Origin of the sequence: Amycolatopsis heterodermiae (genome assembly GCF_034929455.1) — a bacterium.
Taxonomy (GTDB): domain Bacteria; phylum Actinomycetota; class Actinomycetes; order Mycobacteriales; family Pseudonocardiaceae; genus Amycolatopsis; species Amycolatopsis heterodermiae.
The window spans coordinates 1-114,926 of record NZ_JAYFSI010000018.1 but is presented as its reverse complement, the minus strand read 5'-3'; the positions used below and the strand labels follow the sequence as shown (position 1 = coordinate 114,926).

The 114,926-nt window shown below is 71.7% G+C and carries 99 protein-coding genes, 3 tRNA genes and 1 pseudogene (1 of these 103 running past the window's edge); 62 read left to right on the top strand and 41 right to left on the bottom strand.

The window, feature by feature from the left end:
- The 4 genes in view from VA596_RS46035 to VA596_RS46020 are tightly spaced (at most 53 nt apart) and all read left to right on the top strand, a layout consistent with a single transcriptional unit that may run on beyond the window.
- Window positions 1-254 carry the 3' portion of a flavin reductase family protein gene (locus VA596_RS46035; RefSeq protein ID WP_410171987.1) on the top strand. 322 nt of this gene lie to the left of the window's left edge, so the window shows 254 of its 576 coding nt (coding positions 323-576); the start codon falls outside the window, past its left edge; its stop codon occupies window positions 252-254.
- Between the two features lie 53 nt (window positions 255-307).
- Window positions 308-487 carry a DUF6222 family protein gene (locus tag VA596_RS46030; RefSeq protein WP_323336584.1) on the top strand — a complete coding sequence of 60 codons (180 nt, stop codon included), beginning with the start codon at window positions 308-310 and terminating at the stop codon, window positions 485-487.
- Window positions 484-2,187, top strand: coding sequence for an acyl-CoA carboxylase subunit beta (locus tag VA596_RS46025; RefSeq protein WP_323336582.1), 1,704 nt, complete (start codon window positions 484-486; stop codon window positions 2,185-2,187). Before VA596_RS46030 ends, VA596_RS46025 begins: the two co-directional genes overlap by 4 nt.
- A 10-nt stretch (window positions 2,188-2,197) precedes the next feature.
- On the top strand, window positions 2,198-2,389 hold the full coding sequence (locus tag VA596_RS46020) for an acyl-CoA carboxylase subunit epsilon (protein WP_323336580.1): 192 nt from the start codon (window positions 2,198-2,200) through the stop codon (window positions 2,387-2,389).
- Between the two features lie 535 nt (window positions 2,390-2,924).
- Here the strand turns inward: VA596_RS46020 and VA596_RS46015 are convergent.
- From VA596_RS46015 to VA596_RS45995, 5 genes are all read right to left on the bottom strand, one after another.
- Window positions 2,925-3,935 (bottom strand): carboxymuconolactone decarboxylase family protein, encoded by a 1,011-nt coding sequence (locus VA596_RS46015; protein WP_323336578.1) that lies wholly within the window; start codon window positions 3,933-3,935, stop codon window positions 2,925-2,927.
- Window positions 3,936-3,945: 10 nt separating this feature from the next.
- Entirely contained in the window at window positions 3,946-5,154 is a 1,209-nt protein-coding gene (locus VA596_RS46010) for a class I SAM-dependent methyltransferase (RefSeq protein WP_323336576.1), read from the bottom strand.
- A 30-nt stretch (window positions 5,155-5,184) separates the two neighbouring features.
- The gene (locus tag VA596_RS46005; protein WP_323336574.1) at window positions 5,185-6,564 is read right to left on the bottom strand and encodes a cytochrome P450; all 1,380 of its coding nucleotides are present in this window, start codon (window positions 6,562-6,564) and stop codon (window positions 5,185-5,187) included.
- On the bottom strand, window positions 6,561-6,995 hold the full coding sequence (locus VA596_RS46000; protein ID WP_323336572.1) for an SgcJ/EcaC family oxidoreductase: 435 nt from the start codon (window positions 6,993-6,995) through the stop codon (window positions 6,561-6,563). Before VA596_RS46000 ends, VA596_RS46005 begins: the two co-directional genes overlap by 4 nt.
- 147 nt (window positions 6,996-7,142) lie before the next feature.
- Window positions 7,143-7,442 (bottom strand): hypothetical protein, encoded by a 300-nt coding sequence (locus tag VA596_RS45995; protein WP_323336570.1) that lies wholly within the window; start codon window positions 7,440-7,442, stop codon window positions 7,143-7,145.
- Window positions 7,443-7,730: 288 nt separating this feature from the next.
- On the opposite strand from VA596_RS45995, the gene VA596_RS45990 reads away from it, so the two are divergent.
- From VA596_RS45990 to VA596_RS45950, 9 genes are all read left to right on the top strand, one after another.
- Complete coding sequence (locus VA596_RS45990; RefSeq protein WP_323336568.1) at window positions 7,731-8,063, top strand: DUF6235 family protein; 333 nt, start codon at window positions 7,731-7,733, stop codon at window positions 8,061-8,063.
- 220 nt (window positions 8,064-8,283) lie between these two features.
- Window positions 8,284-8,769 (top strand): DUF6423 family protein, encoded by a 486-nt coding sequence (locus VA596_RS45985; protein ID WP_323336650.1) that lies wholly within the window; start codon window positions 8,284-8,286, stop codon window positions 8,767-8,769.
- Window positions 8,770-8,803: 34 nt separating this feature from the next.
- Entirely contained in the window at window positions 8,804-10,120 is a 1,317-nt protein-coding gene (locus VA596_RS45980) for an NAD(P)-binding protein (RefSeq protein WP_323336566.1), read from the top strand.
- Complete coding sequence (locus VA596_RS45975; RefSeq protein ID WP_323336564.1) at window positions 10,113-10,553, top strand: DUF6187 family protein; 441 nt, start codon at window positions 10,113-10,115, stop codon at window positions 10,551-10,553. Before VA596_RS45980 ends, VA596_RS45975 begins: the two co-directional genes overlap by 8 nt.
- Complete coding sequence (locus VA596_RS45970) at window positions 10,525-11,076, top strand: carboxymuconolactone decarboxylase family protein (protein WP_323336562.1); 552 nt, start codon at window positions 10,525-10,527, stop codon at window positions 11,074-11,076. Before VA596_RS45975 ends, VA596_RS45970 begins: the two co-directional genes overlap by 29 nt.
- A 123-nt stretch (window positions 11,077-11,199) precedes the next feature.
- Entirely contained in the window at window positions 11,200-12,234 is a 1,035-nt protein-coding gene (gene aroF, locus VA596_RS45965) for a 3-deoxy-7-phosphoheptulonate synthase (RefSeq protein WP_323336560.1), read from the top strand.
- Window positions 12,235-12,342: 108 nt separating this feature from the next.
- A complete protein-coding gene (locus VA596_RS45960; protein ID WP_323336557.1) occupies window positions 12,343-12,813 on the top strand; it encodes an SRPBCC family protein in 471 nt (156 codons plus the stop codon).
- A gap of 5 nt (window positions 12,814-12,818) precedes the next feature.
- The gene (locus tag VA596_RS45955) at window positions 12,819-14,018 is read left to right on the top strand and encodes a cytochrome P450 (protein ID WP_323336555.1); all 1,200 of its coding nucleotides are present in this window, start codon (window positions 12,819-12,821) and stop codon (window positions 14,016-14,018) included.
- A 320-nt stretch (window positions 14,019-14,338) separates the two neighbouring features.
- A complete protein-coding gene (locus VA596_RS45950) occupies window positions 14,339-15,553 on the top strand; it encodes an FAD-dependent monooxygenase (protein ID WP_323336553.1) in 1,215 nt (404 codons plus the stop codon).
- Here the strand turns inward: VA596_RS45950 and VA596_RS45945 are convergent.
- Window positions 15,550-17,724 carry a molybdopterin oxidoreductase family protein gene (locus tag VA596_RS45945; protein WP_323336551.1) on the bottom strand — a complete coding sequence of 725 codons (2,175 nt, stop codon included), beginning with the start codon at window positions 17,722-17,724 and terminating at the stop codon, window positions 15,550-15,552. The two genes, VA596_RS45950 and VA596_RS45945, sit on opposite strands and share 4 nt — an antisense overlap.
- 88 nt (window positions 17,725-17,812) lie before the next feature.
- Entirely contained in the window at window positions 17,813-19,246 is a 1,434-nt protein-coding gene (locus VA596_RS45940; RefSeq protein ID WP_323336549.1) for an FAD-dependent oxidoreductase, read from the bottom strand.
- A 155-nt stretch (window positions 19,247-19,401) separates the two neighbouring features.
- Between VA596_RS45940 and VA596_RS45935 the strand changes: the two genes are divergently transcribed.
- Window positions 19,402-20,238, top strand: coding sequence for an SDR family NAD(P)-dependent oxidoreductase (locus tag VA596_RS45935; RefSeq protein ID WP_323336547.1), 837 nt, complete (start codon window positions 19,402-19,404; stop codon window positions 20,236-20,238).
- A gap of 401 nt (window positions 20,239-20,639) precedes the next feature.
- Complete coding sequence (locus tag VA596_RS45930) at window positions 20,640-22,022, top strand: multicopper oxidase family protein (protein WP_323336545.1); 1,383 nt, start codon at window positions 20,640-20,642, stop codon at window positions 22,020-22,022.
- Between the two features lie 89 nt (window positions 22,023-22,111).
- On the opposite strand, the gene VA596_RS45925 is transcribed toward VA596_RS45930, so the two are convergent.
- Both VA596_RS45925 and VA596_RS45920 read right to left on the bottom strand, forming a co-directional pair.
- A complete protein-coding gene (locus tag VA596_RS45925; RefSeq protein WP_323336543.1) occupies window positions 22,112-22,672 on the bottom strand; it encodes an NUDIX hydrolase in 561 nt (186 codons plus the stop codon).
- Window positions 22,673-23,833: a DegT/DnrJ/EryC1/StrS family aminotransferase gene (locus tag VA596_RS45920; protein WP_323336541.1), complete on the bottom strand. Its 1,161-nt coding sequence runs from the start codon at window positions 23,831-23,833 to the stop codon at window positions 22,673-22,675. It abuts the gene before it with no gap.
- A gap of 209 nt (window positions 23,834-24,042) precedes the next feature.
- On the opposite strand from VA596_RS45920, the gene VA596_RS45915 reads away from it, so the two are divergent.
- The 8 genes from VA596_RS45915 (at window position 24,043) to VA596_RS45880 (ending at window position 32,343) form a co-directional block, all read left to right on the top strand.
- Window positions 24,043-25,440, top strand: coding sequence for a nucleotide sugar dehydrogenase (locus tag VA596_RS45915; RefSeq protein WP_323336539.1), 1,398 nt, complete (start codon window positions 24,043-24,045; stop codon window positions 25,438-25,440).
- A gap of 11 nt (window positions 25,441-25,451) precedes the next feature.
- Window positions 25,452-26,426 carry an NAD-dependent epimerase/dehydratase family protein gene (locus VA596_RS45910; protein WP_323336537.1) on the top strand — a complete coding sequence of 325 codons (975 nt, stop codon included), beginning with the start codon at window positions 25,452-25,454 and terminating at the stop codon, window positions 26,424-26,426.
- A gap of 38 nt (window positions 26,427-26,464) precedes the next feature.
- Window positions 26,465-27,688 carry a class I SAM-dependent methyltransferase gene (locus VA596_RS45905; RefSeq protein WP_323336535.1) on the top strand — a complete coding sequence of 408 codons (1,224 nt, stop codon included), beginning with the start codon at window positions 26,465-26,467 and terminating at the stop codon, window positions 27,686-27,688.
- A gap of 208 nt (window positions 27,689-27,896) precedes the next feature.
- The gene (locus tag VA596_RS45900) at window positions 27,897-28,325 is read left to right on the top strand and encodes a DoxX family protein (protein WP_323336533.1); all 429 of its coding nucleotides are present in this window, start codon (window positions 27,897-27,899) and stop codon (window positions 28,323-28,325) included.
- 194 nt (window positions 28,326-28,519) lie between these two features.
- Window positions 28,520-29,578 carry a sigma-70 family RNA polymerase sigma factor gene (locus VA596_RS45895; protein ID WP_323336531.1) on the top strand — a complete coding sequence of 353 codons (1,059 nt, stop codon included), beginning with the start codon at window positions 28,520-28,522 and terminating at the stop codon, window positions 29,576-29,578.
- Window positions 29,565-29,885 carry a hypothetical protein gene (locus tag VA596_RS45890; RefSeq protein WP_323336529.1) on the top strand — a complete coding sequence of 107 codons (321 nt, stop codon included), beginning with the start codon at window positions 29,565-29,567 and terminating at the stop codon, window positions 29,883-29,885. The genes VA596_RS45895 and VA596_RS45890 overlap by 14 nt, the downstream gene beginning before the upstream one ends.
- A 115-nt stretch (window positions 29,886-30,000) precedes the next feature.
- Window positions 30,001-30,840: an alpha/beta fold hydrolase gene (locus VA596_RS45885; protein ID WP_323336527.1), complete on the top strand. Its 840-nt coding sequence runs from the start codon at window positions 30,001-30,003 to the stop codon at window positions 30,838-30,840.
- 102 nt (window positions 30,841-30,942) lie between these two features.
- A complete protein-coding gene (locus VA596_RS45880) occupies window positions 30,943-32,343 on the top strand; it encodes a nucleotide disphospho-sugar-binding domain-containing protein (protein ID WP_323336525.1) in 1,401 nt (466 codons plus the stop codon).
- Window positions 32,344-32,891: 548 nt separating this feature from the next.
- Here the strand turns inward: VA596_RS45880 and VA596_RS45875 are convergent.
- The 5 genes and pseudogenes from VA596_RS45875 to VA596_RS45860 all read right to left on the bottom strand — a co-directional run bounded on the left by VA596_RS45875 (window position 32,892) and on the right by VA596_RS45860 (window position 42,827).
- Window positions 32,892-34,529 carry a (2,3-dihydroxybenzoyl)adenylate synthase gene (locus VA596_RS45875; protein ID WP_323336523.1) on the bottom strand — a complete coding sequence of 546 codons (1,638 nt, stop codon included), beginning with the start codon at window positions 34,527-34,529 and terminating at the stop codon, window positions 32,892-32,894.
- Entirely contained in the window at window positions 34,526-39,754 is a 5,229-nt protein-coding gene (locus VA596_RS45870; protein WP_323336521.1) for a type I polyketide synthase, read from the bottom strand. The genes VA596_RS45875 and VA596_RS45870 overlap by 4 nt, the downstream gene beginning before the upstream one ends.
- Window positions 39,751-40,821 carry a methyltransferase gene (locus VA596_RS45865; RefSeq protein ID WP_323336519.1) on the bottom strand — a complete coding sequence of 357 codons (1,071 nt, stop codon included), beginning with the start codon at window positions 40,819-40,821 and terminating at the stop codon, window positions 39,751-39,753. Before VA596_RS45865 ends, VA596_RS45870 begins: the two co-directional genes overlap by 4 nt.
- Window positions 40,822-40,958: 137 nt before the next feature.
- A pseudogene (locus VA596_RS50770) lies at window positions 40,959-41,170 on the bottom strand (hypothetical protein); the annotation flags it as partial.
- 145 nt (window positions 41,171-41,315) lie between these two features.
- Complete coding sequence (locus tag VA596_RS45860; protein WP_323336517.1) at window positions 41,316-42,827, bottom strand: MFS transporter; 1,512 nt, start codon at window positions 42,825-42,827, stop codon at window positions 41,316-41,318.
- Window positions 42,828-43,305: 478 nt separating this feature from the next.
- On the opposite strand from VA596_RS45860, the gene VA596_RS45855 reads away from it, so the two are divergent.
- Window positions 43,306-44,454, top strand: a complete 1,149-nt coding sequence (locus VA596_RS45855; RefSeq protein ID WP_323336515.1) for a nucleotide disphospho-sugar-binding domain-containing protein — start codon at window positions 43,306-43,308, stop codon at window positions 44,452-44,454.
- On the top strand, window positions 44,451-45,131 hold the full coding sequence (locus VA596_RS45850; protein WP_323336513.1) for a dihydrofolate reductase family protein: 681 nt from the start codon (window positions 44,451-44,453) through the stop codon (window positions 45,129-45,131). Before VA596_RS45855 ends, VA596_RS45850 begins: the two co-directional genes overlap by 4 nt.
- Before the next feature lie 21 nt (window positions 45,132-45,152).
- Here the strand turns inward: VA596_RS45850 and VA596_RS45845 are convergent, their stop codons facing one another.
- From VA596_RS45845 to VA596_RS45830, 4 genes are all read right to left on the bottom strand, one after another.
- Entirely contained in the window at window positions 45,153-46,442 is a 1,290-nt protein-coding gene (locus VA596_RS45845) for an aminotransferase-like domain-containing protein (protein ID WP_323336511.1), read from the bottom strand.
- Window positions 46,435-47,109 carry an aspartate/glutamate racemase family protein gene (locus VA596_RS45840; RefSeq protein WP_323336509.1) on the bottom strand — a complete coding sequence of 225 codons (675 nt, stop codon included), beginning with the start codon at window positions 47,107-47,109 and terminating at the stop codon, window positions 46,435-46,437. The genes VA596_RS45845 and VA596_RS45840 overlap by 8 nt, the downstream gene beginning before the upstream one ends.
- A 78-nt stretch (window positions 47,110-47,187) precedes the next feature.
- The gene (locus tag VA596_RS45835) at window positions 47,188-48,591 is read right to left on the bottom strand and encodes an FAD-binding oxidoreductase (protein WP_323336507.1); all 1,404 of its coding nucleotides are present in this window, start codon (window positions 48,589-48,591) and stop codon (window positions 47,188-47,190) included.
- A 155-nt stretch (window positions 48,592-48,746) separates the two neighbouring features.
- Window positions 48,747-49,562: an SAM-dependent methyltransferase gene (locus VA596_RS45830; protein WP_323336505.1), complete on the bottom strand. Its 816-nt coding sequence runs from the start codon at window positions 49,560-49,562 to the stop codon at window positions 48,747-48,749.
- A 231-nt stretch (window positions 49,563-49,793) separates the two neighbouring features.
- On the opposite strand from VA596_RS45830, the gene hppD reads away from it, so the two are divergent.
- The 4 genes from hppD to VA596_RS45810 are packed head-to-tail and all read left to right on the top strand — an operon-like array spanning window position 49,794 to window position 54,276.
- On the top strand, window positions 49,794-50,837 hold the full coding sequence (gene hppD, locus VA596_RS45825; RefSeq protein ID WP_323336503.1) for a 4-hydroxyphenylpyruvate dioxygenase: 1,044 nt from the start codon (window positions 49,794-49,796) through the stop codon (window positions 50,835-50,837).
- A gap of 39 nt (window positions 50,838-50,876) precedes the next feature.
- A complete protein-coding gene (locus VA596_RS45820; protein WP_323336501.1) occupies window positions 50,877-52,634 on the top strand; it encodes a non-ribosomal peptide synthetase in 1,758 nt (585 codons plus the stop codon).
- Window positions 52,635-52,652: 18 nt separating this feature from the next.
- On the top strand, window positions 52,653-52,877 hold the full coding sequence (locus VA596_RS45815; RefSeq protein ID WP_323336500.1) for an MbtH family protein: 225 nt from the start codon (window positions 52,653-52,655) through the stop codon (window positions 52,875-52,877).
- A 55-nt stretch (window positions 52,878-52,932) separates the two neighbouring features.
- Window positions 52,933-54,276 (top strand): ABC transporter substrate-binding protein, encoded by a 1,344-nt coding sequence (locus VA596_RS45810; protein WP_323336499.1) that lies wholly within the window; start codon window positions 52,933-52,935, stop codon window positions 54,274-54,276.
- 65 nt (window positions 54,277-54,341) lie between these two features.
- On the opposite strand, the gene VA596_RS45805 is transcribed toward VA596_RS45810, so the two are convergent.
- The 3 genes from VA596_RS45805 to VA596_RS45795 are packed head-to-tail and all read right to left on the bottom strand — an operon-like array spanning window position 54,342 to window position 58,573.
- The gene (locus VA596_RS45805; RefSeq protein WP_323336498.1) at window positions 54,342-55,715 is read right to left on the bottom strand and encodes a condensation domain-containing protein; all 1,374 of its coding nucleotides are present in this window, start codon (window positions 55,713-55,715) and stop codon (window positions 54,342-54,344) included.
- 57 nt (window positions 55,716-55,772) lie between these two features.
- Window positions 55,773-57,329 (bottom strand): 4-hydroxyphenylacetate 3-hydroxylase family protein, encoded by a 1,557-nt coding sequence (locus VA596_RS45800; protein ID WP_323336496.1) that lies wholly within the window; start codon window positions 57,327-57,329, stop codon window positions 55,773-55,775.
- Window positions 57,326-58,573, bottom strand: coding sequence for an acyl-CoA dehydrogenase family protein (locus tag VA596_RS45795; RefSeq protein WP_323336494.1), 1,248 nt, complete (start codon window positions 58,571-58,573; stop codon window positions 57,326-57,328). The genes VA596_RS45800 and VA596_RS45795 overlap by 4 nt, the downstream gene beginning before the upstream one ends.
- Window positions 58,574-58,786: 213 nt before the next feature.
- Between VA596_RS45795 and VA596_RS45790 the strand changes: the two genes are divergently transcribed.
- Window positions 58,787-59,965 (top strand): acyl-CoA dehydrogenase family protein, encoded by a 1,179-nt coding sequence (locus tag VA596_RS45790; protein ID WP_410171986.1) that lies wholly within the window; start codon window positions 58,787-58,789, stop codon window positions 59,963-59,965.
- 66 nt (window positions 59,966-60,031) lie between these two features.
- A complete protein-coding gene (locus tag VA596_RS45785; RefSeq protein ID WP_323336492.1) occupies window positions 60,032-61,063 on the top strand; it encodes an NAD-dependent epimerase/dehydratase family protein in 1,032 nt (343 codons plus the stop codon).
- 61 nt (window positions 61,064-61,124) lie between these two features.
- Here the strand turns inward: VA596_RS45785 and VA596_RS45780 are convergent, their stop codons facing one another.
- From VA596_RS45780 to VA596_RS45765, 4 genes are all read right to left on the bottom strand, one after another.
- Entirely contained in the window at window positions 61,125-61,313 is a 189-nt protein-coding gene (locus tag VA596_RS45780; protein ID WP_323336491.1) for a hypothetical protein, read from the bottom strand.
- A gap of 306 nt (window positions 61,314-61,619) precedes the next feature.
- A tRNA-Arg gene (locus VA596_RS45775) sits at window positions 61,620-61,696 on the bottom strand.
- A 951-nt stretch (window positions 61,697-62,647) separates the two neighbouring features.
- Window positions 62,648-63,031, bottom strand: coding sequence for a peptidase inhibitor family I36 protein (locus VA596_RS45770; protein WP_323336489.1), 384 nt, complete (start codon window positions 63,029-63,031; stop codon window positions 62,648-62,650).
- Window positions 63,032-63,207: 176 nt separating this feature from the next.
- Window positions 63,208-64,617, bottom strand: coding sequence for a LacI family DNA-binding transcriptional regulator (locus VA596_RS45765; protein ID WP_323336487.1), 1,410 nt, complete (start codon window positions 64,615-64,617; stop codon window positions 63,208-63,210).
- Between the two features lie 74 nt (window positions 64,618-64,691).
- Here VA596_RS45765 and VA596_RS45760 point away from each other — a divergent pair, with 74 nt between their 5' ends.
- Together VA596_RS45760 and VA596_RS45755 are read left to right on the top strand one after the other, a co-directional pair.
- Window positions 64,692-65,867, top strand: coding sequence for an MFS transporter (locus VA596_RS45760; protein WP_323336486.1), 1,176 nt, complete (start codon window positions 64,692-64,694; stop codon window positions 65,865-65,867).
- A 175-nt stretch (window positions 65,868-66,042) separates the two neighbouring features.
- Window positions 66,043-67,233 (top strand): sensor histidine kinase, encoded by a 1,191-nt coding sequence (locus tag VA596_RS45755; RefSeq protein ID WP_323336484.1) that lies wholly within the window; start codon window positions 66,043-66,045, stop codon window positions 67,231-67,233.
- On the opposite strand, the gene VA596_RS45750 is transcribed toward VA596_RS45755, so the two are convergent.
- The gene (locus tag VA596_RS45750) at window positions 67,207-67,845 is read right to left on the bottom strand and encodes a histidine phosphatase family protein (protein WP_323336483.1); all 639 of its coding nucleotides are present in this window, start codon (window positions 67,843-67,845) and stop codon (window positions 67,207-67,209) included. The two genes, VA596_RS45755 and VA596_RS45750, sit on opposite strands and share 27 nt — an antisense overlap.
- Before the next feature lie 56 nt (window positions 67,846-67,901).
- On the opposite strand from VA596_RS45750, the gene VA596_RS45745 reads away from it, so the two are divergent.
- From VA596_RS45745 to VA596_RS45705, 9 genes are all read left to right on the top strand, one after another.
- Window positions 67,902-69,920 (top strand): cytochrome c oxidase assembly protein, encoded by a 2,019-nt coding sequence (locus tag VA596_RS45745; RefSeq protein WP_323336481.1) that lies wholly within the window; start codon window positions 67,902-67,904, stop codon window positions 69,918-69,920.
- A 137-nt stretch (window positions 69,921-70,057) separates the two neighbouring features.
- Window positions 70,058-71,734 (top strand): energy-dependent translational throttle protein EttA, encoded by a 1,677-nt coding sequence (gene ettA, locus VA596_RS45740; protein WP_323336480.1) that lies wholly within the window; start codon window positions 70,058-70,060, stop codon window positions 71,732-71,734.
- Between the two features lie 16 nt (window positions 71,735-71,750).
- Window positions 71,751-74,510, top strand: coding sequence for a hypothetical protein (locus tag VA596_RS45735; RefSeq protein ID WP_323336479.1), 2,760 nt, complete (start codon window positions 71,751-71,753; stop codon window positions 74,508-74,510).
- An 820-nt stretch (window positions 74,511-75,330) separates the two neighbouring features.
- Window positions 75,331-80,322, top strand: a complete 4,992-nt coding sequence (locus VA596_RS45730) for an NAD-glutamate dehydrogenase (RefSeq protein WP_323336478.1) — start codon at window positions 75,331-75,333, stop codon at window positions 80,320-80,322.
- Entirely contained in the window at window positions 80,319-80,738 is a 420-nt protein-coding gene (locus VA596_RS45725) for an acyl-CoA thioesterase (RefSeq protein WP_323336476.1), read from the top strand. The genes VA596_RS45730 and VA596_RS45725 overlap by 4 nt, the downstream gene beginning before the upstream one ends.
- Window positions 80,731-81,366 carry a hypothetical protein gene (locus VA596_RS45720; protein WP_323336474.1) on the top strand — a complete coding sequence of 212 codons (636 nt, stop codon included), beginning with the start codon at window positions 80,731-80,733 and terminating at the stop codon, window positions 81,364-81,366. The genes VA596_RS45725 and VA596_RS45720 overlap by 8 nt, the downstream gene beginning before the upstream one ends.
- Window positions 81,367-81,418: 52 nt before the next feature.
- A complete protein-coding gene (locus VA596_RS45715; RefSeq protein WP_323336472.1) occupies window positions 81,419-81,676 on the top strand; it encodes a hypothetical protein in 258 nt (85 codons plus the stop codon).
- 118 nt (window positions 81,677-81,794) lie between these two features.
- Window positions 81,795-82,055: a type II toxin-antitoxin system HicA family toxin gene (locus tag VA596_RS45710; RefSeq protein WP_323336470.1), complete on the top strand. Its 261-nt coding sequence runs from the start codon at window positions 81,795-81,797 to the stop codon at window positions 82,053-82,055.
- Complete coding sequence (locus VA596_RS45705) at window positions 82,052-82,621, top strand: hypothetical protein (protein ID WP_323336468.1); 570 nt, start codon at window positions 82,052-82,054, stop codon at window positions 82,619-82,621. Before VA596_RS45710 ends, VA596_RS45705 begins: the two co-directional genes overlap by 4 nt.
- 19 nt (window positions 82,622-82,640) lie before the next feature.
- Here VA596_RS45705 and VA596_RS45700 read toward each other — a convergent pair whose 3' ends face one another.
- From VA596_RS45700 to VA596_RS45690, 3 genes are all read right to left on the bottom strand, one after another.
- On the bottom strand, window positions 82,641-84,191 hold the full coding sequence (locus VA596_RS45700; protein ID WP_323336466.1) for a glycoside hydrolase family 13 protein: 1,551 nt from the start codon (window positions 84,189-84,191) through the stop codon (window positions 82,641-82,643).
- A complete protein-coding gene (locus tag VA596_RS45695) occupies window positions 84,191-84,574 on the bottom strand; it encodes a globin (protein WP_326960134.1) in 384 nt (127 codons plus the stop codon). Before VA596_RS45695 ends, VA596_RS45700 begins: the two co-directional genes overlap by 1 nt.
- A 133-nt stretch (window positions 84,575-84,707) precedes the next feature.
- Window positions 84,708-85,694: a mechanosensitive ion channel family protein gene (locus VA596_RS45690; RefSeq protein ID WP_323336464.1), complete on the bottom strand. Its 987-nt coding sequence runs from the start codon at window positions 85,692-85,694 to the stop codon at window positions 84,708-84,710.
- Window positions 85,695-86,052: 358 nt separating this feature from the next.
- On the opposite strand from VA596_RS45690, the gene VA596_RS45685 reads away from it, so the two are divergent.
- On the top strand, window positions 86,053-86,550 hold the full coding sequence (locus VA596_RS45685; RefSeq protein WP_323336462.1) for an HNH endonuclease: 498 nt from the start codon (window positions 86,053-86,055) through the stop codon (window positions 86,548-86,550).
- 112 nt (window positions 86,551-86,662) lie between these two features.
- Here the strand turns inward: VA596_RS45685 and VA596_RS45680 are convergent, their stop codons facing one another.
- Window positions 86,663-87,016: a hypothetical protein gene (locus VA596_RS45680; protein ID WP_323336460.1), complete on the bottom strand. Its 354-nt coding sequence runs from the start codon at window positions 87,014-87,016 to the stop codon at window positions 86,663-86,665.
- A 278-nt stretch (window positions 87,017-87,294) separates the two neighbouring features.
- Between VA596_RS45680 and ctaJ the strand changes: the two genes are divergently transcribed.
- A complete protein-coding gene (ctaJ, locus tag VA596_RS45675; RefSeq protein ID WP_323336458.1) occupies window positions 87,295-87,552 on the top strand; it encodes an aa3-type cytochrome oxidase subunit CtaJ in 258 nt (85 codons plus the stop codon).
- A complete protein-coding gene (locus VA596_RS45670; RefSeq protein ID WP_323336456.1) occupies window positions 87,539-88,030 on the top strand; it encodes a DUF5130 family protein in 492 nt (163 codons plus the stop codon). The genes ctaJ and VA596_RS45670 overlap by 14 nt, the downstream gene beginning before the upstream one ends.
- Window positions 88,031-88,089: 59 nt before the next feature.
- Here VA596_RS45670 and pepN read toward each other — a convergent pair whose 3' ends face one another.
- The gene (gene pepN, locus VA596_RS45665) at window positions 88,090-90,657 is read right to left on the bottom strand and encodes an aminopeptidase N (RefSeq protein WP_323336454.1); all 2,568 of its coding nucleotides are present in this window, start codon (window positions 90,655-90,657) and stop codon (window positions 88,090-88,092) included.
- 160 nt (window positions 90,658-90,817) lie between these two features.
- Between pepN and VA596_RS45660 the strand changes: the two genes are divergently transcribed.
- Window positions 90,818-91,438 carry a mycothiol-dependent nitroreductase Rv2466c family protein gene (locus tag VA596_RS45660; RefSeq protein ID WP_323336452.1) on the top strand — a complete coding sequence of 207 codons (621 nt, stop codon included), beginning with the start codon at window positions 90,818-90,820 and terminating at the stop codon, window positions 91,436-91,438.
- An 89-nt stretch (window positions 91,439-91,527) separates the two neighbouring features.
- Here the strand turns inward: VA596_RS45660 and VA596_RS45655 are convergent, their stop codons facing one another.
- On the bottom strand, window positions 91,528-92,337 hold the full coding sequence (locus tag VA596_RS45655; protein WP_323336450.1) for an MBL fold metallo-hydrolase: 810 nt from the start codon (window positions 92,335-92,337) through the stop codon (window positions 91,528-91,530).
- Window positions 92,334-93,056, bottom strand: coding sequence for a 2-phosphosulfolactate phosphatase (locus VA596_RS45650; RefSeq protein WP_323336448.1), 723 nt, complete (start codon window positions 93,054-93,056; stop codon window positions 92,334-92,336). The genes VA596_RS45655 and VA596_RS45650 overlap by 4 nt, the downstream gene beginning before the upstream one ends.
- Before the next feature lie 45 nt (window positions 93,057-93,101).
- Here VA596_RS45650 and VA596_RS45645 point away from each other — a divergent pair, with 45 nt between their 5' ends.
- Both VA596_RS45645 and VA596_RS45640 read left to right on the top strand, forming a co-directional pair.
- Window positions 93,102-93,575 (top strand): ribose-5-phosphate isomerase, encoded by a 474-nt coding sequence (locus tag VA596_RS45645; protein ID WP_323336446.1) that lies wholly within the window; start codon window positions 93,102-93,104, stop codon window positions 93,573-93,575.
- A complete protein-coding gene (locus VA596_RS45640; protein WP_323336444.1) occupies window positions 93,575-94,384 on the top strand; it encodes an Fpg/Nei family DNA glycosylase in 810 nt (269 codons plus the stop codon). Before VA596_RS45645 ends, VA596_RS45640 begins: the two co-directional genes overlap by 1 nt.
- Window position 94,385: 1 nt before the next feature.
- Here VA596_RS45640 and VA596_RS45635 read toward each other — a convergent pair whose 3' ends face one another.
- Window positions 94,386-95,219 (bottom strand): DJ-1/PfpI family protein, encoded by an 834-nt coding sequence (locus VA596_RS45635; protein WP_323336442.1) that lies wholly within the window; start codon window positions 95,217-95,219, stop codon window positions 94,386-94,388.
- Between the two features lie 42 nt (window positions 95,220-95,261).
- Window positions 95,262-96,071 (bottom strand): hypothetical protein, encoded by an 810-nt coding sequence (locus VA596_RS45630; protein WP_323336441.1) that lies wholly within the window; start codon window positions 96,069-96,071, stop codon window positions 95,262-95,264.
- Window positions 96,072-96,218: 147 nt separating this feature from the next.
- Here VA596_RS45630 and VA596_RS45625 point away from each other — a divergent pair, with 147 nt between their 5' ends.
- On the top strand, window positions 96,219-97,094 hold the full coding sequence (locus tag VA596_RS45625) for an LLM class F420-dependent oxidoreductase (protein WP_323336439.1): 876 nt from the start codon (window positions 96,219-96,221) through the stop codon (window positions 97,092-97,094).
- Window positions 97,095-97,099: 5 nt separating this feature from the next.
- Entirely contained in the window at window positions 97,100-97,546 is a 447-nt protein-coding gene (locus VA596_RS45620) for a nuclear transport factor 2 family protein (RefSeq protein ID WP_323336437.1), read from the top strand.
- 32 nt (window positions 97,547-97,578) lie between these two features.
- Here the strand turns inward: VA596_RS45620 and VA596_RS45615 are convergent, their stop codons facing one another.
- Window positions 97,579-97,941, bottom strand: coding sequence for a winged helix-turn-helix transcriptional regulator (locus VA596_RS45615; RefSeq protein ID WP_323336435.1), 363 nt, complete (start codon window positions 97,939-97,941; stop codon window positions 97,579-97,581).
- A 67-nt stretch (window positions 97,942-98,008) separates the two neighbouring features.
- Here VA596_RS45615 and VA596_RS45610 point away from each other — a divergent pair, with 67 nt between their 5' ends.
- From VA596_RS45610 to VA596_RS45600, 3 genes are all read left to right on the top strand, one after another.
- Window positions 98,009-98,797, top strand: a complete 789-nt coding sequence (locus VA596_RS45610) for an NAD(P)H-binding protein (protein ID WP_323336433.1) — start codon at window positions 98,009-98,011, stop codon at window positions 98,795-98,797.
- Between the two features lie 41 nt (window positions 98,798-98,838).
- Entirely contained in the window at window positions 98,839-99,609 is a 771-nt protein-coding gene (locus VA596_RS45605) for an alpha/beta fold hydrolase (protein WP_323336647.1), read from the top strand.
- A 154-nt stretch (window positions 99,610-99,763) separates the two neighbouring features.
- A complete protein-coding gene (locus VA596_RS45600; RefSeq protein ID WP_323336431.1) occupies window positions 99,764-100,948 on the top strand; it encodes an outer membrane protein assembly factor BamB family protein in 1,185 nt (394 codons plus the stop codon).
- A gap of 251 nt (window positions 100,949-101,199) precedes the next feature.
- Here VA596_RS45600 and VA596_RS45595 read toward each other — a convergent pair.
- Window positions 101,200-101,273, bottom strand: a tRNA-Pro gene (locus VA596_RS45595).
- Window positions 101,274-101,352: 79 nt separating this feature from the next.
- Between VA596_RS45595 and VA596_RS45590 the strand changes: the two genes are divergently transcribed.
- Window positions 101,353-101,426: transfer RNA gene (locus tag VA596_RS45590), tRNA-Gly, on the top strand.
- Here the strand turns inward: VA596_RS45590 and VA596_RS45585 are convergent.
- Window positions 101,378-106,075 (bottom strand): HAMP domain-containing protein, encoded by a 4,698-nt coding sequence (locus VA596_RS45585; protein WP_323336645.1) that lies wholly within the window; start codon window positions 106,073-106,075, stop codon window positions 101,378-101,380. The two genes, VA596_RS45590 and VA596_RS45585, sit on opposite strands and share 49 nt — an antisense overlap.
- Before the next feature lie 139 nt (window positions 106,076-106,214).
- Here VA596_RS45585 and VA596_RS45580 point away from each other — a divergent pair, with 139 nt between their 5' ends.
- The 3 genes from VA596_RS45580 (at window position 106,215) to VA596_RS45570 (ending at window position 108,653) form a co-directional block, all read left to right on the top strand.
- Entirely contained in the window at window positions 106,215-107,777 is a 1,563-nt protein-coding gene (locus VA596_RS45580; RefSeq protein ID WP_323336428.1) for a SpoIIE family protein phosphatase, read from the top strand.
- Window positions 107,778-107,822: 45 nt separating this feature from the next.
- Window positions 107,823-108,365, top strand: coding sequence for a type 1 glutamine amidotransferase domain-containing protein (locus tag VA596_RS45575; protein WP_323336426.1), 543 nt, complete (start codon window positions 107,823-107,825; stop codon window positions 108,363-108,365).
- A 123-nt stretch (window positions 108,366-108,488) separates the two neighbouring features.
- Window positions 108,489-108,653, top strand: coding sequence for a hypothetical protein (locus tag VA596_RS45570; protein ID WP_323336424.1), 165 nt, complete (start codon window positions 108,489-108,491; stop codon window positions 108,651-108,653).
- Between the two features lie 57 nt (window positions 108,654-108,710).
- Here the strand turns inward: VA596_RS45570 and VA596_RS45565 are convergent, their stop codons facing one another.
- Window positions 108,711-109,127, bottom strand: coding sequence for a hypothetical protein (locus tag VA596_RS45565; RefSeq protein WP_323336422.1), 417 nt, complete (start codon window positions 109,125-109,127; stop codon window positions 108,711-108,713).
- A 154-nt stretch (window positions 109,128-109,281) separates the two neighbouring features.
- Between VA596_RS45565 and VA596_RS45560 the strand changes: the two genes are divergently transcribed.
- The 4 genes from VA596_RS45560 to VA596_RS45545 all read left to right on the top strand — a co-directional run bounded on the left by VA596_RS45560 (window position 109,282) and on the right by VA596_RS45545 (window position 112,216).
- On the top strand, window positions 109,282-109,701 hold the full coding sequence (locus tag VA596_RS45560; RefSeq protein WP_323336421.1) for a helix-turn-helix domain-containing protein: 420 nt from the start codon (window positions 109,282-109,284) through the stop codon (window positions 109,699-109,701).
- 14 nt (window positions 109,702-109,715) lie between these two features.
- On the top strand, window positions 109,716-110,078 hold the full coding sequence (locus VA596_RS45555; RefSeq protein WP_323336419.1) for a DUF4180 domain-containing protein: 363 nt from the start codon (window positions 109,716-109,718) through the stop codon (window positions 110,076-110,078).
- A 57-nt stretch (window positions 110,079-110,135) separates the two neighbouring features.
- A complete protein-coding gene (locus VA596_RS45550) occupies window positions 110,136-111,239 on the top strand; it encodes a sialidase family protein (protein WP_410171985.1) in 1,104 nt (367 codons plus the stop codon).
- Between the two features lie 137 nt (window positions 111,240-111,376).
- Window positions 111,377-112,216, top strand: coding sequence for an SAM-dependent methyltransferase (locus VA596_RS45545; protein ID WP_323336415.1), 840 nt, complete (start codon window positions 111,377-111,379; stop codon window positions 112,214-112,216).
- Window positions 112,217-112,265: 49 nt separating this feature from the next.
- On the opposite strand, the gene VA596_RS45540 is transcribed toward VA596_RS45545, so the two are convergent.
- Together VA596_RS45540 and VA596_RS45535 are read right to left on the bottom strand one after the other, a co-directional pair.
- Window positions 112,266-113,099, bottom strand: a complete 834-nt coding sequence (locus VA596_RS45540; RefSeq protein WP_323336413.1) for an aldo/keto reductase — start codon at window positions 113,097-113,099, stop codon at window positions 112,266-112,268.
- Window positions 113,100-113,122: 23 nt separating this feature from the next.
- Window positions 113,123-114,307 (bottom strand): MFS transporter, encoded by a 1,185-nt coding sequence (locus tag VA596_RS45535; protein WP_323336411.1) that lies wholly within the window; start codon window positions 114,305-114,307, stop codon window positions 113,123-113,125.
- Between the two features lie 136 nt (window positions 114,308-114,443).
- On the opposite strand from VA596_RS45535, the gene VA596_RS45530 reads away from it, so the two are divergent.
- The gene (locus VA596_RS45530) at window positions 114,444-114,905 is read left to right on the top strand and encodes a MarR family winged helix-turn-helix transcriptional regulator (RefSeq protein WP_323336409.1); all 462 of its coding nucleotides are present in this window, start codon (window positions 114,444-114,446) and stop codon (window positions 114,903-114,905) included.
- Window positions 114,906-114,926 lie beyond the last annotated feature (21 nt).

The following is a 114,926-nucleotide window of genomic DNA, read 5'->3' as shown; positions in this document are numbered from 1 at the left end:
CCGACTGGCGGCGCCCGGACGGCATGGCCCAGTTCGAGTCCGTGGGCTACACCCCGGGCGCGAAGACCGGCGCGCCGCTGCTCACCGGCGTGCTGGCGTGGGTCGAATGCGAGCTCACCCAGGTGCTCGAAGGCGGTGACCACTCGATCTTCCTCGGCCGGGTGGTCACCACCGGGCGCGGCACGGCCGAGCACGCCCTCGTGTTCTACGGCGGCGGCTACCACCACGTGGACGGCCAGGCCCGCGCGGCGTGACCGGACGAGGTCCCGGTGCGACCGGGACCGCATCGACAAGAGGAGGCTGAGCCATGACCGCCAGCGACGCAGGTCGTCAGGACGCCCGTTCACCCATGGAGACCCCGGTGCCGCCCGCGCCGGTCGAGGCGACCGTGCGCCCGCTGCCCCGGCTCGGCCGGGGCGTGGTCTGGTCGGACATCGTCGCCGAGATCGAGCACGACCTGCAGGAGCGGATGAGGGATGCCGCGTGAGCGGTTCCCTCGACGGCGGCGCACGCCGCGCCGACGAGGCGGACGTCGTGCCCGTGCCGTCCGAGAGCCGCACCGGGCGTCGCCGTCTTCCCCGCACCGGGGAGGGCGGCGACGCCCAGGTCATCGCGCTGACCCCGGCGGCCGAGCGGGTGCCCGGCATGCAGTCGCTGCGGCAACGGCGTCGCGAGCTGCAGGAGCACATCGCCGAGGGCAAGCTCGACGCGGTGCGGCGCCAGCACTCGCTGGGCAAGCTCACCGCCCGTGAACGGCTCGCGCTCCTGCTCGACGAAGACTCCTTCGTCGAGCTCGAGCCGTACCGGCGGCACCGGTCCTCGGGGCCGGGGCTGGCCGGCAACCGGCCGTACACCGACGGCGTCGTCACCGGCTCCGGCACGGTCGACGGCCGCCGGGTCTTCGTCTACGCCCAGGACTTCACGCTCTTCGGCGGCTCGCTGGGGGAGGCGCACGCGGCGAAGATCCACAAGATCCTCGACCTCGCGATCGCGAACGGCGCCCCGGTGATCGGCCTGAACGACAGCGGCGGCGCGCGCATCCAGGAGGGCGTGCTCGCGCTGAACGGCTACGGCGGGATCTTCCGCCGCCAGGTCGAGGCCTCCGGCGTCATCCCGCAGATCAGCGTGATCCTCGGGCCGTGCGCCGGCGGTGCCGCCTACTCGCCGGCGCTGGCCGACTTCACGTTCATGGTGCGCGACACCGCCCGGATGTACCTGACCGGTCCCGACGTCGTCGAGGCCGTCACCGGACGGCGCGTCAGCCACGAAGAGCTCGGCGGCGCCGACGTCCACGGCACGCATTCGGGCGTCGCCACCGTGGTGCACGACGACGAGGAGGACTGCCTCGCCGACGTCCGCTACCTGATCTCCCTGCTGCCGTCGAACTACCTCGAGCCGGCGCCCGCGACGGCCCGGACCGGCGCGGCGGACGACTACCGGCCCCGGCTGGCGGAGATCGTCCCGCCGTCGCCGAACCAGCCCTACGACATGCGCGAGGTGTTCGCCGAGGTCGCCGACGACGGCGAGTTCTTCGAGGTGCACGCCGGCTGGGCCCGCAACGTCCTGTGCGCGCTCGCGCGCATCGACGGCCGCGTCGTCGGGCTCGTCGGCAACCAGCCGGTGGTGCTCGCCGGGGTGCTCGACGGGCCGGCCGCGCAGAAGGCCGCGCGGTTCGTGCGGTTCTGCGACGCCTTCGGCATCCCGCTGGTCAGCCTGGTCGACGTCCCGGGTTTCCTGCCCGGCGTCGAGCAGGAGCGGAGCGGGATCATCCGCCAGGGCGCGCAGCTGCTGCACGCCTACTGCGAGGCGACCGTGCCGCGGATCCAGGTGATCCTGCGCAAGGCGTACGGCGGCGCGTACATCGTGATGGACTCGCGGTCCATCGGGTGCGACCTCTCCCTGGCGTGGCCGACGAACGAGATCGCGGTGATGGGTGCCGAGGGCGCGGTGAACGTGCTCTACCGCCGGGACCTCGCGGCCGCGGCGGACCCGGCGGCGCTGCGCGCCCGGCTCGTCGCGGAGTACACCGAGGAGTACCTCAACCCGCAGTACTCGGCCGAGCGCGGCCTGGTCGACGACATCATCGACCCGGCCGACACCCGCGCCGCGATCGCCCGCGGGCTGGCGATGCTCCAGGACAAGCGCAAGCCCGGACCCTCCCGCAAGCACGGCAACCTGCCGATCTGACGGAGTTGTGATGTCCACTGTGGACGAACTGGTGCTGGTCGTACGCGGCGCACCGGACGACGCGAGCCTGGCGGCCCTGGTGGCCGTCCTCGTCCGGTGCGCCGCGGCGGCCGAGGAGGTGCCGCCCCCGCGTTCGCCGTGGGCCGGCGAGACCTGGAGCCCCGGCCCCGGCGCCTGGCGCCGCTCCGCCCTCCCGCACTAACCCCGCCCCACACACGTACCCAGCCGGACGACACGCGTACCCAGCCGGACGACATGCCAGTCCGGGAGGTGTGTCGACCCTCCAATCACGCGTGTCGGCGCCCCAATCACACGTGTCGACTCCCCAATCACGAGTCGGCTCTCCCCGCACGTGGTCGAATCGCGTGTTCGGAGGGTCGGCACGCGTGATTCCCAAGTCGGCTCGCGTGATTGGGGCGCCGACACGTGATTCCGGGGTCGACACGCGTGATCGGGAGGTCGACACGCGTGCTTCTTGAGCCGGCTCGCGTGATTCGACTCGGTACCCGCGTGACTCGGGGCGGGACTCGCGTGATGGGGAACGGGACTCGCGTGACTGGGAGCGGGATTTGCGATTTGAGAAGCCGACTCGCCAGGTGCGTGTGTCGTCCATCCAGGTACGCGTGTCGTCCACTGGGATACGGGAGTCGTCCGGCCAAGTACGCGTTTGGGTGGGTGGGTATGGGGAAGCCGGCCCGGCGCGGTGGCGCCGGGCCGGCTTTTTTTTGGGGGGCGGGTCAGGTGGGGCCGGCCACCCAGGTGCTGATCCGGCGGGCCGCGGCCATGCTCGCCCAGGCCGCCAGCTCGATCAGCGTGTCGTCGCCGGGGGCGGTGGTGCGGAAGGCTTCCACCAGGGCGTCGTCGACCTGGTAGGACGCCAGCGCGATGGCCAGCGCCAGCCGGCCCGCCGGGCGGTCCGCCTCGTCGAGACCGGTGACGGCCTCCTCGAGCCAGGACCGGCTGAGCCCCGGGGCCTGACCGTCCCAAGTGGACAGCCGCTCGTGCAGCAGCGTGCGCACCGCGGGCGGCACCGAGCGTTCGCCCGCCGCCTCCGCGGCCGCGTAGGCGCGGGCGAACGCGTCGGCCACGAGGGCGTTCGGGCGCGCCCAGTGCAGGTCCTCCGGCACCGGCGCGGCCGGCAGCAGCTCCACCGACACCCCCGGCTGCGGGGTCTTGCCCGACGGCCGCAGCACGCCGCCCAGGACCTTCCGCGCCTGCGGCTTCGCCGACTCCGGCACGTGGGACGGGAACGGCGAATCGCGCAGGAACACGTTGACCACGCGGTTGTAGTACTGGAACGCCACCGCGACGCCGATCAGCTCGGGCGCCTGCTCCGGCGGGAACGGCGGGACGCCCGCCGGCCCGGTCGCCGAGACCCGGGCCCACTTCTCGAGCGCCTCCCGGTCGGACTCGCCGGCCGGGATGGCGGCGAGCGTCATGCCGTGGACGTCGACGCAGTACGGGCAGCTGTTGGCCTCGGACACCCCGGTGGCCACGGCCTCCTTGCCCGCCCGGTCGGCCTTGCCCGGCGCCAGCAGGGTCTCCCGCAGGATCGCCCACGCCGCGGCCATCGCCTCCGGGGCCGCCGAGTGCAGCGCCACCGGCGGCGCGAGCATGCTGAAGTCCCGTTCCACCTGCCGGTAGACGGCGGCGACCAGGCCGCGGGCCCGGTGCCGCGGCACCACCTGGACGTGCCTCGTGTCGCGAAGCGACCTGCGCACCGCGAACCGGACCAAACCTGCGACCATCACGGGCTCCCTATTCGGCGGTGTTCGCGCGGGCGATGACGGCTCCCACCACGAAGTCCGGGTACTCCTCGGCGATCGCGTCGACGTCGGGCAGGATCGTGACGTCGCCCAGGCCGGCCGCCTCGAACGTGGCGCGCCAGGCCGCCGGGGTGAGGAAGCCGTGCGTCGGCCGCTTCACCGGGTCGGTGATGACGTCGGTGAAGCTGTCCAGGAAGTCGAAGATGATCTCGGCGTGGATCGGCCGCGCGAGCTTCGTCGGGCGCACGCACTCGGACACGACGACCGCCCCGCCCGGCTTCAGCGCCTTCGCCGCCTCGGCGACGACGAAGTCGAGGTCGGGCGCCACGTGGAAGCAGTTCACCGCGTACACCGCGTCGAACGTGCCCGGCTCGACGCCCTGAGACTCCCAGGGCAGCGTCATGTCGATGCGGGCCGACTCGACCGTCGTCGACGGCGACGCGGCCGCGGCGGCCGCCTTCTCGCCGTGGCGGGCGAAGGTCTCCGCGACCTCGGTGAACCGGTAGCGCGTGACGTCGGAGCCGAGCGTGCGCAGCACCTGCTCGGCGCCGCTGCCGCAGCCGCCGCCGATCTCGAGGATCTCGAACGGGCCGCCGCCCGCCTCGGCCGCGAGCCGGGAAAGCGCTTCCGCGCCGACCTTGTTGTTGATGGAGTACAGCAGGTTGTCGTTGGAGAAGTACTTCAGCCACAGCGGGAGCTGGGCGGGCGCGAAGAGGATCTCGTCGCCGGTCGCCTCACCGGCGAAGAACGTCTTCGCCTCGTCGACGAGCGTCCGCAGGATCTCGACGGCGACGGCGGCACCCGGTTCCCGCGCGGCGAGCTCGGCGGCGACGTCGTCGAACGACGGGACGGCCACCGTGCCGGGCACGTACCGGCCGCCTTCCCGGGCGAAGATCCCCGAGTCCGACAGCTTTTCGTACAGGAAGTGCAGGGGGATCGTCCGGCGCCACGGGATCGACAGCTCCTGCTTGGCCTGCGGGACCGAGGTGCCGGCGGTGGTCGGCAGGGCGCCGATCGCGGAGAGGATCCGGTGGGCGGTCGCGTCGACGAGGCGGCCGAACGTCTCGTTGGCCGCCAGGAAGCGGAACGGGAAGTGCTCCCGGACGCCCTCGTCGGCGATGGCGGCGCGCAGCTTCGCGAAATCCGCCGCCTTCGGGTGGTCTTCGGGCCGGCCGTAGCCGTGCTCCGCCTGCTCAGTCATGTTCACTCACTTTCGCGATGTCCGAGGAGGTCAGGCCGCGGCACGGCCGGCGTCGGGGAACGAGCGGACGGTCAGGGAGAGCCCGCCGCCGAGGCGCAGCGACATCATCGGTTCCGGCTTGACCGTGAACCCGGGCACCGGGTCGAACCGCAGGTCGCGCATCAGGGAGGAGATGATGAAGGTGGCCTCCATCATGCCCAGGTGGTTCCCGACGCAGAACCGCGGACCGGCGCCGAACGGGATGTGCGCGTAGCGCGGCCGGTCGGCCGGCACGTCCGGGTCGAAGCGCTCCGGGTCGAACCGCTCCGGCTCCGGCCAGTACCGCGGGTGCCGGTGCAGGATGTACGGGCAGATGAGGACTTCCGAGCCGGCCGGCACGTGGTAGCCGCCGACCTCGTCGTCGGCGAGCGCGCGGCGCGGCAGGATCCACACCGGCGGGTTCAGCCGCATGGCCTCCTGCAGCACCATGTGCGTGTACCGCAGCTTGGTCAGGTCCTCGTAGGCCGGACGGCGGTCGCCGTAGACGGCCACCGCCTCCTCGTGCAGCCGGTCCCGGACCTCCGGGTGCCTGCTCACGTGGTCCAGCGTCCAGCCGACCGTGCTGGCCGTCGTCTCGTGCCCGGCCAGCAGCAGCGTCACCAGCTCGTCACGCATGCGGCGGTCGGCGACCCGCTTGTCGGTCTCCTTGGCGGTGGAGGCGATGAGCCGGGTCAGCACGTCGTCACCGGTCGCGGACGGCTCGGCCTTCCGCTTCGCCACGAGGAGCCCCACGACGTGCTGGAGGTGCTCCCGGGCCGACCGGAACGCGCGCTGCCCCTTCAGCGGCAGCCACCGCGGCACCATGCCGAGCGTCTCCATCTCGAACATGGCCTGGTCCTGCACGGCCTCGAAGGAGTGCTCGACCGCGTCGAACGCGCTGAGGTCGGTGTCCAGCAGGGTGCTGCCGAGCACGCCGAGGGTGAGCGCGGTGACCTCGGACAGCACGTCCGCCGGGCGGCCGCTGTCGCGGTGGACGGCGAGCCGCTCGACCAGGCCGAGGGCCTCGTCGATGATCACGTCGGCCTGTGCGGCGATCCGCTTGTGCTGGAACACCGGCTGGATGGTGCGCCGCTGTTCCTTCCACAGCGCGCCTTCCGACGTCAGCAGCCCGTCGCCCAGCGCCCGCTTGGCCTCGGTGTAGCCGATGCCCTTGTGGTAGTTCGCCGCGTTGTCGGCGAGCACGTGCTTGGCGTGGTCGGGGTGGTTGAAGATGTAGAGCGTCTTCGGGCCGATCGCCACCCGCACCGCGTCGCCGTACTCGCGGACTGCCTCGCTCATCAGGCCCAGCCGGTCCGCGCGGAGCTTGCGGAGGATCCCCGGGGCCGCCCGGCGCGGCGGTCCCGGCGGAACGCGGCGGGTGGCGCCGGTCATGCGCCGGTGCCCGGGTTCGGCAGGCCGGTCTTCGCGGTGCTGTTCTGGTAGGCGGCGAGCCGCCACTGGCCGTCGGTGCGCACGGCGAACCAGCCGGCCCGGATGGCCTGCTCGTCGGAGACCTCGGTCTCGCCCTCGGACAGGACGCCGCCGGAAGAGAGCAGCAGCGCGGTGTCGGGACCGAAGAAGCGCAGGCTGATCGGCTTGCCGACGACCTGGGTACCGGCGTAGGTGGTGGCGAACGCGTCGGTGAAGTAGGCCTTGATGTCCTGGCGGCCCTGCCGGAAGATGCCCGGCAGGATCAGGGTGCCGTCGTCGGTGAACAGATCGGCGATCGCCGACGCGTCACCGTGGGCCCAGGCGGCGAGCATCTTCTGGGTCATCACTGCGACGGCTGCCTGGTCGGCGGCCGATGCCTCGTGCGTGGTCATGGTGCTTCCTTTCGGCGCGAGCGACGAGAACCGCGGGCGGGCACGGGGAAACGGGCCGGAAGCGGGGACACCCGCGACCGGCCGGTACGTCCAGGTTCGCACCGGCGGGCCGCCGAACACGTCTCCCGCTGTGCGGGAACCGGCGCCTCACGCCGCCGCGTCGTGCTCCTGCGGCCGGATCGCGCGCAGCCGGGACGTGGCCTGCCGCTCGCGCGCGGCGGCGTGGGTGCTGTGGCCGCGATGTACGGCCACGTAACGGACTTCGCCGTCGACCAGCACCTCGAGCCCGGTCCGCTGCCCCGGCTCGAACCGCGCCCCGCACGCGGCGCAGGTGCGCTGGCGCTCGGCCGCGCCCCCCGGCGCGCGCGGGGCCGGGAGGCGCGGCGGCGGGGCGGTCGCGGTGTCTTCCCGGGCGAAGTCCTCGCGCGGACTGAGCTGTTCGGTCATGGGGCACCTCGGATGCGGACGCCGGTGTCGTCACCGGGGGAGGGGACGTGCAGAACTCCTGTCCGCCCAGTGCACACCCCACGGCTTCGGCGCGACCACTTGCGCACTGCGCACCTTGTCCGCTACCGCACGGGCTTCCGGTGCGGGAGGGCACGATCGGAGATGATCGCGGGCCCCTTCCCGGGTGACACTTGAGGCTGTTTGGGCCGGAGTGTCACCGGGCCCGGCGCGGGCCCGGCCCGCGTCCCCGTCCCGGGTACCTCGCGACGTTGGTTGGGAGGCCGGCGGATGGCAATGCGCCTCCAGCTCGTCGAAGGACTCGAGTTGCTCGAGGAGTGGGCTGAATCGGCGTCACAAGCCGAGCGAAATGTTGTTTACGAGGCATTGTTCGCTATTGGCGACGGTTCCGCTTTCCTGATTTACGACATTTTCGGCGACCCCCGCGACCGGAGCAATTTGATTGTTTCGGTGCGGCCGCAGCTGGTGCTCAAGGTGCTGGTCCGGCGCGCCGACTCGTCGTTCGAGATCCGCCACGTCGGCGCGCCCGACGACGGCCAGGACCACACGGACGGTGACGTCGCCCCAGCTCGCGAGGAGCCGAGCAGTCCCGAAGGTGCCTAGTCCGAACGGGTTACGGCAGGCGTCCCCCGGCGCGTGCGATCACACGCGGTCGATCATGTATCCCTCACCTTGACAGCGTCTCTCGGCGTGTGAAAGCCTTTTCGTGTTCGCTGGTCAGCCCTTTTTTCTGGGGTCCTTGTCACAAGGAGGCTGCACCATGTCGTCACCGGAATTGCCCGGGCTGGACGTCCACGGCCGGGTCCGAGCGCGTGACATCCAGATGACCGGGGTGGCCGACCTCGGCCGCCGCGTCCTGATGATCACCGGCGCGATCGACACCACCGACCACGACGTCTCGATCAGCGTGTCCCTGCCCGAGGCGGGCCGCTGGCAGGTCATCAAGGCCGAGACGAACCTGACCGACCGGACCTGGGTGGCCATGCAGGCGGTGCTGGACGAGGACTCGACGTTCGTCGACGACCCCGGCGCCGCGGTGATGTCCCCGCAGTTCGCGAAGTCCTTCATGACGCCCGACCAGCGGCGGCTCACCTTCTACGACGGTGAGGTGCGCCCGGGCGAAGCGGTGCTGAAGATGTATTCGATGGAGACGAGCGGCCGCAAGCCGGGGTACTTCTACTCCCGCTACAGCCCGATCGCCACCGACAGCGCCGAGCAGTCCCTGGAGACCCTCGAGCAGCTGGTCGCCAACGGCATGCAGCAGCGCCCGGTGGTCGAGCTGGCGGTCCCGATCACCGTCCTCGATTGAGCCCGGGTGCGGGCACGGCGACCCTGGGGGACCCGTGATCAAGTTCGTGCCGGAGCCGCACCTGCTGGACTCGCCCCGCGGGCGTGACTGGCCGCGACTGGGCGCGCCCCGGACCCCGGGCCGCGCCGGCGCGCCGGCGAACAGCGCCGACGTCGTCATCGTCGGCGCGGGCCCCGCCGGGCTCGCGGTCGCGTCCGCGCTGTGGCACCACGGCGTGCGCGACGTCGTGGTCCTCGACCGCGACGGCCGCCCGTGCGGCCGGTTCTTCGACCGGATCGACCGGCTGGGCCAGCGGGTGCTGCGCTCGCCGTACGAGCACCACCCCGGCGTCGAGGGCTACCGCGACTGCGAGCTGCTGGACTTCGCGCGGCTGCACTGGTCGCGGCTGACCGACGTCGAACGGCGCGAGATCCGGATGGCCCAGGCCGGTCACCGCTCGGTCGTGCCGGTGGACGTCTTCGAGGCCTACTGCGACCACCTGGTGACCAGCCATCACGTCGCGGAGCGGACGTGGCAGGCGTCCGTGCGCGAAGTGCTGCCCACCGCCGAAGCGGTGACGGTGCGCGCGAACCGGTTCACCGTCACCGCGCCCCACGTCGTGCTCTGCCTCGGCGAGGAGCGGCGCTCGGCCCCCGAAGCCTGGTGGGGCGGTGGTACCCCGCCGCGCGGAGTGTCCTATTGGGACGATCCGGTGCCGGCTCGCGGGTCGCGCCGGATCGTGGTCGGCGCCGGGCTCACCGCGGCGCACCTGCTCACCGGCTCGCTCGAAGCGGGCCACGAGGTGCACTGGGTGGTCCGCGAGACCGAAGAGCGGTACCAGTGCGCCGACGTCAACTCGTCGTTCTTCCGCCCCGAAGGCCGCGCGCGCTTCGACGGGGTCGACCGGTCCGGGCGGCTGGAGCTGATGGGCCGCCACCGGCGCGCGTCGATCATGTTCGAGTTCCGGCCTCGGCTGCAGCAGGCCGAGGCCGAGGGGCGGCTGGTCGTGCACCGCGGCGAGTCGGTCAAGGAGGTCGGCGACGGCAGCGGCGGGGTGGTGTGCCGGCTGGAGAGCGGCCGCCTGATCGAGGCGGACAGCGCCGTGCTGGCCCTCGGGACGACCCCGTCGATCGGCGGCGGCCTGCTTCCCCCGGACGTCGTCGCCGAGCGTGACGGCTGGCCCGCCCTCGACGAGCGGACCCTCGGTTACACCGGCGCGCCCCGGGTCTCGGTGGTCGGCGCGGCGGCCGGGCTGGTGCTCGGCCCGGCCGCGCGCAACATCGACGGCCACCGGGTGGCGACCGCGCGGGTGGCCGCGTCGATCGCGCACAGCCTGCGCCACGAGCGGGTGCCGGTGGTGGCCGGTGCCTGACACCCGGTTCGCGCTGCCCCCGATCGACGACCCGCCCTCGACCGAGGTCGGCATCATCCTGCTCGGCCTCGACGCGCGGCGCCTGCTGGCCGGGCTCGGGTTCGCCCGGATCGCCGACGACCCGGCGCTGGTGACGCAGGCGGTCGACCTGGCCCGGCACGAGGTGGCCGGGTTCGGGTTCGCCGACCTGGTCGCGGCCGGGCGCGCCCGCTGGCGCGCCGTCCGGGACCTCGTCGAAACCCGGGCCGAGACGTCGGCTTCGCCGCGCCGCGCGTGGGCCGAGGCCGCCGCGCGCGTCACCGCCGCCGTTCCCGAGGCCGGTCCGGCCTCGGTCGCCTACCTGACTGCCTGTTCGCTGCGCCGCGGGGAAGTCGACCGCGTCGCCGACGGAGACGGAGAAGCCGATGTCGTACCTGAAGTTCCTGCCGGCTGAGACCCGGCTGCTGGACGTGTTCAAGGCCCACCCGGGCCCCGCGCGCCCGCTGCTGGAGCTGCACGAGCAGGTGATGCGGGCCGACTCGCCCTTCACGGCCGGCGAACGCGAGCTGATCGCGGCGTACGTCTCGGGCGTGAACAGCTGCGACTACTGCCACGGCATCCACACGGTCACCGCGGAGGCCTTCGGCGTCGCGGAGGGCACGCTCGCCGCGGCGGTGCGCGACCTCGACTCGGCGCCGGTGGACGACAAGCTCAAGCCGGTGCTCGCCTACGTCGGCAAGCTGACCCGCACCCCGTCGCGGATCACCGAGGCCGACGCCGAAGCCGTCTTCGCCGCCGGCTGGAGCGAGGACGCCCTGCACGACGCCGTCCTGGTCTGCGCGCTGTTCAACTTCATGAACCGCATGGTGGAGGGCGTGGGCCTGCGCGCCGACGAGGCCTACGCGACCGAGTCCGGGCAGCGGCTGCACGACGGCGGGTACACCGGCCTGGCGAAGTTCCTCACCGACGAGAGCTGACCCCGGGCCCTGCGCAACCGCGAGGACGCAGGGGCTCGCCGCGCTGCCGGATGCTCGATCCATCGGGTCACCGCCGGTGGTGGCCGGGGCCGGGAGTGGGTGCGAGAACGCATGGTCATCGTGATGGCTACCGATGCCGCGGCAGGAGACGTCGAGGCCGTCGTCGACCGGGTGACGGCGGCGGGCGGCGAAGCCTTCGTCAGCCGCGGGGTGAGCCGGGTGATCATCGGGCTGGTCGGCGACGTCGACCGGTTCGAGGCGCTCAACCTCAGCGGGCTGCCGGGGGTGCACAGCGTCACCCGCATCTCCGCGAAGTACAAGCTGGTCAGCCTGGAGCACCACAAGGAACGGTCCACGGTGCACGTCCGCGGCGTGCCGATCGGCCCGGACACCATCACCCTGATCGCCGGGCCGTGCGCGGTGGAGACGCCGGAGCAGACCCTCGAGGCCGCGCGGATGGCGCAGGCCGCGGGCGCGACCCTGCTGCGCGGCGGCGCGTTCAAGCCGCGCACGTCGCCGTACGCGTTCCAGGGGCTCGGTGAGCTCGGCCTGCGGATCCTGTCCGACGTGCGGGCCGAAACCGGCCTGCCGGTGGTCACCGAGGTGGTCGCGGCGCACGACGTCGAAATGGTCGCCCAGTACGCGGACATGCTCCAGATCGGCACCCGGAACATGCAGAACTTCGCGCTGCTTCAGGCGGCGGGCGAGGCCGGCAAGCCGGTGCTGCTCAAGCGCGGCATGAACTCCACCATCGAAGAGTGGCTGATGGCCGCCGAGTACATCGCCCAGCGCGGCAACCTCGACATCGTGCTGTGCGAACGGGGGATCCGCACGTTCGAGACGGCCACCCGCAACACGCTCGACATCTCCGCGGTGCCGGTCGTCCAGCGGCTTTCGCACCTGCCGGTGATGATCGACCCGTCGCACTCCGGCGGGCGGCGCGACCTCGTGCTGCCGCTTTCGCGCGCGGCGGTCGCGGTCGGCGCGGACGGCGTGCTCGTCGACGTCCACCCCAATCCCGAAGAGGCGCTGTGCGACGGCCCGCAGGCCCTGCTCGCCGACGACCTGCGCGTGCTGCAGCAGTCCATCGAGGAACTGGCCGAGGTGCTCGGCCGCCGTCCGCCGACGTGGTGGAACCGCCGCCTCCTGGCCGGCTGAATTCCCTACCCGTGCGCGGGATCGCGGGTGCGCACGCTCGAATGTTCCGTCGTGGCAAGGGTTCCGGTTACCGTGCGGTGACCGGTCCCTCAACTCCGTGGAGATGTCGTGATTGTCAAGCCGAAGCACACGATGTACCAGACGACCGTGCTCGACGCCGATCCGGACACGGTCTGGACCGAGGTCCGCGACGTCCTGAAGCTGGTGAAGATCCTCTTCGGGGACACCGTCGGCGGTGTGGAGTGGGTCGAGGGCGGCTCGCCGGAGCGGGTGCCGTCGCGCTACGAGTTCACCATGCTGGCCAACCAGGGCCTGGTGCAGCAGGAGGTCGCCGGGCGCAACGACGTGGCCCGCTCGCTCACCTACCGGACGCTCGCGCCCGTGCTGTGCCTGTACGACTACGTCGCCACCTACCGCGTCTTCCCGGTGACCAACGACCCGGGCCGCAGTTTCCTGGAGTACTCCAGGGAGTTCATGGTGACCGACGACGCCGAGCCGGGCATCGTCGAGGCGCTCATGACCATGATGGACAACCAGATCAGCGTCGTGCGCGACTACTTCGCCCCGCCGGCCCAGTAGCCACGATGGACCGCACGGACGTCGCCTTCCTGGACGTCACCGCACCGGGGTTCGGTTTCGGCACCCCGGAAGTGGCCGAGGCGCAGGCGAAGAACTGGTACGCGGACAGCCCGGTCGGCCTCCTCGTGCTGCGCTACGCCGAGGCGCGCGCGTTGCTGCGCGACCAGCGCCTCGACCACAACGGCAAGCGCTTCATGGAGATGAACGGCGTCTCCGGCGGGCCGATCCACGACTGGTTCGTCCCGATGATCATGAACCACGACGGCGAGCACCACCGCCGCCTGCGCGGCCTGGTGGGCAAGGCCTTCACCCCGCGGATGATCGAGGGGCTGCGGCCGTTCGTCCGGGACCGGGCGCGGGAGCTGGCCGGGCACCTGGCGTCGGCGGCGGAGTGCGACTTCATCGAGGAGTTCGCCAACCCGTTGCCGCTGGCCGTGATGAGCGAAATGCTCGGCGTGCCGCCCGAGGACCACGACGTCTTCCACACCTGGACGACGGACATCGGCCTGGTGTTCAGCATCGCGCTCGGCGGCGACGTCGTGACCCGCGTCGAGACCGCGCTGGTCGGGCTCAACAAGTACATCGACGAGCTGATCGAGGCCAAGAAGGCCGAGCCGGGCGACGACCTCGTCTCCGCGCTCGTCGCCGCCCAGCGGGAGGACCCGCTGATCAGCCCGGCGGAGCTGCGCAACCTGATCGTCACCACGGTGTTCGCGGCGCACGACACGACCCGCCACCAGCTCGCCAACGCGATGGTCGCCTTCGCCGGCCACCCGGACCAGTGGCGGCTGCTGGGAAGCCGTCCCGACCTCGCCGACCGGGCGGTCGACGAGGTCATGCGCTGGCTGCCGTCGTCCCCGACGATCTACCGGTTCGCCGCGCAGGACTTCGACTTCGAGGGCCTGCACATCGCGGAGGGCACCTTCCTCACCATGGTGGTGACGGCTGCCCAGCGCGACCCACGCGTCTTCGGCGACGGAGCCACGTTCGACATCACGGCTTCCCTCGCCGCACCGCTCCTGCAGTTCGGGGCGGGACCCCATCATTGCCTCGGCATCGCGCTGGCGAAGGCGGAACTGGGTGAGGCGCTGCCGGCGCTGGCGGCTCGGTTGGGCGCGCCGGAGTTCGCGGGTCCGTTCACGTGGCGGCCGCCGATCGGGATCCACGGGCCGAACAGCCTGCCCCTGCGGTTCGGCGCTCGGTGACCGGTTCCTGGTTGCGGCGGCTCGGCCCGGGATCGCGCCGCTGCCTTGGCATCGCGCCGGCCGAGGGTGGAGCCGGGTGAGGCACCGCCGGCGCTGAAAGTCGCGCCGGTTCGGCGCCTGGATCGCGCCGCTGCATCGGCATCGCGCCGGCCAAGGGCGGAGCCGGGTGAGGCCCCGGCGGCTCGGCGCGAGATCGCCTCATTCGCGCCTTTTCCGGCGTTTCGGCGGCCGCTGACGCCGGGATCGCGTCGTTCGCGGGTCTGGGCCGCGGGCCACCGTACAATCCGGACCGAAAGCCGGACGGTGGACTGGGGGCACGGGTGAGCGGTATCAGGGTTCTGGTGGCGGGGGCGAGCATCGCGGGGCCGGCGCTGGCCCACTGGCTGCGCCGGCGGGGGGCCGAGGTGACCGTCGTCGAGCGGGCGCCCGGGCTGCGTCCCGGCGGGCAGGCGGTGGACGCGCGCGGGGTGACCAAGGAGGTCATCGTGCGGATGGGGCTGGACGCGCCGGTGCGCGCGGCCCGCACCGAGACCGCCGGCGCGTACACAGTGGACGCGGACGGGACCGTGCTCGAGACCTTCAGCGCGGAGGACGACGGCGGCGACGGGTACATCTCGGAGATCGAGATCCTGCGCGGCGACCTGTCCCAGGTGCTCTACGACGACACCCGCGACGGTGTCGAGTACGTCTTCGGTGACCGGATCGCCGAGCTCACCCAGGACGCCGACGGCGTCGACGTGGTCTTCGCCGGTGGTGACCGGCGGCGCTTCGAGCTGGTGATCGGGGCCGACGGGCTGCACTCGTCGCTGCGGGGGATGGTCTTCGGGCCGCGCGAGCGGTTCGTCCGCCACCTCGGGCTCGTGCTCGCCTTCTACAGCGTGCCCAACGAGTTCGGGCTGGATCGCTGGCTGCTCGACCACCAGGACAAGGCGACCGGGCGCTCCGCGAGCCTGCGGCCCATCGGCGACGCCACCCGGGCGATGGCCATGTTCTCGTTCCCCGCGGCGGACTTCGACGTCGACTACCGCGACATCGAGGCCCAGAAGGTGCTGCTGCGCGAGCGGGTGGCCGGCCTGGGCTGGCTGACCCCGCGCATCCTCGCGCACCTGGACGACACCCCGGACTTCTACCTCGACCAGGTCGCCCAGGTGGTGCTGGACCGCTGGTCGAGCGGCCGGGTGGGGCTGCTCGGGGACGCGGCGTTCTGCGCGTCGCCGATGTCCGGGCAGGGCACCGGGCTGGCCCTGGTCGGCGCCTACCTGCTGGCCGGGGAGCTGGCCGCCGCCGGGTGGGACCCGGCGGCGGGGTTCGCCGCCTACGAGGCGCGGATGCGCTCGTTCGTCGAGGCCAACCAGGAGATCGGCCGGATGCACGTGGACAGCCTCGCCGCGGCGGCGCCGGACGCCGCGCCGAGCCCGGAGCCCGACATGGAGGCGCTCACCGAGCTGGTCGAACGCGCGCTCAACGGCGTCGAGCTGCCCGGCTACGCCGGGGTGCCGGACTCCGGGACGACCAGTGCGGCAGGGCAGGGCTAGGCCGGGTACGGGCCGACCGTGACCGGCACGCCGTTGAAGACCGCGTTGCCCGACGGGACGTCCACGACCAGCTCGTCGGTCAGCGCGTTCGCGTTGACCCCGGGGTGCTGCGCGGCGACGCGCTGCGTGCTGCCCGCGTGACCCCAGCCGTGCGGGAGGCTCACCACGCCCGGCATGATCGAGTCGGTCGGCTCGACCTCGACGACCACCTCACCGGCCGACGAGCGCACGACCGCCCGCTCGCCCAGGCCGTACCGGGTGACGTCGGCCGGGTTGACGTGCAAGGTGCACCGGTTGCTGCCGCCGAGGAGCGACGGGACGTTGTGCAGCCAGCTGTTGTTGGACCGCAGCTGGCGGCGGCCGATCAACAGCATCTCCGGCACCGGCTCGGCCAGCCGCGCGCGCAGCCGCGCGAAGTCGGCGACGATCGGCTCCGGCGTCAGCTCGACCTTGCCGGACGGGTTGCACACCAGCTCCTTCAGCCGCGGCTCGAGCGGGCCGAGGTCGATGCCGTGCGGCTGCTCCTTGAGCTTGGCCAGGGAAAGCCCGTACGGGCCGAACTTCAGCAGGGTGTCCAGGATCTGCTCCGGGCCGTCGTCACCCTCGATCGTCGCGCGCAGCACCTCGACGTCCATGCCCTCCACCGGGGAGCCGGGCATCTGCGTCGCCCCGGTGAGCAGCTGGCCGATGAAGCCCTCGTCGACGGCGCCCGCCGGCACCTGCAGCGGGGCGCCGCCCGCGATCAGCGTCAGCCGCGCCAGGATCTCCGCCTCCGACCGCTGGTCGTCGTCGAGCGGCAGGGCCGCGGGGGAGTAGCGGGTGTAGTTGCGCACCATGACGATCTGCATGAGGAAGTCGTAGTGCGCCATCTGCAGGATCCGCGGCGGCGGCAGGATCACGTGCGCGCGCCGGGTGGTCTCGGTGAGGTACGGGTCGACGCAGACCATGAAGTCCAGCTCGTCGAACGCCCGCCCGAACCGCGGCCCGTTGGGGGCCGCGACCACCTGGTTGGCCGCGATGTTGATGAGCGCCCGGACCTGGCCCTCGCCGGGCGTCTCGATCTCGTCGGGCAGCGTCGCGGTCGGCAGCTCGCCGAGCACCTCGGGGAAACCCTTGACGCGGCTGCGCCAGCGGTCCCACTCGAACGGCTGGCCGGTGCGGAACACCTCGAGCGCGGCGGTCCGGGTGAACATCGTCCCGCCGGGGTTGTCGAGGTTGCCGGTCAGGATGTTGATCACGTCGACGAGCCACTGCGTGATCGTCCCGAACTCGACGACCGACCCGCCCATGCGCGAGTACACCGCCGCCGTCGGCGCCGCGGCCAGCTCGCGCGCGAGCCGCGCGATGTCCTCGGCCGGCACGCCGCACACCAGCTCGGCCACCGCGGGCGAGAACTCCTCGGTCAGCGCCTTGAGCTCGTCGAGCCCGGCGACGTCGAGGGTGACCGTGGCGAGGTTCTCCTGCAGCAGCGTGTGGACGATCCCCAGCAGCAGCACCGAATCCGTGCCCGGCCGGACGAAGAAGTGCTCGTCGCAGGCCTTCGCGGTGCGGGTGCGGCGGGGGTCGACCACGACCAGCTTGCCGCCGCGCTTGCGCAGCGCCCGCAGCCGCGCCGGCATGTCCGGGGCGCAGAACAGGGAACCGTGCGACTCCATCGGGTTCGCGCCGAGGACGAGCAGGTAGTCGGTCCGGTCGATGTCCGGCACGGCGATGGCGAACGGGTCGCCGTAGAGGTGGGCACAGGCGACGTGCTTGGGCATGTGGTCGATCGTGCCGGAGGAGTAGACGTTCTTGGACGCCAGCGACTGGATCAGCGGGATGCGGTACAGGAACCCGGCCATCGTGTGGTAGGTCGGGTTGCCGAAGTAGACGGCGACCGCGTCCCGGCCGTACTTCTCGATGACACCGGTGATCCCGCGCTCGACGGCCGCGAACGCCTCGTCCCAGGAGGCTTCCCGCCACTCGTCGCCCTCGCGGATCATGGGGTGGCGCAACCGGTCCGGGTCCTCGTCGAGGTTGCCCAGGCTCGCGCCCTTCGGGCAGATGTAGCCCTTGGTGAACGGGTCCTGCTCGTCACCGCGCACCTTCGTGACGCGGCCGGCGGGGTCGAGGTCGATCTTCAGTCCGCAGACGGCGTCGCAGATGGGACAGGTCCGGTGCGCGGTGGTCATCGGCACTCCAGTGGTGGGATCGCCCTCACGGGCACGGCCACGGGAGTCCCGGCGGGACTCCCGTGGCCGAGGGGAACGGTCGGTGCGGTCATGCCGCCTTCGGCAGCTCGGCGGCCTCGCCGCCGAACGCCGGTTCGACGCCTTCGGCGACCGGGAACTCGAACTGCACCCGGCTTTCCTTCGACGGGCCGAACAGCGACTTCCACAGCACCTTGAGCGCGAAGCCCGGTCGCATCATCGCCTCCGGCTTCTGGACGAGGCCGGCGGTCTTGAAGTACTCGGCGGTGATGCTGCCGTCGCGCGTCGCGGCGATCTGCACCCGGCGCAGGAACCAGTTGCCCATCTTGACCTTGAACGTGCGCTCGCCCTCGACGCCCGGCAGGCTCAGGTCGATCTGGTTGGTCATCTCCCACGCCTGGTCGATGGCGTCGGTGGCCAGGTCCCGGAAGTAGTCCTGCGGCACCGGGGCGGCCCCGCTGTGCAGGTGCTGGCGCAGCACCAGCGCGCACAGCGCGGCGACGCTCATGCCCTGGGCGTACACCGGGTTGAACGTGGTGACGGCGTCGCCGGTGACGAGCAGGCCCTCGGGGAAGCGGCGCAGCTTCTGGTAGTGGCGGCGCAGCGTCGTCGGGAACTTGAACGGCATCGCCTTGTCGACCGGGTCCGCGTACCGCAGGGTGTTGTAGACGTCCTTGACGGGCAACGCCTTCAGCCACCCCATGAGCGCGTTGTACTCGGTGGGCGGGTGGTCGCCGAGGATGCCGTAGGTGGTCAGCTCGACCTTGCCGTCCTCCACCAGGAAGAAGACGTTGCCGCGGGGCGCGACGTCGTGCGCGATCTGGTTGATCGCGACGTCGTTGACGAAGCCGTTGGCGCCCTCGCGCAGGCGGAAGTGCTGCGTCACGTAGCCGAGGTCGATCTTCTTGCGCTCCTCGAACGGCTTCTCGTAGCCGAGCTGCTCCAGCCAGACCGGGGTCCGCGAGCCGCGGCCGGTGGCGTCGACCACCAGGTCGGCGTCGATGACCTCGTCGGTGTCGGTGCCGCGCTTCTGCACCCGGGCGCCGGTGACCTGGCTCTTGTCCGCCGACGTGGTCAGGCCGAGGATGTCGTGCTCCTCGATGAACTTCACGTTGGGGATCTGCTGCACGCGCTCGCGGATGAAGTACTCGAACATCGGCCGCACCACCCCGAGGGTGGTCAGGCCCGCGTGCTGCTGCTTGAGGCGGTTGCCCCGGGCGTACCACCGGCAGCTGCCGGACAGGTCGCCGGTCGGCACGCCGTTGTCGATCATCTCCTGCGTGAGCCCCGGGAAGAGCTCCTCCATCACCTGCACGCCGCGGGCGAGCAGGCCGTTGGCCTGGTGGCTCTGCGGGCAGAACCGCCGGACGCCCTTGACGCCGACGAGCTTGTCCCGGTCGACGATCTGCACCTCGTCGTAGGCGTCCGCGAGCACCCTGGCTGCGAACAGGCCGGCAATGCTGCCTCCGAGCACCACCGCGCGGGTCCCAGCTTCCTGGCCCATCGCGGTCACCTCCCTGATTTCGTGGTTGTCATACCTGAGGGGCCCTCACATCGTGTCGCCGGCGGATTCGGCCGTCCTGCAAGCATCACACCGCCTGCGGTGACAGGCTTCTCTGCCGTTGCGGGGTCGGGGCCGGTGAAGGACTTTCTCCTCCATTGCCCGCCGGCAGGAACAACGCAACGGGGAAGACGCCGTGCGTCCGCCGCAGGCGTGAACCTGGCTGCATGTCTGAATTCGTAGGTAAGACGGTTCTCATTACCGGCGGTGGGAGCGGCATTGGTCTTGCCACCGCGACGCAACTGGTCGAGGCGGGGGCGAACGTGGTGATCGCCGGGCGCCGCATCGAGCGCCTCGAAGTCGCGGCGAAGGAGCTGGATCCCACTGGTGATCGGGTTCTCGCCGTGGCCACGGACGTGGCCCGCACCGACGAGCTCGACGAGCTGGTCAGCCGGATCCGGAATCGTTTCGGCCGGCTGGACGGTGTTTTCGCCAATGCCGGGCTGGCTTACGGCGGCCCGACCGCGGTGGTCACCGAGGCCGATTTCGACCAGATCTCCACCGTCAACTTCAAGGGCGCTTTCTTCACGATCCAGAAGGCGGTGACGCTGTTCGACGCCGGCGGCGCCGTCGTGATCAACGGGACCTTCCTCGCGCACCGCGGCGTGGGCCCCGCCTCGCTGTACTCCGCGACGAAGGCCGCCGCGACCAACCTGGCCCGCTCGCTCGCCTCCGACCTGGCAGGCCAGGGAATCCGGGTCAACGCGGTCAGCCCGGGCTACATCGAGACGGACATGCTCGACGGCCTCGCCCCGACCGAGGAGGCGCGCACCGCGTTCCGCACGCAGATCCCGCTCGGCCGGTTCGGCCGGCCCGAGGACATCGCCGAAGCGGTGACCTTCCTGCTGTCGCCGCGGTCGTCCTTCATCACCGGCCAGGACCTCGGGGTGGACGGCGGGCTGGCGAACTCGGTTCCGCTCGAGGCGCCCAGGTGACGGTGCGGAACCAATCGCGCACGGAAGGACAGAATGGGCTCGGCCACGCGGCCGGGCCCATTCTCTTTGCGTGAATGACCGATCTCACTCCCGGTGCCGGGTTCGTCACTACTCGGGTGACGGTGCGGAATAGCTCGCGCACGGAAAGACAGCGTGGTCGCGGCCGTCCGGCCGCGGCCATTCGTTGTGCATTGATCGTCCGTTTCCTTGGCTTCTTCCGCATCCACAGAGATGCCCACGCCCAGCGGACCGCAGAGGATCGCGGTGGGGAGCGCACCGGAATGCGGTGCCAAGAAGAAACAATGAGCTCCGAGGAGCGGACAATGTTGAACCGAAGAAAACTTCTGGGGTGGATGACGGCGGGTGGCGTCGTGGGGGGCGTGGCGCTGATGCCTTCGGCAATGAGCGCGGGGGCAACCACGAGCGCACCGGACCACACCGGGCACGGGGCGGCGGCCGGCGGCGCACCGGCCGCCGCCGGGACCCGCGTGGCCGCGCAGTTCACGCAGTGCATGCCGGTACCGCAGCAGCTGACGCCCACGCGCCGGAGTGACGGCACCGACGTCTACCGGATCCCCATCAAGACCGCGCAGTTCGCGTTCACGCCCGGCAAGCCGACGCCGGTGCGGACCTTCGGCGGCACGTTCGTCGGGCCGACCATCCGCGCCAAGACGGGCACCCCGGTCGAGGTCACGTTCACCAACCAGCTGGACGTGACGTCCAACGTGCACCTGCACGGCGGCCACAACGCCTCGGCCGACGACGGCTACCCGATGGACCTGATCGCCCCCGGCGCGAGCCGCACGTACCACTACCCGAACAAGCAGCAGGGCGCGACGCTCTGGTACCACGACCACTCGCACGGGGCCGAGGCCGAGAACGTCTACAAGGGACTGCACGGCTTCTACATCATCGACGACCCCGCGGAAGCCGCGCTGAACCTGCCCAGCGGGCAGTACGACGTGCCGATCATGATCCGCGACGCCCAGATCGACGCCAACGGCACCCTGGTCTGGCCGAGCTCCGTGCCGGACCGCACCACGGTGCTCGTCAACGGCGTCGCGGCGCCGTACTTCCAGGTGGCCGCGCGCAAGTACCGGTTCCGCCTGCTCAACACGGGCAACGAACGCGGGTTCCGGCTCACCCTCGGCGGTCTCCCGATGGTGCAGATCGGTTCCGACGGCGGCCTGCTGCCGGCGCCGGTGACGCGCTCGGACATCACGTTCACCTCCGGGGAACGCGTCGACATCGTGATCGACTTCTCCCGGCAGGCGATCGGCTCGAAGTTCGTGCTCTCCGACGTGTCGGGCCCGGTGCTCCGGTTCGACGTGACGCGCACCGCGGCCGACACCAGCCGGGTGCCCGCCACGCTGCGGGCGCTGCCCGCGCTGGGCACCCCGACCGTCGAGCGGAACGTCACGATGCGGTTCGACGACTCGGGCAACGTCGGCCTCGTCAACGACCTGCCCTACGACCCGAACCGGGTGGACTTCCAGGTCAAGCGGGGCGCGACGGAGATCTGGAACGTCACCAACACCGACACGGTGTGGGGCGCCCCGCACACGTTCCACCTGCACCTCGAGCAGTTCCGGGTGCTCTCCCGCGACGGCGCGGCGCCGACGCCGGACGACGCGGGCCGCAAGGACACGGTGCTGGTCATGCCGGGCGAAACGGTCCGGGTGCAGGCGACGTTCACCGACTACCTGGGCAAGTACCCGTTCCACTGCCACTTCCTGGACCATTCCTCGATCGGGATGATGGCCCAGATGGAGATCGTGCCCTAGCGCCGGTCCACAGAGGACAGCCGGGTGTCAAGCACAGGGGGGAAGGGCGGATGCGCCCTTCCCCCCTGTGCCGGTGTCCGCGCCGGCGCTCAGCCCGAACCGCGCTCCGCGAGCAGGTACAGGCCGTAGGCGGCGATCGTCGAGTTGTCCTTGATCTCGCCGTCGCGGATCATGCGCTCGAACTCGCCCCTGGTCACCCAGCGGTGCCGCATGTCCTGTTCGGACGGTTCGCGGTCGGGCGGGCCCGGGGTCAGGTCCGTGGCCACGAAGACGTCACAGGCCTGCGGGCTCGCGCCGTGCCAGGCCAGCATGTGGCCCAGGTGGCGCAGCGTGCCGGCGCGCAGGCCCGTCTCCTCGGCCAGCTCGGCGCGGGCGAGCTCCTCCTGCGTCCCGGTGCCCCAGTCCGGGAAGCACCCCTGCGGGAACTCCCAGTAGCGCCCGCGCACCGGGTAGCGGTACTGGTCGACCAGGTGGAACCCGTCGTTCTCGGTCGCCATGACCAGCGCGAAGTCGGGCCGCTCGATGACCGAGTAGATGCCCTCCGAGCCGTCCTGGCGCTCGATGCGGTCCTCGTGCACCGCGAGCCAGGCGTTGCGGTACACCAGGCGCGTGGACAGCCGGCGGATCGGCGGGTCGCCGACTTCGCCCATCTACGCCGCCTGGCCGAGGGTCCGGGCCGTGACGCACTCGCGCACGGAGTCGACCACGCGGCGCACGTCGTCGTCGCTCAGGCCCTGGTGCATCGGCAGCAGCAGGGTGCCGGCCGCGGCCGCTTCGGTGTTCGGCAGCGGGGTGGTCCAGCCGTAGGAGGGCACCTCGTGCAGCGGCGGGTACCGGAACGTCGTGTAGACGCCGCGGGCGTAGAGGTCGCGGGCGACGACGTCGCGCAGCTCCGGGTCGAGCTGCACCCAGTACATGTAGTGCGACGTCCGGTGCCCCGCGGGCAGCACGGGCGGGCGGCGCAGGCCGGCCAGGCCGGCGAAGCCCTCGTCGTAGCTCGCCGCGACCTCGGCCCGGCGGGCGATGAACTCCGGCAGCCGCTCGAGCTGGACGATGCCGATCGCGCTGAGCACGTCGTTGGTGGTCGAGCGGCGGGAGAACGACGTGACGTCGAAGTCCCACCAGCGGGTGCTGGCGCGCATGGCCTGGTCGAAGCCGCTGCGCTGCTCCATGCCCAGGTAGGCCACCTTGGGCGCGCGCGCCGCCAGCTCGGGGTCGCGGACGTAGAGCATGCCGCCGTCGACGGTCACCACGATCTTGCCGTGGTCGAAGCTCCACATGGCGATGTCGCCGAACGTGCCGCACGCCTGACCGTCCACTTGCGAATCGACGGCGATGGCGGCGTCCTCGATGAGCTTGACGCCCCGGTCCCGGCACAGCGCGGCGATCGCGACGACGTCACCGGGGTGGCCGCCGTAGTGCAGGACGATGACCGCCTTGGTGCGCGGGGTCAGCGCGGCCTCGATGTCGGACACCCGCGGGTTGAGCGTGTGCGCGTCCACGTCGCAGAACACCGGCCGCGCGCCGCGCGAGGCGATCGCGTTGGCGGCGCCGACGAAGCTGATGGAGGGCAGGACGACCTCGTCGCCGGGGCCCACGCCGAGCAGGTCCATGGCGATGAACGTGGCCTCGGTGCACGAGTTGACCGACACGACGTGCTCCCGGCCGACACCGATGTGCTCGGCGAAGCGCGCCTCGAACTCGGCGGTGCGCTTGCCTCGGCCGATCCAGTTGCTCTCGAAGACTTCCCGCACCGCGGCGAGTTCGCGTTCGCCGAGACAGGGTTGCATCACGTTGATGAGGTCGTTCATGGGCTCCCCTACCGACCGGACACTGGTCTCCGACACTCCCACCGCGCCTGCCCGGAGGGCCTCTCCTGGAGTGCGGGTGTGGGCGCCCCCCTCCCGGTGTGCTCTGTTCCGCGCGGGGCAAGGGAGAAGTGGTCCGCCGCCGTGGCCGTCGGTGACCCTGGGACACAGGCGGCCGGCGGCGCCGACCGCGACATCGATTGGAGACGCGGATGCGATTCCTGTCCGAGAACGAGCCGATCACGGTGGCCGTGATCGGCTTCGGCTACGTCGGCTCGTGTGTGGCCGCGACGCTCGCGGACCGCGGGTTCGACGTCGTCGCGATCGACAGCGACCCCCAGCTGATCGAGGAACTCTCCTGGGGCTACTTCCGGATCGAGGAAGCGGGCCTGCCCGACATGGTGTTCCGCACCATGGAGGCGGGGAAACTGCGGGTCACCACCGACTTCGCGGAGACCGCCGCGGCGGACGTGATCCTGATCTGCGTCGGCACGCCGGTCCGCGACGACGGCTCGCTGTCCTCGGAGCAGCTGATCGGCGCCTGCCGTGAACTGCGCAAGCACCTGCGGCGCGGGCAGCTCGTGGTGCTCAAGAGCACCGTCCCGCCCGGCACGACCCGCGAGGTCGTGCTCCCCGAGCTGGAGCAGAGCGGCCTGCGCGGCGGCGCCGACTTCAGCCTCGCGTTCACCCCGGAGCGGCTGGCCGAGGGCACCGCACTCGCCGAGCTGCGCGCGTTCCCGATCGTCGCGGGCGGGTACAGCGAGGCCTGCGTGCGCGACGCCGTCGAGTTCTGGCGGCGCGGCCTGGGCGTCGAGGTGATCCGGCGCGACTCGCTGGAGGCGGCGGAGATCATCAAGCTGGCGAGCAACTGGTGGATCGACCTGAACATCGCGCTGGCCAACGAGCTCGCCAAGTTCTGCGCGATCTACGGCGTCGACGTCCTCGACGTCGTGTCCGCGGCCAACACCATCCCCAAGGGCACCGGCAACGTCAACATCCTGCTGCCGAGCGTCGGCGTCGGCGGCTCGTGCCTGACCAAGGACCCGTGGATGGTGTGGAAGTCCGCCCAGGAGCACGGGGTCGACATCCGGACCGCGGCCACCGGCCGCGAGGTCAACGCCGGGATGCCGGAGTACACCGCCCAGCTCGCGATCGACGAGCTGGTCCGCCAGGGCAAGGATCCGGCCCGGTCCGTCGTCGGCGTGCTCGGCCTGGCGTTCAAGAACAACACCGGCGACCTGCGGGCGACCCCGACGGCGGCGACGGTGAAGGCGCTGCGGAAGGCGGGCGCGACCGTGCGCGTGTACGACCCGCTCGTCGAGGCGAAGCAGGTCGAGCCGATCTTCGGGATCGCCCCGTCGGCGACGGTGGAGGAGACGGTCCGCGACGCCGACTGCATCGCGGTGCTCGCCCTGCACCGCGACTTCGAGAGCATCGACTTCGCGGCCCTGCCGGTGGCGAAGCCGTGCGTGCTGCTCGACGGGCGCGCCTACTACTCGAAGGAGCGGATCGCCGAGCTGACCGCCGCCGGCTACGCCTACCGGGGCGTCGGCCGCGGCAGCGCGCTCCGCAAACCCGAAGGCGGCGTCGAGTGGGCGGAGGCGAGCTGATGGCGGGTCGTGTGTCACGACGGGTCCTGGTCACCGGCGGCGCCGGGTTCATCGGCCACCACCTCGTCGAGCGCCTCCTGGACCGCGGCGACGAGGTCACCGTCTTCGACGCGGTCGCGCCGCGCGAGGCGGCCGGCGACCGGGTCCGGGTCGTCGAAGGCGACCTCCGGGACGTCACCGCGCTCGGCCGGGCCGCGGCCGGTGCCGACGTCGTGTTCCACCTCGCCGCCGTGGTGGGGGTGGACCAGTACCTCTCGCGTCCCCTCGACGTCGTCGACATCAACTTCACCGGCACCCGCAACGTGCTGGAGGTCGCGCACCGCGCCGGCGCCAAGGTCGTGCTCAGCTCGACGAGCGAGGTGTTCGGCAAGAACCCGGCGGTGCCGTGGCCCGAGGACGGCGACCGGGTGCTCGGCTCCACCGCGTCCGACCGGTGGTCCTACTCCTCGAGCAAGGCGCTGGCCGAGCACCTGACCTTCGCTTTTGCGCGCCAGCACGGGCTCGAAGCGACGATCGTGCGCTACTTCAACGTGTACGGCCCCCGCCAGCGCCCGGCCTACGTCGTCAGCCGGTCGGTCCACCGCGCGCTGAACGGGAAGCCGCTCGTGGTCTACGACAAGGGCCTCCAGACCCGCTGCTTCACGTTCATCGACGACGCGGTGGAAGGCACGCTGCGCGCCGCGGAGCACCCGGGTGCCCTCGGCGAGGCGTTCAACATCGGCAGCATGGTCGAGACCACCGTGGGCGAGGTCGTGCGGCTCATCGGCGAGCTGACCGGTGTCGAGTCCATTGTGGACGTCGACACCGCGGAGAAGCTCGGAGCGTCCTACGAGGACCTGATGCGGCGCGTGCCGGACAACGCCAAGGCGGGCCGGATCCTCGACTGGCGGCCGGAAACGTCGTTGCGGGACGGGTTGATCAAGACCATCGAGTGGGCACGGGCGAGCGACTGGTGGCTCAACCTGTCCGACAACGGAGCCGTGTGACGGCCGCCGGGCGGTCGCGACAGGACAGTGAGGGAGTTATGGAAACTACCACTTGCCGGGTGTGCGACGGCGCGGTGAGCGAATTCGTCGACCTGGGCGACCAGCCGACGGCCAACGGCTTCCTGCTGCCCGAGGAGGTGTCCGCGGAGTTCCGGTTCCGGCTCGCGGTCGGCGCCTGCGAGGGCTGCGGCCTGGTGCAGCTGGTCACCGTGGTGCCGCAGGAGTTCCGCTACCACGCGGGCTACCGCTACCACGCGTCCGGCTCGGTGAGCCACCGCGAGCACTTCGCGGCCGACGCGCGGCACTTCCTCGAGGCGGAGCTGACCGGCCCGGACCCGTTCATCGTCGAGATCGGCTGCAACGACGGCGTCATGCTCGGCACCATCGCCGCCGCCGGTGTCCGCCACCTCGGCGTCGAGCCGTCCGGCAACGTCGCGGACATCGCGCGGGAGAAGGGCATCCAGGTGCTGTCCGCGTTCTTCGACGAGGACTGCGCGGCCCGGGTGCACGCCGAGCACGGCCCGGCCGACGTCGTCTTCGGCGCCAACACCATCTGCCACATCGCGCACATCGACTCGGTGTTCCGCGGCCTGGAGACGCTGCTCACGCCGGGCGGGGTGTTCGTGTTCGAGGAGCCCTACCTCGCCACGATCGTCAACGGCATGGCGTTCGACCAGATCTACGACGAGCACGTCTACTACTTCAGCGCCGCGTCGGTGCAGGCGATGGCGAAGAAGTTCGGGTTCGAGCTGGTCGACGCGGAGCGCATCGCCATGCACGGCGGCGAAGTGCGCTACACGATCGCCCGGCCGGGCGCGCGGGTGCCGTCGGCGCGGCTGGCCGAGCTGCTGGCCGAGGAGGAGTCGAGCAAGCTCAACGAGCCGGCCACCCTCGCGGAGTTCGGCCGCAACGTCGCGCGCATCCGCGACGACCTGGTCGCGCTGCTGCGCCAGCTGCGCGCGGACGGCAAGACGATCGTCGGCTACGGCGCCCCCGGCAAGAGCTCGACGGTCACCACCTACTGCGGCATCGACACCGAGCTGGTGCCGTTCGTCTGCGACTCGACACCCGGCAAGCAGGGCCGCCTGCTGCCCGGCTCGCACCTGCCGGTCCGGCCGCCCGCCGACTTCGCCGACCCGTACCCGGACTACGCGCTGCTGTTCGCCTGGAACCACGCCGAGGAGATCATGGCGAAGGAGCAGGCGTTCCGCGACGGCGGGGGGAAGTGGATCCGCTACGTGCCCGAGGTCGAGGTGATCTGAGGCACGAAAGCACGCGGGGCCGTCACCGGAGGAATCCGGTGACGGCCCTTTTTTGCCGCCGGGTCAGGCCGCTGACCAGGCATTTCGTCCCGCCGGACGGATCTTCCGAAGTTTCCGGCGCGATCACCGATGATTTTTTCCCATCCCGGCCGTCGTACTGGGTAGAGGCTGGCGAAACACGCCGGACGACGGATACGAGGAGACCACGATGACCGAACAGAAGCTCGCCACGCGCCAGGCCCCGGCCGAGACGGCCCAGCGTCCGCGCAAGGCGTGGAACATCGTGCTGTGGGTGCTGCAGGTCGCCGTGGCGGCCGAGTTCGTCCTGGCCGGCATCGCCAAGGTGACCGGCAACCCGCAGATGGTCGACATGTTCGCCGAAATCGGCGCCGGCCAGTGGTTCCGGGTGGTGACCGGCCTGCTGGAGCTGGCGGGCGCGGTGGGCCTGCTGATCCCGGTGCTGAGCGGCCTGGCCGGGCTCGGCCTGGCGGCGCTGTCGATCGGCGCGACGATCACGAACGTCTTCGTCCTGCACACGAACACCGCGATCACCGTCGTGCTGTTCGTGGTCGCGGCCGTCATCGCCTGGGGCCGCCGCGGGCGCACCGCGGACCTGGCGAGCCGGTTCAAGCGCTGAGGGGCGCGGACGCGGTCGTCCTGCCGCCGCCGCCGTCGGCAGGACGACCGCCTGGGGGCCCGTTCTCCGAACGTGCTCAGTCGGTGCGGAAACCGCTCCGCACGGGGGATGACGGCCGAATTGCGGTCCCGGGCGACGTATCGTCGTGCAGGCGCCGCCCAAGTCGTTCACCTGGTTCGAGCACGGAGGATTTCATGAGCACACCGGGAACTCGGCTGGACGAGGAGGACCACACCCTGGTCGCCGCCGCCCTGGCGGGCGACCGTGAGGCCTTCGGCGGGTTCGTCGAACGCTACCGGGCGGCCCTGCAGGTGCACTGCTACCGGATGCTCGGCTCGTTCGACGACGCCGAGGACATGGTGCAGGAGACGTTCCTCCGGGCGTGGAACAAGCGGACGACGTTCGAGCGCCGCTCGGCGTTCCGCTCCTGGCTGTACCGCATCGCGACCAACGCGTGCCTCGACCACCTCGACCGGCGCGCGCGCCAGCCGGTGCCGCACGACCTCGGTCCCGGCGCCGAGGCGGCGACGTCGCCGAGCGAGCTGCCGTGGCTCCAGCCGGTGCCCGACCGGCTGCTGGACGCCGTGAGCTCGAGCGAGGGCGACCCGCAGGCGGCCGTGGTCGACAAGGAGACGATCGAGCTGGCGTTCCTCACCGCCATCCAGTACCTGCCGCCGCGGCAGCGCGCCGTGCTGGTGATGCGCGACGTGCTGGGCTGGCCGGCCAAGGACACCGCCGAGCTGCTGGGGATGTCCGTCCCGTCGGCCAACAGCGGGCTGCAGCGGGCCCGCGCCGCGCTCAAGGAGCACCTGCCGCCGCGGCGCATGGAGTGGGCGCCGGACACCGACCCGACCGAGGCGGAACGCGCGCTGCTGCAGCAGTACATGGCTGCCCACGAGAAGGTCGACCTGGACGCGATCACCGAGCTGCTCTGCGCCGACGCGCGGCTGACGATGCCGCCGCTCCCGGTGCTCTACGACGGCCGGGAGACCATCGTGGCGTTCGCCGGTGAGACGCTCGGCGAAGGCCGGTACGGCGAGTTCCGGCTGGTGCCGACCCGGGCCAACCGGCAGCCCGCGTGCGCGAAGTACGTGTGCCGGCCCGGGGACGAGGAGTTCCGCGCGCACTCGCTCGACGTGCTGCGCGTCGCGGACGGCCGGGTCGCGGAGATCACCACGTTCCAGCCGGACGTGTTCCCCGCCTTCGGCCTGCCGCCGTTGTTGTCAGTGGGCGCCAGAGATGCCGGACGATGAGCACACCCCGCTTCCCCTGCTCGACGGGACGCTGCCGGGGAGCTTCTGCCGCGAGGAGGTCCTCGTCCCGCCGGACCCGCCGCGCGTCCTCGACGGTGCGGAGTGGCCGGACGGGCTGATCGTGGTCGAGCGCGGGGTCCTCGACGTGACGACCCCGGACGGCGCCACCGCCCGGTTCGGCCCGGGTTCGGTGCTGGCCTTCGCCCGGATGACGGCGGCGACGATCCGCGGCGGCGACGGGGAAGCGGCGGTGCTGGTGGTGGTGACCCGGCGGTGGCCGGTGCAGCGGGTCACCGACCTGCCCTGACCGTCCGAAGTGGACACTGTGGGGGTTCGGACTGGGCTCACGAGGAGATGCGGCGTGAGGCGCCCGCCGGGGACACTCGTGGGGACCACCGGAACATCCACGATGGGGGCGACGGTTGAGTGCGACGTGTGACCGGGTGCGCGTGCCGGGCGCGAGCCTGTACTTCGAGGTCCGCGGCACGGGCCCGGCGCTGCTGCTGATCCCGACCGGCAACGGTGACGGCGGCCCGTACACCCCGCTGGCGGAGGCCATCGCCGACCGGCACACCGTGATCACCTACGACAAGCGGGCCTATTCGCGCAGCCCGCTCGACGCGCCCGACGACGGGACGGACCGGGTCGGAGCCGACGTCGAGGACGCGCGCGCCCTCATCGAGCACGTGGCGGGCGGCCGGGCGGACGTGCTGGGCGGCAGCTCCGGCGCGATCGTGGCCCTGGAGCTGCTCGCGCGGCACCCCCGGTGCGTCGGCACGTCGGTCGTGCACGAGCCGCCGCTGGCCTCGGTGCTGCCGGACGCCGAGGAGTGGCTGGCCTTCTACGCGAACCTCTACGCGACCTACCAGGACGCCGGCCCGGTGGTCGCGATGGGGATCTTCCGCGAGCGGATGGGCATGCGGGGCACGACGAAACCCCCGGACGACGCGCAGCTCCCGCCGGACGAGCTGGCCGACATGCTGGCGCGCATCCGGTCGAACCACACGCAGTGGTTCGAACGGGAGGTGCGCGACTACCCGGCGGTCGTCCCGGACGTCGAAGCGCTGCGGGCGGTCGCCGGCCAGCTCGTCCTCGGCGGCGGCGACACCTCGCGCGACGACTTCCCGTACCAGCCGAACCGGGTGCTCTCGGCCCGCATCGGCGTCCCGATCACGCACTTCCCCGGTGGGCACGTCGGGTTCGTGACCCAGCCGGGGGAGTTCGCCGATGCCCTGTCCGCCCTGCTCACCGCCCGCCGGTGAAGTGAACCCGCACTGGCGGAGATGCGCCGCGCCGCGGGCGGGCGCTGAGATGGAGCCTGCCCCCGGCGAGCCGGGCAAACCCGCCACCAGAAGGAGATTCCCATGCGCGTCCTGTTTGCCTGCTACCCGGCGCACGCGCACCTGCTACCGCTCGTAACGACCGCGTGGGGGCTGCAGAGCGCGGGGCACGACGTGCGCGTCGCGTCCTTCCACGGCCTCTCGCAGACGATCTCGGCCGCCGGCCTGATTCCGGTGCCGCTCGGTGACCCGGACGCGATCGAGGCCCGCTTCCTGGAGGACGCCGGGCTGCCGAGCGGAACCGACGAGATCGACCGCTACGCGAGGGCGCTCGCCATCGAGCCGCACGAGCGGGACGCGTGGGACGTGTTCTTCCAGTACATGCTGCTGCCGTGCGGCGACTACCTGCGCGAAGACCGGCAGGAAGCCGCCGATCTCGTGGCGTTCGCCCGCACGTGGCAGCCGGACCTGGTGATCTACGACCCGACGTTCCCGATCGCCGCCATCGCGGCGAAGGCGTGCGGCGCGGCGCAGGCCCGGTTCCTGCTCGGCCCGGACATCTACGCGTGGAGCCTCGACCGGCTCGCCGCCTACCGGCAGCAGGTGCTCGACGCCGGTCTCGAGGAGAACCCGCTGGGGTCGATGATCGCGCCGGTGGCGGAGCGGCTGGGCGTCGAGATGGGCGACGACCTGCTGTACGGGCACTTTTCGCTGGACGCGGTGTCGCCCGGCCTGCGGATGCCGACGAGCGCCAAAACGGTCCCGGTCCGCTACGTGCCGTTCGCCGGCTCGGCCGAGCTGCCCGGCTGGCTCTACACCAAGCCGGAGCGGCCCCGGGTCGCGGTCTCGCTCGGGGTGTCGACCCGGCAGGCGTTCACCGGCTCGCACGTGCGGGACGAGGCCGAGCGGGGGGAGAACGCGCTCACCTTCGACATGAACCCCGAGGTGAGCCGGCTGTCCATGCTGATGGAGGCGGTGGCCGAGCTCGACATCGAGGTGGTCGCGACGCTGAGCGAAGGCCAGCTGGCCGGCCTCCCGCCGCTGCCCGCGAACGTGCGGGCCGTGCACTACCTCCCGCTGCCCCAGCTGCTGGCGACCTGCTCCGCGGTCGTTTACCACGGCGGGATCGGCACGCTCGCCGCGGCGACCGGGGCCGCGGTGCCGCAGCTGATCTTCGACACCGGTGAGGCGGCCCGCGTCGTGGTCACCGTCGCGGAGGACGGCAGTGTCGAATACGCGATGCCGGACAAGAAGGTGGAGGCCACCTGGGTGTCCAACTTCGTCATCGACCGGGGCGCGGGCGAGCGGCTGAACCACAAGACCCAGACGGTCGAGGAGATCCGCAAGCTGGTCCAGCAGGTGGTGGAGAACCCCTCCTACCGCGAGGGCGCCCGAGCCCTGCACGACGAGTGGCTGGCAACGCCCGGGCCGAACGACATCGTCCCGACGCTGGAGGTCCTCGCGGCGCACCACCGCACCCGCTGAGGTTGGAACGGCTGCGGCGCCCCGGCTTCGGCCGGTGCGCCGCGGCCGTCGTTTGGCAGGGCGCCTGCTGAAACCGCCCCGAAGCTTGCGGCTTTCACCGCCGCACGTCGCACCCGCTGGCGTTTGACCTGCTGCGGCGCACCGGTTTCGGCCGGGCGCCGCAGTGGTCGTTCGGCAGGCGGCCGGAACCGCCCCGAAGCTCGGACTTTCACCGCCCGCACGTCGCACCCGCTGGCGCTCGACCTGCTGTGGCGCACCGGTTTCAGCCGGTGCGCCACAGTTGTCGTTGCGCGCCGGCGCGGAGTTCGGTCCCTTGCCCTCGGTGACCCGGGGCCTGCTCGCTGGTCGAGCAGCTCAAGGCTCTGCCCGGCGTTCTCGCGGTCCATCGCCGCACCCCATTGCGCAGCTCAAGGACCGTTGTGGCGCAACGGATTCGCTGGTGCGCCGCGGTCATCGATTCGACCAGGCGATCAGGCGACGCAGGTCAAGGTGCGCAACAGGAATAACGGGCCCGGCGCCACCACACGCCGGGCCCGTATCTTCCTGCCTCACACCATTGTGCGCAGGACCTTCTTGTCCGCCTTGCCGACCGCGGTGTGCGGGAAGGCGTCCAGCACCACCAGGCGCTCCGGCAGCTTGAACGCGGCCAGGCCGCGGGCCGTGAGCGTGGCGCACAGTTCCTCGAGGGTCAGGGTGTGGCCCTCGTGCAGGCGGGCGAACAGGCAGACCCGCTCGCCCAGCGCCGGGTCCGGCATGGCCACCGCGGCGGCTTCCGCCACCGCCGGCAGCTCCTGGGCCAGGGTTTCGACCTCGGCGGCGGAGATCTTCTCGCCGCCGCGGTTGATGAGGTCCTTGACGCGGCCGCACACGACGACGTTGCCCGCCGGGGTGACGCGCACCAGGTCGCCCGTGCGGAACCAGCCGTCCGGGGTGAAGGTCTGCCGGTTGACCTCCGGCACGCCGAAGTAGCCGCGCGGGGTGTACGGGCCGCGGGTGAGCAGTTCGCCCACCTCGCCGGGGGCCACCGGCTCGCCGTCCGGGTCGACCAGGAGCAGCTCGTCGAACGGGCTGATCGGCCGTCCCTGCGTGCCGTGCGCCTCCTCGTCGGCGGCGTCCGGGGCCGTGTAGCAGACCAGGCCCTCCGCCATCCCGTACACCTGCTGCACCCGGCAGCCCAGCGCCGGCCCGATGCGGGCGGCGACCTCCGGCGCGAGCACCGACCCCCCGACGTGCACGTGCCGCAGGGTGCGGAGGTCCCGGGTGCTCGCCGCCGCCGCTTCCATCCACTTGAGCACGACCGCCGGGACGGCCGAGGTGACGGTGACGCCCTCCTCCTCGATCGCCTCGAACACCGGCTCCGGGCGCGGGGACGGCAGCAGGACGGCCCGGCCGCCGGCGTGCAGCGCGCCCAGGATGCCCGGGTTGGCGAGCGGGAAGTTGTGCCCGGCCGGGAGCACCGTCAGGTAGACGGTGTCCGGGTCGAACCCGCACGCGGCCGCGCACCGGCGGATGTTGTACTCGTAGTCGTCGTGGGTGCGGCCGATCACCTTGGGCACGCCCGTCGTCCCGCCCGAAAGCAGGAACACCGCGACGTCGGAGGCGGACGGCGCGTGCTCGTCCAGCCACAGCCGGCGCGCCTCCGGATCACCGGACTGCTTGATCAGGCCCCGGACGTCGACGTTGCCCGCCCGCACCTCGTCGCCGACCACCAGCACCCGCACCGGGCCGGGCAGCGTCGCCGCGACCCGCTCCGCGAGGTCCTGGTGGTCGTAGCCCTTCAGGGTGTCCGGCACGATCAGGGCCTTCGCCCGCACGTGCGCGCCGATCGAGGCCAGCTCGTGCTCGCGGTGCGGCGGCAGCATCATCACCGGCGCCACCCCCAGCCGGAAGCAGGCGAGCGTGACGACCACGAACTCCCACTGGTTCGGCAGCTGCACGAGGACCGTGTCGCCGCGGCCCAGCCCGCTCGCCGCGAGCCCGGCGGCCAGGCCGTCGGCGTGCTCGGCCAGTTCGCGGTAGGTCAGCCGGACCTCACCGTCCACAATGGCCACCCGGTCCGGACGGCGCCGGGCCCAGTCCCACAGGTACGACCCGAGCGGGCGGCCGCGCCAGCAGCCGGCCGCGCGGTACGCGTGGGCCAGGTCGGCGGGCCACGGCACCACCCGCTCGAGGATGTCGTCGCTCACGCCGCCTGCTCCAGTTCCTCCGGGGTGAGCCGCTCGGCGAGCAGCTCGACGACCGCTTCGACGGTCGGCCGGTCCCAGAAGAGGGTCGACGGCAGCTGCAGGCCGAAGCGCCGCTCGAGACCGCGCCGGATCCGCACGGTCATCACCGAGTCCAGGCCCATCTCGACCAGCGGGCGCCGCGGGTCCACCTCGGCGGCCGGCAGCTGCGTCTCCGCCGACACCTGGGCGCGGATCTCCGCGGTCAGCACGGCCACCAGCTCCGGCCCGGTCAGCCCGGCCCACGGCTCGTCCTGCTCCTGCTCGCCGCCGGCGTCCTGCGCCGCGTCCTCGGGCAGCGCCGAGAGCACGGGCAGGCGGAGGTCGCCCGGCCCCAGCGGGACCGTCCGCAGCACGGCCGCGTACCCGAGGTCGTGCTGCTCGACCACCTCCCACGCGGCGAACGCGTCGGCGAGGGCGATGTCCGCGGTGCCGCGGGCGGCCAGCTCGACGTCGATGATCGCCGACGAGGTGGACATCCCGAGGCCACGCCACGACGTCCAGCCGAAGCTGGTCGTCCCGCGGTCACCGGCGGCGCGCCGGTGCGCGGCGAGCGCGTCGAGGAACGCGTTGGCCGCCGCGTAGCTGGCCTGGCCCGGCAGCCCGAGCAGGTAGCCGCTGGAGGAGAACAGCGCGAAGAAGTCCACGCTGCCCGGCGGGAACAGCTTGTGCAGGGTCAGCCCGCCCGCCACCTTGGGACGCAGCACCGTGCGCAGCGACTCCTCGTCGAGGGTGCGCAGCGCGCGGTTGTCCAGCACCCCGGCCGCGTGCACGACACCGCGGAACGGCGGCAGCCCGAGCGCGGCGGGCGAGAGCAGGCGGGCGGCCTCGTCGTGGTCGGCGATGTCCACCGCGACCGCGACGACGGTGACCCCGAGCCGCTCCAGCGAGCGCACGGCTTCGAGCCGCGCCACCGTCTCCGGGTCGGTCTCGGTGTCCCAGGTGTCCCGGGGCGGCAGCCCGTGGCGGCCGGCGAGCACGATGCGCCGCGCTCCCCGGTCGGCCAGCCACTGCGCGACCCGCAGGCCGAGCACGCCGAGCCCGCCGGTGACCAGGTAGGTGCCGTCCGGCTGGCAGCCGCGCAGGCGCCCCGACGGCTCACCGTCGAGGGCGAGCAGGCGGGGGACCAGCGGTTCGCCGTCCTGGATCGCGACGACGTCCTCGCCGCGGACGGTGGTCAGCACGTCGAGCAGCGCCGGGACGTCCTCGGGCGAGTCGCCCACGTCGACGACGCCGCCCCAGATCTCGGGGTGCTCGCCGCCGATGATCCGGCCGACGCCCCACGCGGAGGCGTGCGCGAGCGCGGCTTCGTCCGCGCCACGGCGCACGCCCTGCGTGACGCACCACAACCGGGCCTGGCCCGAGGCCAGCCGCTGGGCGGTGGCCGCGAGCAGCCACGACGTCTCGGCCGCCGCCGAACCCGTCGTGCCCGGCCTGGCCCGGCCCGGCACGACGAGGACGTCGTGCCCGCCGGACAGTTCGTCCTCGGTCAGCTCCTCCGGGCCGGCGACGACCCGGAACGGCACCGCCGCGCCGGCGAGCCGCTCGGTGAGCCGGCCGATCAGCGCGCTGTCCGGCCCGACCAGCACGGCCGCCCGGCGCTCCGCCGGTTCGGTCCGGTCCGCGGGCTGCCACCCGATCGGGTGGACCAGCTCGCGCGGGTTGACGCCGGTGCCCGAGTCGGCCGACGGCGCGCCGTCCAGCACGCCGTAGCGCAGCCCGGCCAGCCGCCCGGCCAGGACGCCGTCCGGATCGGTGATCTCGACGTCGACCGTGAGCTCCCCGGTCTGCCGCACGGTGATCGTGGCCCGCGCGGGCGGGGTGTCGCCGAGCGAGACCCGCTGGATGTGCGCGGGCATGCGCAGGATCGGCGGCCCGGTGAACACGACCGACGCGGTCGACAGGGCCGCGTCGAGCACGGACGCCCAGGTGTTGCGCAGCGTCCCGGGCTCGGGCTCGGCCCGCACGGTGGCCACGAGCGTGCCCTCACCGCGGTGGATTTCCTCGACGACCCACGGGAAGCCCATGGCAGCGACGCCGAGCGACGCCAGCCGGTCGATGACGAACCCGGCCGGGAGCCGTTCTCCTGCCTCCGCGGGTGCCTCGGCGGACGCGGCGGTGCGCGGCTCGATCGTGGCCGTGGTGTGGGTGGCCCAGCCGGAGTCGGCGCCGGCGGCGCCGTCGGTGTCGTTCTGGGCGGGCGCGCCCTTGCGGCTCAGCCTGCTGGACAGCCGGATCGCCCCGTCCTGCAGCACCACCTGCAGGTCACGCGTGCTGGTGACGCTCACCGGGACGCGCAGCGACACCTCGGCCAGGTCCGACCACGGGCCGACGGAGGCCGCCGCCGTGGCGAAGGTGTTCAGCAGGACGGCCGCGGGGATGATCTCCACGTTCCGCACCGGGTGGCTGCCGGGGTAGGGCCGCGAATCGCGGTCGAGCCGGGTCGCCCACACGTGCGCGGGGGTGGTGCCGCGCACGACGGTCCGCCCGCCGAGCAGCGTGTGGCCGGCGACGTCGTGGTGCTCGGCCACCGACGTCGGCGCCTCGGGCTCCTCGGCCCAGTGGGGCTTGTGCTGCCACGCGTACGTCGGCAGGTCGGCGACGCCGCCGCCGGGCCACAGGGCCCGCCAGTCGACCTCCGCGCCGTTCCCGTAGAGCTGGCCGAGGTTGGTCAGCATCGTTTCGCGTTCCGGCTTGGCCCGCCGCAGGGTGTGGGTGGCGAACCCGTCGGTGATGCCGAGCCCGTCGAACGTCTCGTTGATCGAGTGCTCGACCACCGGGTGCGGCGACACCTCGAGGAACAGCCGGTAGCCGTCCTGCAGCGCGGCGGTCAGCGCCTGGACGAACCGCACCTGGTTGCGCAGGTTGCCGGCCCAGTACGTGCCGTCGCGCACGGTCTCCGCGCGCGGGTCCGTCAACGCGGTGCTGTAGAGCGGGAGCCCGGCCGGCCGGGGTTCGAGATCGTCCACGGCCGCGGCCAGCTCGTCGAGCAGCGGGTCCATGTGCGCGCTGTGGAAGGCGACGTCCGAGTCGACCAGCCGGCCGCCCGTGCCCTCCGCCCGCAGCTGGTCGGCGAACTCCTGGATCGCGGTGACGTCACCGGAAACCACGGTCGACGTCGTCGCCGCGGCGACCGCGACCGCGAGGTCGGTGCGCCCGGCGAGCCGGGTTTCGGCGTCCTCGGGCGGCAGCGCCACCATGACCATGCCGCCCTGGCCCGCGACCCGGCGCAGCAGCACCGAGCGGCGGCAGGCCAGCCGCGCGCCGTCCTCCAGGGAGAACACGCCGGCGGTGACCGCGGCGGCGATCTCGCCGACCGAGTGCCCGATCACCGCGGCCGGGCGCAGGCCCCGCGCGCGCCAGGTCTCGGCCAGGGCCACCTGCATCGCGAAGATCATCGGCTGGATCACGTCGACGGGCTGCCGCGCGTCGGACCGCACGGTGGCCCGCGGGGACACGCCGAGCTCGGCGGTGAAGATCGGCTCCAGCCGGTCGAACACCTCGGTGAAGACGGGATCGGTGTCCAGGAGCTCCCGGCCCATCCCGATCCACTGCGAGCCGTGGCCGGAGAAGACCCAGACGACCCCGGCGGCCGCGGCCGGCCCGGCGACCGAGTCCGGACCCGAGACGGCCACCTCGCCGAGGCGGTTGACCAGGTCGGTGCGGTCCGCGGCGAACACCGTGGCCCGGTGCGGCAGGTGCGGGCGGCGCACGGCGAGGGTGTGCCCGACGTCGGTCAGGTCGACGTCGCGGTGCCCGGTCAGCCAGCCGACGAGCCGGCCAGCGTTCTTCCGCAGCGCTTCGGGACTGGCGCCGGACAACGGGAACAGGGCCGGTCCGCAGTCCACTGTGGACGGCTGGGCGACCTCGGCGCCGGACTCCTCCAGGATGACGTGCGCGATCGTGCCGCCGTAGCCGTAGCCGGACACCCCGGCCCGGCGCGGCCCGGCCGACTCCGGGAACGGGGTCTTGCCGGTCACCACGCGCAGGCGGGCTTCTTCCCAGGGGATGGCCGGGTTGGGCTCGGTGCAGTTCAGGCTGGGCGGGATCTCGGCGTGCTGCAGGGCCAGCACGGCCTTGATGACGCCGGCGACGCCGGCTCCCGCCTCGAGGTGGCCGATGTTGGGCTTGACCGAGCCGATCAGGCAGGGCTCGTCGACCGGACGGCCCTTGCCGAACACCGACGCCATCGCCGCGGCCTCGAGCGGGTCGCCCGCGCGGGTCCCGGTGCCGTGCGCCTCGACGTAGCCGACGGTCGCCGGGTCGATCCCCGCGGTCTCGTACGCGCGGCGCATCAGGTGCGCCTGCGCGTCGCCGCTGGGGGCCATGATGCCGTTCGTCCGGCCGTCCTGGTGCACGGCGCTGCCGCGCAGCACCGCGAGCACGTGGTCACCGTCGCGCTCGGCGTCGGAAAGCCGCTTGAGCACGACGATCCCGCCGCCCTCGCCGCGGCCGTAGCCGTCGGCGGTGGCGTCGAACGACTTGCAGCGCCCGTCGGGGGAGGTGGCCCCGGCCGCGTCCAGGACGAGCGAGAGGCCGGGCGCGGCCATGATCAGCACGCCGCCGGCCAGCGCCACCGGGCACTCCCCGGCGCGCAGGGCCTGGGCCGCCAGGTGGATCGACACCAGCGACGACGAGCACGCCGTGTCGACCACGGCACTCGGCCCGCGCAGGTCCAGCGCGTAGGAGACCCGGTTGGCCACCGCGCAGAACGAGCTGCCGATGCCGGTCCACGCCTCGATCCGCGGCAGGTCCTCCAGGAGCCGGCGGCCGTAGTCGTCGGCGCCGACGCCCATGAAGACGCCGGTGTCGGTGCCGGCGAGCGAGCGCGGCGGGATGCCCGCGTGCTCGAGCGCTTCCCAGGCCAGTTCCAGCACGATGCGCTGCTGCGGGTCCATCAGCGCGGCTTCACGCGGGGTCAGGTCGAAGAAGTCCGCGTCGAAACCCTTGATGTCGTCCAGGAAGGCGCCGGACTTGGTGACGTCGCGCAGAGCGGCCGCGTGCCCGCCGCTCTGCCGCGCGTACCACGCCCAGCGCTCTTCCGGGACCTCGCCGATGGCGTCCCGGCCGTCGCGGAGCAGGCGCCAGAACTTCTCCGGAGAGTCGACGCCGCCCGCGAAGCGGCAGGCCATCCCGACGATGGCGATCGGCTCCGGGGTGTCCCGGGACTGCTCGAGCCGCTCGGTCATCGACCCACCTGGCCTGGCGCGTCCTTGTGGGCGACGACGAGCGCGTGGCTGAAGCCCATGTCCTGGTGCAGGTCGACGCGGGAGAAGCCGGCGTCGAGCGCGGCGCGCTCCATGTCACCCGGGGTGTAGGTCATGCCCTCGCCGGAGGCGAGCGTGAGGAAGTAGGGCGAGACCAGCCCGGCGGCCATCGACCCGGTGCCCTCCTCGTTGCTGACCCAGTTGTAGACCAGGCACGTCCCGCCCTCGGGCAGCGCGTCGTAGCACCGGCGCAGCAGCGCGGTGTTGCGCTCCAGGGACCAGATTTCGAAGATGTGGAACACGAAGATCGCGTCCGCGCCCTCGGGGTAGCGGTCGTGGAGGATGTCGCCCGGGTGGAAGTGCACGCGCTTGCGGACGGCCGGGTCCTCGATCCGGTCGGCGGCCAGGCGCGTCACGCTCTCCTGGTCCATCACCGTCACCTCGAGCTCGGGGTAACGCTTGGCCAGCTCCACGGAGTTGGCGCCGTCGCCGCCGGCGATGTCGATGGCGTGGCGGATGTGGGAGAAGTCGTACTTCTCGAGGATCTGCTCGAACGCCCGCCGCGAAGCGTCGCCCATGTTGTCGTAGAACACCTTCTGCAGGTCCGGGGTCGCGGTGAGACGCTCGTAGAGCGTGTCGCCCGGGCCCTCGAGCCGGCGCAGGCCGACGTTCGTGTTCTGCCGCAGGGCTTCCGCGAAGTCGACCATCGTGGCGTTGATGATCTTCGCCTGGATGTCGACGAGCGGGCCGAGGAACCGCTCGCCCTCGCGCAGGAGCTTGCGCTCGACCATCTTGCTGTTGACGTACTTGTCGCCGCTCTTCTCGAGCAGCAGCAACGAGGCGAGCCCGAGCAGGAGGATCCGCGCCGGCTGCCGCTCGATGCCGAGTGCCGCCGCCGTCTCGTCCACGTCCAGGCCGCCCGCGGTGTCGAGCTTCTCGAACAGCTCGAACTCCAGCGCGGTGCGCAGCAACTCGAACGCGGTGGTGCCGTGGACCAGGATCCGCAAGTAGTCGGCTTCAGAGATCGTGACCTTGCGACTGTCCGCCATGATTCCTCCGCTGGGTTCACCGAAAGTCGCATCCGGATGCGACACACCTGCCGTCCATCGTGTACCGCCCGCCCGTGCCCGCTCGCCTCCTTTCATGCGATCCCCCGACGGGGAAGCGCTTTGGGCAAAGCGGAAAACGGGCTCGGCGAGGCCGCGATCGTGCGACGAGCCCGGAAGTCGCGGAGGGCGAACGCGATCGGCTTCGTCTCGAAGACGACGGCGTGCGGAGTCCGGCCGGCGAGCGGACCAGGCCAAGGTACCGCTCGTAGAAGGCCTGCGAAGCGTCGAGGTCGCGTGCCCGCGCTTGTCGAACTCCGAGATCGCCCGTGGCGCGTTCATGACACGGCAGTCGATGAAGGTGCTGCAGGGCGTGATCCGCTCCCCGCGCGATGGCAAGGACAACGTCCAGCTCGTTCTTCGGCGCTGAGCCGGAAAACGACGAGTGGCCCCACCGAAACGGTGGGGCCACTCGTCGTGGTGCGCGTGTGCCGATATCAGACCGCGGGGCTCGACACCTGGTCGTCCTGCTCGCCCGCGGGGACCTCTTCCGGCGGCGGCCCTTCGCCGCCGCCCTGCCCGCCCAGCGGCGCGATCGACCGCAGCGTGGCGAACGTCAGCACGGCCAGCGCGACGAACGCGACCGCGCAGACCAGCGACGTCAGCGAGACCGCCGAGTTGAACACGTCCCGGGCGCTCGTCAGCAGGGTGTTCGCCAGATCGCCGGGAACCCTCGCGGACGCGACGAACGCGCCCGCGATGCTCTCGTGCGCCTGGCCGGCCACATCCGCCGGGACGTTCGCCGGCACGGTGACCTTGGACTGGTACACGGCCGCGGCGAGGCTGCCGAGCGTCGCGATGCCCAGTGCCACACCGAGCTCGCCGCCGGTGGAGGCCAGCGAGGCCGCCGAGCCCGCCCGCTCCGGCGGGGACGCCCGCATCACCAGCTGGCTGATCAGCGGGCCGGCCGGGCTCACCCCGAAGAACACGATGCTCAGCCCGACGATCAGGGTGCCGATCCCGCCGACGCTGATCTGCGTGAGCACCACCATGCCGATGGCGGCGACGATCGTGCCACCCATCAGGATGAAGGCCGGCTTGATCTTCGCCGAGAGGTTCGTCACGATCTGGATGCCGATCACCAGCGCGAACGACGGCACCAGCATCCACAACCCGGCCGCCAGCGGGGACAGGCTGTCGACCAGCTGCATGTGCTGGGTGAGCAGGAAGGCCGAGCCACCCTGGACCGACGAGACCAGCAGGCTCAGGATCAGCGCGCCGCTCACCGCGGGGATCGCGAACAGCCGGATGTCCAGCAGCGGGCTGGCGAGCCCGCGCTGGCGCAGGACGAACGCGACGCCGAAGACCACGCCGGCGACCACCGCGACGACCGGCCAGACGCCGAAGCCGGACCGCGCCAGCTCCTTCAGGCCGTAGATGAACGGCAGGATCGCCGCCAGCGACAGCGCGACGCTGAAGAGGTCCAGGCGTCCCGCGTGCGGGTTCTTGGATTCCGGCAGCAGCCCCGGACCGGCCACCAGCAACAGGATCATGACCGGCACGCCGATCAGGAACACGGAGCCCCACCAGAAGGAGTTGAGCAGGGCACCACCGATCACCGGGCCCAGCGCCAGACCGGCCATCATCGAGGTGGACCACACCCCGATCGCCGCCATCATCTGCTTGGGGTTCGGGAACATGTTCATGATCAGGGCCAGTGTCGATGGCATGATCGTCGCACCCGCGACGCCCATCAGGGCCCGGGCGATGATGAGCATCTCGGTGTTCTGCGAGTAGGCCGCGACGATGGACAGGATCCCGAAGGCCGCGGCACCGATGAGCAGCAGCCGGCGCCGGCCGATCCGGTCACCCAGTGTTCCCATGGTGACGAGGAAGCCCGCGATCAGGAAGCCGTAGATGTCCGTGATCCACAGCTGTTCCATGCCGCTCGCGTGGAGGTCCTCGCTCAGCTTGGGTACGGCCAGGTACAGCACACCATTGTCGAGCATCGTCAACATGGTGGGCAGCGCGAGCACCGCAAGCCCAATCCATTCCCGCCGTCCAGCCAGCGGCGGAGCCTGTGCGCCAGTCACGTTTCTTGTCCTCTCGTCAACGACCACTGCGTTTGGGTTCAGTGCTCTGCCGGATGCCCGCTTCGGATGCCGCTTGTGCGACGGAGCGCGTCCATTCTCGTGGAGACCTCCGGTGCACGCCATCTTCTGGAATGCGCTGTTCGCCCGATCGGAAGGACCGGGGTGCGCGGCGGGCGGATGGCCGGCATTCGCGTCGTGCCGGCGTCGGTCACCATTTCCTCCCGTCAAGAGGGCGTTTCCTGCACTTCACCCGACCATCCCGCCGCGGCCGGACGGCCGCATCTCCGGCGTTGCGAGAACGCAGCAGCCGCGGAGAGGTGCCCGTGCGAGGCAGGAAGCTAGTGTCCGACGCGGGACATGGGCTTCGTGCCGGCACCGGACGGGGGAGACACGGATGCGGATACTGTTCACCTCGGTGGCCCTGTGCGGGCACTTCTACCCGCTCGTCCCGCTGGCGTGGACGTTCCGCGGGCTCGGTCACGAGGTGCTGGTGGCGGTCGCGGACGACTTCGTGCCCGAGGTGCTGCGCGCCGGGCTCCCGTCCGTCTCATGTGGACCCGCGGCGGACTTCGCCGGGTTCGCGGCGGAGGGCGCGACGGACGCACTGGAGGCGCGGCGGTACGGCAACGGGCGGGTGTTCGGCCGCAACGCGGCCCGCAACCTGCCCGGCCTGCTGTCCATCGTGGACTCGTGGCGGCCGGACCTGGTGCTCAGCGAGCGGGCGGAGGCGGCCGGGCCGGTGGCCGCCTCGGTGCACGGGGTGCCCTCGGTCGAGCTGCAGTGGGGGATTCCGCTGCTGGGCGAGTACCGCGCCGCGGCGGAGGACGAGCTCGGGCCGCACCTCGCCCGGCTCGGCGTGCCCGCGGTGCCGCGGCCCGCCACGGTGCTCAACCCGTGGCCGCCCAGCATGCGCCAGGCACACGCCGTCACCCAGCGCCGGATGCGCAACGTGCCCTACGACGGCCAGGCCCGGGTGCCCGGCTGGGTGTGGCAGCCGAAGAGCCGGCCGCGGGTCTGCCTCACGCTGGGCACGGTGCTGCCCCGGCTCGGCCTCGACGGGATGTCGGAGATCGTCATCCCGATGCTGCACGCGCTCGCCCGGCTCGGCGTGGAGGTGGTGGTGGCGGTCGAGGACGCGGTCGCCGCCGGCTGGCCCCCGTTGCCCGCCGTGGTCACCCACGTCGGCCGGATGCCGCTGTCGCACGTGCTCCGCGCCTGCGACGTCGTCATCCACCACGGTGGCCAGGGCACCGCGCTGACGGCTCTCGGTGCGGGAAAGCCGCAGCTGGTGCTGCCGGTGTTCGACGACCAGCTGGACAACGCCGCGGCGGTGGTGGCGGCGGGCGCCGGCCTGCGCCTGCCACCGGGTGAGGTCGACCCGGGCACGGTGGCGGACCGGTGCGCGGAACTGCTCGGGCAGCAGGCGTTCCGCCACGCCGCCGCGGGAATCGCCGCCGAGATCGAAACCCAGCCGTCCCTGGCCGCCGTGGCCGGCGACCTGACGGCTTTGGCCGAGGCCGCCCGCAGGCCGAACGCCGCTTGAGCCGCCGCACCCACGAGTGCCGAACGCAATTTCGAAGATGTGCCGGTGCCGGCCACCCCATACGTTCTTTGAACGGTCCGATGGTCGATGCGAAAGGACGCGGGGTCTTGGGAGAAATCGTTGTCGATATCACGGTGTCTTTGGACGGGTTCATCGCCACGCCGGACGGTGACGTGACGCGTCTTCACCGGTGGGCGCTCGCGGACGACAGTTCCGAAGACGGGTACACCGACGAGGCACGGGAACTCTTCAAAGCGGACGAGTTCGGCGCGGTCGTCGCCGGTCGTCGCACGTTCGACCAGTCCGGGGCGTGGGACGGAAATCCGCCGATCCCGGCCCCTTACATCATCGTTTCGCATGATGTTCCGGAAAAGGTGAAGACCGGGGAGTGGACGAGGTTCGTCTTCGTTTCCGAGGGCATCGAAGCCGCGATGGCCAAGGCGCAGGAGATCGCCGACGGCCGCGCCGTGGCCGTGATGGGCGGCGCCGACGTCATCCAGCAGTGCCTCAACGCGGGTCTGGTCGACGTGGTGTCCCTGCACGTCGTGCCGGTGCTGCTCGGCTCGGGAATCCGGCTGTTCGACCACCTCGGCGGCCAGCAGGAGCTCGAGCTCGTCGGCACGAGCAAGGGTCCGGAGACCTTCCGGATGCACTACCGCGTCGCGAAGCAGCCGTAGCCGGCAGGTCCCGGAAGCGCCTCACGCGTTCTCGGTGACGAGCCGGGACAGCCGCCGCACGCCCTCCGCGATCTGCTCCGCTTCGAGGTAGCTGCAGGACAGCCGGATCGCGTGGTGGCCGCCGTCGGTGTAGAAGAAGCTCATCGGGGTCCACAGGACCCCGAACTGCTCGGCCGAGCGTTCGAGCAGCTTCTCGTCGGCCTGGAACGGCACGTCCACGACCGCGAAGAAACCGCCGCTCGGCACGTTCCACCGCACCCCGAGCTCGCCGCGTCCCGGCTGCGGGAAGTGCTCCTCCAGCGCGGCGAGCAGGGTGCGCAGGTTGTTCCGGTAGAACGCGAGCTTGTCCCGGTTGGCGGTGCGCAGGCTGCAGCCCGACTCGACGAGGACGCCGCCGATGACGGCCTGCGAGATCGGCGAGGTGTTCACGGTCAGCATGCTCTTGACGGCCGACATCTCGTCGGCGAGCAGGGTGCGTTTGCCCTCCTCGCCGACCACGGTCTGGTCGGCGACGAGGAAGCCGACGCGGGCGCCGGGGAAGCACGACTTCGCGAACGAGCCGAGGTAGATCACGCGGCCCCCGGTGTCCAGTGACTTCAGCGTCGGGCGCGGCTCGTCGTCGAGGCCGAACAGGCCGTACGGGTCGTCCTCGAGCAGGAGCAGGTCCTGCTCGGCCGCGACGTCGAGCAGCCGGCGGCGGGTCGCCACGGGCAGCGAGACGCCGGACGGGTTGGAGAAGTTCGGCACGAGGTAGAGCGCGCGCGGCCGCTTGCCCGCCGCGCGGACCTGCCGCGCGACCTCGGCGACGGTCTCCGGGGCGAGCCCGTCCGGGGTTTCCGGCACCGGCGCCACTTCCACGCCGAGGATCCGGGCGGCGCCGGTCAGCCCGACGTAGCAGGGCTCGGCCACGAGGACGACGTCGTCCGGTCCCGCGCACAGCGCGCGCAGCGCGATGATCATGGCTTCCTGGCAGCCCGCGGTGACCATCACCGACTCCGGGGGCACCGTGATGCCCTCGTCGATCTCGAGCATCCTGGCGATCAGCTCACCGAGCTGGCCGTTGGTGCGCCCGTACTGCAGCAGCAGACCGCGCACCTGCTGCTCGCCGAGGCCGCGCCCCCGCAGATGGTCCACATAGGACTGCTGGTACCGGGCGACGTCCTCGACCGAGTAGAACCCGTCGTACGGCCGCCCCGCGGCGAGCGAGATCGCGTCCGGGTACCGGCCGGCGATCTCGTTGAGGAAGTTCATCGACGTCGCCGCCGGATCGGAGATCGAGACGTGCAGGTCGGCGCGGGACAGCTCAAGCATGGTTCTCCGATCCGGTGGCGGCCAGCGTGGTCAGCTCGACGAGGCGGCTGCCGACGTCGAAGACGGGCAGGTCGCAGGCGGCGGTGACGAACGGCAGGACGGTCGTGAAGTGCGTGCAGGCGAGGACGACGGCGTCGAGCCCGAGTCGTTCGGCGAGGCGCAACGTGGTCGGCAGGTGCGAGGCGGCGAAGGCCGCTTCGGGGTCACCGGCCTCGATCCCGCGCACCAGCGCGGGATCCGACACGCCGAGCATCCGGTGGCCGGGAGCGGTCCGCCACGCGGTGCGCTCGACCCCGAGGACGGCCTGCGCGTTCCCGGTGACGACCAGCGACGAGCCCAGCTTCGGCAGCAGCTCGCGGTACACGGTGAGCGGCGAGATCACCGGCAGGGCCGCGTCGTCGTGGTCGACCACCGCGGACAGCGAGTTGCAGAACAGCATCGCGAGGTCGGTGCCGCCGGCGCGCAGCTCGGCCAGGCACCGGTGGAACGCGGCCGCCAGGCCGGCGGGATCCTGGTACTGCAACGCGTCCTGCTCGTCCGGCGACACCGCCATGGCGTGCGGCCGCGCGGGCAGCCCCGCTCCCCGCAGCAGCTCGGCACCGAGCCCGGAGTCGTACGGCGTCCCGGCGATGACGGCCACCGCGGGACTTCCGCCATCCACCAGCATCGCGTCTCCGTCCGCGTGAGCGTTCTTCCTCCCGATGCTCCCAGCCGGGACGGGCCGCCGCCGTCTCCCCGTGTGCCGTCAGTCCGGCGCGATCACCTTGCCGGGGTTGAGGATTCCGGCCGGGTCGAGCGCGGCCTTCAGCGCCCGGTGGACCCGCAGGCCGACGGGACCGAGTTCGCGCGCGAGCCAGTCCCGCTTGAGCAGGCCGACGCCGTGCTCGCCGGTGCAGGTGCCGCCCAGCGCCAGGCCCAGCCGCATGATCTCGTCGAACACCAGCCGCCCGCGGTCCCGGCCGGCCGGATCGGCCATGTCCACCACGATCACCGGGTGGAGGTTCCCGTCGCCGGCGTGCCCGACCATGCCCACGAGCACGCCGTGCCGTGCGGAGATCTCCTCGACGCCGACCACGAGGTCGACGATCCGCGACCTCGGCACCGCGACGTCGTCCACGACGAGGCCGCCCCGGCCGTCCGGGAACGTCCGCGCCGCAAGCTGTTCCATCGCCGGGTGGGCGAGCCGGCGGGCGGCGGTCAGTGCCTCGGCCTCGACCGCGTCGCCCGCGACGTACAGCTCGCTCGCGCCGGCCGCCCGGCAGCACTCGGCGATCCGGTCGAGCTCGGCGCCGGCGCCATCTCCGGTGTCGGTGGCGATCAGCAGCATCGCCGCGGCCTCGGTGTCCAGGCCCATCGGCCGGTACGCCTCGATCGCCCGCAGGTGCGTGCGGTCGAGCAGCTCCAGCATGCTCGGCACGTGGCCGGCGGCGGTCACCGCGGACACGGCCTGGCCGGCGGCCGCCACCGTCGGGTACACCGCCACGAGGGTCCGGGTCTCCTGGGGCGCGGGCCGGAGCCGGACGGTGATCTCGGTGATGATCCCGAGCGTGCCCTCCGCGCCGACGAACAGCCGCGTCAGGTCGTAGCCGGCGACGCCCTTCACCGTCCGCCGGCCGCAGCGCAGGATCTCGCCGTCGGCGAGCACGACCTCCATGCCGAGCACGTACTCGCCGGTGACGCCGTACTTGACGCAGCACATCCCGCCCGCGTCGGTCGAGACGTTGCCGCCGATCGTCGAGGACTCCCAGGAGCCCGGGTCCGGCGGGTAGGCGAGGCCCTCCTTGGCGGCGGCGCGGCGCAGCTCGGCGTTGACCACGCCCGGCTGCACGACGGCGATCCGCTCCGCCGGGTCGATCTCGAGGATCCGGTTCAACCCGGTCAGCGACACGACCAGGGCTCCGTCGACCGCGTTGGCCGCGCCGGCGAGCCCGGTCCGCGCCCCCTGGGGGACGACGGGCACCCCGTGCGCGGCGGCCACCCGGACGGCGGCGGCGACCTCCGCGGTGTCCCGCGGGCGCACCACGGCGAGCGGGGTACCGGCGTCGCAGAGGTCGGCCTCGTCACGGCGGTGGGTGGCGAGCAGGTCCGGGTCGGTGAGCACCCGGTCGGCGGGCAGTGCCGCCCGCAGGTCGTCGACTGGTGATCCCATGCGTCAACGTTAACGACGACGTCGGCGCGCCTCCAGCTCTCGGCGCGCACTCCGCACTCCGCAGGAACGGCACCGCGGTGCGCCGGAAACGGCGATGGCCGGGTGCGCGGAACGCACCCGGCCAGCGGCCGCGACGGGAGAACCGAGGCGGTGTGCTACCGCTTCCGGGCGCAGAGGATCAGGTAGCTCACGTCCTCCGGGCCGAGGTGGAACCCGTTCTGCATGCCCTGGCGGATGTCGGCGGTCAGCTCCGCGCCGAACTCCTCGCTGAGGCGGCCGCTCATCTCGTCGTGGTGCTCGAGGTAACGCCGGCCGCTGTTCACGTAGACGCGGCGGCCGCACTGGACCTGCTCCTCGACCACGAAACCCGCGGACTCGAACTCCCGCACCCAGGCCTCGGCCGTCATGGGCTCGCGGGCCTGGGGGAACGGCTTCTTCGCCTGGGAGGCCGACGACGTCTTGATCATTTCGGAGAAGGCGACGCACCCGCCGGGCCGGAGGACGCGGTGGAACTCCAGCAGCGCCTTCCCGAGGTCGAAGGCGTTGAAGAGCGACTCGATCGCGACGATGGCGTCGAAGTGGTTCTCCGGGTGGGTCAGGCCGTGGTAGTCGCCGACCTCGAACCGCACCAGGTCGGACACGCCGCTCTCGTCGGCACGCGCCTGGGCGCGAGCGGCTTCGACCGGGCTGATCGTGATGCCGGTGACCCGGGCGCCGTACTCGCCCGCGATGTGGATCGCCGGCGCGCCGAGGCCGCACCCGGCGTCGAGCAGGTGCTCGCCGCGGCGCAGGCCGAGGGTGTCGACGATCTTGCGGGTGAGGCGCTGGGAGGCCTCTTCCAGCGTGGCCTCGTCGCGGTCGTCGTACCAGTAGCCCAGGTGCTGATAGCCGGAGTAGTACTTGTCGGCCATCGGGCTCGAGCCGTCGTAGAACTCGGCGACCTCGGGCGGTGTCCAGCTCAATTCGCTCACGGAATTCTCCCGTCAGGCATGGGGGTCAGGCCACAGCATTTCAGCGCGCCGTGGATGCCGCGTCTTCCTCGTTGCCCGAAGCGGTGGCCCACCCGTTGGCCCTACTCGGCAATCGGAAAGACGTGCGTGCGTGCGCCGGATGTCAACGTCAGTGGGGAATGTCGTAGGTCGACGTCGGTGGCAGCGCCTGGAGGTTGGATGATGACTGCGCGAGCGCAGGTATCCGAAAACATGACCGTTGATTATGTCGAGTTCTATGTCGAGGACATCGAGACGAGCCTCAAGTGGCTCGTGGACGGTTACGGCTGCGCGGTGCGTGCGACCTCCGGGGACGCGCCGGGGCAGGTCCGGTCGGTCGTGGTCGGGCAGGGGGACGTCGACCTGGTGCTGACCGAGCCGGTCGAGCAGGACCACCCGGTGGCCGCGTACGTCGAGCGGCACGGTGACGGGGTCGCCAACATCGGCCTGCGGGTGCCGGACGCCGCCGGCGCGTTCGAGCTGGCGGTGCGCGGTGGCGCGCGCCCGGTCGCGGCGCCCGCCGAGCGCGACGGTGTGGTGACCGCGTCGATCATCGGTTTCGGCGACGTGACGCACACGTTCGTGCAGCGGCCGGCCGGCTCGGCCGCGTACGAGGGGCACGCCCTGGTCGCGGCACCCGGGCCCGGCGCCGGCGCCGGCACCGGACTGCTCACCGTCGACCACTTCGCGGTCGTCGTCGATCCCGGCCAGATCGACGAGACCGTCAAGTTCTACCAGCAGGCCCTCGGCTTCGACCTCACGCTCGCCGAGCGCATCGTGACCGGTGACCAGGCCATGTTCATCAAGGTCGTGCAGAGCAAGTCGCGGGCGGTTACGCTCACGCTGATCGAGGCCGACGCCTCGATGGAGGCCGGTCAGGTGGACGGCTTCCGGAAGGACCACGGCGGCCCGGGCGTGCAGCACATGGCGCTGCGCACCGACGACATCCTCGCCACGGTGGCGCAGCTCGCGGAGCGCGGCATCGAGCTGCTGTCCACTCCGGACGCCTACTACTCCCGGCTGGCCGAGCGCGTGCAGCCGGACCGGCACACCGTCGAAGAGCTCCGCGCGCGGAACATCCTGCTCGACGAGGACCACGACGGCCAGCTCTACCAGATCTTCGCGAAGTCGGTGCACCCGCGGAACACGATCTTCCTGGAGATCATCGAGCGGGCCGGCGCGAGCACGTTCGGCAGTTCGAACATCAGGTCGCTGTACGAGGCGGTCGAGACCCAGCGGCACCGTGACGGCAACTGAGCCGGAACCGCAGGCGGGATAGGGATGGGGACCACGGAAATGGAATCATTCGTCATCTCCGAGCGGTTCGCCGGGCAGGTCGCGCGGACACCGGACGCGATCGCGGTGTCCGACGGCGCGACCGCGCTGACCTACCGGGAGCTGGACGAGCGGGCCAACCGGCTCGCGCACCGGCTCATCGGGCTCGGCGTCCGCCAGGACCACCGGGTGGCGGTGCTGCTGGAGCGGTCGATCGACCTGGTGGTGGCGATCCTCGCGACCGTCAAGGCCGGCGGCGTCTACGTGCCGGTGCACGAGGACTACCCGGCCGACCGCCGTCAGTGGGTCGTCGACCACGCGGACGTGACGGTGCTGTTGGCCGACACGGTGATGCGCGGGGCCGGCCTGCCGGCCGGCGTGCCGGTGCTGGTCGTCGACGACGACCCGGCGACCGCCGGGCAGCCGGCCACCGACCCGTCGGTGCCGATCCACCCGGACCAGCTGGCCTACGTGATCCACACGTCCGGTTCCACCGGTCACCCCAAGGGTGTCGCGGTGACGCAGCGGGACGTGGTGCGGCTGATCTTCAACACCCAGTGGACGGTCGAGCGGCACGCGCGGGTGCTGATGGTGGCGCCGTACGCGTTCAACGTGTCCACCTACGAGATCTGGATGCCGCTGCTGCACGGCGGCCGGATCGTCATCGCCCCGCCCGGCCGCCTGGAGCCCGCGACGCTGCGCGAGCTGATCGCGCGGGAGCGGATCACCGGGATCCACCTGACCGCCGGGCTGTTCCGGGTGCTCGCGGAGGAGTCCCTCGACACGTTCACCGGCCTGTCCGAGATCCTCACCGGCGGCGACGTGATCGCGCCCGGCGCGGTGCGCCGGGTCCTCGACGCCTGCCCGGACATCGTGATCCGGGCGATGTACGGCGTCACGGAGTGTTCGCTGTTCTCCGCGCACAACCCGCTGGACGCGTCCTTCCGGCCCGGCACGCTGGTGCCGCTCGGGGACGCGTTCAACGACGTCACGATCCACCTCCTCGACGACCGGCTCTCCCCGGTGCCGAACGGCACCGAAGGGGAGATCTACATCGCCGGCCGGGGCGTCTCGCGCGGCTACTTCGGCCGCACGGACCTGACGGCGGAGGTGTTCGTCGCGGACCCGTTCGGCGAGCCGGGCACCCGGATGTACCGCACCGGCGACCTGGCCCGCCGCAACGACGACGGCCTGATCGAGCTGGTCGGCCGGGCGAGCAGCCAGGTGAAGATCCTCGGCTTCCGCGTCGAGCTGGCCGAGGTGGAGGCCGCGCTGGCCTCCTACCCCGGTCTCGCGCAGGTCGTCGTCGTGGTCCGCGAGCTCGAGTCGGGGGAGAAGCGGCTGGTCGGTTACGTCGTGCCGGAGTCCGGCGACGTCGACCTGGGGGCGCTGCGCGCGCACGTCCGGGAGTCGTTGCCCGACTACATGATCCCGGCCGCGTTCGTCCAGCTGGCGTCGCTCCCGCTGACGGCGAACGGGAAGCTGGACCGCAAGGCGATGCCGGAGCCCGACTTCGAGGCCGCCGCGGCCTACCGGGCTCCGGAGACGCCGCTGCAGGAAGCGCTGTGCGCGATCTTCGGCTCGGTGCTCGAGGTGCCCCAGGTCGGCATCGACGACAGCTTCTTCGACCTCGGCGGCCAGTCGCTGCAGGCGATGCGGCTGCTCAACCGGATGAAGGCCGACCTCGACGTCGACCTGCTGATCAACGTGCTGTTCGACAAACCGACCGTGGCCGAGCTGGCCGAACACATCGACGGCGCCGCCGCCGCGGCGGCCTGACGCGGAGGAGTGCAACGGATGGCGAACCCATTCGAGGACCAGGACGCCGACTACACCGTCCTGCGCAACGGCGAGGGCCAGCACTCGCTGTGGCCGGCGTTCGCGCCCGTGCCGGCCGGCTGGACGGCCGTGCACGGGCCGGGGCGCCGCGCGGAGTGCCTGGCCTACGTCGGGGAGCACTGGGTGGACCTGCGCCCGCGGGGCGTCGCCGAGTTCATCGCGGCGAACTCCGGCACCAGCTGACGCGAGCGGCGCACCCACGACGTTCCCCGTAATCCCGTTCGCATTGGAGGATGTTGTGTCGAACGCTGCCGACCCGGCCGACTCGACAACGATCGACGTCTGGCTCACCGACCATCCCATCCCGGACTTCAACGCCCCGGTCAAGGAAGCCGCGGAGACGTTCGGCCGGGCGCACCCGGGACACCGGATCCGGATTCGCGAGATCAACTACGCCGATCTGCCGCGGGCGGTCGCCGAGGCGGTGGCGCAGGGGAACCCGCCGGACGTCGCCGAGTACTACTTTTCGGCGACCCAGGTGGCGCTCGACACGCGCGGGGCCGGCGGCGGTCCGCTGTTCGTGCCGATCCAGCGCCTGCTCGGGGACCGCACCAAGATCCTCGGGGAGCCGGTGGTCGTCGACGACATCCTGCCGGTCGTGCGCGACTACTACAGCAGGGGCGGCGAGCTGGTCTCCATGCCGACGATGGCGTCGACCGCCATCCTGTTCGCCAACCAGGACGTCCTGCGGCGGGCCGGGGTCGACCGGCTGCCGTCGACGTGGCGGGAGCTCACGGCCGCGTGCGCCGCGGTCGCCGGCCTGCCCGGCGGACCGGCGCACGGCATCGCCTGGCCCAACCACGGCTGGCTCATCCAGATGGAGCTCGCCGCGCAGGGCCGGTTGCTGAGCAACGGGGACAACGGGCGCAGCGGCCGGTCCACCCGGGTCACCCTCGACTCACCCGAGATGCTCGCCTACGCGCGGTGGTGGCAGGACATGCACGAGCGCGGCCACCTGCTGTACACCGGCGAGCCGGGTGACTACTTCGGGGCCATGGAAGCGTTCACGAGCCAGGACACCGCGTTCGTGATCACGTCGTCGGCGACCTCCCAGTACATGACGCACCTGGCCGCCGAGGCCGGGTTCGAGCTCGCGATGGGCGCGGTGCCGAACAACGAAGAGGCGCCGTACGCCGGCCGCAGCCTCGGCGGCCAGTCGATGTTCGTGGCGGCGGGACTGCCGAAGGAGAAGGAAGACGCGGCGCTCGCCTTCACCCAGCACCTGCTCAACCCGGACCACGCCCTCCGGCGCCTGTACGCCGGTTCGCTCCCGGTGATGCAGCCGGCGTACGAGCAGGTCGTCGCGGACGGCTGGGCGGATCGGGAGCCCGGTTTCCGCGTCGCGGCGGAGCAGGTCCTCTCGTCGGACCGGACGCCGGCGGCGACCGGCGCGCTGCTCGGCGACCTCAGCGGGATCAACGACGAGCTGACCTCGGCGATGCACGACGTCCTGGTCTCGGGGGCGGAGCCGGCCGCCCGGTTCCGGGTGGCGACCGAGCAGGCGCAGGAACGGCTCGACCGGTACAACCAGGCCTGCCTCGCCTACCCGCCGGTGACGCCGGAGGCGCTCGAGGCGGGCTGATCCCGGGCTCGTGCAAAAAGGATCCCGCCCGGCGACTTCGCCGGGCGGGATCCTTTTGCTTCGGGTCACTCCGTGGTTAGCACGGTCTCGAGCGGCGCGTCGACGTTCGCGAGCGCGATGCGCAGCAGCCGGGTGTAGTCGGCGGCCAGGCCTTTCAGCGTTGCGGCGTCGAAGTCGTTGCTGTTGAAGCGGATGCTGCCGATGATCTCGCCGTCGGGGTGGACGTCGAGGGCCCACAGCACGCCGTCGGGGATGTCGGCGGTGTTCGCCTCGTCCAGCAGCCGGCGGCGCAGCTGCGAAACCTTGAGGTCACCGACGGGGTTGCCGTCGGCGCCGACCGGGAACTGGAAGATCTCGAACGCCTGCACCGCGCAGGTCGGGTCGGCGAACGGGGCGATGACCGACGGCGCCACGCCGACGATCTCGCCGAACGGGATCTCCTGGGAGTACATCCCGAGGCAGGTGTTGCGCGTGCTGGTGAGCAGCTCGCGGAACGTCCTGCAGGCCGAGAGATCCGTGCGCAGCGGCAGGAAGTTGAAGAAGGCGCCGACCGTCTCGTTGAAGGCGGGGTTGTTGCGGCCCGACGTGATGGTCGCCAGCGTCAGGTCGGTTTCCCCGGTGATCTTGTGCGACAGCAGGGTGAACGCGGCGAAGCAGACCATGAACGGCGAGCTGCGCAGCTGCTTGGCGGCGAGCTGCACCGCCGACGTCACCTCGCGGTCGATCAGGAACCGGTGCACCGAGTACACGCCGGTGGCGTCGGTGCGCGTCCGGTCGGTCGGGAGCCCCGAGAACGAGGCGTCGCCGATGTTGTTCGCCCAGTACTCGCGCGCCGAGGCGACGGCGGCACCGGCCAGGTACTCCTGCTGCCACGTCGCGTACTCGCCGTACTGCGCGAACTCGGGGAGCTCCGGCTCGCCGAAGCCGCGGCGCGCCGCGTAGAACTGCAGCAGGTCGCGGATGATGATCTGCATCGACCAGCCGTCGCTCACCGTGTGGTGGGTGTTCACGACGAGCACGGAGTCCTGGTCGTCGAACCGGCCGAGCGCGGCCCGGATCAGGGGCTGCTCGGTGGCGGGGCAGGAGCCGGCCTCGATCCGGTTGAGGAACTCGTGCGCGACGGTGTCGCGGGCGGCGCCCGGGCCGGGGTCGGCGAGCTCGTGCTCCTCGAGCACCGGCGTCTCGGGCGGGTGCACCAGCTGGTACGGCGCTTCGCCGTCCCGGCCGATCGTCGTGCGCAGCACCTCGTGCCGGACGACGAGGTCGTGCAGCGCCCCGCGCAGGGCCTCGGTGTCGACGGTGCCCTCGATCCGCCAGCCGCCGCCGACGATGTGCCGGGGGCCGAACACGCCCTGGTCCGGACCCTTGTCGAACATCAGGAGGAACTGCTGGTTGGTGCTCAACGGGGCGCCGGGGGGCGCCGTTTCCGAACCGCTCATTCTGGTCTTTCCTTCCGGGCTCGCCCCTTGTCGGCGACGTGGGTGTCGAGGAGGTGCTCAGCTGAGGAGGTCACGGCCCATTTCGCCGAGCTGCCCGAACGAAGCGAGGTCGGGCACCTGCCAGCCGTCCAGGTCGTATTCGGCGAGGCAGCGGTCGACGAGTTCCTTGTGGCTGTCGAGCTGTCCGTCGCCCATCTGCCCGAACAGCAGCTCCAGCCGGGTGTTCTCGTGGTTGCCGCCGTAGTTGCGCTCGTAGAGGTCGTGCCGGCCGCCGAACTCGGTGCCGACCGCGTCCCACAGGAGCTTCATGACCTTCACCCGCTCGACGGAGTCGACGCCGTGCGAGCCGCGCAGGTACTTGTCAAGGTAGGGCCGGACGTCCGGGTTCTGGAAGTCCTTCGCGCTGGAGTTCAGGTAGATCAGCCCGCTCGCGACGTCCTGCATGACGATCTCGCGCATCCGCGCGTAGCCGAGCTGGGAGAACCAGCGGTAGGCCATGCCGTAGTTCGGGTTGGGCAGCACCGAGCCGTTGCGCCAGGGCACCGGGTTGCGCGCCGCCGCGTCGGACAGGCCCCAGAACAGGTTGCGCCAGGCGAGCACCTCGCCCAGGCGGGCCTGCACCCCGCGGAAGTCGCTCGTCCCGGTGATGTCCAGCGCCTTGGCCAGCAGGCCGGCGAGGAACTCGAACTTCACCGCGAGCCGGGTGCAGCCGTGGAAGGTGAACCGCTCGACGAACCCGGAGTGCCCGGTGAACATGCCGACCTTGGCGACGTCACCGTAGATGAACACGTTCTCCCACGGGATGAGCACCTTGTCCAGGATCAGGATGGTGTCGTTCTCGTCCAGGCGCGAGGAGAGCGGGTAGTCGAACGGGCTGCCCGTCAGCGCGGACGCGGCCGTGTAGGACTGGCGGCAGATCAGCTTCATCCCGCGGGCGTCCATCGGCACCGTGGCGACGAGGGCGAACTTGCGGTCCTTGATGGGCAGCCCGTAGTGGGCGATGAAGTTGTAGTGCGTCAGCGCGGACCCGGTCGCCACGACCTTGGCGCCGGACACGATCAGCCCGTTGTCGGTCTCGCGCTCGACGTGGACGAACACGTCGGAGACCTCGTCCGGCGGCCGGTCGCGGTCCACCGGCGGGTGCACGATCGCGTGGTTCCAGTACAGGACCTTCTCCTGCGACTCCTTGTACCAGCGCCGCGCGTTGGCGGCGAACGGGCTGTAGAAGTCGGCGTTCGCCCCGAGCGTGCCGAGGAACGACGCCTTGTAGTCCGGGCTGCGGCCCATCCAGCCGTAGCTCATCCGCGCCCACGCCGCGATCGCCCGCTGGTCGGCGACGAGGTCCTCGGCGCTGTGCGGGGTGGTGTAGAAGCGGTGGGTGTAGCCGCCGGGCCCGCCGGCGTCGGTGGCCGTGGTGAGCACGTCGCGGTGCTCGGGGTCGTGCAGCGCGTCGTAGAGCCGCGCGGTCATCCGCACCGGGTTGCGGAACGCCGGGTGCTCGGTGACGTCCTTGACGCGCTCGCCGTAGAGGTAGATTTCCCGGTCGTCACGCAGGCTTTCGATGTACTCGGTCCCGGTCAGCGGTCGCGTGGTCTCGCCCGTCGGTTCGCTCATGGGTGCGCCAAGCCGAAGACCTCGGCGGCCAGCTCGCGGCCGGCGAGCTTGGCCAGGAAGACGCTCACCCCGCCGTGACTGTGCAAAGTGGACATGTCGCGCCAGATCCGCTCGATGCGCTCGCCCGTCCGCACCGCGCTCGACCCGGCGGTCGGGAACAGGTGGTCGGCCACGGCGCTCCAGGCCAGCCGGAGGGCCTCGCTGCTGATCAACGACAGCTTCAGGTCGACCTCACGGGTGAAGGCCGCCGATCCGCGCTCGGCCGTCTCGTGCCACTGCCGCACCGCGTCGGTCAAAGCGGCGCGCGCGGCGGCGATGCGCCCGGCGGCTTCGCCGTAGTGGAGCTGGAAGTCCGGGTCCTCGGCGCGCGGGACGATCGGCGGGTAGATCGTCGTGCGGTCGAGCATCAGCCGGCCGTAGGCCTCCAGCGCACCGCTGGCCATGCCGACCGCCAGTGCGCCGACCTGGAACTGGATCATGCTGAGCACGCCGCCGCCGTACAGCGGGTTGCCGTGCAGCGCGAACCCGGGCGTGCCCTCGACGACGGACGTCACGCCCATGTGCGTGCCGGGCAGGGCGAAGTGCGCCGGGATGTGCGCGTGGTCGATCTTGACGCTGTGCGAGCCGCTGCCCTTCAGCCCGAGCTGCGCACCCCAGTCGTCGAGCCGCTCCCACTGGTCGCGGGGCACGACGAACAACATCGGCGCGGGCGGTTCGCCTTCCCCGCCGGCCACGAGCGTGTGGCCGATGAAGTGGGTGGCGTAGGGCGAGCCCGAGCTGTACCGGTGGACGCCGTCGACGATCCAGCCGCCGTCCTCGGCCCGCTCGGCGAACCCGACCGGCCCGACCGTCGCCGGGCAGATGAAGTCGCCACCCGCGAACAGCTCGTCCTGCGCGGCTTCGCCGAACAGGCTCGCGGCGACGTGGGCGTGCGAGGCGCCGAAGGTGTACATCCACGCAGTGGACGGACATCCGGCGGCGAGCGCGGTCACGACCCGCAGGTAGGTGTCGAGGCCGAACTCGTAGCCGCCGTAACGCCGCGGCACGAGCAGCCGGTAGAAGCCCGCGTTGAGGAGCTCGTTGTGCGTCTCCAGGCCGTAGTACCCGCGCTCTTCGGTTTCCTGTTGCCGGTCGACGAGCCCGGCGGCGATGCGCTCCGCGCGGGCCACGACCTCGTCCGCCGTCAGCCCGGGTTCGGGCGGGGACGGGTGGCCGTCTGCTGGCAGACTCCTGGCGGCAGTCATGTCCTGTCATCCCTTCGGCGACGTGGCTCGACCTCGAGGATCACACCGGTGTCCGAGCGCTGACATCCTTGGGAATGCTGAGTGCCGATCGCAAGCCAGGAGACGCGACATCCGGCCGGGCGGAGCATTCTCGAACCCGGAATATCCGTGGACGCCGGCCCAGCCTTGCGCGACTAGGTGTTCGTCTCACGCCCCTTCTCTTTGGAGGATATCTTGGCCACCACGATCCCGACGCGCGAAGAACTCGTGCGCAAGGCGACGGACCTGATCCCGCTGCTGCGCAAGCACGCGCCGTGGGCCGCGCAGAACCGCAGGCTGCACGACGAGGCGATCGAGGCGCTGGCCGACGCCGGTGTGTTCAAGTTGCGGCGCCCCAAGCACTTCGGCGGCTACGAAGCGGACACCCGCACGCTCACCGAGGTCGGCTCGGCGCTCGGCCAGGGCTGCGGCTCCACCTCCTGGGTCGCCTCCGTGTACTGGATCCCGACCTGGATGGCCTGCCAGTTCCCGGACGAGGTGCAGGAAGAGGTCTTCGCCACCGAGGACACGCGGATCTGCGGCACGCTGAGCCCGTCCGCGATGGCCACCCCGACCGAGGGCGGCATCGTCGTCAACGGCAAGTGGGGCTTCATCAGCGGCGCCCTCCACGCGCAGTGGCAGGAGATCATCGCGATCCTGATCCCGCCGGAGGGCGAGCCGTACCCGGTGATGGCCCTGGTTCCGTTGTCGGACCTGCTCGTCATCGACGACTGGGACACCACGGGCCTGCGCGGCACGGGCAGCGTCAGCACCGTGGCGAAGGACCTGTTCATCCCGCAGGAGCGCGTGCTGCCCCTGCCGGTGGTGCTGTCCGGCCAGACCGCCTCCAAGCGCAACGCCAACTCCACGATCTACCGCGCGCCGCTGCTGCCGGTCGCCGCCGCGTCGTCGACGGGCACCATCGTGGGCATGGCCAAGGGCGCCAAGGACGTCTTCCTGGACCGCCTCCCCGGCCGCAAGATCACCTACACGAACTACGAGAGCCAGCGCGAGGCGCCGATCACCCACTTCCAGGTGGCCGAGGCGGCGATGAAGATCGACGAAGCCGAGTTCCACGCCTGGCGCGCGTCGAACCTGGTGGACCGCAAGTGCGAAGAGGGCACCGAGTGGAAGCTCGAGGAGCGCGCCCAGACCCGCGCCGACGTCGGCGCGGTCATCAAGCTCGCCAAGGACGCGATCGACATCCTGGCGTCCGCCAGCGGCGGCACCTCGATCTACAACGGGATCCCGATCCAGCGCATCAACCGTGACATCCAGGCGGTCAACCAGCACGCGCTGATGCACCCGAACACGAACTTCGAGCTCTACGGCCGGGTCCTGTGCGGCCTCGAGCCCAACACGCTCTACATCTAGTCCCGGAACAAGGGGCCGTTGTCCGTGCCACGGGCAGCGGCCCCTTTTCTCGTACCTGGAGGTTCGATGTTGGTCAGTGTCACCGGTGGCACCGGGTTCGTCGGCGCGCACTCGGTCGCCGCCGTGCTCCGGGCGGGCCACCGCGTCCGGCTGCTGGTCCGCGACGAGTCCACTGTGGAGCGTGCCCTCGCGCCGCTGGGTGCCGACACCGCCGCGGTGGACGTCGTCACGGGGAACGTGCTCGACCAGTTCAGCGTGGACCGCCTGGTGCGCGGCGCCGACGCGATCCTGCACGCCGCCTCGGTCTACTCTTTCGACAGCCGCGCCCACCGCGAGATGGCCCGGACGAACGTCGCCGGCACCGCGAGGGTGCTCGACGCCGCGCGCCGCACCGGCACCGGCCGGGTCGTGTACGTGTCCAGCTTCGGCGCGTTGCTGCCCGCCGCGGGCCGGGTGCTCGGCCCGGACTCGCCGGTCGGCCGCCCCCGCGAGACGTACCTCGCGGCGAAGGCCGAAGCCGAGACCCTCGCCCGCTCGCACCAGGCCGCCGGGATGCCGGTGACGATCACCTACCCGCCCGCCCTCCTCGGCCCGCACGACCCCAAGCTGGGCGACCAGGTCACGCGCCTGCGCAACACGTTGCGCGGCCTGATGCCGGTGTGGCCGTCGGGCGGCCTCCCGATCGGCGACGTCCGCGACACCGCGGCCCTGCACGCTGCCCTCATCGGCGGCGCGGGCCCGGCGGGCAACCGCCATTTCGGCCCCGGCCACTACCTGAGCACCCGCGAGTTCGTGGCGACGTTGCGCGAGGTCACCGGCCGCGCCCTGCCGGCGGCCTTCCTGCCCGCGCGGGCGATGCTCCCGCTCGGCGCGGTCATGGGCCTCGTGCAACGGGCCTGGCCGTGGCACATCCCGGCCGAGTACGGCGCGATCTACACGTGCGCGTGCGCGGCCAGGGTGGACGAAAAGGCGAGCGGGCGCCCGAGCCGTCCGGTGACGGAGACGTTCGCCGACACGGTGCGCTGGTTGCACGACAGGGGACTCCTTTCGGATCGCGCGGTGGGGACCGCGACGGACGCCGGGCTGCGCGCGGCCTGAGCGACGGTCCATCGTGGAGCGTCGCGTCACCCGGCGGGGTTCGTCCACTGAGGAACTCCGGTCACGCGGCCTCCCGTTCGTCGGCGTCCGGCGGCCCGGCGGGGCACCTTCGCGACTGCGCGGCGAGGTGGTGCAGCTTCAGCAGGTGCCGCTGCACCAGCCCGGCCGCGCGAGCCTCGTCCAGAGCGGCGCGCACCGCCCGGTTGCTCCGGCGCCGGCGGTGCCGTGGTGCGGGTTCGTGGTGTTCCATCGTGATGTCCTTCACGGTGCATCGCCGGATCGGGTCGGCGTGTCGGCGGGCGGACGGCCTCGGACGTCGCTCGACGTGATCGAGCGATCGCAGGCGCGACAAGATAACGAGCTTGTCTCAAGGGGAACTCGGAAGCACCGGTTGGGCCGGTCGGCCGCTGACCCCAGCGGCCGTCCGGACTCTTCGCCGTTTTGCGGGCAACGAACGTCCGGAGTCCACTTTGGGCGCGCGGGCGCCTGCCGCACTTGCCTCACACAGCTGGCCAGGGTGGCGCCGTGCGCAGCCCGCGCACGGCGTCTTCCCTGGTGGCGCCCCCGGCAGGACTCGAACCTGCGACCTAGAGATTAGAAGGCTCTTGCTCTATCCAGCTGAGCTACGAGGGCCCGCGCCGACGGCTGCTGCCGGTCGATGCCGGTCGCCCGGCACCGGCAGCTTAGTCGTCGCCATCCTCTCGATCGTTCGACACCGGCGAATCGTTTCAGGTCTCGTTCGACGGAATTCCGAAGCCAGGTCACGAAGCCGTTGCGCCCAGGTGTGGTGCGGGTGGGTGAACCCGCGCGGGTGAGGTGGTGCAGACCTTTCGGTGCTGTGGGTGGTCACTCGGGCGCTGTCAGTGGCGCTCCAGGTGACGCGGGCACGAGGTGGGCGAGCGGCTCCGGCTGGGCATGCGCGGGGTCCTTTCGGTGGCGGTGGGGCGGATCGGTGCTGATCAAGGTCCGCCGACCAGGTGGTTTCGCGGCCCGGCCTTTAGCGCGCGATCGGCTGACGCCGATCGGCGGCTTGCTGTGGCGGGTGGGTCACGAGCGGTGTCAGGCAGGTCCTGGTGCAGCAGGCGACGGCTTGCCGTGTCGCGAGGTCCGCGCACGGCCTCCGGCGGGGCCTGGTGCTGCTGGGGGCCGGTTGCGGTGTTGCGAGGTCGTGCACGGTCTCCGGCGGGGCCTAGTGCTGCTTGGGACCGGTTGCCGTGTCGCGAGGTCGTGCACGGCTTCCGGCGGGGTCTGGTGCTGCAGGGGCCGGTTGCTGTGTTGCGAGGTTGCGCACGGTCTCCGATGGGGCCTGGTGCCCCGGGGACCGGTTGCCGTGTCGCGCGGTCCGTGAACGGTGCCGGGCGGGTGCTTCAGCCGCCGGTCGGCGGCCTTTCCGCGTCACGAGGTCCACGGGCGGCGCCACTGCCTGCGCGTGCCGTGGTGGCCCCGTGGGCGCGCCACGCCGCAGAGGCGCGCCCACGGGGTGGGGCCGCTTCGGGGGTGAGCGGCCCCGGTCGGGCCCGGCTGCCGCCGTGCGAGCCGGCTCGTTCCTGGGAGCAGGTGGCCGGCCGGGCCCGGATCAGGGGGTCACTCCCAGATCTGGATCGCGCGGACCACGAACGGGCCCTTCGGCACGAACGTGCCACCACCCGGGTAGGTGATGAAATCTCCCTCGGTCGCGCATTCCTCACTCTGGTAGACCGTGACGTCGCGGCTCATCAGATTCGCGAACGACGATCCGTCGAATCCTTCGGGTAGCGGAATGCACTCCCCGGGATTCGAGTTTCGCAGGTCGAAGTGCTGCGTCTCGCCGCTGTAGTCGTCCGCCGACCACAGGCAGAATTCACCCTTCTGGCAGGCCGGATCCGCCTGTGCGGGTGCGGCTTGGGCGGCTCCGGCGCTGGTCAGCAGGCCGAACACGGCCAGGACGAGCAGGTGCGGCAGACGGGCACGGATACGGCGTGCGGACATGGTGGTTTCCCCTCCGGAAGTCGCGGCTTTCGCGGGCCGCGGTGAATGTGTGATTCCAGATTGGCGGGCAGCGGGGGAGTTGTCAGCCCGCAATTTCGATTCTGTGGACAACTGCCGGGGCGGGGAATGGTTGTCCACAGATCCGCGAACGGTCTTGTCCGCGGGACGCGGTGGTGCTACGCGCGGGCCGTGCTGGCGCGCACCACCAGCTCCACCGGCACCTCGTCCGGCGCGGCCGGGGATGTCCCCGCCAGCAGGTGCAGCACCAGTTCCCCGGCGATCCGGCCCTTGGCCGCGAGGTCCTGCCGCACCGTGGTCAGCGGCGGCTCCGACCAGCCGGCGACGGAGGTGTCGTCGAAGCCCACCACCGACAGCTCCTCCGGCACGCGGATCCCCAGCTGCCGCGCCACGGCGATCGCGGCCAGGGCGAGCTGGTCGGACATGCACAGCAGCGCCGTCGGGCGCGGGGTCCGTCCGAGCAGCGCGAACGCGCCGGTCATCGCGCTCTCGGCGCTCAACCCGGCCGCCTCTTCGATGACCACGTCGGCCGCGCCTGCCAGAGGACTCGGGCCGGCCACGCCGGACGCCACGCCGCTCCCAGCGCCGCTCGGGTCACCGCCCACTGAACCCATCGCGCTGCTCTCCGCGCCACTTGCGCTGCTGCTGACCAAGCCCATCGCGCCATCCGGGTTGCCGCTCGCCAAGTCCGCTGTGCCGCTCTCCGTGCCGCCTGCGCTGCTGCTGATCAAGCCCGTCGCGTCGCTCGGGTTGCCGCCCGCTGAGCCCGCTGTGCCGCTCTCCGTGCCACTTGCGCTGCTGCTGATCAAGCCCGTCGCGCCACCCGGGTTGCCGCCCACCAAACCCGCCGCGCTCGAACCACCCGCACCAGCGAAAGGCGTGAGCACCTCCAAATACCCCGCCAACCGCTCCCGAGTATCGCGAAAAGCGGCAGCCGCCCCCTGCTCAGCCGTCAGCGACCCCCCACCTGGCATAACCCGGCTCGCCGCGGCGAAGATGCCGAAACGCCGGTGCCCCAGCTCCAGCAGGTGCCGTGCGGCCAGCGCCGCGCCCTGGCGGTCCTGGCAGCCGATGCGGGACGTGCCCGGCAGCAGTGGCTGGTCGATCACCACCAGTGGCAGGCCGCGCTCGTGCACCGCGTCCAGGGCCGGGGTGCCGTCGGCCAGGGAATACGCCACCGCGATGTCGGCCTGCGCGGCCAGCACGCGCTCCGCGGGCGGGCCGCCGCGGGGATCGCCGCCGGGCAGGAGCAGCAGGGCGTGGCCACCCGGGTCGACGGCCCGCGCGAGCGCGTCCAGCGTCACCGACAGCGCCGGGTCCGAGAACGCCGTCGACAGCGACGTGTCCAGCAACACCGCGATCGCCCCGGTCCGGCTGGTCGCGAGGCTCCGCGCGGTCGGGTTCGGCCCCGCGTAGCCCAGCTCCTTCGCCGCCCGCAGCACTTGCTCCCGCAGCGGGGCGGACAGCTGGTCGGGCCGGTTGTAGGCGTTCGACACCGTGGCCCGGGAGACCCCGACGGCCTCGGCGACGTCGTCCAGGGTCGGACGCCGCCGCCGGGTGCTGGTCATCGGCGCAGTCTAGCCGGAATCCGGTGGACTTTCTGAAGCGCTTCAGTCACGCTGGGGCAAGGAAAGGGGGACCGATGCGGGATCGGGTCGCGGTGTTCACCGTGTTCGCGCTCAACGGGCTGGCCCTGGGCTCCTGGGCGTCGCGCACGCCCGCGCTGTCCACCCACGTGCACGCCTCACCCGGCGTTTTCGGCCTCGCGCTGCTGGGCGCCAGCATCGGCATGCTCGCCGCCGCGTCGGTCGCCGGCCGGATCGTCGAACGGGCCGGCGCCCGGGCGGTCGTGGCCGGGAGCACGACGCTCGCCGCCGTCTCCCTGGTGCTGATCGGCTTCGCGCCGAACGTGCCGCTGCTGGCCGGCGCGCTGCTCGTGATCGGGGCGAGCGTCGGGTTGCTCGACGTCGCGATGAACGTCGCCGCCGTGGCCGTCGAACGCCGTACGGGCAAGCCGATCATGCCGGTGTTCCACGCCGGGTTCAGCTTCGGCGCGCTCGCCGGTTCGCTGGCCGCGGGCCTCGCCGCCGGCCACGACTGGTCCCCGGCGCGCCACCTGACGGTGGCCGCGATCGTCGCCGTCCTCGTGCTGCTGGCCGTGGTCCGGGCGGTTCCCGGCAGCCGTCCCGAATACGTGGCGGAAGCGGCACCGGCCCGGGCGCCGATCCGCCGCCCGGTGCTGTGGCTGCTGGCCGCGGTCGCGCTGTGCTCGGCCATCGCGGAGGGCGCGTCATCGGACTGGTCCGCGTTGCTGATGACGGCCGAACGCGGGGTCGGCCCGGGTGCCGCGGCCCTGGCGTTCGCCGGATTCCAGCTGGTCATGGCCTTCTCCCGGCTCGCGGGGACGTGGGCGCAACGCCGCTTTGGCCCGACGCGCTGCCTCGTCGCGGGCTCCGCGCTCGCCGCCATCGGCCTGCTCGTGACGGCCACCGTGCCGGTCGCCGCGGTCGGCTACGTCGGGTTCGCACTCGCCGGGGCCGGGCTCGCCGCGTCGTTCCCGCTCGCGTTGAGCCTCGCCGGCGACGCCGGAAAGCGCGGCGACGGCACCGGCGGCGAGCGCGAGATCGGCTTCGTCTCGGCCGTCGCCTACACCGGTTTCCTCGGCGGCCCGCCGGTCATCGGCGGCATCGCGCAGGTCGCCGGCTACGGCATGGCCTTCGTCTTCGTCGCGCTGGTCGCGGCGCTGATCCTGCCCGCCGCGCTGGCCGCCCGCCGGTCGCGACGGCGGGAGGACGCTGCCGCGATGGTCGGCCGGTAGCCGTCCCCGGCACGAAATCCGTACCGCCGACCGGGTTTCCGCCACGGCCCGGGCGTTGACAGGTTCGTCGCCGGAGGGGCAAGCTGATCCCCGTCGTTAAACTGAGATGAATACGGCGACGTTTTCATTTCAGGTCGGCTGATCGAGGTGGGGCCTCGGTCGCGGGGAGGACGTCGTGAGGGTTGTACTGCTCGGCGGCGCGGGGGCGCTCGCCGGCGGAAGCGGGCGGTTCGCGCCCGGCCTTTCGCTGGTCCAGGGCGCCGTGCCGCGGCTCGTGCTGGTCCCGGTCGTGTTCCGGCTGGCGCTGTTCCTGCAGGCGCTGTGGGCCGTGGACACGGTCGCCACGCCGGTGCTGTGGTTCGGCCTGGCGGTCTACGTGCTGCCGAACCTCCTCGAGCTCGCTTGGGTCTTCCGCCGCACCACCGGCATCCGGCGGGTGCTGGCCGCCGACACCACGTACACGCTCTTCACGAGCCTGGCCGCGGCGTTGTTCGCGGCGCACCCGGCCTTCGCCGACCTGCTGGCGCTGACCTGGCCGAACATCATGGGCACCGTCATGATCTGGACGCTCCTGCGCGGCGCGCTCGCCGGTGGGGCGGCGGTCGCGGGGGCGGTGCTCCTGCGGTACGTGATGGCCGCGCTGTCGGGCACGTCGGCGCCCGCGACCTGGATCCTGCTCGCGCTGGTCGCCGCCGCGGGGACGTCGTTGGCCATCGTCGTACTGGTCGCCGGGTCGATGCGGTTCGCGCTCGGGCTGGGCGAGCAGCGGGGCCGGGCCGCCGAACGCGAACGGCACCGCCGCGACGTCCACGACACCGTGCTGCAGGTGATGGAGGCGCTCGCGCTGCCCTCGCCCGGTGACCTGCGCGACCCGGGCGCCAGCCTCGACCAGGTCCGCCGCACCGCCCGCGCGCACGCCCTGCGCCTGCGGCTGAGCCTCGAAGGTGACGCGCCGGCCGAGCCGGGCGGCCTGGAACACCGGCTCGGCGCGCTGACGGTCGAGATGACGGCGGAGGGGCTGCGGGTCGACCTCGTGGTGCTCACGAAGGTCACCGACGTCCCCGAAAGCGTCGTGAACGCGCTTCACGACGCTGCTCGCGAAGCGCTGCGAAACACCTTGAAGCACGCGAACACGCCCCGCGCCGTGCTGTGCCTCGAAGAAACCGAAGGCGTCGTCACGGTGTCGGTGCGCGATCACGGCACGGGCTTCGACACCGGCGCCCACCGCGCCGGGTTCGGCATCGAGAACTCGATCCACGCGCGGCTGGCCGAGATCGGCGGCACCGCCCGCATCGACTCGGCGCCCGGCCAGGGCACCCGTGTGGTGCTGAGCGCCCCGCTAGAGCTGCGTTTCCCCGTCGGGTGAGTCCCGCCACTGGTGGAACGGCCGGTCCAGCGTCCACTTGCCGTCGTGCTCCTCGAGCACGCGGTATTCGCAGGTCCCCGGGTTGGACAGCGATTCGAAGAGTTCGACGCTCCAGCCGAACAGCCGGCGGCACAGCAGCCGCAGCGTGAGCCCGTGGGAGACGATCAGCACCGTCTCCGGGTGATGTTCGTCGCGCCGTTTCAGGTCGGAGAGGAAGCCCGCGACGCGGTCGTCGACGTCGGCACCGGACTCGCCGAAGGGCAGCCGGTAGAAGAAGTGCCCGAACTCGTTGCGCCGCGCCTTCTGGATCTCCTGGTCGGCAGGGTCCTGGAGGTTGCCCCAGTCCTGCTCGCGCAGCCGCGGCTCCTGCAGCAGCCGTTCGCACGAAGCCCGGATGTCCAGCAGCCGCAACGTCTCCCGCGTGCGCAGGTACGGACTGACGTACACCGCGGGACGCGCGCCGTCGAGCAGCCGGACGATCTCCGGCGCGACCGCGACGGCCTGCTTCCGGCCCGCGTCGGTCAGCGGCAGCGCGTGGTCGGGGATCCGCGTGTAGGCGAGCTCGTCGACGTTGCCGAGGGACTCGGCGTGCCGCAGCAGGATCATCTTCACGCCTCCATCCTGCCCGTCACGCGGGTGTTACCGCGGCTGGGCATACCCTCTGGGACGTGTCCAGCGAGCCCGTGACGAAATCCGGCGCGCCCGCGCGGCGCCGGGCCAGTGTGCTGCCCCTGCTCGCCGTCGGCGTGCTGCTGGCGGCGGTCGTCGCCGTCGGGCTGATCGCGCTGACCGGCGGCGCCGGCTACGTCATCGCGGGCCTGCCGGACCCCGGCCTGGTCACCAAGTACGGCATCACGGTCATGCGCGTGCTGTCCGAGGCCGCGTCCGTGATCTGCGTCGGCTCGCTGCTGCTGGCGGCGTTCCTGGTGCCGCCGCAGAAGTCCGGCACGCTCGGCCCCGAGGGGTACGGCGCGCTGCGCGCCGCCGGGATCGCCGCCTGGGTCTGGTTCGCCGCGGCGCTGCTCTCGGTCGCCTTCACCGCCGCCGACACCGCGGGCAAGCCGTTCGGCGACGTCCTGGACCCGCAGACGCTGCTCGACCTCGTGGGCGCCATCGAGCAGCCCAAGGCGTGGCTGTGGACGGCCCTGATCGCCGTGCTGGTCGCGCTCGGCTGCCGGCTCGCGCTGTCGTGGGGCTGGACGGCCGTGCTGTTCTTCCTGGCCGTCGGCGGGCTGGTCCCGGTCGCCGTCACCGGGCACTCGGCCAGCGGCGGCTCGCACGACGTCGCCACCAACAGCCTGCTGTTCCACCTGGTCGCCGCGTCGCTGTGGGTCGGCGGGCTGATCGCCCTGCTGGCGCTGGGCTACCGGCGCGGGGCGCACCTGAGCCTGGCCGCGCAGCGGTTCTCGCGGCTGGCGCTGGTCTGCTGGATCGTGATGGCGATCTCCGGCGTGATCAACGCGCTGGTCCGGATCAGCCTGAACGACCTGTTCACCACCGACTACGGCCTCCTGGTGGTCGCCAAGACGGTCGCCCTGCTGCTGCTCGGCGTCTTCGGCCACCAGCAGCGCCGCAAGGGCGTCGCGGACCTCGTCGACGGCAAGGGCGGCGGGCAGCTGATGCGCCTGGCCGCCGTCGAGATCCTGATCATGTTCGTCACCATCGGCATCGCCAGCGGGCTCGCCAGGACCCCGCCGCCGGCCGACGCGATCACCCAGCCGTCCACGACCGAGCTGCTGATCGGCTACAACCTCGACGGCGAGCCGACGTTGTGGCGGCTGCTCTTCGACACCCGCTTCGACCTGGTCTACGGCACGCTGGCGCTGGTCGTCGGCGGGCTGTACCTGGCGGGCGTCCGGCGGCTGCTGCGCCGCGGCGACACCTGGCCGGTCGGCCGCACCGTCGCCTGGATCGCCGGCTGCGTCGTGCTGCTGATCGCGACGTCCTCGGGCATCGGCCGCTACTCGCCGGCCATGTTCAGCGTCCACATGGGCAGCCACATGCTGCTGTCGATGGTGACGCCGGTGCTGTTCGTGCTCGGCGGCCCGGTCACGCTCGCGCTGCGCGCGCTGCCCGCCGCGGGCAAGGACGACCCGCCAGGGCCGCGCGAGTGGCTCGTCGCGTTCGTGCACTCCCCGGTGTCGCGGTTCCTGACCCACCCGGTCGTCGCGCTGCTGCTGTTCGTCGGCTCGTTCTACGCGCTCTACTTCTCCGGCCTGTTCGACAACGCGCTGAACTACCACTGGGCACACCTGGTGATGAACGCGCACTTCCTGCTCGCCGGCTACGTCTTCTACTGGCCGGTGATCGGCGTCGACCCGGCGCCGCGGCGGATCCCGTACCTCGCCCGGCTCGGGATGATGTTCGCCGCCATGCCGTTCCACGCCTTCTTCGGCGTGATCCTGATGAGCAGGCAGACCGTGATCGGGCAGGCGTTCTACAGCCAGCTGCACCTGCCGTGGGTCACCGACCTGCTGACCGACCAGCGGCTCGGCGGCGGCATCGCGTGGGCGGCGGGCGAGGTCCCGGTGCTGCTGGTGCTGATCGCGCTGCTGGTGCAGTGGGCGCGCCAGGACGAGCGGGAGGCGAAGCGGCGTGACCGGCGCGAAGACCTCACCGGCGACGAGGAGCTCAACGCGTACAACGCGATGCTGAAGAACATGGCCGACGGGAAGCGCGCCGAATAGTCTCGACTTCCGGTTGAGCTTGAGACTCCCCTCGACGTCGGCACAAAACGGCCGTTCCGGTGATCCGCGGCTGACTTTCGGTAGCCCGACGGTGACCGGCGTCAGGTCGCGATCACGTGCGCTCTACGATCGTGCGTATGGCCGAGTTCATCTACACCATGAAGAAGGTGCGCAAGACCGTCGGGGACAAGGTCATCCTCGACGACGTCAGCACCGCGTTCTACCCCGGCGCCAAGATCGGCGTGGTCGGGCCGAACGGTGCCGGTAAGTCCACCGTTCTCAAGATCATGGCGGGGATCGAGACGGCCAGCAACGGCGAGGCGTTCATCCAACCGGGGGCGACCGTCGGCATCCTGATGCAGGAGCCGGAGCTCAACGAGGAGAAGACGGTCCGGGGGAACGTCGAGGAGGGCCTCGGCGAAATCAAGGTCAAGCTCGACCGCTACAACGAGATCGCCGAGCTGATGGCGACCGACTACAGCGACGAGCTGATGGAGGAGATGGGCACGCTCCAGGAGGAGCTGGACCACGCCGACGCCTGGGAGCTCGACTCGACCGTCGAGCAGGCCATGGACGCGCTGCGCTGCCCGCCGCCCGAGGAGGGCGTCACGCACCTCTCCGGTGGTGAGCGCCGCCGCGTCGCGCTGTGCAAGCTGCTGCTGTCGGCGCCGGACCTGCTGCTGCTCGACGAGCCCACCAACCACCTGGACGCCGAGAGTGTCCTGTGGCTGGAGCAGTTCCTGTCGCGCTACGCCGGTGCCGTCCTCGCCGTCACCCACGACCGGTACTTCCTGGACAACGTGGCCCAGTGGATCATGGAGCTCGACCGCGGCCGCGTCGTCGGCTACGAGGGCAACTACTCCACGTACCTGGAGAAGAAGGGCGAGCGCCTCGCGATCCAGGGCAAGAAGGACGCGAAGCTCGCGAAGCGCCTGAAGACCGAGCTCGAGTGGGTGCGGTCCAACGCCAAGGCGCGCCAGACCAAGTCCCGGTCGCGGCTCGACCGCTACGAGGAGATGGCGGCGGAGGCGGACAAGCACCGCAAGCTCGACTTCGAAGAGATCCAGATCCCGCCGGGCCCGCGCCTCGGCAGTGTCGTGGTCGAGGTCGACAAGCTCAAGAAGGGCTTCGACGACCGCGTCCTCATCGACGGCCTGTCGTTCGACCTGCCGCGCAACGGCATCGTCGGCGTGATCGGCCCGAACGGCGTCGGCAAGACCACGCTGTTCAAGACGATCGTCGGGCTCGAGGAGCCGGACGACGGCATCGTCAAGATCGGCGAGACGGTCTCACTGTCCTATGTGGACCAGAACCGCGGCGGGATCGACCCGAAGAAGACCGTCTGGCAGGTCGTCTCCGACGAGCTGGACTACATCCACGTCGGCCAGACCGAAATGCCGTCGCGGGCGTACGTCTCGGCGTTCGGCTTCAAGGGCCCGGACCAGCAGAAGCCGGCGGGCGTGCTCTCCGGTGGCGAGCGCAACCGGCTCAACCTGGCGCTGACGCTCAAGCAGGGCGGGAACCTGATCCTGCTCGACGAGCCGACGAACGACCTGGACGTCGAGACCCTGGGCTCGCTGGAGAACGCGCTGGAGCAGTTCCCCGGCTGCGCCGTCGTGATCTCCCACGACCGGTGGTTCCTGGACCGGGTCGCGACGCACATCCTGGCCTGGGAAGGCACCGAGGAGAACCCCGCGCAGTGGTTCTGGTTCGAGGGCAACTTCGAAGGGTACGAGAAGAACAAGGTGGAGCGGATGGGCGCCGAGGCGGCCCGCCCGCACCGTGTCACCCACCGCAAGCTGACCCGCGACTGAGGGGGCGGGTTTCCCCGTGGAAGCCAGCAAGCAGCACTTGACGGGCCCGCTCTCGCCTCAAGAGAGCGGGCGCTCCGCCAATGCCGGGGGGACCCTCTCCGCCGTCGGACGGCTCATCGAGCGGGCGGATGCGCTGTACCTGCGCGCGCCCGAACTCGCCCTGGTGCTCGGCGAGCGCGCGGCCGCGCTGTCCGAGGCCGCCGGGGCCGACGAGCAGTGGATCCGGGCCGAGAGCCTGGTCGTGTCCGCGCGCGTCCGGCTCGGCGACCGGCCGGCCACGGTCGGCCGCGCGGTCGCGGCCCTGCGCGCGGCCGAGCACGCCGGCTACGGCGACATCGCCGCCCGGCTGCGCATCGACCTCGCCGTGTGCGCTCGCAGCCTGGGCGTGCCGCTGACCGGGCTGGCCGCGCTGCGCCCGGTGCTCACCGACCCCGTCGTCTCACCGGTGCACCGCGCTTCGGCGCTGACGCACCTGGTCGGCTGCCTGGCGCAGATCGGGCGGAAGTCCGAGCTGGACCGGGTGCTCGTCGAGGCCGACAAGCTCGTGCTGGGCGACGACTCGCTGGGCGCCGACACCCAGCTGCTGGTGCGGGCGCTGCTGCGGGTCGGCACGGCCGCGCACCGGCGCCGCCACGGCGACCTGACCGCGGCGGCCGACGCCGCCCGGACCGGGCTCGGTTTCCTGGAGAAGCTCGACAACCCGGCCGACGACGGCGGCCTCGTCCGGATCCGCCTGGTCCTGCTGCTGGTCAGCACGCTGCTCGACCGCGGTGACAGCGAAATGGCGTACGAGATCGCAGAGCCGATGCTGGCCGAACCGGTGCGCGCGGCGGGCATCGCGCCCGCGAGCTGGCTGCGGCTGGCCGTCGCGACCCGGATCCACCTGCCGTCGGGCTCCGGCGAAGCGGCCATCGAGATGGTCCGCGAAGCCGTGGCGAGCACCGACCGGCACGGCCTGGCCGCGGTCACCGCGCGGCTGTGGCTGGAGCTGGCGCAGCTGCACGAACGCTTCGGCCAGGCCGAGGAAGCCATCGCCTGCCTGTACCGCTCGCGCGCGGCCGAGCAGCTGCACGCGCGGGCCCGCCGTCAGGCGTGCAACGTCCTGGCCGGCGAGTTCGGGACCGGCGAGCCGGCCTCGATCGACCTCGACGAGGTGCTGAAGGCGGTGCCGTCGCGGCCGGTCCCGGTCGTCGCGGCCGAGCCCGCCCCGGCGCCCGTCGCCCCGCAGCCCGAACCGCCCCGTGCCGCGGCGCCGGCGTGGTCGTTCGGGAACCGCGAAGGGCAGGCACCGGCGCCCGCGTGGTCGTTCGAGCAGCCCCGCGTGACCGCAGACGCCGCCGAGACCTCGCTGATGCCGGCGGTGCGCGACGAACCCGCGCCGCCCCCGGCCCGCCGGCCGGAGCCTCGGGTGCGCCCGGAGCCGGTCGCCGTCGAACGCCGCCCCGAGCCGCCCGCGGCCCGGCCCGAGCCCATCGAGGTGCGGTCGGAGCAGCCCGGATTCCGGCCCGAGCCGATCGAGGTGCGGTCCGACCGGCCTGCGGAGTCCGGATACCGCCAGGAACCCGTCGAGGTGCGGTCCGCGGATCCCGGGTATCGCTCCGAGCCCGTCGAGGCCCGGTCCGAACGGCCCGCCGAGGGTCGTGCCGAGCGGTCCGCGGAGCGTGGCTACCGCTCGGAGCCCGCTGAGGTGCGGTCCGAGCAGCCTGGGCACCGCTCCGAACCGGTCAACGCGCGATCCGAACGGCCTGCGGAGCCGGCGTACCGACCCGAGTCCATCGAGGCGCGGTCCGAGCGGATGGCGGCGCCCGGACGTCGCCAGGAGCCCGCCGAACAGCCTGGCTACCGTCCCGAGCCCGTCGAAGCGCGGCCGCAGCCGCCCGCCGACACCCGGCCCGGGCGGCGGGCCGCGCCGGAGCCGCGGCTGGACCCCATCGAGGTGCGGTCGACCCCGGAACGTCGGCCCGACCCCGCGGACCCGCCGTGGCGGCGGACCGGTCTCGAACCCCGGCCGGAGCCGATCGAGATCCGCGCCGAACGCCGTCCCGAGCCCGACTTCCGGCCGGAGCCGGACGAGAGCCCGGCCGAACGTCGGGCCGAGCCCGCGGGAAACGGGAAGGCCAAGTTCTCCTGGGCCGCCGTCGCGGAGGCCCGGCTGCGGGAGACCGCCGCCGAGCGCGAATCGGCGCCCACCCGCATCACCCCGGCCCTGCCGCTGGCCCCCGAGCCGGCGGCCGAGCGGGAACCCGAGCGGCGCGAACCCCAGCCGTCGACGCGGCACGATTCCGAGCACGGCTCCCAGTCCGTGCTGGACCGGCTCGGGATCTCCGCGTCGGGCGGTGGCGGTGGTCGTGGCCGCCGCCGGGCCGAGGACGCCGACAGCCCGCGCGAGGAACCGGCCCCGGCGCGGCCCAAGGAAGAACTCGCGCCGGCGCCGCGTCCCGAGGACTACAGCGACGACGCCGAGCCGTGGCTGCCGCGGCTGCGGATGCCGCCGTCGCTGGAGCCGATGGAGGACTTCGGGAACTGGACGCCCGCCACGGCGCCGTTCCCGGAGAGCTACGCGCGCGCCATCTCGGAGGACGAGCCACCGCCGGACGCCGGTCTCGCCGACCTGCTGGCCCGCGCCCTCGCCGAGCACCAGGCGGGCACGGCCAGCGCCGCCGCGCTCGTCAAGCAGCTGGGGTCGCAGGACAACGGCAGCCGCCGCAACGGCCACGGCCGAAACGGCCACGGCGCCGAGGTCGGCGACTCCCGCCGCCACGGCTCGTCGGACTGACCCCGCACTTGCACGGGGCCGGGCGGATGGCAGTTCCGTTGACCGTCGGCGACCGCCGCAACGGCCACAGTGCCGAGGTCGGGGACTCCCGCAGGCTCGGTCCGGTTGCGCGGTGCGCCGATGACCATCGGCCACGGCGGCCGAGGTCTGCGACTCCCGCCGCCACGGCTCGTCGGACTGACCCCGCATCCGCGGGGGCCGAGCGGATCCGGCAGTTCGGTTGTGTGGTGCTGCGTTGAGCGTCGGCGACCGCCGCAACGGCCACGGCGGCCGAGGTCGGTGACTCCCTCAGGCACGGTTCGTCGGACCGACCCCGCGCCGGTGCGAGCCGGGCGGATGGCAATCCGGCTGCGCGGTGCGCCGGTGAGCCAACGGCAGCCACACCCGCGCGAGCCGGGCGGATCCGGCAAATCGGTTACGCGGTATGCCGTTCAGTCGGTGAGACGCCCGGTTTCGTCGCCCATCTGCCGCGCCGCCGGAGAAGTGGGATGCGTCGCACTTCGCTGTCGGTGACCGGCCGTCACCGCTCGCCGAACGGCGCGCCTGCTGCCCGCGACCGGGTCAGCTGAACCGATCACGTAGCCCCCGCCTCGGGTGATGGCCGCCGCGTTGGGCTGGTCAGCGCCGCACGGGGGCCCGCAACACAACCCGCCGGTAGCTTTACCGATCACGGGAATCCGCAGGCCCATAAGGGTTTTCCCGCGCTCGGGAACCTCCGGGTCTTCGTGTGTTCCCGAACTCCGGCGGATTAGTGTGGGGTGGTCCGGTTCAACGCCGAACCGGCGCGGAGTCACCCCACGCACTTGGAGAGTTGCCTCGAATGAGCTCGACCGGAGTCTCGTCCCCACCCGGAACCGGAGCCGCCACCGAACCCGAGTTCGGTGCCCCGCGCTCCACCGTCAGCCCGGAACAGATCAGGGACGACCTGATCGACGCCGCTGCCGGGCTGGCCCCGGAGATCGGCGAGCTCATCCGGCTCTTCTACCGGCACATCCCGGCCGAGGAGATCGTCGGCGACGAGCCGGTGAACCTCCTCGGCGCGGTCCGCTCGCAGCTGCAGCTGGCCAAGTCCCGGATGCCCGGCCGCCCCGCCGTGCGGCTGCTCAACCCCACCGTCGCCGAGGACGGCTGGGCCCGTGAGGCCACCGTCGTGCAGGTCGTCACCGACGACATGCCCTACCTGGTCGACTCGATCGCCGCGGAGTTCGCCCGCGACGGTGTGCAGGTGCAGCGGATCGTCCACCCGATCGTCGTGGTCACCCGCGACCTGACCGGTGAGCTGCAGGAGGTGCACCCCGACGCCGACCCGGGCGAGCCGCCCGCGAACTCGGCCGCCGAGTCGTGGATGTACATCGAGATCGACTTCGTCACCGACCCGAACCGCGCCCGCGAGCTCGACAACCGGCTCGCCAGCGTGCTGGGCGACGTCCGCGAGGTCGTCGAGGACGCCGACAAGATGGCCCAGACCGCCTGCCAGCTCGCGAGCGAGCTGGAGACGGACCCGCCGCGGCTGCCGGCCCACGAGATCGCCGAGGGCGCGCGGCTGCTGCGCTGGCTGGCCGACGGGCACTTCACCTTCCTCGGCTACCGCCGTTACGAGCTGGTCGAGAACCCGCACCCCGACTCGGACGACCCGGCCCTGCGCGCGGTGCTGGCGTCGGGCCTCGGCGTGCTGCGCCAGGACAGCCTGGCCGCGCGCGGCCTCACCGCGGGCCCGGACACGGCCACCTCCGCGCTCGCGCCGTCGCTGCTGGTGCTGACCCAGGCGAGCGCGCCCTCGACCGTGCACCGGCCGGTCTACCCGTACTACGTCGGCGTGAAGACCTTCGACGCCGAGGGCACCGTGACCGGCGAGCACCGGTTCCTCGGCATGTTCACCACCACCGCGCTGCACGAGAACGTGCTGGACATCCCGGTGGTCTGCGACCGCGTCCGCGAGGTCATCCACCGCGCCGGGTTCCCCATGGAGTCCTTCTCCGGCCAGCGGATGCTCGAGGTGCTGCAGAACTGGCCGCGCGCGGACCTGTTCTCCGCCGACACCGACTCGCTGTACTCGACGACGACCGGCGCGATCACGCTGTCGGACCGCCGCCGGCTGCGGCTGTTCCTGCGCCGCGACCCGTACGGCCGCTTCTACTCGTGCCTCGTCTACCTCCCGCAGGACCGCTACACGACGCGCTCGCGCCTGGCGATGCAGGAGGTGCTGCTCGAGGAGCTCGAAGGCACCCAGCTCGAATACAGCGCGCGCATCGGGGAAACCGTGCTGGCGCAGGTGCACTTCATGGTGCACACCGATCCCGCGCGGCGGCTGGAACCGGACACGGCGAAGATCCAGGACCGGCTCAACGACGCCGTCCGCAGCTGGGACGACCGGATGGTCGAGGCCGTGCTCGACGAACGCCGCGAGCGCTCCGACGGCGGTGTCGCCGTCGGGGTCCTTGGTGAGGAGTCCGCGACCGAGCAGGGCCAGCGCTACGCGAGCGTCTTCCCCGAGGGCTACAAGGAGGACTTCTCGGCCGGCGAGGCGCTGGCCGACCTCCGCGCGCTCGACTCGCTCAACGACGAGGGCGACCTCGCGCTGTCGTTCTACCTGCCGGCCGACGCCGAGCCCGGCGAGCGGCGGTTCAAGCTCTACCTGCGCGGCGAAGGCGTGACGCTGTCGAAGGTGCTGCCGGTGCTGCAGGCGATGGGCGTCGAGGTCGTCGACGAACGGCCTTACGAGCTGCACCGCGAGGACGGCGGCCCGTGCTGGATCTACGACTTCGGCCTCCGCATCAGCCAGAAGATGCTCGGCAAGCAGGCCGACGACGCCGCCGTCACCGAGCTGCGCGACCGGTTCCAGGACGCCTTCCAGGCCGCCTGGCGGGGGGACGCCGAGGTCGACGGCCTCAACGGCCTCGTCCTGCGCGCCGGGCTCACCTGGCGCCAGGCCGCCGTGCTGCGCGCGTACTCGCGGTACCTGCGCCAGGCCGGCAGCGCGTTCTCCCAGGACTACATCCAGAACACGCTGCTGAACCACACCGACGTCGCCACGAAGCTGCTGCGGCTGTTCGAAGCCCGCTTCGACCTGCACCTGTCCGACGTCGACCGCGACGCCGCGACCGAGGGCCTGGCGGCCGAGCTCAACGAGATGATCGACGAGGTCACCAGCCTCGACGAGGACCGGATCCTGCGCCGCCTGACGGCCGTCATCCGCGCCACCCTGAGGACGAACTACCACGTCACCGACGCCGAGGGCGCGCCCCGGCCGTACCTGGCGATCAAGCTGGACCCGAGCGGCGTGCCCGACCTGCCCGAGCCGCGCCCGCGGTTCGAGATCTTCGTGTACTCGCCGCGCGTCGAAGGCGTGCACCTGCGCTTCGGCGAGGTCGCGCGCGGTGGCCTGCGCTGGTCGGACCGGCGCGAGGACTTCCGCACCGAGATCCTCGGCCTGGTCAAGGCGCAGGCGGTCAAGAACGCCGTGATCGTGCCGGTCGGCGCGAAGGGCGGCTTCGTCGTGAAGCGCCCGCCGGTCCCGAGCGGCGACTCGAGCTACGACCGCGACGCCCAGCTGACCGAGGGCATCGCCTGCTACCGCATGTTCATCTCCGGCCTGCTCGACCTGACCGACAACCGCGTCGAGGGCAAGACCGTGCCCGCGCCCGGCGTCGTCCGGCACGACGCCGACGACTCCTACCTGGTCGTCGCGGCCGACAAGGGCACCGCGAAGTTCTCCGACATCGCCAACGAGATGTCGGCGCAGTACGGCTTCTGGCTCGGCGACGCCTTCGCCTCCGGCGGTTCGGTCGGCTACGACCACAAGGCCATGGGCATCACCGCGAAGGGCGCCTGGGAGAGCGTCAAGCGGCACTTCCGCGAGCTGGGCAAGGACACCCAGACCGAGGACTTCACCGTCGTCGGCATCGGCGACATGATGGGTGACGTCTTCGGCAACGGCATGCTGCTGTCCGAGCACATCCGGCTGGTCGCGGCGTTCAACCACATGCACGTCTTCCTCGACCCGAACCCGGACGCGGCCTCGACGTTCGCCGAGCGCCGCCGGCTCTTCGACCTGCCGCGCAGCTCCTGGGACGACTACGACCGCTCGCTGATCAGCGAGGGCGGCGGCATCTACTCCCGCTCGGCCAAGTCGATCCCGGTCAGCCCGCAGGTGCGCGAGGCCCTCGGCCTCGGCGCCGACGTCACGGCCCTGGCGCCGATGGACCTGATCCAGGCCATCCTGCTGGCGCCGGTGGAACTGCTCTGGAACGGCGGCATCGGCACCTACGTCAAGGCGGAGAACGAAACCCACGTCCACGCCGGCGACAAGGCCAACGACGCCATCCGCGTCGACGGCAAGCAGCTGCGCGTCAAGGTCTTCGGCGAGGGCGGCAACCTGGGCCTGACCCAGCTCGGCCGGATCGAGTTCGCCCGGGCCGGCGGCAAGATCAACACCGACGCGCTGGACAACTCGGCCGGCGTCGACTGCTCCGACCACGAGGTCAACATCAAGATCCTGCTCGACCACCTGGTGCAGACCGGGAAGCTCGAGCAGGCCCAGCGCAACGAGCTGCTGGAGGAGATGACCGACGAGGTCGGCGCCCTGGTGCTGGACGACAACTACCGGCAGAACGCGGTGCTCGGCGTCAGCCGGGCGCACGCCGGGCCGATGGTCTCGGTGCACGCGCGGCAGGTGCAGGCGCTGGTCGCCGCGGGCGCGTTCGACCGCAAGCTCGAGGCGCTGCCGAGCAACTCGGAGTTCCGCGAGCTGGAGAAGGCGGACAAGGGCCTCACGTCGCCGGAGCTGGCGACGCTGCTGGCGCACGTCAAGCTGGAGCTGAAGGACGAGCTGCTGGCCAGCGACCTGCCCGACTCGCAGGTCTTCGCGGGCCGGCTGCCGGAGTACTTCCCGAAGCCGCTGCGCGAGCGGTTCGCGCCGGCGATCGGCGAGCACCCGCTGCGCCGCCAGATCATCACCACGCTGATCGCCAACGAGGTCGTCGACGGCGGCGGCATCTCGTTCGTCTACCGGCTGATGGAGGAGATGAACGCGACGGCGACCGACGCGGTGCGCGCGTACGCCGTCGTCACGCGCGTGTTCGACCTCCCGGCGCTGCGCGACGAGATCGACGCGCTGGACAACGTCGTGCACACCGATCTCGCCGACGAGATGGTGCTGGAGACGCGGCGGCTGCTCGACCGGGCCGCGCGCTGGTTCCTCACCAACCGGCCGCAGCCGCTCGCGCCGCTGGCGGAGATCAACCGCTTCGGGCGGGTGCTGGGCGAGCTCGTGCCGAAGATCGGCGACCTGCTGCGCGGCCGGGAAGCGGAGTCCGTGCAGGCGAAGGCCGACGAGCTGATCGCCGGCAACGTCCCGGCCGGGCTCGCCCGCCGGATCGCCCTGCTGCTGCACACCTACGGCCTGCTCGACGTCACCGAGGTGGCGGAGCTGGCCGAGCAGCAGATCGGCGTGGATGCTACGCACAGCCCGGCCGAGACGGCGGAGCTGTACTACGCCCTTTCGGCGCACCTGGACGTCGACAAGATGCTCACCGAGATCAGCGCGCTCGAACGCGGCAACCGCTGGCACGCCCTCGCCCGGCTTTCGCTGCGCGACGACGTCTACGGCTCGCTGCGGGCGATCACGCTGGACGCGTTGCGGCACAGCGACCCCGGGTCGTCCGCGGACGACAAGATCGCGCAGTGGGAGAAGACCAACTCGTCCCGGCTGCAGCGGGCGCGCGTCGCGCTCGACGAGATCACCAAGTCCGGCCGGCTCGACCTGGCGACCCTTTCGGTGGCGGCCCGCCAGATCCGGAGCACGGTGCGGTGACCTACGTTTCGCTGGTCCGCCCGCGCTGGACGGACATGGACGTCTACGGGCACGTCAACCACGCCAAGATGGTGACGCTGCTCGAAGAGGCCCGCATCCCGCTGCTGTTCGAAGGGGCCGTCAAGGCCGGGGTGGAGCAGCTGCCCAAGGGCATCGTCGTGGTCAAGCTCGCGGTGGCCTACCGCAGGCCGATCGTGGTGTCCGGGCAGGACCTGCGCGTCGACATCGACCTGACCGAGCTGAAGGCCGCGAGCTTCACGCTGTCCTACCGCGTGCACGGCGGGCCGGCGGAGTCGGACCCGGTCGCGGTCACCGCGGAGACGGTGCTGGCGCCGTACGACACCGTTGCGTTGCGGCCGCGTAGGCTCACCCCGCCCGAGTCGGAGTTTCTGAAGCAGGGGTTCGCGGATGCCTGAGTTGCTCGTGCCGGACGCGGCGGACCGGGAGACCCTCGGTGCGTTCGTCGCCCGCGCGGTCCGGCTGGACGGCCAGACGGCCGTCCGGCTGCGCCAGCGCGGTGACGGCGTGGTCGAAGCCTGGACGGTGACGCCGTTCGAGTGCCTGGCGACCCGTGCGGTGGCCGGTGACGTCACCCCCGGCGACGTCACGGTGTCCGGCAACGAGCTGCTCGCCGCCCTGACGGTCGCGGGCGGCCCGCGGATGGACCCGGGCCCGGCCCGTGACCTGCTGTGGCACGGCGAGCTGCCGCCGACCGGCCGCTGGCAGCTGGTCGACGAGCTCCCGGCGCACGTCGTGGCGGAGCTGGCCGACCGCGGTGTCACGCTGGCCCGCGACAACGCCGGCCCGCACGGCAACCCGCCGGCGTCGCTGATGGACCAGGCAGTGCTCACCGTCAGCGGCGGCTCGCTGGAGGTCAAGGTCCAGATGCGCTGCCTGTTCGCGTTGTCCGGCATGGGTTTCGTGGACTCGGGCGTCGAAGGTGACGTCGTCCGCGTGACGGCGACGGACTCGTGGCTGCGCCTGGACGCCCGCTACGGCGCGATCCTGCGCCGCCGCCACGCCCTGCTGCCGCTGCTGTTCTGACGGGGTTCTTACGGTTGCCGCCGCCGCGCGCGATCGGTGGCACCCTGGAGCCATGACCCCGGACGACGACGACCCGACGGCGGACTTCCTCGACGAGGTCCGCGCGGACGAGACGCCGTGGCGGCGCGACCGCCGCCCGGGGGAGCAGGCGCCGGAGCGCGCCGAGCGACCTGAGAGGTGGGGCCGCACGCGTGCGGCGGGCCGGGCGGCCGCCCAGGCGGCGCCCTACCTCCAGGCCGCGGCGCTGGTGGCATGGCTGGCAAGCGGCGCTTTCGACGACGGCTCGGGATCGGGCAACCAGTCGGGTTAGTACAGCTGGCGATGCGTCGGTAGCAGGCTTCTCGCAATGATCTAGGTTCACCCGTTTGTCGAGGTAGACACGTCTAGTCGATTGGACACTTGCGTGTCTAGGCGGATAGACTTACTCTGTGGTGAACAAGACGATGAAGGCATCGGCGGTGCTTCAGCTCGCTCGTGCGGCAGCTCGACGCAAGGGGCATCGCGTCGAGCATCTGCCCGGCCGGGGCAAAGGGTCGCACGTGGTCTACGTCGTGCTCGACGCTGACGACGATGTCATCGGTCGATTCACGTTGACCAATCACTCCCGCGACGTGTCCATCGGCGTGCTGCGTGCGATCGAAGACGGTTTGGCTCATGTGTTCGGCGAGAAGTGGATGGAGAAACGATGAACTATCCGGCCTTCACGGTGACCGTGAGCCGCGAAGACACCCTGTGGGTCGCGGTCGTGACCGATGGCCTCGAGCGAGGGTACGTCGGTGCGGACGACTTCGAAAACTTCGCCGACATCGACCCTGGGATGCGGGAGATCATCGCGGATCTCACGGGTATTCAACCGAGTCAGTTCACCGTTTCGTGGCGGTACGAGTTCGGTGAGGAGGACGAGACGGCCCTGGTGCTGGAGTACCAGGAGGCTCATCGAATTGCTGAAGACATGGCCGAATGGCGTGATCGGGTGCGCTCCCGTTTGGTTTCCGATCTCAGCAAGAAGCTGTCTCAGCGGGCGGTTGCCGACCTTCTTGGTCTGTCCCATCAGCGCGTGAATCAGCTCTCGCATGATCCGGTGCCTGAATTCTCGCTTGCTCTTCCCGCCGTGGACGAGCTGGCTGACGCCCTCAGGCGTTCGCTGGGAATGGACCGCGAGGGATTCCTGAAGGCGATCGCTCAGCTCAACTCGTTTGCCGCGTCGTCGAATCAAAACCAAGAAGAGGTTGCGTCTTCAGCTTGTCGACGTTGAGTGTGCGCGCCCGGTCCAGCTAGACCAGCCAGGCAGCCGAGTCGGCGGGTAGCTTCCCCTCCACCAGCGGGCTGCTCGACAACAGCACCTCGCCCGGCGGTAGCGCGATCGGGCTGGCCGACGTGTTCAGCGCGCACACCAGCCCGCCACCCCGGCGCCGGAACGCGAAACAGCCCGCGGGCGCGCCGTACCACTCCAGCTCTTCGCCGCTGAACGCCGAGTGCGTCTTCCGCAGCTCGATTGCCGCCCGGTACAACGAGAGCGTCGAATCGGCGTCTTCTATCTGCTTCTCGACCGTCAGCTCGGCCCACTCGCCCGGCATCGGCAGCCAGGTGCGCGGGTTGCGCGAGAAGCCGAACGGCGGGAGGTCGCCCTCCCACGGCAGCGGCACCCGCGACACGTCGCGGCCGAACTCAGCGCCGCTCGTCTTCGCGCGGGGGTCCGCCATGGCCGAAAGCGGCAGGTCGACGTTCGCCAGGCCCAGCTCTTCGCCGTTGTACAGGTAGACCGCGCCGGGCAGCGCCAGCTCGACCAGCGCCATCGCCCGGGCGCGGCGCACGCCCTGCTCGCCGCCGCCGTAGCGGCTCACCTGCCGCCAGACGTCGTGGTTGCTCAGCGTCCAGGTCGCCGGGGCGCCGACCTTGGCCGGGACCGTAAGGGACCGCTGGATCGCGGTCCGCATGGCGTCGGCGTCGAAGTGGGTCAGCACCAGGCGGAAGTTGAACGCCAGGTGCAGCTCGTCGGGCCGCAGGTAGCGCGAGAGGCGCTCCTCGTCGGTCACCCAGATCTCGCCGACCGCCATGGTCTCCGGGAACTCGTCGAGCACCTTCCGGATCATCTGGTGGATCTCGTGGACGCCGTCGTAGTCCCAGCGCGGGTCGTAGTAGAGGGTCGGGGTGAACCCGCCGGCCCGCGGGTCCATGTCCGGCAGGCCCGGCGGCTTGGCCATGCCGTGCGCGACGTCGATGCGGAAACCGTCCACCCCGCGTTCGAGCCAGAAGCGCAGGGTGCGCTCCAGATCGGCCGCGACCTCCGGGTTGGCCCAGTTCAGGTCCGGCTGCTGCGGCGCGAACAGGTGCAGGTACCACTGGCCGTCGGGCACCCGGGTCCAGGCCGGGCCGCCGAACGCGCTGACCCAGTTGTTCGGCGGGTCCTCGCCGCGAGGGCCGACGCCGTCGCGGAAGACGTAGCGCTCGCGCTCCGGGCTGCCCGGCGCCGCCGCCATCGCGGACTTGAACCACGCGTGCTGGTTGCTGGTGTGGTTGGGCACGACGTCGACGGTGACCTTGATCTTGCGCTTGTGCGCCTCGGTCAGCAGGACGTCGAAGTCGCCGAGGGTGCCGAACATCGGGTCGACGTCCCGCGGGTCGGCGATGTCGTAACCGTGGTCGGCCATGGGGGAGCGGTAGAAGGGCGTCAGCCACAGCGCGTCGACGCCCAGCAGCTCCAGGTAACCGAGCCGGGACCGGATGCCCTCCAGGTCGCCGACGCCGTCGCCGTCCGAATCGGCGAACGAGCGCACGTACACCTGGTAGAAGACGGCTTCCTGCCACCAGCTCCCGGGTCTCATCAGACGAAGCTGTTCATCATGCTGTGCGCGGCCATCTCCAGGTAGGCCCACAGCTGCTGCCGGTAGGGCTCGTCGAGGTTCTCCTCGTCCACCGCGATCCGGATGCAGCGCAGCCACGCGTCCCGCTCGATCGGGCCGATCTTGAACGGCGCGTGCCGCATCCGCAGCCGCGGGTGCCCGCGCTGGTCGGAGTAGGTGTGCGGGCCGCCCCAGTACTGCATGAGGAACAGCCGGAAGCGCTCCTCGGCCGGGCCGAGGTCCTCCTCCGGGTAGAGGGGGCGCAGGATCTCGTCCCGCGCGACTTCCTCGTAGAACCGCCCGACGATCCGGCGGAACGTGGGTTCGCCGCCCACCGCTTCGTACAGGTTCGCCGGTTCGCTCACTGGTGACACGCCTCCCATTTTGCCCTTACGCCCAAGGTTCCCGACGCCCGGTACCGCTCGTTCCGAACCGTCGCAAAACCGTTTCCCAGCGTAACGGCGGCGGCCGGGAAGCCGGGGCCGCCGCCGTCCGCGGCTACTTCTCGACGGCCGGGGACACGGCCGGGAACAGCCGGCCGAGCGGCGGCTCGAAGCCGGCCTCCTCCAGGGCCGCGAGCAGCTGACCGCGCAGGGCGCGCTGCACCAGCCACTGCTTGCCCGGGCGGACCTTCACGGTCAGGCGCAGCTGGATGCCCTCCGGGGTGACGCTCTCCACGCCCAGCATCTCCGGCGGCTCGAGGACGTTCGCCTGCAGCGCTTCGCTCGCCGTCGCCGCGGAGGCGGCCGCCATGAGCACGGTGGACGCGCGTTCGACGTCGGCCGAGTACCCCAGCGGGACGTCGACCACGGCGACCGCGAAGCCCTGGCTGGAGTTGCCGACGCGCAGGACCTCGCCGTTGCGGACGTACCAGACGGTGCCCTTGAGGTCACGCAGCGTGGTGATCCGCAGGCCGACGGCCTCGACGGTGCCGGTCGCCTCGCCGATGTCGACGACGTCGCCGACGCCGTACTGGTCTTCGATCATCATGAAGATGCCGGACAGGAAGTCCCGCACGAGGTTCTGGGCGCCGAACCCGATGGCGACGCCGATGATGCCGGCCGACGCGATGATCGGCCCCAGGTTGAGGCCCAGTTCGCCCAGCACGAGGATGAACGCGAGGCCGTAGATCAGGAACGTGGCCATCGACTTCAGCACCGAGCCGATGGTCGTCGCGCGCTGGCGGCGCCGTTCGATGACGGCGGAGCCGAGCACCTCGGGGGCGCGCTCGCGCAGGGGGCGCAGCAGCGACGGGAGCTTGCCGCCGGTCTTGGGCAGCGTCGTGACGCGGTTGATGAGCCGCTTGAGCAGCAGGCGCACCAGGAACGCGATCACGATGATCATCAGGATCTTCAGCGGCTTGGTCAGCAGCCAGTTGGCCGACCCCGCCAGCCACTCGTTGTGCGTGACGTCGAACACCGTGTGACAGAAGGTGCTCGGGTCGTCGATGCACGGTGGTCGGGTGGCGGTGAGCAAGGGGGACACGGGAGTTCGATCATCCTTCCGATCAGGTCGGTTTCCCCAACTTCGAGTGGATGTTGGGTCGCGCGGATGTGACACGTCTTGTAACACACGTGCGCTGGGGGCCTGTTCTGTGGTCGACTATGCCTACGCCCCTGGAGGTGGTCGAGTGCCAGACCGACAACCCAGCCCCCGCGGCGTCTCCGGCCAAGCCATGGCCGATGAGACGCCAGAGGTGGTCCTGCGCGCCTATCCGGGGGGTACCGCATCCGGCGGTGCCGTCCCGGCCGGGCCGGGGAACCGCCCAGGGGGAGTTACCCGCCCGCCCGGACAGCGTAGTAGAGGCCGGGATCCGGCGGCTCCGGCCTGGGGCCGGCGCCGGGTGCTCCTGCTCAACGCCACCTTCGAGCCGCTGACCGCGCTGCCCCTGCGCCGCGCCGTCGTGCTGGTCATGTGTGGCAAGGCCGAAGTGGTGCACGGCGACCCCGGCGGCATCGAGCTGCACGCCGCGACGGTGTCGCTGCCGCTGCCCTCGGTGATCCGGCTCAGCACGTACGTGCGGGTGCCCTACCGGGCCCAGGTGCCGCTCACCCGGGCCGGGCTGATGCACCGCGACCGGTACCGCTGCGCCTACTGCGGAGGGCGGGCCGAGACGATCGACCACGTCATCCCGCGCAGCCGTGGCGGACCCCACAGCTGGACCAACTGCGTCGCCTGTTGCGCCAAGTGCAACCACCGCAAAGCGGACCGGCTGCTCTCGGAGATCAACTGGCGGCTGCGCGTCGTCCCGCGGGCCCCGCACGGCCCGCACTGGCGGCTGCTCGCCCACTCCAAGGAGGCCGACCCGCTCTGGCGGCCCTACCTCGGGTCCGCGGCCTGACGTTCCCACCCCGGACATAACGGCGCCCCGGCTGCCTTGCGGCGGCCGGGGCGAGCCGGGTGCTTGCGCGTGTCCTCAGGTGGTGCGAGCGGCCCTAATGAACAGGTGGGGCTCAGGCGGCGAGCGCGTACTCGCTCTGGCAGGTGACGCGGGTCCCCATGGTGACGCGCGTTCCGCGGGTGACCCGGGTGCCGCGCGTCACGCGGGTGCCGGCCGTCACGCGGGTGCCCATCGTCACGCGGGTGCCCCGGGTGACCCGGGTGCCGCGCGTGACCCTCGTGCCCGCCGTCACCCGGGTGCCCATGGTGACGCGGGTCCCCGCCGTGACGCGAGTACCGCGAGTGACGCGTGTACCCCGGGTAACCCTTGTGCCCGCCGTCACGCGCGTGCCGGGCACGAATTCGATCTCGCTGGGTGACGACGTGGCCTCGGTGATCGCCTGTGCGGGGGTGTGGACGCTGTTCATGGCAAGGCCTCCTGGGACCGGTGCGTGACCTGCTGGGGCTGGGGAGCGGGGCGCAAGGCCCGTACAGGTGAAAAAGCTACGAGGATTTCAAGGCAACGACAAGACGACAGCGGCGGGTGCGGCCGCCTGTACGTTGAGTTGCAACCTTTCGGCCCGACGGTCTTCGCCCCAACGTTCCAGTGCCCGCGCGCCAAGCGGCGGACGGCGGCTGGCTTACGACGAACGGTCGAGTGCGCCGGGCGCGGTGCTCGCGGAGGTCATCCGATACGCTCAGCGCCGTGAACATCGTCGAGACGATCCTGGTCTTCGCCGTGATCCCGCTGGCCATCTACGGCTTCGCCGGCCTCCTGACGCTGCGGCGCAGGTCCGGTGGCGCCCCGCGGTACCGGACCGGCCAGGCCTGGGAGTATCCGGCCATGTGGTGGAGCGCCAACCCCGACGGGGTCGGCGAGGGGCACCGGCACGCCGGTGCCGGAGGCAGCACGGTGTCCACGGGCACCTCGACCGCGGCGGGAGGCGCTCGTGGCAACTGGTGAGCTGACGAAGCGCGTCGACGAGTCCGAGCTGGGCTACGGCGAAGCGCTGACGTCCAGCGGCCGCGTGTCGGCCGCGAAGATGTACGAGCCCGCCGAGCCGGCCGGGCCGTTCACCACCCGCCAGCTGGCCCGCCTGGACGAGGCGCTGACGTTCGCGAGCCGGGAGACCGGCCTGGACTTCAGCCTGTACCTGGGCGAGCTGGGCGGCCAGGACAGCCGCGCGACGGCGGAGAAGCTGCACGCGACGACGTCGGACCCGGCCAACGCGGTCCTGATCGCGGTCTCGCCCGGCGAGCGGCTGATCGAGATCGTCACGGGCAGGACGGCCTACAGCCGCCTGCCCGACCGCGGCTGCAAGCTGGCGATCGCGAGCATGGTGGCGTCGTTCAAGGAGGGTGACCTGGTCCGCGGCCTGGTCAACGGCCTCGCGAACGCGCTCCGCATGCTGTCCGACCAAGCGGGCCCCGCGCCCCGCTGACCCAGACGCACGAAGGGCCCCGCACCACCTCGGTGCGGGGCCCTTTCGCTGCGCTCGTATCAGGCCTGGGCGTCGAAGTCGCGGGCCGCCAGGGCCCGGACGATGCCCGCCCGGCCTTCCGAGACCAGCCGGCGCAGGGCCTGCGCGTGGTCACCGGTCAGCCACTCGTCGGACGCCGTCACCGTCGCGGGCTCCACGGCCCACGACGGGTACAGCCCGATCGCCGTCGGCTGCGCGCGCTCGCTCGAACGCCGCTGCCACACCTCGTCGATCACCTCGAAGTACTTCGCGACGTACTCACCGAGCAGCGCCTTCTGGCCCGGGTGCGAGAAGCCCGAGATGAGCGAGTCGCTGACCGCGTTGGGCAGCTCGTCGTCGTAGACCGCGCGCTGCCACGCGTCGGCCTTGGCCTCCGCCGTCGGGCGCAGGGCACGGGCGCGTTCCGCCTGGCGGCGGCCGGTGGCCGTGTTGTCGCGCGCCAGCTCGGCTTCGATCTCCGCCGAGTCCGCCTTGCCGTGCGAGACCAGCGCGTGCAGCAGCCGCCAGCGCAGGTCGGTGTCGACGGACAGGCCTTCCAGCGGAGCCGAGCCGTCGAGCCAGCCGGCGACCACCGCGAGCGTGTCCTCGTCCAGCACCGAACCGGCCAGCGAGTTCACGAACGCCAGCTGGTGGTCCGAGCCCGCCTCGGCGCCGCGGACCAGCTCCAGCAGCCGCCCGGTGAACGCCGGCCAGCCGGTCGAGGCCGCCCAGCCCTGCTCGGCGTAGGAGTTCAGCGCGGTCTGCGCCTGCAGCAGCAGCCGCTGGACGACGCCGACCTCGCTCTCGGTGTGGATGCCGCGCTGCACCAGGGTGACGAAGTCGCGGGCCTTCAGCTCGGCCTCGCGGGTCATCTCCCACGCCGCCGACCAGCACAGGGTGCGCGGCAGCGACTCGGTGATGTCGGCGACGCGGTCGATCAGCGTGGTCAGCGACGCCGGGTCGAGCCGCATCGTGCAGTAGGTCAGGTCGTCGTCGTTGACCAGCACGAGCTTGCCCGCGGCCTGCCCGACGAGGTCCGGGACCTCGGTGCGCTCGCCGTCGACGTCCAGCTCGACGCGGTGGGTCCGGACGATCTTTCCGGTGCCGTCCTCGCCGTAGATGCCCACGGCGACGCGGTGCGTGCGCAGCTCACCGGCGCCCGGCTTGGCACCGGACTGCACGACGGCGAACGACGTGAACTTGCCGTCCGCGCCGACTTCGTAGCGCGGGCTCAGCGAGTTCAGGCCGGTCGTCTCCAGCCACTGCGCGCTCCACCACGACAGGTCGCGCCCGGACGCCTCTTCCAGCGCGCCCAGCAGGTCGGCCAGCGTCGCGTTGCCCCAGGCGTGCTTGCCGAAGTAGACCTTCAGCCCCTCCAGGAAGTGCTCCAGGCCGACGTAGGCGACGAGCTGCTTGAGCACGCTCGCGCCCTTGGCGTAGGTGATGCCGTCGAAGTTCACCTCGACCGCGTGCAGGTCGACGATGTCCGCGGCGATCGGGTGCGTCGAGGGCAGCTGGTCCTGGCGGTAGGCCCACGACTTCTCGATGTTCGCGAAGCTGGTCCACGCGTTCTTGTACTCGGTGGCCTCGGCCTGGGCGAGCACGCTGGCGAAGGTCGCGAACGACTCGTTCAGCCACAGGTCGTCCCACCAGCGCATGGTGACCAGGTCGCCGAACCACATGTGCGCCATCTCGTGCAGCAGCGTCTCGGCGCGCCGCTCGTAGGCGTAGCGGGTGACGCGGCTGCGGAAGACGTAGTCCTCGAGGAACGTGACCGCGCCGGCGTTCTCCATCGCGCCCGCGTTGAACTCCGGCACGAACAGCTGGTCGTACTTGGAGAACGGGTACGGGGTGCCGAACTTCTCGTGGTAGAAGCCGAAACCCTGCTTGGTCTCGGTGAACAGCCGGTCGGCGTCCATGTGCTCGGACAGCGACGCGCGGCAGTAGATGCCCAGCGGGATCGTCTTGTGCGCGTCGGTGTACTCGTCGTGCCATTCGGCGTACGGCCCGGCGATCAGCGCGACCAGGTAGGTCGAGAGCCGCTCGGACTCCTTGAAGACCGTCCGGACGGCGCCCTCGGGCGTCTCCTCGGCGGACTCGGCGAGGGTGTTCGAGACGACCTTCCAGTCCTTCGGCGCGATCACCGTGAGCCGGTAGACCGACTTCAGGTCGGGCTGGTCGAAGCAGGCGAACATGCGCTTGGCGTCGGCCGTCTCGAACTGGGTGTACAGGTAGACACCGTCGTCGACCGGGTCGACGAACCGGTGCAGGCCCTCACCGGTGTTCATGTAGCGGCAGTCGGCGGTGACCGTGAGCTCGTTCGTCTCGGCCAGGTCCGGCAGCGCGATGCCCTTGTCCTCGACGTAGGCGCTCACGTCGACGTCCGTGCCGTTCAGCGTGGCGGCGTGCACGCGGTCGGCGACGAGGTCGATCCAGGTCCGTTCGCCTGCCTTGGCGCTGGCGAACCGGACGGTCGTCTTCGACGCGAAGGTCTTCTCCCCGGGACCGCCGTGGCCGTCGGTCAGATCGAGCTCGATGTCGTAGCCGGTGACTTCGAGCAGATCCGCGCGCAGCTTGGCGAGGTCGCGGGTCAGGTTGGGGGCGGGCACAGGCACCTCTGGTCGTGGGATCGGTTTTCAGGCTCCCCGCATCCAATCATGGGTACGGGGTGGCGGGCGATAAGGGAACAAGCGTGCGCTCCCCGGTGTTGGCCCGCAGTGTGGGCCCTGCCCACACGCCGACGTCGACTTATGCGCACAGGAGTACTCGATGACCGCTGCCGAGCAGCCTACGAAGGTCGATTTCTACTTCGACCCGATCTGCCCGTTCGCCTGGATCACCTCGCGCTGGATCCTCGAGGTCGAGAAGCACCGCAACCTCGACCTGAACTTCCGGATCATGAGCCTTTCGGTGCTCAACGAGGGCCGCGACGAGCTGCCGGAGAAGTACAAGGAGCTGCTGGCGCAGGGCTGGGGCCCGGTACGCGTGGCGGTGGCGTTGTCGCAGCTCAAGGGCGAAGAGGTGCTGCGGGACTACTACACCGAGTTCGGCACCCGCTACCACAACCAGGGCAACAAGGACCGCGACGCGGTCGTCAAGGAGGCCCTGGCCGCGATCGGCGCGCCGGCCGAGCTGTACGACGCCGCGAGCTCCACCGAGTACGACGAGGCCCTGAAGAAGAGCCACCACGAGGGCATGGACCCGGTCGGCATGGACGTCGGCACCCCGACGATCCACATCGACGGCGTGGCGTTCTTCGGCCCGGTCCTCAGCTCGATCCCCCGCGGCGAAGACGCACTGAAGGTGTTCGACGGCGCGGTCGCGCTGTCGAGCTACCCGGACTTCTTCGAGCTCAAGCGCACCCGAACGGGCGAGCTGAACTTCGACTGAGTCGTTCCAAAAAGCGTCACTTTCCCTGGGAAAGATGCGTCTGAGGCCCCCTCGGACGCATCTTTCCTGGAGAAAGTGACGTCCTCGGGTCAGAGGGTTTTGAGGGCGGCCGAGGTGACGTCGGCGGGGTAGCGGGACGCCGCGACCGCCGCCGCCTCGGTCGACTCGCCGCGCCCGACCGCCGCCTTCAGCGCGATCAGCTCGTGCAGGCCGTGGCGGTGGTAGCGGACGAAGTCGGCGTCGACCGGGTCGCCGTGGCCGGGGACGACCACGCGCGGTTCCAGGGCCAGCAGCGTGTCGAGGGTGTCCGGCCAGGCCGTCAGGTCCGAGTCGGTGCTGAACGAGAACGCGCTGAAGCCGTGTTCGGCGTTCTCGACGATGTCGCCCGCGAAGACGACGTCGGCGTCCGGGACGTGCACGATGACGTCGTGGTCGGTGTGGGCGCGGCCGGGGTGCAGCAGCACCGCCGTCCGGCCGCCGAGGTCCAGCTCGGTCCGGTCGCTGAACAGGTGGTCGGGGACCACGAACGTGGTGCGCGCGATGGCGTTGGCGATCGCCGCCTTGCCTTCCTCGCGGTAGTAGGCCATCCACTTCTCCCGCGCGCCCTCGGCGTACTCGGTCAGCTCGGCGCGGCAGCCCTCGTGCGCCCAGACCGCGCACGGCAGGAACCGCTCGGTGCCCCAGGTGTGGTCGAAGTGCGCGTGCGTGAACGCGACCGCCCACGGCAGGGACGTCAGCTCGCGCACCGCCGCCGCCAGCTCGGCGCCCTGGTCCAGGTCGCCGCGCGTGTCGATGACCAGGCAGCGGTCGGCCCCGACGACCAGCCCGACGGTCAGGTCCAGCTCCTCGTACCGCCGCGCGTGCACGCCGTCGGCGACCTCGACCCAGTGACCGGTCATCGCAGGACTCCTTCGTGCAGGACGGGAGCGGCTTCACTCACGTCGATCTGTGCGGCCAGCGCGACGTCGCCGCCGTGCCCCGCCTCGGTCAGCTCGCGCCCGGACACGCAGTCCGCGATCGCCGCGACGTCCGCCGTGCGCGCCGCCAGCGCGGCTTCGGGCGACAGTGTGCACCCGAGCCGGGCCAGCGCGGCGGCGATCGCGCCCGCGCCGACCTGGTCTTCGGCACACGGCCGCAGCGGCCCGAACGTGTCGCCCTCGCCGGACATGTTCACACCCCAGCGTTCCCCGGCCGCGATGACCCCGATCGGGCCGCCCAGCTCGTGCGCCCTGGCGGCCACGGCGGACGCGTTGCGCAGGCAGCCGGCCAGCACGCGGGCGCCGGTCGCCGCGGCGGTGGCGCACAGGGTGGCGCCGTTCGGGGAGGGGAGCGCGAGGAACGTGCCGGGAGGGATGTCCGTCACAGACGACGGCCGCAGGGTGAACGTGCCCTCCCCGGCGATGACGGCACCGGCGGCCCGCGCCTGCGCGACTCCGCGTTCGTCGCGCCACCGCACCGGCAGCACCCGCCCGCCGCGGCCGACGACGAGATCCGTGGTGGTGCTGAAGGAAAGCACGTCGACGACGATCAGCACCGCGCATTCCCGGCCGAGCGCGGTCACGCCTTCACCGCCCCAGTCGAGCCGGACGTCGTGCCCCGATTGCTCCCAGATCCCCACCCCCGGAGCATGCCGGAAACCGGCCGTGATGGCAGACTCCCAGCCGTGCGTGTCTACTTGGGATCCGACCATGCCGGCTTCGAGCTGAAGAACCACCTGGTGGCCCACCTGGAGAAGCAGGGCCACGAGGTCACCGACATCGGCCCGCAGGTCTACGACGCGGCCGACGACTACCCGGCCTACTGCGTCGAAACGGCGCTGCGCGTCGTGGCCGACGAGGGCAGCCGCGGCATCGTCGTCGGCGGCTCCGGCAACGGCGAGCAGATCGCCGCCAACAAGGTGCCCGGCGCCCGCGCCGGCCTGGCCTGGAGCGTCGAGACGGCCCAGCTGTGCCGGGAGCACAACCACGCGCAGCTGATCGGCGTCGGCGCCCGGATGCACACCGCCGAGCAGGCGACCGAGATCGTCGAAGCGTTCCTCGCGACGGAGGTTTCGCCGGAGGAGCGGCACGCCCGCCGCGTGCAGCAGCTGCTCGACTACGAGCGCACCGGGACCCCGCCGGCCCTGCCGGAGGCCTGATGCCCGAGGGGCACACGCTCCACCGGCTGGCGCGGCTGCACAAGCGCCGCTACGCCGGTGCCCCGGTCGAGGTGAGCAGCCCGCAGGGCCGCTTCGCCGCCGAGGCGTCCCGTTTGGACGGTCAGGTGCTCGTCGGCGCCGAGGCGCACGGCAAGCACCTGTTCCACGACTACGGCCCGCACGGGATCGTGCACATCCACCTCGGCCTGATCGGCATCTTCGGCGAGGGCAAGCTGCCCGCGCCACCGCCGGTCGGCCAGGTCCGGATGCGGCTGGTCGGCCGGACGCAGTGGACGGACCTGCGCGGCCCCAACACGTGCGAGCTGCTGGACCCGGCCCAGGCCGACGCGATCAAGGCGCGCCTCGGCCCCGACCCGCTGCGCCGGGACGCGAAGCCGGACAAGACGTGGGCCCGGATCTCGAAGTCCAAGGTCTCGATCGCCGCGCTGCTGATGGACCAGGCCGTGCTGGCCGGTGTCGGCAACGTCTACCGCGCCGAAGTCCTGTTCCGCCACGGTGTCGCGCCCCTGACGCCGGGGCGCGCGCTGGACCGCGCGCTGTGGGACGACATGTGGGCCGACCTGGTGACGTTGATGCGCGACGGCGTCCGCGTCGGCCGCATCGACACGGTCCGCCCGGAGCACCTGCCGGAGGCCATGGGCCGCGCGGCACGCGTCGACCGCCACGGCGGCGAGGTGTACGTCTACCGCCGCGCCGGCGAGCCGTGCCTGGTGTGCGGGACGCCGGTGGAGACGTCGTCGCTGGTGGGCCGGAACCTTTACTGGTGCCCCACCTGCCAGCCGGCCTGATTCAGAGCCGCTTGCCGAAGGCCTTCGCGAACGTGTGGACGTCGCCGGGCCAGCGGGCCGAGACGTAGTTGCCGTCCTCGACGACGAACGCCGGACGCTCGTCGTCGAGCCGGTCGCGGGCCCGGCCGCTCGCCTGGACGCGGTCGGTCGTGTCCAGGAAGTCCTCCGGGCGCGCCAGCGCGCGGGTGACCTCCTGCTGCACCGACATGTACCCCTCGGGCTGCCCCGGCTCCTCGAGGTAGGTGCGGTAGTAGTCCGGGTCCCAGAAGCGGGTCCGGCGCGCGAGCCGCCACGCCGTGCGCTCCAGCTGCCAGGTCAGTGCCGTCGTCGTGCGGCCGTGCAGCACCGAGCGTCCGGTGTCCGGGTCGATGCTGCGCGCGGCGAGCAGCACGCCGTGGCAGATCGCGCCGACCGGCAGGTCGCGGCGGAACGCGTCGACGACCAGGTCCTGCAGCAGCGGGCTTTCGAGGTACTCGCGCATGCCGCGGGCGCGGTGCCCGCCGGGCAGCAGCACGCCGTCGACGTCGTCGAGCTTGATGGCGTCCCAGCGGATCGGGCTGCGCCACGAGGGATCCGCGAGCAGGGCGCGATGGGCGTCACGCGCGGCTTCGTCGGCTCGCAGCACCCGGCCGAGCACGGTGAGCTTCTTCAGGCCCGGCACGCGGCTCCACGGATCAAGGCCTTCGCCGGTGACCATCAGCTCGTCACAGGTGGCCTGCTCGCCGCCGGGGGTCGCGAAGACGACCGTGTGGTCCCGGCTCAGCACCGCCCGGCTGACCGCCACTTCGGACGGGTCCGAGTCCCGGGCCGGGACGGGGATCAGGACTGTCGCCACGGCATCCTCCCGAACGTCGTCCAGGAGGATGCCAGCCGGTGCTCAGAAGTCGAAACCGCCCCCGTCGAAGCCACCGCCGTCAAAGCCGCCGCCGTCGAAACCGCCGCCGCCCCAGTCGCCGCCGCCGTCGCCTCCGCCGAAGTCGCCGCCGCCGTCGCCACCGCCGTCGCCGCCCATGTCGCCGGACTCGAGCGCGTCCTGCTGGCCGGCGTCGTACCCCGATTCCCAGGCCCCGGCGCTGGCGATGCCGCCCATGCCGGAGAACATCGCGCTGAACAGGAACATCGACCCGAGGCCCCAGGCGCCGGCGATCAGCGCGGGCTTCCACCACGGCTCGCTGTACCAGCCCTGCGGCACCGGCCGCCCGGCGACGCGGCCGCCGGGGTAGTAGTACGGCGTGTCCTGGCCGGCGTCGGGGGACGCGGCGTAGTGCTGGCCTTCGACGTCCACGTCACGGCGCTCGGTCACCTTGCCGGCGCGCTCGCGCTCGGCCTCCTCGGGCAGCTGCGGACCCGGGTCCATGCCCATCGCGACCCGCGCGGCGCGGACGTAGTACAGGCCTTCGACGGCGGTGTCCTTGACCAGCCGGGCCTGCCCGATCGTGCGGGCCTGTTCCATCTGCGAGCCGGCCGCGTTGTAGCGCTCGGCGGCGTCGGCCATCGCCTGCTGCGATGCGGTGTCGTTGCCGTTGATGTTGAGGACCTGGCCGCCGAGCCGCTCGACGAGCCGGCGCGCGTCGGCCTTGGCGTCGTCGAGCTCCCGCTGCCGGGCCGCGGCGCGCTGCCGCGAGAAATAGAGGCCGCCACCGACGATCACGACGACGAGCACGATCAGGAAGATCGCGGTGCCCATGGACCACTCCCAGAAGCTCGGTGCCCGGTGACCGGAAGTCACCTTTGATTCGGACAACGCGGACGTTACGCGGAGGGTTCCCCGGGAGTGATCCGGCCCACGGCCAGGCCTGGCCGAAGAAACTAGAACACGTTATAGTTCCGTACCATGAAGTTCACCCTGTCGATCGCGATGAACCCGCTTGATCAGCTGGGCGAGCTCGCCCGGGCCGCGGAAGAGGCCGGCTTCGCCTCCATCGCCCTGCCGGACTCGCTCTTCTACGCGGAGACGGTCTCCACAGACTATCCGTACACCCCCGACGGCAGCCGGTTCTGGACCGCCGACACGCCCTGGGTCGACCCGCTGGTCGCGACCGCCGCCATGGGCGCGGTCACCAGCCGCATCGAGTTCTACACGTCGGTGCTGAAGCTCGGGTCGCGCAACCCGGTGCTGCTCGCGCGCCAGGTCGGCTCGGCGTCGGTGCTCACCGGCGGCCGGTTCGGGCTCGGCCTCGGCGTCGGCTGGCTGCCGCAGGAGTTCGAGTACTGCGGGGTGCCGTTCGAGCGGCGCGGCAAGCGCGTCGACGAGGCCATCGACGTGCTCCGGCTGATCCTCGACGGCGGCATGGTCGAGTACCACGGCGAGTTCTACGACTTCGACAAGCTGCAGATGAGCCCGGCGCCGCCGAAGCGCGTGCCGTTCTACATCGGCGGCCACACCGACGTCGCGCTGCGGCGCGCGGCCCGCGTCGCCGACGGCTGGTCGTCGGCGATGATGAAGCTCGAGGAGCTGCGCGAGACGATCGCTCGCCTGAAGGAGCTGCTGGCCGAGCGCGGCCGCGCCGACGACCCGTTCGAGTACCAGGCCGTCTGCATCGACAAGTTCGGCCTCGACGGTTACCGCGAGCAGGCCGAGGCCGGCGTCACCGACGTCATCACCATGCCGTGGGTGTTCGACGGCGTCGGGTTCGACGCCCCGGTCGAGCCGAAGCTGGAGTCGATCCACAAGTTCGGGGCCGAGATCATCGACAAGTTCGGGGAGTGACGGCGATGGGCGTGCAGGTCAGCTGGGACACGTCGGCGGAGCAGCCGCCCGCGCGGCGCGCGGCGCTCGCGTCGATGACCGCGGTGACGGCGGGGGACAAGGAGGCGTGGCTGGACCTGTTCGCGCCGGACGGGGTCGTCGAGGACCCGGTCGGCCGGTCGTTCTTCGACGAAGAGGGCAAGGGTCACCACGGCCGCGACGGGATCAGCGCGTTCTGGGACAAGACGATCGGCACCGTCGAGCGCTTCGAGTTCGACATCCGCGACTCGCACGCGGCGGGCGACGAGGTGGCGAACGTCGGCACGATCACGACGTACCTCCCGGGCGGCTACCGCGTCGACACGGACGGGGTGTTCGTCTACCGGGTGGGCGAGGACGGCCTGATCACGTCGATGCGCGCGTTCTGGGAGACCGACCGCGCGATGGCGACGGCGCGGCAGGTCACGGAGTAGCTCCTCCGGCCCGGTGCGGGTCCCGTCGCCCCTCAGCGGCGGGACCGGCTGTCGTAGGCCTCCCGGGCCGCTTCGACCCGGTCGAGGTTGCCGGACCACTCGGAAAGGCTGGCGAACAGCGGGCCGAGGCTGCGGCCCAGCTCGCTGATCTCGTACTCCACCCGCGGCGGCACCTCCGCGTGGTAGGTGCGGGTGATCAGGCCGTCGCGCTCCAGCTGCCGCAGTCGCTGGGTGAGCACTTTCGGCGTGATCGTGCCGATGCGGCGTTCCAGCTCGACGAACCGCTGCCGCCCGTACTCCTTGAGCGACCACAGGATCGGCGTCGTCCAGCGGCTGAAGACGATGTCGACCACCGGCGCGATCGGGCAGGCCAGCTCGGGTGTGGTTCCGGTCACTTTCGGGGCCTCCAGCCATTACTTTCCTCTAGGTACCTACTATACGTCGGAATGTAGCGTCCTCCGCATGATCACAGTCATGGGAGCGACGGGAAACGTCGGAAGGCCACTGGTCCGAGTATTGGCCGCGGCAGGCGAACAGGTGGCGGCGGTATCCCGCCAGAAGACCCCGGACGTACCGGACGGCGTGCGCGTGGTGCCCTCCGTCGAGTCCGCTTTGGACGGTGTCGAGGCGCTGTTCCTGATGGTGCCAGGCGGTTTCGCGCCACTGGACGACCTGCTGGCCGCGGCCCGATCGGCCGGCGTCGGCCGGGTGGTCCTGCTGTCGTCGCAGGGAGTGGCGACCGGCCGCCATCCCACGGTGCTGGAGGACTCCGTACGAGCGTCGGGTCTGAAGTGGACGATGCTGCGCCCGGGTGGCTTCGCGTCGAACGCCTTCCAGTGGGCGGAAAGCGTACGCACGGCTCGAAAGCTGGCGGCTCCCTTCGGCGATGTGGCCCTGCCGCTGATCGACCCGCAGGACATCGCCGAGGTGGCGGCATCGGCGTTGCTGTCGGACCGCTCCGGCGACATCTACGAGCTGACCGGCCCGGCCGCAATAACACCCCGCCAACAGGCGGCGGCAATCGGCGAAGCACTAGGCGAGCAGGTGGACTTCATCCCGCAGACGCGCGAGGAGGCCCTTCAGACGATGCTGGCCTTCATGCCCCCGGAGGTGGCCGACGCAACCCTGAACATCCTGGGCGCACCAACCCCGCGTGAGCAGCAGGTGAGCCCGGACGTCGCACGGGTACTGGGCCGCCCACCGCGCCCCTTCGCTGAGTGGGCCGCGCGCAACGCGGCGGCGTTCAAATGACGACACTGTCCTATCGGGACATCGGAACAGGAGCACCCTTGGTGTTCCTGCACGGCAACCCGACATCGTCGTACCTGTGGCGCAACGTGACGCCGTCCCTGCCGGGCCGCCGCCTCGCACCGGACCTGATCGGCATGGGCTCCTCGCCGCGGCCGGACATCGAGTACACCTTCGACGACCACGCCCGCTACCTCGACGCGTGGTTCGACGAACTCGGCTTGGACGACGTGGTGCTGGTCGGTCACGACTGGGGTGGCGCGCTGGCGGCGGACTGGGCGTCACGCCACCCGGCGCGGGTCCGCGGCCTGGCGTTCACCGAAGCGGTGCTGAAACCCATGTCCTGGACGGAGTTTCCACCCGAGGGCGCCGCGGTGTTCCGCGAGATCAAGAAGTCGGGAGACCTGTCGGGCTTCTTCGCCGGGCTCCCGCCGGAATACCGGACGGCACACCGCGTACCGGTGCTGCAGTGGGCGCGTTCGCTGCCCCTGGGCGGCGAACCGGCGCCGGTGGTGGCGCGAATCGAGGCGTTCGGCCGCTGGCTGGCGGCGACGTCGGAGATCCCGAAGCTGCTGATGACGTTCGAACCGGGGCCCGGGACGATGCTGACGCCGCCGATGGTCGAGTGGTGCCGGGAGACCTTCGCGGCGCTGGAGGTGGTGCACCACGACGTCGTCGCCGGGCACCACACGCCGGAGGAGCAGCCCGGGCCGATCGCGGAAACCCTGGCCGGGTGGCTGGTTCCCCCTTCCGGCGGTGTCCGGCCGGCCGCGCGCGTGGTGCCGGTGCCGGGGAACCGGACCGTGTCCCGGTGAGCGGTCATGCGGCGGAAAAGCGGTCCGAAAATGTCGGACCCCTTCGCTAGCTTGAGGGTGTGCGGGGGAGGGGATGCGGGCCGCCGAATCCGGGGGCCGGCCCGCCTCCGCACGCGCCGCCGCGGCGGCGCCGGAGAGACGAGGGGTCATCCGAATGAAGCTTCGCAGAACCATCGCCGCCCTGGTGGGGGCGGTGCTGCCGGTCGCGGGGTTCGCGGCACCGGCGGCGCAGGCCGCGCAGACCGGGGTCTCGGTCACCTACCAGGTCGACGCCCGGCACGACGGCACGCTGATCGACAGCGGGGTGGCCGCGCCGCCGCTGGACCGGAAGTGGTCGCGTGACTTCGGCGGGGCGGTCTCGTACCCGATCGTCGCCGGCGGGCGGGTGTTCGCCACCTCGTCCTCGCCGAACGGGTACGGCACGATCCTGCACGCCGTCAACGCGGCGACGGGCAAGGACGCCTGGGCGCCCGTCGCGCTCGGCGGCACGTACTGGTGGTCCGCGCTGGCCTACGGGGGCGGCCGGCTCTACGCGCAGAACTACGACGGTCAGCTGACGGCGTTCAACCCGGCCACCGGGGCGCAGCTCTGGACCGCCAAGATGCCGGGCCAGTACTCGTTCACCTCGCCGCCGACGTTCGCCGCGGGTGTGGTGTACACGGGCGGCGCCGGTTCGGGCGGCACGTTGTACGCGGTGGACGCCGCCACCGGCGCGGTGCTGTGGACCCAGTCGGTGATGAACGGCGACAACAGCTCGCCGGCCGTCACGGCCACCGGCGTCTACGTCTCGTACGCGTGCGAGCAGGCGTACGCGTTCGACCCGAAGACGGGCACCCCGACGTGGCACCACGAAACGAGCTGCGAAGGCGGCGGCGGCCGCACCCCGGTGGTGGCGGACGGCGGCCTCTGGATCCGCGACGACGCGGGCATGACCCCGTCGGTCCTCAACCTCACGAACGGCACGACCCGGGGCACGTACCCGGCGGCGGGCTGGTCCCCGGCCCCGGCGTTCGACGGTCACGAGGGCTACTTCGTCGACGAAGGCGTCCTCCAGGAGCGCCACAGCCGCACGCTGGAGTCCCGCTGGACGTTCGCGGGCGACAACCAGCTGTCCACGGCCCCGATAGTGGTGAACGGCTACGTCTACGTGGGTTCCCGCACCGGCGAGCTGTGGGCCCTGAACGGCGCAACGGGCCAGCCGGTCTGGTCCACGAACGTCGGCGCCCCGATCACGGACCCGGACGAGCACAACGCAAGCCAGCCCCTGACAGGCCTAGCCGCAGGCAACGGCCTGGTAGTAGTCCCGGCAACAAACACCCTGCAGGCCTACGGCCACTAAGCCAGAAAGGGTTGGCCGCCCCTCCCCGGGGCGGCCAACCCCGGCGGGATTCCCCTGAGTCACCAAGGGAATCAGCCGCAAACGTCGCGATGGCCCGGCAGCAACCCTGACCCGGTCCGAAGGGCAACCACGCTGTCAGGCCGCACCAGAGGCACCGTGGGGGGTCCGGGGGGCTCGGCCCCCGGGAGACACTACGAGGATTCCGCCCGAGGTCCGCGCCCTCCGCGGACATGACAAACCGCGGAATCGAGTCGGGATGACAGGATTTGAACCTGCGACCCTTCGCTCCCAAAGCGAATGCGCTACCAAGCTGCGCCACATCCCGGTCTCACCCCCAGGGGGGTGTGCGATCAGCCTAGCGGGTCACGCTAAGCTGACCTCGCACCCGGGTACCTCGGGGGCACGCGGGTGTAGCTCAATGGTAGAGCCCTAGTCTTCCAAACTAGCTACGCGGGTTCGATTCCCGTCACCCGCTCCACCATCGAAAGGGCCGGGGACCTCGTAGTCGTCCCGGGCCGAGGCTGCGTCGGCCTCCAGCTTGGCGGCTATCACGTCCAGCAGTTTGTCCGTGTCCACCGGCTTGGTGATGTACTCGTCCGCGCCGCTGGCCAGGGTCCTGGCCCGGTCTTCCGCGGTGGCCTTCGCCGTGACGGCGATCACCGGGAGGTCCGCGTTGGCCGCCTCCGCGCGGATGGCCGCGATCGTGGCGTTTCCGTCCAGCTCCGGCATCATCACGTCCATCAGGACCAGCGCGGTGTCCTCGTTGCGCTCCAGGGCGCGGATGCCGTCGACGCCCGTCTCCGCGTAGACGACCTCCAGGCCGGCCTGTTCCAGGACCGCGGCCAGGGCGAACACGTTCCGCAGGTCGTCGTCGACGATCAGGACCTTCTCGCCCTGGAAGCGCTTCGGGGCGATGTCCGGGGCGGCCACCAGGACCGTGCTGGGGACCGGCGGGAGCCTGGGCGACGAAAGGGCCGTCACGGCCGGGTCGACCAGGTTGGACGCTGCCACCGGGAGGTACAGGGTGAACGTCGAGCCCTTGCCCGGCTCGCTCACCACGCGCAGCTCGCCGCCCAGGAGCTCCGTGAGCTGCTGGCTGATGTTGAGGCCCAGGCCGGTGCCGCCGTACTTGCGGCTCGTGGTGCCGTCGGCCTGGCGGAACGCCTCGAAGATGACCGCCAGCTTCTCCTCGGGGATGCCGATGCCGGTGTCCTCGACGGCGAACGCGATGATGCCCGGCGCGGTCCGCAGCGCCTCCTGCTCGACCTCGGCCGGGTCGGCCGCGCGGATGTGCAGGCGGACGCCGCCCTCGTCGGTGAACTTCGCCGCGTTGGAGAGCAGGTTGCGCAGGATCTGCTGGAGGCGGTGCTCGTCGGTGTGGACGCTGCCCGGCACCGGCGGGTCGATGTGGACGGCGAACTCGAGGCCCTTGTCGGCGGTGAGCGGACGGCACAGCGACTCGACGTAGTCCACCAGCTCCGGCAGCGTGATGTCGGACATCTGCATGTCCAGCCGACCGGCCTCGACCTTCGCCAGGTCCAGGATGTCGTTGATCAGCTGCTGCAGGTCGGAGCCCGCCGCGTAGATCGTGCGGGCGAACTGGATCTGCTTCTCGGTGAGGTTGCCCTCGGGGTTCTCCGACAGCAGCTTCGCCAGGATCAACGCGCTGTTCAGCGGCGTCCGCAGCTCGTGCGACATGTTCGCCATGAACTCGGTCTTGTACTGCGACGCGACCGTCAGCTGCCCGGCCCGCTCCTCCAGCTCCTGGCGGGCCTGCTCGATCTCGCTGTTCTTGACCTCGATGTCGCGGTTCTGCTGGGCGAGCAGCGCGGCCTTCTCGGCCAGCTCGGTGTTGGACCGCCGCAGCTCGCCCTGCTGGGCCTGCAGCTGCTCGGACCGCGCGCGCAGCTCCTGCGCCAGCCGCTGCGACTCGGTCAGCAGCGCCTCGGTGCGGGAGTTCGACAGGATCGTGTTGACGTTGACGCCGATCGTGTGGCGCAGCTGTTCGAGCAGGTCCTGGTGGACGGTGCTGAACTCGTTGACCGAGGCCAGCTCCAGCACCCCGAGCACCTCGCCCTGGAACAGCACCGGCAGCACGATGAGGTTGACCGGCGACGCCGAGCCGAGCCCGGACGACACCATCGCGTACTCCGGCGGCGCGTTGTGGACCAGGATCGTGCGGTGGTCGACGGCGGCCTGGCCGATCAGCGACTCGCCGATCGCGAACCGCAGGCCGGCGCGGGACTGGGCGAGGCCGTAGGCGGCGATGCACTCCAGCACCGTGCCGTCGCGGTCGTCGTCGCGGGCCAGGAAGAACGCGCCCTGCTGCGCCCGGACCAGGGGTGCCAGCTCGGACAGGATCAGCGCGCCGACCGACGCGAGGTCGCGGTGCCCCTGCATCCGGCCGGACAGCTGGGCGAGGTTCGTCTTCAGCCAGTCCTGCTCGGTGTTGGTCCTCGTCGTCTCCTTGAGGTTCGCGATCATCTGGTTGATGTTGTCCTTGAGGTCCGAGACCTCACCGGACGCGTCGACCGTGATGTGCCGGGTCAGGTCGCCCGCGGTCACCGCGGTGGCCACCTGGGCGATCGCGCGGACCTGCGTGGTCAGGTTCCCGGCCAGCTGGTTCACGCTCTCGGTGAGCCGCTGCCAGGTGCCGGACACGCCGTCGACCTCGGCCTGGCCGCCCAGCTTGCCCTCGGTGCCGACCTCGCGCGCCACGCGCGTGACCTCGGAGGCGAACGCCGAGAGCTGGTCGACCATCGTGTTCATGGTCGTCTTCAGCTCGAGGATCTCGCCGCGGGCGTCGACGTCGATCTTCTTCGTCAGGTCGCCCCGCGCGACGGCCGTGGTGACCTGCGAGATGTTCCGGACCTGGCTGGTCAGGTTGTGGGCCATGAAGTTGACGTTCTCGGTCAGGTCCTTCCAGGTCCCGGCCACGCCGGGGACCCGCGCCTGGCCGCCGAGGATGCCTTCGGTGCCGACCTCGCGCGAGACGCGCGTGACCTCGTCCGCGAACGCGCGCAGCGTCTCGACCATGCCGTTGAGCGTCTCGGCCAGCGCCGCGACCTCGCCCTGGGCGACGATCGAGATCTTCTTCGACAGGTCGCCGTTGGCCACGCCGGTCGCCACGGTGGCGATGCTGCGCACCTGGTCGGTCAGGTTGGTGGCCATGACGTTGACGTTGTCGGTGAGGTCCTTCCACGTGCCCGCGACGCCGCGGACGGTGGCCTGGCCGCCGAGCTTGCCTTCGGTGCCGACTTCGCGGGCCACACGCGTGACCTCGTCCGCGAACGCGGAGAGCTGGTCGACCATGGTGTTAAGCGTGGTCTTGAGTTCGAGGATCTCGCCCCGCGCGTCGACCGAGATCTTCTGCGTCAGGTCGCCCTTCGCGACCGCCGACGTCACCGTGGCGATGTTCCGGACCTGGTCGGTCAGGTTGTTCGCCATGAAGTTGACGTTGTCGGTCAGGTCCTTCCAGGTCCCGGCGACCCCGGGCACGGTGGCCTGGCCGCCGAGCTTGCCTTCGGTGCCGACTTCGCGGGCGACGCGGGTGACTTCGTCGGCGAAGGCGGAGAGCTGGTCGACCATGGTGTTGAGCGTGGTCTTGAGTTCGAGGATCTCGCCCCGCGCGTCCACCGCGATCTTCTGAGTCAGGTCACCGCGCGCGACGGCCGTCGCGACCTGGGCGATGTTGCGGACCTGGGTGGTCAGGTTGTTCGCCATGAAGTTCACCGAGCCGGTGAGGTCGCGCCAGGTGCCGGCGACGCCGGGAACCTGCGCCTGCCCGCCCAGCTGACCCTCGGTGCCCACCTCGCGGGCCACCCGGGTGACTTCGTCGGCGAACGCGGAGAGCTGGTCCACCATGGTGTTCATGGTCGTCTTGAGCTCGAGGATCTCGCCCCGGGCGTCGACGGTGATCTTCTGCGTCAGGTCGCCCCTCGCCACGGCCGTGGTCACGTGGGAGATGTTGCGGACCTGGTCGGTCAGGTTGTCGGCCATCCCGTTGACCGAGTCGGTGAGGCTGCGCCACGTCCCGGCCGCGCCGGCCACCTCGGCCTGCCCGCCGAGCTTGCCCTCGCTGCCGACCTCGCGCGCGACGCGGGTGACCTCGCCGGCGAACGCCGAGAGCTGGTCGACCATCGTGTTGAGCGTGTTCTTCAGCTGCAGGATCTCGCCGCGGGCGTCGACGTCGATCTTCTTCGTCAGGTCGCCGGTGGCCACCGCGGTCGCCACCTGCGAGATCCCGCGGACCTGGTCGGTCAGGTTGTCGGCCATCAGGTTGACCGAGTCGGTCAGGTCGCGCCACGTGCCGGCGACGCCCGGCACCTGGGCCTGGCCGCCGAGCTTGCCGTCCGAGCCGACCTCGCGGGAGACGCGGGTGACCTCGTCGGCGAACGACGAAAGCTGGTCCACCATGGTGTTGATGGTGTTCTTGAGCTCGAGGATCTCGCCGCGGGCGTCGACGTTGATCTTCTGGGTCAGGTCGCCGCGCGCGACGGCCGTGGTGACCTGCGCGATGTTGCGGACCTGCTCGGTGAGGTTGTCGGCCATGAAGTTGACGGAGTCGGTGAGGTCGCGCCAGGTCCCGGACACACCGGGGACGACGGCCTGGCCGCCGAGACGTCCCTCACCCGCGATCTCGCGGGAGAGCCTCGTCACTTCGGCGGCGAAGCGCGAGAGCTGCGCGATGAGGCCGTTGACCGTCTTCGCCAGCGTGGCGTACGCGCCCTGCAGCGGGCGGCCGTCGAGGGTGAGGGTCATCGGCTGGGACAGGTCGCCGTCGGCGACCCCGCCGAGCACGCGCTCCAGCTCGATGGCCGGCCGGGTGAGGTCGTCGACCAGGCCGTTGACGGCGTCGACGGCGGTGGCCCAGCCGCCGGGCCCGACCTCGGTCTCCAGCCGTTCGAGCAGCCGGCCTTCCTGGCCGACCGCCGTGCGCGCCCGCAGCAGTTCGCTCACGAGCCGCTGGTTGCGCTCGGCGATGTCGTTGAACGCGACGGCGAGCTGCGCCGAGACGCCGTCGCCGTGCGGCACGAGCCGCCGCCGGAAGTTGCCGTCCCCGAGATCCCGCACCGCCACGAGCAGCCGCTCCAGCGCCGCCGCTTCGCCCTGGGATTCCGTTGTCATGTGTGCCGACCCTCTCCACCACGCATGCGCCAGCCATGGTCGTCGACCCAGCGTGCCATGATTCGCCCTACACTTCGAGCCAGTCCGCCCGCTCACGCGGTAGCCGTGCGATAGCAGTCCGGAGGCAGGAGGTCCGTGCATGGTGTCACGTCCGGCTCCGGCGTCGGCAGCCCTGCCGCCGATGGCCGCCGGTGACGCGCCGCCGGGCTTCGACGCCTTCGGACGGGCCGTGCTGGAGGACGTCCGGGACGCGGTGTTCCTGCAGGACGCCGAGGGTGTGCTGCGCTGGGCGAACCCCGCCGGGCGGACGCTGACCGGCGACACCGAGCCGAAGCTGCACCCCGTCGCCGAAACCTCCGGGCACGTCGAAGTACAGGGTCACCGCCACCCCGCCCGCGTCCGGGCGCTGCCCGGCGGGTGGCACTCGTGGACGGTCCCGAGCCTCGCCGAGAGCAGCACCGCCCGGCCGCACGTGGGCGACTTCCTGGCCGAGGCCGGGCCCCGGCTGGCCTCGGCGCGCGGCCGCCACGGCACCGCCCGGGTGATCGCCGAGCTGGCCGCGTCAGCGCTCGCCGAGACCGCGTTCGTGCTGCTGCCCACCACCCGCGGCCGGTGGGAGTGGTGGAGCTGCGAGCGTCCGTCCGCGCACGGCCACGGCCGGATCCGGCGGCTGCCCGCCCAGGTCGCGCCGGTGCTGGCGGCGACGTTCGGTGTCACCGGGCCCCCGCGGCCGTCCCCGGTGCCCGCGGCGGAGGTCGCCACGCTGCCCTCGATCGTCGCCGACCGGTTCGCCGGGCACGCCGACGTCACGGTCGTCTCGCTGGGCCCGAGCGCGAGCGCCGGGGTCACCGGCGCGCTGCTGCTGGGCCGCCGCACGGACCCGGAGTTCGGTACCGAGCAGGCTCGCGCGGTGGTCGAGTTCGCGAAGGCGTCGGGCACCGCGCTGGCCAACGCGCAGCGCTACGCCCGGCAGGAGGAGGCGACGCGCGGCCTCGAGACCACGCTGCGCCCGGCCGACCCGCCCGAGCTGGACGGCGCCCGGTTCGAGACCTGGTACGAGCCGGCCGCCGGGGTGCTCACGGTCGGCGGCGACTTCTACGACGTCCTGCCGCACGACGACGGCAGCGCGTTCCTGGTGCTCGGCGACATCTGCGGCAAGGGCGCCGAGGCCGCGGCGCTGACCGGCCGGGTCCGGCACGCGCTCACCGCGCTCGCGATGGTCGAACGCGACGGCCGGACCCTGTTGCGGCTGCTCAACGAGCTGCTCATCGCCGGCGGCAGCAGCCGGTTCGCCACCCTCGTGCTCGGCACGGCCACGCCGACCGACGAGGGCGTCGACCTGACGCTCGCCTCCGGCGGGCACCCGGCGCCGCTGATCGTGCGCCACGCGGGCGGCGTCGAAGAGGTCACCGTGCCGGGCACGCTGGTCGGCATCTCGCCCCAGGCCCGGTTCGCCGAGGCGCGGGTGCGGCTGGGCCCCGGCGACCTGTGCCTGCTCTACACCGACGGCATCACCGAGGCCCGCAACCGGCACAACCCGTCGGAGCTGTTCGGCGACGACCGGCTGCGCGCGGTGCTGACGGCCGCGGCCGGGCAGCCGGCCCGCGAGGTCGTCCGGCGGCTGCGCCAGGCCGTGCGCGACTGGCTCGGCAACTCCGCCCACGACGACATCGCCGTGCTGGCCGTGGAGTGCGCCGACTGATCGACGGCGCGTTTGCCGGGCGTCCGAGCGGGTAATTCGGATGCCATGGCGAATGCACTTGAAGGCCGCCGGGTCGCGATCCTGGCCGCGGACGGCGTCGAGCAGGTCGAGCTGGAGCAGCCGCGTCAGGCCGTGCTCGACGAGGGCGCGACCGTCGAGCTCGTGTCGCTGGACACCGGGGAGATCCAGGCGATGAACGGCGACATCGACAAGGGCGACACGTTCGCCGTCGACCGCAAGGTTTCCGACGTGGCGATCGGCGACTTCGACGCGCTGCTGCTGCCCGGCGGCACGATGAACCCCGACAACCTGCGGGTGAATCCCGAGGCCGTGAAGTTCGTGGGCGACTTCGTGCGGGCCGGGAAGCCGGTCGGCGTGATCTGCCACGGTCCGTGGACGCTCGTCGAGGCGGATGTCGTGCGTGGCCGCACGCTGACGTCGTACCCGAGCATCCGGACCGATCTGCGTAACGCCGGGGCCACGGTCGTCGACGAAGAAGTCGTCGTGGACGACGGCCTGGTCTCCAGCCGCAACCCGGACGACCTGCCGGCGTTCTGCGCCGCGGTCGTGCGGGAGTTCGCGGGCTGAAGCCGTCCTCTGTGGACATTCACCCGGCTGTGTCCTTAAGTCCCGCTTAAATATGTTGGCTTTCGGTGTTCCGGCGGAGGACGCTGAGGGTGTGACCAGGATCGCCGAGAGGAGGTGGACGCAATGACAGTGAACGCCCGGCGCTACGGCCGTTGGTGCCGTGAACACTTCGACGTGGTCGCCGCCGAGGAGGTCCCCGCACCCCGGGGCGCCGCCCCCGCCGAGACCCGGCCGCAGCCGGCTCCGGCTCCGGTCGAGACCGTCGCCGAACAGCCGCAGCAGAGCTGATACCCCGGACACGGAAAGGGCCCCCGGATCGCGATCCGGGGGCCCTTTCCGTGCCGGTCAGCGGTAGCTGCGACGGCGGTACCAGACCCGCCTCGGGCCGGGGACGCCGATGCGCGTGATGACGTCGGTCAGCACGGCGCCGATGACGAGCCAGATGACCGCGGCCAGGCCGTCGTTGCAGAAGACCCGGAACTTCTCGGAGTCCGGTGTGAAGAGGTCGCGCAGCCCGAGCGAGACACCGCCCGACCATTCGGAGATGAGGTGCGCGAACCCGTTCGCCGCGTTCGCCTCGCCAAAGACGAGCACGATGTGCACGGCGAGGACGAGCGCGAACACCGCGCACACGAGGTGGATGAGAGCGTTGACCGTGCGCACGATCCGGATGCGCGGATGGGTCCGCTCCACGACTTCTTCGGTCGCGGCGGGCTCGTACCGCGGATCGTAGGGCTGCTCGGGGGGAGGGGGATACGGCATCGTCGGCGCCGTCCTTTCGACAGTCCTCTGTGGACGGATCTGGGGCGTGCGGTGCCAGGGGGAAGTACCCGGTGCCGGGGACGGCAAACCAGGTATTCCGTAAACTTCCGCATCATGCGGTGTGATACGGTAGTTTGAGGAAACGAGGAGGGGCATGGCGCAGGAGGTCTACTCCGTCGAACAGGTCGCGACACAGCTCGGCCTGCACGTGCGGACCGTCCGGAACTACGTGCGCGACGGGCGGCTGAAGGCGGTCCGGATCGGCAAGCAGTACCGGATCACCGCGGCCGACCTGGCCGCCTTCACCGGGCTCCCGGCCACCGCGGCACCCGCCAAGCGGGCGGACCTGTCGAGCGTGGTCGAGATCGACGACGTCGACCGGGCGACGGCCGACCGGATCGCCACCACGGTCCACGCGTCGCTGCTGGGACCGCGGGACGGCGGTGAGTCCCTGCGCGCCGAAACGATCTACGACCGGGAGCGCGGCGTCCTGAAGGTCATCGTGCTGGGCGACCTCGCCGCGGGCGCCGACCTGCTGCGGATGGTCGCGGGGTTCGTCGAAGGCCTGGGCTGAAAGGGAGAACGATCATGATCGACGTGCGGCACGAGGTGCCGGTGTGGCTCGTCCCGGGTGACGGGCCCGAGCTGGCCACCGAGCAGGACGCCGTCGACCTGATCGGCGCGACGTTCGGGTCCGGCGCGAGCGTGCTCGTCGTGCCGGTGGAGCGGTTCCCCGAGCGGTTCTTCGACATGCACACCAAGCTGATCGGGCACTTCTTCTCGAAGATCGTCCAGTACGGCTTCCGGCTGGTCCTGCTCGGCGACGTCAGCGCGCACATCGCGGCGAGCACCGCGTTCCGCGACGTCGTACGGGAGTCGAACCGCGGCCGGGACGTCTGGTTCGTGAGCGACCTCGGCGAGCTGGACACCCGGCTGGCCGCGCGGGGCTGAGCCGGGCGGCTGAACCCCGGCCGGGGCGGGCAACTCGGGTGCCCACGGCACGTCCAGGTGATCATGAGCATCCTCCGGCGTACGGCACTGACGCTGTCCGTCCTCACCGCCCTGGCCGTCCCCGCCTCGCCCGCCTCCGCGGAAACCGTTGTCCCGAAAGGCTTCCAGCCCGCGTCGACGAGCTGGACCGGCCCGGACACCGGGTACGTCCTCGGCTACTCGCCCTGTGCGAAGTCCTGGTGCCCGTCGCTGCTGGCCACCGCGGACGGCGGGCACCACTGGCGGCGGCTGGGCGCGCCGTCGCTGGCGCTGCCGGACAACCACAACCACGTCGCGCTGACGTTCGTCACCGAGCGCGTCGCGTACGTCAGCGACGGCGTGCACGTGCGGACGACGCGCGACGGCGGCGCGACCTGGCACCCGGTCGGGCTCGTAGGCGCGCGAGAACCGTTCTACGTCTCGAAGATCACCGAGACCGGCGGGCGCGTCTTCGCCGTGCTCAGCACGTACGGCGAAGGCCGCGGCTCGACGCGGCTGTACTCGGCGGCCGCCGGCGCGCCGGTGCTGGTCCCGGTGCCGGGCTTCGCGGTCACCGGCGACATCACCTACGGCGACCTCGCCGTCGGCGGCGGCCTGCAGGTCGCGCTCGGCGCCAACTACGGCGACGAGAAGTACTGGACTTCGCGCGACGGCGTGAGCTTCACGCCCGCCGCGCCGCCGTGCCCGACGGGGACGGTCGCGTCGCTCGCCGGCGTCCGGGACCGGCAGGTCGTGGCGTTGTGCAGCAGCAGTCCCGGCTCGCCGCAGCCGGGTTCGACCGAGCGGAGCGTGCGGCACGCACCGCGGCTCGGCGGCACGTTCAGCGGCACGGACGCGGCGCCGGTCGTCGGCATCACGCAGGGCTTCGGGGCGGCATCACCGGCGTCGGCGACGATCGCGGCCGAGGGCGGCGGCGTGGGCTTCCTGCACAGCACGGCCGACGGCGGCCGCACCTGGACGACGACCGTCCTCTCGGAACGCGGCCTCAGCCTGACCGATCTGGACTTCCCGGGCCGCGGCACCGGTGTGGTCGTCGACGGCCAGCCCGACGCGGCCGGCGGCTCCGCTCTGTACCGGTCCACGGACGGTGGAACGAGCTGGCACGAACTCCTGTTCGGCTGATTACCGCTGGCAGGCAAGGCCCTTGCGCGCGGTTCACTTGATGAACGCCATGTCGTAGTCTGAGCACTGTCCGTTGCCGGACACGGCAGGCGGGGCCCGGGGCAGGGGCTCGTCCGCCGCTCGACGAGGGAGAGTCGATGACGCCTGGGGACCTGCGGTCCGGGGCCGAGGGAGGCGCAGCTTCCCTCGATTTCAGCAAGGCGAGCTTGGCCCGGCTGTCCGACGCGCTGCTCGGCGGGCACGATCACTACGAGGTCGACCGCGAAGCGATGCGGCGGCTGCTGGCGATCGCGCCCGGCGCGCGCACGATGGCGAAGGAACACCGCGACTGGCTGGTCCGCGCGGTGCGGTTCCTCGCCGGAAAGCGTGGCATCGGTCAGTTCCTGGACCTGGGCTCGGGCATGCCGACCGCGGAGAACACCCATCAGGTGGCGCAGAGATACAACCCCGACGCGCAGGTGGTGTACGTCGACAACGACCCGGTCGTGCAGGTGCACGGGCGGGCCCTGCTGGAGGAGAACTACCTCACCCACGTCACCGGCGCGGACCTCACGAAACCGGCGGAGACCCTCGCCGACCCGGTCGTGCGCGAACACCTGGACTTCACCGAGCCGGTGGCGCTGATCCTGACCTCGATCGTCCACCACATCGACGACTACGACCGGGCGAAAAGGATCGTCTCGGAGTACGCCGCCGCGCTCGCTCCCGGGTCGTACCTGCTGCTCACGCACAACTTCGACCCCGAAGAGGACTCCCCGCGCCAGGAGCTGGCGCGGTTGCTGGAGACCAGTTTCCAGGGCACCGGGCTGGGCAGCGTCCATCGGTCGCGCGAGCAGATCACGTCGTTCTTCGAGGGCCTCGAACTGCTCCGGCCGGGGCTGGTCTACCTGCACGAATGGTGGCCGGACGGGCCGCGGATCCACCCGTTGAGCGAGCTGAACTTCCTGACGCTGGGCGGCGTCGCCCGCAAGGTGTGACCGAACCCGGCACTTTCCCGTGAAAGTGCCGGGCCGGGTGCCGGAAGGATCAGGCGGCGTTGAACGTGTCCGGGTCCGGACCGGTGCGCTCGCCGCGGTTCAGCGGCGTCAGCGACTCCAGTTCCTCCTCCGTGAGGGTGAACCCGAACAGGTCGAAGTTCTCCTGGATCCGCGACGGCGTCACGGACTTCGGGATCACCACGTTGCCCAGCTGCAGGTGCCAGCGCAGCACGATCTGCGCGGGCGTGCGGCCGTGCTTCACCGCGAGCTCCGCGACGATCGGGTCGCCCAGCAGCGAGCCGCCCTTGGCCAGCGGGCTCCACGCCTCGGTCGCGATGCCGTTCTTCGCGTCGAACTCGCGGACCTCGTGCTGCTGCAGGTACGGGTGCAGCTCGACCTGGTTGAGCGCCGGGGCGATCTCGGCGGCGTCGAGCAGGCGCTCGAGGTGCGCGGGCTGGAAGTTGGACACGCCGATCGCGCGGACCCGGCCGTCCGCGTAGAGCTTCTCGAACGCCTTCCAGGTGTCCAGGTACTTGTCGCGCTCGGGCGTCGGCCAGTGGATCAGGTACAGGTCCAGCTGCTCCAGGCCCAGCTTCGCGAGGCTCTCGTCGAACGCCTTGAGCGTCGCGTCGTAGCCCTGCGCGGAGTTCCACAGCTTGGTGGTGACGAACAGCTCGTCGCGGGCGATGCCGGACTCGGCCAGCGCCTGGCCGACACCGGCTTCGTTGCCGTAGACGGCGGCGGTGTCGATGCTGCGGTAGCCGGCTTCGAGGGCGGCCGTCACCGCGGCCTTGGTCTCGGCGTCCGGGACCTGGAAGACGCCGAAGCCGAGCTGCGGCATCCGCACGCCGTTGTTGAGTTCGATCTCGGGAACGCTGGTCACGAAGGGTCCTTTCGGTGGGCGGTTCATCGGGCGGGTACCCGATCCCCGGCGGCGAAACGCGCCGGGGCCTTGCGGTCGAGCAGGCCGGAGACGAGCGCCACGGCCAGGCCGGCCGCGGCGAGCACGGCGCCGATCCAGTTGGGGGCGGTGTAGCCGAGGCCGGCGCCGATCGCCTGGCCGCCGAGCCACGCACCACCCGCGTTGCCGAGGTTGAACGCGGCGATGTTCGCCGCCGAGGCCAGCGCCGGAGCGCCCTCGGCCTTGGCCATCACGCGGGCTTGCAGGGGCGGGACGGTCGCGAAGCCGGCCGCGCCGAACAGCACGATCGTGATCGCGGCCGGCACCTTCGCGTGCGCGGTGAAGACGAACGCGACGAGCACCAGCGCGAGGGCCGCGAGGATGACGTACAGGCTGGGCATCAGCCTGCGGTCCGCGGCCCTGCCGCCGAGCAGGTTGCCGGCGAACAGCCCGGCGCCGAAGAGCACGAGCAGCCAGGTGACGGCGCCGCTCGAGAAGCCGGCGACCTCGGTCATCATCGGCGCGATGTAGGTGAAGGACGCGAACACCCCGGCGAAACCGAGGGCCGTCATCGCGAGCGCGAGCCACACCTGAGGGCGGCGGAACACGGCGAGTTCGCCGCGCAGGCCCGCGCCCGGGTCCGGCTTCTGGTGCGGCACGAGCGCGAGGATGCCGAGCGCGCCGGCCACGCCCAGGGCGCTGACCACCCAGAACGTCGAGCGCCAGCCGAAGGCCTGGCCGAGCGCGGTGCCGGCCGGCACGCCGAGGACGTTGGCCACGGTCAGCCCGGTGAACATCATCGCGATGGCGCTGGCCTGCTTGGCCGGAACGACGAGCGAGGCCGCCACGACCGAGCCGACGCCGAAGAACGCGCCGTGGGAGAGGGCGGCGACCACCCGGCCGGTCATCAGCAGGCCGTAGCTCGGGGCCAGCGCCGAGAGCACGTTGCCCGCGATGAACAGGCCCATCAGCGCGACGAGCACGGTCTTGCGCGGCACCCGCGAGGCGAGCGCGGTGAGCACGGGCGCGCCGACGACGACGCCGAGCGCGTAACCCGAGATGAGCAGGCCTGCGGACGGGATCGAGACACCGAAGTCGCCCGCGACCTCGGGCAGCAGGCCCATGATCACGAACTCGGTGGTGCCGATCCCGAACGCGCTGATCGCCAGTGCGAGCAGAGCGGCGGGCATGGACTTCCTTCTTCCGGAGTAGGCTTGTGAGCGTGAGCAACTACCGGCGTCCGAGATAGTTGCACGCGCCGTATATTGCACACGCTTGATAGTGCAGCCTGGCGCGCTGTGCGTGCAAGCCGAGGAGGAGTGAACCGTGTCACTGGACGACGACGCCGTCGAAACCCGTGCGCAGGGCTGGCGCACGCTGGCCGCGCTGCACGCGCGGATCGAGGACAGGCTGCAGCGCGCGCTCGAACGCGACCACGAGCTTTCGGTCAGCGAGTACAGCGTGCTCGACGCGCTCGCCCGCCAGGACGGCTTCCACCTCCGGATGAACCAGCTCGCCACCGCGGTGGTGCTCAGCCAGTCGGCGACGACGCGCCTGGTCACGCGGCTGGAGGGCCGCGGGCTGCTGGCCCGCTACCTCTGCGCGGACGACCGCCGCGGCATCTACACGGAGGTGACGCCGGCGGGCCAGGCCCTGCTGACGTCGGCCCGCCCGACCCACGACGCGGCACTGGCCGAGGCCCTCACCGACGCCGAAACCCTCCCCGAACTCGCGCCGCTGGTCGCCGCCCTGGGCACGCTCACCTTCCCCGGAGCCGGCACCCGCTGACGCCGTTGTCCGTGAAGGCCA

Bases quoted from the DNA above. Each gene is read 5' to 3' on its own strand.
- VA596_RS46030 (WP_323336584.1), top strand. From the start codon at position 308: ATGACCGCCAGCGACGCAGGTCGTCAGGACGCCCGTTCACCCATGGAG.
- VA596_RS46020 (WP_323336580.1), top strand. From the start codon at position 2,198: ATGTCCACTGTGGACGAACTGGTGCTGGTCGTACGCGGCGCACCGGAC.
- VA596_RS46015 (WP_323336578.1), bottom strand. From the start codon at position 3,935: ATGGTCGCAGGTTTGGTCCGGTTCGCGGTGCGCAGGTCGCTTCGCGAC.
- VA596_RS46010 (WP_323336576.1), bottom strand. From the start codon at position 5,154: ATGACTGAGCAGGCGGAGCACGGCTACGGCCGGCCCGAAGACCACCCG.
- VA596_RS46005 (WP_323336574.1), bottom strand. From the start codon at position 6,564: ATGACCGGCGCCACCCGCCGCGTTCCGCCGGGACCGCCGCGCCGGGCG.
- VA596_RS46000 (WP_323336572.1), bottom strand. From the start codon at position 6,995: ATGACCACGCACGAGGCATCGGCCGCCGACCAGGCAGCCGTCGCAGTG.
- VA596_RS45995 (WP_323336570.1), bottom strand. From the start codon at position 7,442: ATGACCGAACAGCTCAGTCCGCGCGAGGACTTCGCCCGGGAAGACACC.
- VA596_RS45990 (WP_323336568.1), top strand. From the start codon at position 7,731: ATGGCAATGCGCCTCCAGCTCGTCGAAGGACTCGAGTTGCTCGAGGAG.
- VA596_RS45985 (WP_323336650.1), top strand. From the start codon at position 8,284: ATGACCGGGGTGGCCGACCTCGGCCGCCGCGTCCTGATGATCACCGGC.
- VA596_RS45970 (WP_323336562.1), top strand. From the start codon at position 10,525: ATGTCGTACCTGAAGTTCCTGCCGGCTGAGACCCGGCTGCTGGACGTG.
- aroF (WP_323336560.1), top strand. From the start codon at position 11,200: ATGGCTACCGATGCCGCGGCAGGAGACGTCGAGGCCGTCGTCGACCGG.
- VA596_RS45955 (WP_323336555.1), top strand. From the start codon at position 12,819: ATGGACCGCACGGACGTCGCCTTCCTGGACGTCACCGCACCGGGGTTC.
- VA596_RS45945 (WP_323336551.1), bottom strand. From the start codon at position 17,724: ATGACCACCGCGCACCGGACCTGTCCCATCTGCGACGCCGTCTGCGGA.
- VA596_RS45940 (WP_323336549.1), bottom strand. From the start codon at position 19,246: ATGGGCCAGGAAGCTGGGACCCGCGCGGTGGTGCTCGGAGGCAGCATT.
- VA596_RS45930 (WP_323336545.1), top strand. From the start codon at position 20,640: ATGAGCGCGGGGGCAACCACGAGCGCACCGGACCACACCGGGCACGGG.
- VA596_RS45925 (WP_323336543.1), bottom strand. From the start codon at position 22,672: ATGGGCGAAGTCGGCGACCCGCCGATCCGCCGGCTGTCCACGCGCCTG.
- VA596_RS45920 (WP_323336541.1), bottom strand. From the start codon at position 23,833: ATGAACGACCTCATCAACGTGATGCAACCCTGTCTCGGCGAACGCGAA.
- VA596_RS45915 (WP_323336539.1), top strand. From the start codon at position 24,043: ATGCGATTCCTGTCCGAGAACGAGCCGATCACGGTGGCCGTGATCGGC.
- VA596_RS45905 (WP_323336535.1), top strand. From the start codon at position 26,465: ATGGAAACTACCACTTGCCGGGTGTGCGACGGCGCGGTGAGCGAATTC.
- VA596_RS45900 (WP_323336533.1), top strand. From the start codon at position 27,897: ATGACCGAACAGAAGCTCGCCACGCGCCAGGCCCCGGCCGAGACGGCC.
- VA596_RS45895 (WP_323336531.1), top strand. From the start codon at position 28,520: ATGAGCACACCGGGAACTCGGCTGGACGAGGAGGACCACACCCTGGTC.
- VA596_RS45890 (WP_323336529.1), top strand. From the start codon at position 29,565: ATGCCGGACGATGAGCACACCCCGCTTCCCCTGCTCGACGGGACGCTG.
- VA596_RS45880 (WP_323336525.1), top strand. From the start codon at position 30,943: ATGCGCGTCCTGTTTGCCTGCTACCCGGCGCACGCGCACCTGCTACCG.
- VA596_RS45870 (WP_323336521.1), bottom strand. From the start codon at position 39,754: ATGACCGAGCGGCTCGAGCAGTCCCGGGACACCCCGGAGCCGATCGCC.
- VA596_RS45865 (WP_323336519.1), bottom strand. From the start codon at position 40,821: ATGGCGGACAGTCGCAAGGTCACGATCTCTGAAGCCGACTACTTGCGG.
- VA596_RS45860 (WP_323336517.1), bottom strand. From the start codon at position 42,827: ATGCTCGACAATGGTGTGCTGTACCTGGCCGTACCCAAGCTGAGCGAG.
- VA596_RS45855 (WP_323336515.1), top strand. From the start codon at position 43,306: ATGCGGATACTGTTCACCTCGGTGGCCCTGTGCGGGCACTTCTACCCG.
- VA596_RS45845 (WP_323336511.1), bottom strand. From the start codon at position 46,442: ATGCTTGAGCTGTCCCGCGCCGACCTGCACGTCTCGATCTCCGATCCG.
- VA596_RS45840 (WP_323336509.1), bottom strand. From the start codon at position 47,109: ATGCTGGTGGATGGCGGAAGTCCCGCGGTGGCCGTCATCGCCGGGACG.
- VA596_RS45835 (WP_323336507.1), bottom strand. From the start codon at position 48,591: ATGGGATCACCAGTCGACGACCTGCGGGCGGCACTGCCCGCCGACCGG.
- hppD (WP_323336503.1), top strand. From the start codon at position 49,794: ATGACCGTTGATTATGTCGAGTTCTATGTCGAGGACATCGAGACGAGC.
- VA596_RS45820 (WP_323336501.1), top strand. From the start codon at position 50,877: ATGGAATCATTCGTCATCTCCGAGCGGTTCGCCGGGCAGGTCGCGCGG.
- VA596_RS45815 (WP_323336500.1), top strand. From the start codon at position 52,653: ATGGCGAACCCATTCGAGGACCAGGACGCCGACTACACCGTCCTGCGC.
- VA596_RS45805 (WP_323336498.1), bottom strand. From the start codon at position 55,715: ATGAGCGGTTCGGAAACGGCGCCCCCCGGCGCCCCGTTGAGCACCAAC.
- VA596_RS45800 (WP_323336496.1), bottom strand. From the start codon at position 57,329: ATGAGCGAACCGACGGGCGAGACCACGCGACCGCTGACCGGGACCGAG.
- VA596_RS45795 (WP_323336494.1), bottom strand. From the start codon at position 58,573: ATGACTGCCGCCAGGAGTCTGCCAGCAGACGGCCACCCGTCCCCGCCC.
- VA596_RS45785 (WP_323336492.1), top strand. From the start codon at position 60,032: ATGTTGGTCAGTGTCACCGGTGGCACCGGGTTCGTCGGCGCGCACTCG.
- VA596_RS45780 (WP_323336491.1), bottom strand. From the start codon at position 61,313: ATGGAACACCACGAACCCGCACCACGGCACCGCCGGCGCCGGAGCAAC.
- VA596_RS45770 (WP_323336489.1), bottom strand. From the start codon at position 63,031: ATGTCCGCACGCCGTATCCGTGCCCGTCTGCCGCACCTGCTCGTCCTG.
- VA596_RS45765 (WP_323336487.1), bottom strand. From the start codon at position 64,617: ATGACCAGCACCCGGCGGCGGCGTCCGACCCTGGACGACGTCGCCGAG.
- VA596_RS45760 (WP_323336486.1), top strand. From the start codon at position 64,692: ATGCGGGATCGGGTCGCGGTGTTCACCGTGTTCGCGCTCAACGGGCTG.
- ettA (WP_323336480.1), top strand. From the start codon at position 70,058: ATGGCCGAGTTCATCTACACCATGAAGAAGGTGCGCAAGACCGTCGGG.
- VA596_RS45730 (WP_323336478.1), top strand. From the start codon at position 75,331: ATGAGCTCGACCGGAGTCTCGTCCCCACCCGGAACCGGAGCCGCCACC.
- VA596_RS45720 (WP_323336474.1), top strand. From the start codon at position 80,731: ATGCCTGAGTTGCTCGTGCCGGACGCGGCGGACCGGGAGACCCTCGGT.
- VA596_RS45715 (WP_323336472.1), top strand. From the start codon at position 81,419: ATGACCCCGGACGACGACGACCCGACGGCGGACTTCCTCGACGAGGTC.
- VA596_RS45705 (WP_323336468.1), top strand. From the start codon at position 82,052: ATGAACTATCCGGCCTTCACGGTGACCGTGAGCCGCGAAGACACCCTG.
- VA596_RS45700 (WP_323336466.1), bottom strand. From the start codon at position 84,191: ATGAGACCCGGGAGCTGGTGGCAGGAAGCCGTCTTCTACCAGGTGTAC.
- VA596_RS45680 (WP_323336460.1), bottom strand. From the start codon at position 87,016: ATGAACAGCGTCCACACCCCCGCACAGGCGATCACCGAGGCCACGTCG.
- VA596_RS45660 (WP_323336452.1), top strand. From the start codon at position 90,818: ATGACCGCTGCCGAGCAGCCTACGAAGGTCGATTTCTACTTCGACCCG.
- VA596_RS45655 (WP_323336450.1), bottom strand. From the start codon at position 92,337: ATGACCGGTCACTGGGTCGAGGTCGCCGACGGCGTGCACGCGCGGCGG.
- VA596_RS45640 (WP_323336444.1), top strand. From the start codon at position 93,575: ATGCCCGAGGGGCACACGCTCCACCGGCTGGCGCGGCTGCACAAGCGC.
- VA596_RS45630 (WP_323336441.1), bottom strand. From the start codon at position 96,071: ATGGGCACCGCGATCTTCCTGATCGTGCTCGTCGTCGTGATCGTCGGT.
- VA596_RS45625 (WP_323336439.1), top strand. From the start codon at position 96,219: ATGAAGTTCACCCTGTCGATCGCGATGAACCCGCTTGATCAGCTGGGC.
- VA596_RS45620 (WP_323336437.1), top strand. From the start codon at position 97,100: ATGGGCGTGCAGGTCAGCTGGGACACGTCGGCGGAGCAGCCGCCCGCG.
- VA596_RS45610 (WP_323336433.1), top strand. From the start codon at position 98,009: ATGATCACAGTCATGGGAGCGACGGGAAACGTCGGAAGGCCACTGGTC.
- VA596_RS45600 (WP_323336431.1), top strand. From the start codon at position 99,764: ATGAAGCTTCGCAGAACCATCGCCGCCCTGGTGGGGGCGGTGCTGCCG.
- VA596_RS45585 (WP_323336645.1), bottom strand. From the start codon at position 106,075: ATGACAACGGAATCCCAGGGCGAAGCGGCGGCGCTGGAGCGGCTGCTC.
- VA596_RS45580 (WP_323336428.1), top strand. From the start codon at position 106,215: ATGGTGTCACGTCCGGCTCCGGCGTCGGCAGCCCTGCCGCCGATGGCC.
- VA596_RS45575 (WP_323336426.1), top strand. From the start codon at position 107,823: ATGGCGAATGCACTTGAAGGCCGCCGGGTCGCGATCCTGGCCGCGGAC.
- VA596_RS45570 (WP_323336424.1), top strand. From the start codon at position 108,489: ATGACAGTGAACGCCCGGCGCTACGGCCGTTGGTGCCGTGAACACTTC.
- VA596_RS45565 (WP_323336422.1), bottom strand. From the start codon at position 109,127: ATGCCGTATCCCCCTCCCCCCGAGCAGCCCTACGATCCGCGGTACGAG.
- VA596_RS45560 (WP_323336421.1), top strand. From the start codon at position 109,282: ATGGCGCAGGAGGTCTACTCCGTCGAACAGGTCGCGACACAGCTCGGC.
- VA596_RS45555 (WP_323336419.1), top strand. From the start codon at position 109,716: ATGATCGACGTGCGGCACGAGGTGCCGGTGTGGCTCGTCCCGGGTGAC.
- VA596_RS45545 (WP_323336415.1), top strand. From the start codon at position 111,377: ATGACGCCTGGGGACCTGCGGTCCGGGGCCGAGGGAGGCGCAGCTTCC.
- VA596_RS45535 (WP_323336411.1), bottom strand. From the start codon at position 114,307: ATGCCCGCCGCTCTGCTCGCACTGGCGATCAGCGCGTTCGGGATCGGC.